General features: G+C 58.3%; 104 protein-coding genes and 1 riboswitch (2 of these 105 running past the window's edge). Of the genes, 37 read left to right on the plus strand and 67 right to left on the minus strand.

Features of this window, described 5'->3' with window-relative positions; genetic code table 11:
* The 6 genes from uca to ACP7B0_RS07180 form a co-directional block, all read right to left on the minus strand.
* Positions 1–2820: the 5' portion of an urea carboxylase gene (gene uca, locus ACP7B0_RS07155; protein WP_426140394.1), read on the minus strand. Its footprint begins 798 nt before the window's first position; the window shows 2820 of its 3618 coding nt (coding positions 1–2820); it begins with the start codon at positions 2818–2820; its stop codon lies off the left edge, out of view.
* Between the two features lie 240 nt (positions 2821–3060).
* Positions 3061–3681: an urea amidolyase associated protein UAAP2 gene (locus ACP7B0_RS07160; protein ID WP_426140395.1), complete on the minus strand. Its 621-nt coding sequence runs from the start codon at positions 3679–3681 to the stop codon at positions 3061–3063.
* A 12-nt stretch (positions 3682–3693) separates the two neighbouring features.
* Positions 3694–4431, minus strand: a complete 738-nt coding sequence (locus tag ACP7B0_RS07165; RefSeq protein ID WP_426140397.1) for an urea amidolyase associated protein UAAP1 — start codon at positions 4429–4431, stop codon at positions 3694–3696.
* Positions 4432–4440: 9 nt separating this feature from the next.
* Complete coding sequence (locus ACP7B0_RS07170; protein WP_426140398.1) at positions 4441–5205, minus strand: ABC transporter ATP-binding protein; 765 nt, start codon at positions 5203–5205, stop codon at positions 4441–4443.
* Positions 5202–6017: an ABC transporter permease gene (locus tag ACP7B0_RS07175; protein ID WP_426140399.1), complete on the minus strand. Its 816-nt coding sequence runs from the start codon at positions 6015–6017 to the stop codon at positions 5202–5204. Before ACP7B0_RS07175 ends, ACP7B0_RS07170 begins: the two co-directional genes overlap by 4 nt.
* A gap of 27 nt (positions 6018–6044) precedes the next feature.
* A complete protein-coding gene (locus ACP7B0_RS07180) occupies positions 6045–7115 on the minus strand; it encodes a putative urea ABC transporter substrate-binding protein (protein WP_426140402.1) in 1071 nt (356 codons plus the stop codon).
* Between the two features lie 59 nt (positions 7116–7174).
* Positions 7175–7280, minus strand: a riboswitch (guanidine-I (ykkC/yxkD leader).
* 383 nt (positions 7281–7663) lie between these two features.
* On the opposite strand from ACP7B0_RS07180, the gene ACP7B0_RS07185 reads away from it, so the two are divergent.
* Positions 7664–8047, plus strand: coding sequence for a hypothetical protein (locus ACP7B0_RS07185; protein ID WP_426140852.1), 384 nt, complete (start codon positions 7664–7666; stop codon positions 8045–8047).
* Positions 8048–8110: 63 nt separating this feature from the next.
* Here the strand turns inward: ACP7B0_RS07185 and ACP7B0_RS07190 are convergent, their stop codons facing one another.
* A complete protein-coding gene (locus tag ACP7B0_RS07190; RefSeq protein WP_426140403.1) occupies positions 8111–9223 on the minus strand; it encodes an enoyl-CoA hydratase/isomerase family protein in 1113 nt (370 codons plus the stop codon).
* Positions 9224–9385: 162 nt separating this feature from the next.
* Between ACP7B0_RS07190 and ung the strand changes: the two genes are divergently transcribed.
* The gene (gene ung, locus ACP7B0_RS07195) at positions 9386–10078 is read left to right on the plus strand and encodes a uracil-DNA glycosylase (RefSeq protein WP_426140405.1); all 693 of its coding nucleotides are present in this window, start codon (positions 9386–9388) and stop codon (positions 10076–10078) included.
* A 145-nt stretch (positions 10079–10223) separates the two neighbouring features.
* Here the strand turns inward: ung and ACP7B0_RS07200 are convergent, their stop codons facing one another.
* The 4 genes from ACP7B0_RS07200 to ACP7B0_RS07215 are packed head-to-tail and all read right to left on the minus strand — an operon-like array spanning position 10224 to position 14277.
* Positions 10224–11261, minus strand: a complete 1038-nt coding sequence (locus ACP7B0_RS07200) for an AbrB family transcriptional regulator (RefSeq protein WP_426140407.1) — start codon at positions 11259–11261, stop codon at positions 10224–10226.
* Complete coding sequence (locus ACP7B0_RS07205) at positions 11254–12768, minus strand: tripartite tricarboxylate transporter permease (protein ID WP_426140409.1); 1515 nt, start codon at positions 12766–12768, stop codon at positions 11254–11256. Before ACP7B0_RS07205 ends, ACP7B0_RS07200 begins: the two co-directional genes overlap by 8 nt.
* Positions 12769–12771: 3 nt before the next feature.
* Positions 12772–13230, minus strand: coding sequence for a tripartite tricarboxylate transporter TctB family protein (locus ACP7B0_RS07210; protein ID WP_426140411.1), 459 nt, complete (start codon positions 13228–13230; stop codon positions 12772–12774).
* Between the two features lie 60 nt (positions 13231–13290).
* On the minus strand, positions 13291–14277 hold the full coding sequence (locus tag ACP7B0_RS07215) for a Bug family tripartite tricarboxylate transporter substrate binding protein (RefSeq protein ID WP_426140853.1): 987 nt from the start codon (positions 14275–14277) through the stop codon (positions 13291–13293).
* A gap of 437 nt (positions 14278–14714) precedes the next feature.
* Here ACP7B0_RS07215 and ACP7B0_RS07220 point away from each other — a divergent pair, with 437 nt between their 5' ends.
* Both ACP7B0_RS07220 and ACP7B0_RS07225 read left to right on the plus strand, forming a co-directional pair.
* The gene (locus ACP7B0_RS07220; protein WP_426140413.1) at positions 14715–15392 is read left to right on the plus strand and encodes a response regulator; all 678 of its coding nucleotides are present in this window, start codon (positions 14715–14717) and stop codon (positions 15390–15392) included.
* Positions 15379–16767: a sensor histidine kinase gene (locus tag ACP7B0_RS07225; protein ID WP_426140415.1), complete on the plus strand. Its 1389-nt coding sequence runs from the start codon at positions 15379–15381 to the stop codon at positions 16765–16767. Before ACP7B0_RS07220 ends, ACP7B0_RS07225 begins: the two co-directional genes overlap by 14 nt.
* Before the next feature lie 12 nt (positions 16768–16779).
* On the opposite strand, the gene ACP7B0_RS07230 is transcribed toward ACP7B0_RS07225, so the two are convergent.
* Positions 16780–17601 carry an HDOD domain-containing protein gene (locus tag ACP7B0_RS07230; protein ID WP_426140417.1) on the minus strand — a complete coding sequence of 274 codons (822 nt, stop codon included), beginning with the start codon at positions 17599–17601 and terminating at the stop codon, positions 16780–16782.
* Between the two features lie 105 nt (positions 17602–17706).
* The gene (locus tag ACP7B0_RS07235; RefSeq protein WP_426140419.1) at positions 17707–18648 is read right to left on the minus strand and encodes a YgfZ/GcvT domain-containing protein; all 942 of its coding nucleotides are present in this window, start codon (positions 18646–18648) and stop codon (positions 17707–17709) included.
* Between the two features lie 143 nt (positions 18649–18791).
* Between ACP7B0_RS07235 and ACP7B0_RS07240 the strand changes: the two genes are divergently transcribed.
* Entirely contained in the window at positions 18792–19046 is a 255-nt protein-coding gene (locus tag ACP7B0_RS07240; protein WP_426140420.1) for a succinate dehydrogenase assembly factor 2, read from the plus strand.
* Positions 19030–19497 (plus strand): protein YgfX, encoded by a 468-nt coding sequence (locus ACP7B0_RS07245; protein ID WP_426140421.1) that lies wholly within the window; start codon positions 19030–19032, stop codon positions 19495–19497. The genes ACP7B0_RS07240 and ACP7B0_RS07245 overlap by 17 nt, the downstream gene beginning before the upstream one ends.
* On the opposite strand, the gene nadB is transcribed toward ACP7B0_RS07245, so the two are convergent.
* Positions 19466–21082 (minus strand): L-aspartate oxidase, encoded by a 1617-nt coding sequence (nadB, locus tag ACP7B0_RS07250; protein WP_426140423.1) that lies wholly within the window; start codon positions 21080–21082, stop codon positions 19466–19468. The genes ACP7B0_RS07245 and nadB overlap by 32 nt on opposite strands.
* Positions 21083–21581: 499 nt before the next feature.
* Here nadB and rpoE point away from each other — a divergent pair, with 499 nt between their 5' ends.
* The 11 genes from rpoE (at position 21582) to pdxJ (ending at position 31961) form a co-directional block, all read left to right on the plus strand.
* Positions 21582–22163 carry an RNA polymerase sigma factor RpoE gene (gene rpoE / locus ACP7B0_RS07255; protein WP_020288878.1) on the plus strand — a complete coding sequence of 194 codons (582 nt, stop codon included), beginning with the start codon at positions 21582–21584 and terminating at the stop codon, positions 22161–22163.
* Between the two features lie 31 nt (positions 22164–22194).
* Entirely contained in the window at positions 22195–22788 is a 594-nt protein-coding gene (locus ACP7B0_RS07260; RefSeq protein WP_426140424.1) for a sigma-E factor negative regulatory protein, read from the plus strand.
* A gap of 8 nt (positions 22789–22796) precedes the next feature.
* Positions 22797–23759, plus strand: coding sequence for a MucB/RseB C-terminal domain-containing protein (locus tag ACP7B0_RS07265; RefSeq protein WP_426140426.1), 963 nt, complete (start codon positions 22797–22799; stop codon positions 23757–23759).
* 347 nt (positions 23760–24106) lie between these two features.
* Positions 24107–25495 (plus strand): DegQ family serine endoprotease, encoded by a 1389-nt coding sequence (locus ACP7B0_RS07270; RefSeq protein WP_426140854.1) that lies wholly within the window; start codon positions 24107–24109, stop codon positions 25493–25495.
* Between the two features lie 171 nt (positions 25496–25666).
* Positions 25667–27463, plus strand: a complete 1797-nt coding sequence (lepA, locus tag ACP7B0_RS07275; RefSeq protein ID WP_426140428.1) for a translation elongation factor 4 — start codon at positions 25667–25669, stop codon at positions 27461–27463.
* 9 nt (positions 27464–27472) lie between these two features.
* Complete coding sequence (gene lepB / locus ACP7B0_RS07280) at positions 27473–28327, plus strand: signal peptidase I (protein WP_426140429.1); 855 nt, start codon at positions 27473–27475, stop codon at positions 28325–28327.
* Positions 28328–28440: 113 nt separating this feature from the next.
* Positions 28441–28818 (plus strand): DUF4845 domain-containing protein, encoded by a 378-nt coding sequence (locus tag ACP7B0_RS07285; RefSeq protein ID WP_426140430.1) that lies wholly within the window; start codon positions 28441–28443, stop codon positions 28816–28818.
* Positions 28815–29504 carry a ribonuclease III gene (gene rnc, locus ACP7B0_RS07290; protein WP_426140432.1) on the plus strand — a complete coding sequence of 230 codons (690 nt, stop codon included), beginning with the start codon at positions 28815–28817 and terminating at the stop codon, positions 29502–29504. The genes ACP7B0_RS07285 and rnc overlap by 4 nt, the downstream gene beginning before the upstream one ends.
* Complete coding sequence (gene era, locus ACP7B0_RS07295; protein ID WP_426140433.1) at positions 29497–30399, plus strand: GTPase Era; 903 nt, start codon at positions 29497–29499, stop codon at positions 30397–30399. The genes rnc and era overlap by 8 nt, the downstream gene beginning before the upstream one ends.
* An 81-nt stretch (positions 30400–30480) precedes the next feature.
* Complete coding sequence (gene recO, locus ACP7B0_RS07300; protein WP_426140434.1) at positions 30481–31164, plus strand: DNA repair protein RecO; 684 nt, start codon at positions 30481–30483, stop codon at positions 31162–31164.
* Positions 31165–31214: 50 nt separating this feature from the next.
* Positions 31215–31961 carry a pyridoxine 5'-phosphate synthase gene (gene pdxJ, locus ACP7B0_RS07305; protein WP_426140436.1) on the plus strand — a complete coding sequence of 249 codons (747 nt, stop codon included), beginning with the start codon at positions 31215–31217 and terminating at the stop codon, positions 31959–31961.
* A gap of 108 nt (positions 31962–32069) precedes the next feature.
* Here the strand turns inward: pdxJ and cmoB are convergent, their stop codons facing one another.
* The 6 genes from cmoB to ACP7B0_RS07335 all read right to left on the minus strand — a co-directional run bounded on the left by cmoB (position 32070) and on the right by ACP7B0_RS07335 (position 40992).
* Positions 32070–33029: a tRNA 5-methoxyuridine(34)/uridine 5-oxyacetic acid(34) synthase CmoB gene (cmoB, locus tag ACP7B0_RS07310; RefSeq protein ID WP_426140437.1), complete on the minus strand. Its 960-nt coding sequence runs from the start codon at positions 33027–33029 to the stop codon at positions 32070–32072.
* Positions 33026–33769: a carboxy-S-adenosyl-L-methionine synthase CmoA gene (cmoA, locus tag ACP7B0_RS07315; RefSeq protein ID WP_426140439.1), complete on the minus strand. Its 744-nt coding sequence runs from the start codon at positions 33767–33769 to the stop codon at positions 33026–33028. The genes cmoB and cmoA overlap by 4 nt, the downstream gene beginning before the upstream one ends.
* Positions 33770–33858: 89 nt before the next feature.
* A complete protein-coding gene (locus ACP7B0_RS07320; RefSeq protein WP_426140440.1) occupies positions 33859–34254 on the minus strand; it encodes a protease inhibitor I42 family protein in 396 nt (131 codons plus the stop codon).
* A gap of 274 nt (positions 34255–34528) precedes the next feature.
* A complete protein-coding gene (gene lon, locus ACP7B0_RS07325; RefSeq protein WP_426140855.1) occupies positions 34529–36919 on the minus strand; it encodes an endopeptidase La in 2391 nt (796 codons plus the stop codon).
* Positions 36920–37126: 207 nt separating this feature from the next.
* Positions 37127–39562 (minus strand): glucose/quinate/shikimate family membrane-bound PQQ-dependent dehydrogenase, encoded by a 2436-nt coding sequence (locus ACP7B0_RS07330; protein WP_426140443.1) that lies wholly within the window; start codon positions 39560–39562, stop codon positions 37127–37129.
* A gap of 131 nt (positions 39563–39693) precedes the next feature.
* On the minus strand, positions 39694–40992 hold the full coding sequence (locus ACP7B0_RS07335) for a carbohydrate porin (protein WP_426140856.1): 1299 nt from the start codon (positions 40990–40992) through the stop codon (positions 39694–39696).
* 453 nt (positions 40993–41445) lie between these two features.
* Between ACP7B0_RS07335 and ACP7B0_RS07340 the strand changes: the two genes are divergently transcribed.
* Entirely contained in the window at positions 41446–41673 is a 228-nt protein-coding gene (locus tag ACP7B0_RS07340; RefSeq protein WP_020288901.1) for a VF530 family DNA-binding protein, read from the plus strand.
* 39 nt (positions 41674–41712) lie between these two features.
* A complete protein-coding gene (locus ACP7B0_RS07345; RefSeq protein WP_426140444.1) occupies positions 41713–42369 on the plus strand; it encodes a Pr6Pr family membrane protein in 657 nt (218 codons plus the stop codon).
* A gap of 49 nt (positions 42370–42418) precedes the next feature.
* Here the strand turns inward: ACP7B0_RS07345 and ACP7B0_RS07350 are convergent, their stop codons facing one another.
* From ACP7B0_RS07350 to ACP7B0_RS07365, 4 genes are all read right to left on the minus strand, one after another.
* Positions 42419–43189 carry a siderophore-interacting protein gene (locus ACP7B0_RS07350; RefSeq protein WP_426140446.1) on the minus strand — a complete coding sequence of 257 codons (771 nt, stop codon included), beginning with the start codon at positions 43187–43189 and terminating at the stop codon, positions 42419–42421.
* A complete protein-coding gene (locus tag ACP7B0_RS07355; RefSeq protein WP_426140448.1) occupies positions 43186–43773 on the minus strand; it encodes a PadR family transcriptional regulator in 588 nt (195 codons plus the stop codon). Before ACP7B0_RS07355 ends, ACP7B0_RS07350 begins: the two co-directional genes overlap by 4 nt.
* Positions 43774–43859: 86 nt before the next feature.
* The gene (locus tag ACP7B0_RS07360; protein WP_426140857.1) at positions 43860–46970 is read right to left on the minus strand and encodes a transglycosylase domain-containing protein; all 3111 of its coding nucleotides are present in this window, start codon (positions 46968–46970) and stop codon (positions 43860–43862) included.
* Between the two features lie 666 nt (positions 46971–47636).
* A complete protein-coding gene (locus tag ACP7B0_RS07365; RefSeq protein WP_426140449.1) occupies positions 47637–48332 on the minus strand; it encodes a hypothetical protein in 696 nt (231 codons plus the stop codon).
* 456 nt (positions 48333–48788) lie between these two features.
* Between ACP7B0_RS07365 and ACP7B0_RS07370 the strand changes: the two genes are divergently transcribed.
* Positions 48789–49676 carry a hypothetical protein gene (locus ACP7B0_RS07370; RefSeq protein WP_426140451.1) on the plus strand — a complete coding sequence of 296 codons (888 nt, stop codon included), beginning with the start codon at positions 48789–48791 and terminating at the stop codon, positions 49674–49676.
* Positions 49677–49728: 52 nt separating this feature from the next.
* Here the strand turns inward: ACP7B0_RS07370 and ACP7B0_RS07375 are convergent, their stop codons facing one another.
* The 4 genes from ACP7B0_RS07375 to ACP7B0_RS07390 all read right to left on the minus strand — a co-directional run bounded on the left by ACP7B0_RS07375 (position 49729) and on the right by ACP7B0_RS07390 (position 52909).
* Complete coding sequence (locus ACP7B0_RS07375; RefSeq protein WP_426140452.1) at positions 49729–50052, minus strand: hypothetical protein; 324 nt, start codon at positions 50050–50052, stop codon at positions 49729–49731.
* A 168-nt stretch (positions 50053–50220) separates the two neighbouring features.
* Positions 50221–50427, minus strand: a complete 207-nt coding sequence (locus ACP7B0_RS07380) for a hypothetical protein (protein WP_426140453.1) — start codon at positions 50425–50427, stop codon at positions 50221–50223.
* A gap of 270 nt (positions 50428–50697) precedes the next feature.
* Complete coding sequence (locus ACP7B0_RS07385; RefSeq protein ID WP_426140454.1) at positions 50698–52311, minus strand: FMN-binding glutamate synthase family protein; 1614 nt, start codon at positions 52309–52311, stop codon at positions 50698–50700.
* 232 nt (positions 52312–52543) lie between these two features.
* The gene (locus ACP7B0_RS07390) at positions 52544–52909 is read right to left on the minus strand and encodes a hypothetical protein (RefSeq protein ID WP_426140455.1); all 366 of its coding nucleotides are present in this window, start codon (positions 52907–52909) and stop codon (positions 52544–52546) included.
* Positions 52910–53195: 286 nt separating this feature from the next.
* Between ACP7B0_RS07390 and ddlA the strand changes: the two genes are divergently transcribed.
* The gene (gene ddlA, locus ACP7B0_RS07395; RefSeq protein ID WP_426140456.1) at positions 53196–54287 is read left to right on the plus strand and encodes a D-alanine--D-alanine ligase; all 1092 of its coding nucleotides are present in this window, start codon (positions 53196–53198) and stop codon (positions 54285–54287) included.
* Positions 54284–54691 carry an NUDIX hydrolase gene (locus ACP7B0_RS07400; RefSeq protein WP_426140457.1) on the plus strand — a complete coding sequence of 136 codons (408 nt, stop codon included), beginning with the start codon at positions 54284–54286 and terminating at the stop codon, positions 54689–54691. The genes ddlA and ACP7B0_RS07400 overlap by 4 nt, the downstream gene beginning before the upstream one ends.
* Before the next feature lie 107 nt (positions 54692–54798).
* Here ACP7B0_RS07400 and metR read toward each other — a convergent pair whose 3' ends face one another.
* A complete protein-coding gene (metR, locus tag ACP7B0_RS07405) occupies positions 54799–55716 on the minus strand; it encodes a transcriptional regulator MetR (RefSeq protein ID WP_426140459.1) in 918 nt (305 codons plus the stop codon).
* A 107-nt stretch (positions 55717–55823) separates the two neighbouring features.
* Here metR and metE point away from each other — a divergent pair, with 107 nt between their 5' ends.
* Together metE and ACP7B0_RS07415 are read left to right on the plus strand one after the other, a co-directional pair.
* The gene (gene metE / locus ACP7B0_RS07410; protein ID WP_426140460.1) at positions 55824–58136 is read left to right on the plus strand and encodes a 5-methyltetrahydropteroyltriglutamate--homocysteine S-methyltransferase; all 2313 of its coding nucleotides are present in this window, start codon (positions 55824–55826) and stop codon (positions 58134–58136) included.
* 294 nt (positions 58137–58430) lie between these two features.
* On the plus strand, positions 58431–59423 hold the full coding sequence (locus ACP7B0_RS07415; RefSeq protein WP_426140462.1) for an alpha/beta fold hydrolase: 993 nt from the start codon (positions 58431–58433) through the stop codon (positions 59421–59423).
* 415 nt (positions 59424–59838) lie between these two features.
* On the opposite strand, the gene ACP7B0_RS07420 is transcribed toward ACP7B0_RS07415, so the two are convergent.
* The 10 genes from ACP7B0_RS07420 to ACP7B0_RS07465 all read right to left on the minus strand — a co-directional run bounded on the left by ACP7B0_RS07420 (position 59839) and on the right by ACP7B0_RS07465 (position 72070).
* Complete coding sequence (locus ACP7B0_RS07420; RefSeq protein ID WP_426140463.1) at positions 59839–61164, minus strand: sigma-54-dependent transcriptional regulator; 1326 nt, start codon at positions 61162–61164, stop codon at positions 59839–59841.
* 48 nt (positions 61165–61212) lie between these two features.
* A complete protein-coding gene (locus ACP7B0_RS07425) occupies positions 61213–63096 on the minus strand; it encodes a sensor histidine kinase (RefSeq protein ID WP_426140464.1) in 1884 nt (627 codons plus the stop codon).
* A gap of 65 nt (positions 63097–63161) precedes the next feature.
* Positions 63162–63896 carry an amino acid ABC transporter ATP-binding protein gene (locus ACP7B0_RS07430; protein WP_426140466.1) on the minus strand — a complete coding sequence of 245 codons (735 nt, stop codon included), beginning with the start codon at positions 63894–63896 and terminating at the stop codon, positions 63162–63164.
* Positions 63893–64561 carry an amino acid ABC transporter permease gene (locus ACP7B0_RS07435; RefSeq protein WP_426140858.1) on the minus strand — a complete coding sequence of 223 codons (669 nt, stop codon included), beginning with the start codon at positions 64559–64561 and terminating at the stop codon, positions 63893–63895. The genes ACP7B0_RS07430 and ACP7B0_RS07435 overlap by 4 nt, the downstream gene beginning before the upstream one ends.
* Positions 64558–65304 (minus strand): amino acid ABC transporter permease, encoded by a 747-nt coding sequence (locus ACP7B0_RS07440; protein ID WP_426140467.1) that lies wholly within the window; start codon positions 65302–65304, stop codon positions 64558–64560. The genes ACP7B0_RS07435 and ACP7B0_RS07440 overlap by 4 nt, the downstream gene beginning before the upstream one ends.
* A gap of 86 nt (positions 65305–65390) precedes the next feature.
* The gene (locus ACP7B0_RS07445) at positions 65391–66305 is read right to left on the minus strand and encodes a glutamate/aspartate ABC transporter substrate-binding protein (RefSeq protein ID WP_426140469.1); all 915 of its coding nucleotides are present in this window, start codon (positions 66303–66305) and stop codon (positions 65391–65393) included.
* A gap of 632 nt (positions 66306–66937) precedes the next feature.
* On the minus strand, positions 66938–68476 hold the full coding sequence (gene glpD, locus ACP7B0_RS07450; RefSeq protein ID WP_426140470.1) for a glycerol-3-phosphate dehydrogenase: 1539 nt from the start codon (positions 68474–68476) through the stop codon (positions 66938–66940).
* Positions 68477–68792: 316 nt separating this feature from the next.
* The gene (locus tag ACP7B0_RS07455) at positions 68793–69548 is read right to left on the minus strand and encodes a DeoR/GlpR family transcriptional regulator (RefSeq protein WP_426117573.1); all 756 of its coding nucleotides are present in this window, start codon (positions 69546–69548) and stop codon (positions 68793–68795) included.
* Between the two features lie 113 nt (positions 69549–69661).
* Positions 69662–71167, minus strand: a complete 1506-nt coding sequence (gene glpK, locus ACP7B0_RS07460) for a glycerol kinase GlpK (protein ID WP_426140473.1) — start codon at positions 71165–71167, stop codon at positions 69662–69664.
* Positions 71168–71221: 54 nt separating this feature from the next.
* On the minus strand, positions 71222–72070 hold the full coding sequence (locus ACP7B0_RS07465; RefSeq protein WP_426140474.1) for an MIP/aquaporin family protein: 849 nt from the start codon (positions 72068–72070) through the stop codon (positions 71222–71224).
* 350 nt (positions 72071–72420) lie between these two features.
* Here ACP7B0_RS07465 and ybaK point away from each other — a divergent pair, with 350 nt between their 5' ends.
* The gene (ybaK, locus tag ACP7B0_RS07470) at positions 72421–72891 is read left to right on the plus strand and encodes a Cys-tRNA(Pro) deacylase (protein WP_426140476.1); all 471 of its coding nucleotides are present in this window, start codon (positions 72421–72423) and stop codon (positions 72889–72891) included.
* Between the two features lie 108 nt (positions 72892–72999).
* On the opposite strand, the gene ACP7B0_RS07475 is transcribed toward ybaK, so the two are convergent.
* Positions 73000–74073 (minus strand): ABC transporter ATP-binding protein, encoded by a 1074-nt coding sequence (locus tag ACP7B0_RS07475; protein WP_426140477.1) that lies wholly within the window; start codon positions 74071–74073, stop codon positions 73000–73002.
* Positions 74070–74990 carry an ornithine carbamoyltransferase gene (gene argF / locus ACP7B0_RS07480; RefSeq protein ID WP_426140478.1) on the minus strand — a complete coding sequence of 307 codons (921 nt, stop codon included), beginning with the start codon at positions 74988–74990 and terminating at the stop codon, positions 74070–74072. The genes ACP7B0_RS07475 and argF overlap by 4 nt, the downstream gene beginning before the upstream one ends.
* A 458-nt stretch (positions 74991–75448) precedes the next feature.
* Here argF and ACP7B0_RS07485 point away from each other — a divergent pair, with 458 nt between their 5' ends.
* From ACP7B0_RS07485 to grxD, 3 genes are all read left to right on the plus strand, one after another.
* Positions 75449–75739: a hypothetical protein gene (locus ACP7B0_RS07485; protein WP_426140479.1), complete on the plus strand. Its 291-nt coding sequence runs from the start codon at positions 75449–75451 to the stop codon at positions 75737–75739.
* 162 nt (positions 75740–75901) lie between these two features.
* Complete coding sequence (locus ACP7B0_RS07490; protein ID WP_426140481.1) at positions 75902–78010, plus strand: molybdopterin oxidoreductase family protein; 2109 nt, start codon at positions 75902–75904, stop codon at positions 78008–78010.
* Between the two features lie 114 nt (positions 78011–78124).
* Positions 78125–78466 (plus strand): Grx4 family monothiol glutaredoxin, encoded by a 342-nt coding sequence (grxD, locus tag ACP7B0_RS07495; RefSeq protein WP_426140482.1) that lies wholly within the window; start codon positions 78125–78127, stop codon positions 78464–78466.
* A gap of 125 nt (positions 78467–78591) precedes the next feature.
* On the opposite strand, the gene bfr is transcribed toward grxD, so the two are convergent.
* The 4 genes from bfr to pyrC form a co-directional block, all read right to left on the minus strand.
* Positions 78592–79062: a bacterioferritin gene (bfr, locus tag ACP7B0_RS07500; protein WP_020288938.1), complete on the minus strand. Its 471-nt coding sequence runs from the start codon at positions 79060–79062 to the stop codon at positions 78592–78594.
* A 200-nt stretch (positions 79063–79262) separates the two neighbouring features.
* Positions 79263–79481 (minus strand): bacterioferritin-associated ferredoxin, encoded by a 219-nt coding sequence (locus ACP7B0_RS07505; protein ID WP_426140483.1) that lies wholly within the window; start codon positions 79479–79481, stop codon positions 79263–79265.
* A gap of 295 nt (positions 79482–79776) precedes the next feature.
* A complete protein-coding gene (rnt, locus tag ACP7B0_RS07510) occupies positions 79777–80451 on the minus strand; it encodes a ribonuclease T (protein WP_426140484.1) in 675 nt (224 codons plus the stop codon).
* Positions 80448–81494: a dihydroorotase gene (gene pyrC / locus ACP7B0_RS07515; RefSeq protein WP_426140485.1), complete on the minus strand. Its 1047-nt coding sequence runs from the start codon at positions 81492–81494 to the stop codon at positions 80448–80450. Before pyrC ends, rnt begins: the two co-directional genes overlap by 4 nt.
* Before the next feature lie 149 nt (positions 81495–81643).
* Here pyrC and ACP7B0_RS07520 point away from each other — a divergent pair, with 149 nt between their 5' ends.
* On the plus strand, positions 81644–82549 hold the full coding sequence (locus ACP7B0_RS07520) for a flagellar protein MotY (protein WP_426140487.1): 906 nt from the start codon (positions 81644–81646) through the stop codon (positions 82547–82549).
* Positions 82550–82678: 129 nt separating this feature from the next.
* Positions 82679–83896 carry an argininosuccinate synthase gene (locus ACP7B0_RS07525; protein WP_426140488.1) on the plus strand — a complete coding sequence of 406 codons (1218 nt, stop codon included), beginning with the start codon at positions 82679–82681 and terminating at the stop codon, positions 83894–83896.
* A gap of 73 nt (positions 83897–83969) precedes the next feature.
* Here ACP7B0_RS07525 and ACP7B0_RS07530 read toward each other — a convergent pair whose 3' ends face one another.
* Together ACP7B0_RS07530 and ACP7B0_RS07535 are read right to left on the minus strand one after the other, a co-directional pair.
* Positions 83970–84254, minus strand: coding sequence for a hypothetical protein (locus ACP7B0_RS07530; protein WP_426140489.1), 285 nt, complete (start codon positions 84252–84254; stop codon positions 83970–83972).
* 740 nt (positions 84255–84994) lie between these two features.
* Positions 84995–85555, minus strand: coding sequence for a hypothetical protein (locus tag ACP7B0_RS07535; RefSeq protein ID WP_426140860.1), 561 nt, complete (start codon positions 85553–85555; stop codon positions 84995–84997).
* Positions 85556–86881: 1326 nt separating this feature from the next.
* Between ACP7B0_RS07535 and ACP7B0_RS07540 the strand changes: the two genes are divergently transcribed.
* Positions 86882–87508 carry a response regulator transcription factor gene (locus ACP7B0_RS07540; RefSeq protein WP_020288947.1) on the plus strand — a complete coding sequence of 209 codons (627 nt, stop codon included), beginning with the start codon at positions 86882–86884 and terminating at the stop codon, positions 87506–87508.
* A 142-nt stretch (positions 87509–87650) separates the two neighbouring features.
* Here ACP7B0_RS07540 and ACP7B0_RS07545 read toward each other — a convergent pair whose 3' ends face one another.
* From ACP7B0_RS07545 to metG, 8 genes are all read right to left on the minus strand, one after another.
* Complete coding sequence (locus ACP7B0_RS07545; protein WP_426140491.1) at positions 87651–87833, minus strand: PA3496 family putative envelope integrity protein; 183 nt, start codon at positions 87831–87833, stop codon at positions 87651–87653.
* Positions 87834–87938: 105 nt separating this feature from the next.
* Entirely contained in the window at positions 87939–88577 is a 639-nt protein-coding gene (gene nth, locus ACP7B0_RS07550; RefSeq protein ID WP_426140492.1) for an endonuclease III, read from the minus strand.
* A gap of 33 nt (positions 88578–88610) precedes the next feature.
* Positions 88611–89219 carry an Rnf-Nqr domain containing protein gene (locus ACP7B0_RS07555; RefSeq protein ID WP_426140494.1) on the minus strand — a complete coding sequence of 203 codons (609 nt, stop codon included), beginning with the start codon at positions 89217–89219 and terminating at the stop codon, positions 88611–88613.
* On the minus strand, positions 89216–89836 hold the full coding sequence (locus ACP7B0_RS07560; RefSeq protein ID WP_426140496.1) for an RnfABCDGE type electron transport complex subunit G: 621 nt from the start codon (positions 89834–89836) through the stop codon (positions 89216–89218). The genes ACP7B0_RS07555 and ACP7B0_RS07560 overlap by 4 nt, the downstream gene beginning before the upstream one ends.
* Positions 89833–90852 (minus strand): RnfABCDGE type electron transport complex subunit D, encoded by a 1020-nt coding sequence (locus ACP7B0_RS07565; protein WP_426140499.1) that lies wholly within the window; start codon positions 90850–90852, stop codon positions 89833–89835. Before ACP7B0_RS07565 ends, ACP7B0_RS07560 begins: the two co-directional genes overlap by 4 nt.
* On the minus strand, positions 90839–91870 hold the full coding sequence (gene rsxB, locus ACP7B0_RS07570; protein ID WP_426140501.1) for an electron transport complex subunit RsxB: 1032 nt from the start codon (positions 91868–91870) through the stop codon (positions 90839–90841). The genes ACP7B0_RS07565 and rsxB overlap by 14 nt, the downstream gene beginning before the upstream one ends.
* The gene (locus tag ACP7B0_RS07575; RefSeq protein WP_426140504.1) at positions 91867–92454 is read right to left on the minus strand and encodes an Rnf-Nqr domain containing protein; all 588 of its coding nucleotides are present in this window, start codon (positions 92452–92454) and stop codon (positions 91867–91869) included. The genes rsxB and ACP7B0_RS07575 overlap by 4 nt, the downstream gene beginning before the upstream one ends.
* Before the next feature lie 134 nt (positions 92455–92588).
* A complete protein-coding gene (metG, locus tag ACP7B0_RS07580) occupies positions 92589–94634 on the minus strand; it encodes a methionine--tRNA ligase (protein WP_426140505.1) in 2046 nt (681 codons plus the stop codon).
* Positions 94635–94809: 175 nt separating this feature from the next.
* Here metG and apbC point away from each other — a divergent pair, with 175 nt between their 5' ends.
* Positions 94810–95904, plus strand: coding sequence for an iron-sulfur cluster carrier protein ApbC (apbC, locus tag ACP7B0_RS07585; RefSeq protein WP_426140506.1), 1095 nt, complete (start codon positions 94810–94812; stop codon positions 95902–95904).
* Positions 95905–96053: 149 nt separating this feature from the next.
* Here the strand turns inward: apbC and ACP7B0_RS07590 are convergent, their stop codons facing one another.
* Positions 96054–96263: a cold-shock protein gene (locus ACP7B0_RS07590; RefSeq protein ID WP_002554837.1), complete on the minus strand. Its 210-nt coding sequence runs from the start codon at positions 96261–96263 to the stop codon at positions 96054–96056.
* A 310-nt stretch (positions 96264–96573) separates the two neighbouring features.
* Here ACP7B0_RS07590 and dcd point away from each other — a divergent pair, with 310 nt between their 5' ends.
* Together dcd and ACP7B0_RS07600 are read left to right on the plus strand one after the other, a co-directional pair.
* A complete protein-coding gene (gene dcd, locus ACP7B0_RS07595) occupies positions 96574–97140 on the plus strand; it encodes a dCTP deaminase (protein ID WP_426140508.1) in 567 nt (188 codons plus the stop codon).
* 136 nt (positions 97141–97276) lie between these two features.
* Complete coding sequence (locus ACP7B0_RS07600) at positions 97277–97492, plus strand: hypothetical protein (protein ID WP_426140509.1); 216 nt, start codon at positions 97277–97279, stop codon at positions 97490–97492.
* Positions 97493–97590: 98 nt separating this feature from the next.
* On the opposite strand, the gene pdeM is transcribed toward ACP7B0_RS07600, so the two are convergent.
* The 11 genes from pdeM to ACP7B0_RS07655 all read right to left on the minus strand — a co-directional run bounded on the left by pdeM (position 97591) and on the right by ACP7B0_RS07655 (position 110232).
* Positions 97591–98253 (minus strand): ligase-associated DNA damage response endonuclease PdeM, encoded by a 663-nt coding sequence (pdeM, locus tag ACP7B0_RS07605; RefSeq protein ID WP_426140510.1) that lies wholly within the window; start codon positions 98251–98253, stop codon positions 97591–97593.
* Positions 98250–100742 carry a ligase-associated DNA damage response DEXH box helicase gene (locus ACP7B0_RS07610; protein ID WP_426140512.1) on the minus strand — a complete coding sequence of 831 codons (2493 nt, stop codon included), beginning with the start codon at positions 100740–100742 and terminating at the stop codon, positions 98250–98252. Before ACP7B0_RS07610 ends, pdeM begins: the two co-directional genes overlap by 4 nt.
* A 275-nt stretch (positions 100743–101017) precedes the next feature.
* A complete protein-coding gene (locus ACP7B0_RS07615) occupies positions 101018–101782 on the minus strand; it encodes an ABC transporter ATP-binding protein (protein WP_426140514.1) in 765 nt (254 codons plus the stop codon).
* A gap of 13 nt (positions 101783–101795) precedes the next feature.
* Positions 101796–102914 carry a succinylglutamate desuccinylase/aspartoacylase family protein gene (locus ACP7B0_RS07620; RefSeq protein ID WP_426140516.1) on the minus strand — a complete coding sequence of 373 codons (1119 nt, stop codon included), beginning with the start codon at positions 102912–102914 and terminating at the stop codon, positions 101796–101798.
* Positions 102915–102923: 9 nt separating this feature from the next.
* On the minus strand, positions 102924–103634 hold the full coding sequence (locus tag ACP7B0_RS07625) for an ABC transporter permease (RefSeq protein ID WP_426140518.1): 711 nt from the start codon (positions 103632–103634) through the stop codon (positions 102924–102926).
* Positions 103631–104359 carry an ABC transporter permease gene (locus ACP7B0_RS07630; protein WP_426140519.1) on the minus strand — a complete coding sequence of 243 codons (729 nt, stop codon included), beginning with the start codon at positions 104357–104359 and terminating at the stop codon, positions 103631–103633. The genes ACP7B0_RS07625 and ACP7B0_RS07630 overlap by 4 nt, the downstream gene beginning before the upstream one ends.
* Positions 104360–104444: 85 nt before the next feature.
* Complete coding sequence (locus ACP7B0_RS07635) at positions 104445–105227, minus strand: transporter substrate-binding domain-containing protein (RefSeq protein WP_426140520.1); 783 nt, start codon at positions 105225–105227, stop codon at positions 104445–104447.
* A 339-nt stretch (positions 105228–105566) separates the two neighbouring features.
* Positions 105567–107282, minus strand: coding sequence for an ATP-dependent DNA ligase (locus ACP7B0_RS07640; RefSeq protein ID WP_426140521.1), 1716 nt, complete (start codon positions 107280–107282; stop codon positions 105567–105569).
* The gene (locus ACP7B0_RS07645; RefSeq protein WP_426140522.1) at positions 107279–108340 is read right to left on the minus strand and encodes a ligase-associated DNA damage response exonuclease; all 1062 of its coding nucleotides are present in this window, start codon (positions 108338–108340) and stop codon (positions 107279–107281) included. Before ACP7B0_RS07645 ends, ACP7B0_RS07640 begins: the two co-directional genes overlap by 4 nt.
* A gap of 77 nt (positions 108341–108417) precedes the next feature.
* Positions 108418–109548, minus strand: coding sequence for a GlxA family transcriptional regulator (locus ACP7B0_RS07650; protein ID WP_426140524.1), 1131 nt, complete (start codon positions 109546–109548; stop codon positions 108418–108420).
* Between the two features lie 396 nt (positions 109549–109944).
* Positions 109945–110232: a hypothetical protein gene (locus ACP7B0_RS07655; protein WP_426140525.1), complete on the minus strand. Its 288-nt coding sequence runs from the start codon at positions 110230–110232 to the stop codon at positions 109945–109947.
* Between ACP7B0_RS07655 and ACP7B0_RS07660 the strand changes: the two genes are divergently transcribed.
* The 3 genes in view from ACP7B0_RS07660 to ACP7B0_RS07670 are tightly spaced (at most 20 nt apart) and all read left to right on the plus strand, a layout consistent with a single transcriptional unit that may run on beyond the window.
* On the plus strand, positions 110231–110632 hold the full coding sequence (locus ACP7B0_RS07660) for a Csu type fimbrial protein (RefSeq protein ID WP_426140527.1): 402 nt from the start codon (positions 110231–110233) through the stop codon (positions 110630–110632). The two genes, ACP7B0_RS07655 and ACP7B0_RS07660, sit on opposite strands and share 2 nt — an antisense overlap.
* A 15-nt stretch (positions 110633–110647) precedes the next feature.
* Complete coding sequence (locus ACP7B0_RS07665) at positions 110648–111367, plus strand: fimbrial biogenesis chaperone (protein WP_426140528.1); 720 nt, start codon at positions 110648–110650, stop codon at positions 111365–111367.
* 20 nt (positions 111368–111387) lie between these two features.
* Positions 111388–113420, plus strand: the 5' portion of a protein-coding gene (locus ACP7B0_RS07670; RefSeq protein ID WP_426140530.1) for a fimbria/pilus outer membrane usher protein. The gene runs 304 nt beyond the window's last position; 2033 of the gene's 2337 nt are visible here — the first part of the coding sequence; the start codon lies at positions 111388–111390; its stop codon lies beyond the right edge, outside the window.

Genomic DNA, 113420 nt, shown 5'->3' on the forward strand with positions numbered 1-113420 from the left:
ATCCAGGTTGGGCAGATCGTTGATGCGACGGATGAACTCAAGGTTGCTCGGGCACCATGGCGCGTCCTTGCGCACGGTGGTCATGTATTTCTCGATGGCCAACTGGCAAGCCGGGTCGTCCCAGGACAACGGCAGGTGGACGATGCGCGACGGCACTTGCAGATCCTTGGCGGCGCACACGGCGTCCCATTCCCCGGCCACGATGCTCAACAATTGCTGAAGCGGCAACTGCTCGGGTTGGTAATGCACCTGGAGCGAGCGGATGCCTGGCGTCAGGTTGATCACGCCATGCAGGTTCTTGGCTTCCAGCGCCTGCATCAACGCATGGCCCCGGAAACGCAGCACCAGATCCAGCTCCGGCGCGCCGATTTCCAGTAACAGATGTGTGTCGCCGGAAAGCCTGGCAACCAGGCGAGTGTCGTCCTGGCCGATGTCGAGCACGATGGGCGAGGGCAGAACTCCCGCTGGCGCGAGGCTTGCCCGCGAAGGCGTCAGATCCGGCACCGTGTCGTCTGCTTCGCGGGCAAGCCTCGCTCCAACAGATTCGCGGGCGGTCTCAAGGCTCACCGCCTCAAACATCACCTTATCCCCGGCCTTGAGCTGTCCCAACTGCCAGAGGTCGGCCTCGATGATGGTCACCGGGCAGACGAAGCCGCCCAGACTCGGCCCGTCGGGGCCCAGGATGACGGGCATGTCGCCAGTGAAATCCACGGCGCCGATGGCGTAGGGATTGTCATGAATGTTCGAGGGATGCAAACCCGCTTCACCGCCATCGGCCCGCACCCATTCCGGCTTCGGACCAATCAGGCGCACGCCGGTACGGCTGGAATTGAAATGCACTTCCCAGGCCGTGTCGAAAAACCTGTGCATGTAGTCTTCGGTGAAATATTCCGGTGCGCCATGAGGGCCGTAGATGACCCGGATCCGGCGAACTTCCGGCAACTCGACCCACTGATCCCGAGGGATCTGCTGCCCGGCGGCGGGATCAACCAAGGGCGAAATATGCAGCACGTCGCCCGTGCGCAGCGCCCGTCCGCCGTGCCCGCCAAACTGGCCCAGGGTGAACGTACTTTTGCTGCCCAGATAATCCGGTACATCCAGCCCGCCCCGCACGCACAGGTAACTGCGTGCGCCTGCCCCAGCAATCGTCCCCAGCGCCAGTTGTGAACCCGCCGGCACGAACACCGACGTGTTCATCGGTTGCGCCTCGCCATCCAGCGTCAGAGGAATAACCGCGCCCGTCACCGCCACGACCGCGTCGGTGTTAAAGCGCAAGAGCGGGCCGCTCATGGTGATTTCCAGCGCCGCGCAACCTTCGGCGTTGCCCAGCAGGCGATTGCCCTGACGTAAGGCACGACTGTCCATCGGCCCGGACGGCGGCACGCCCACTGCCCAATAACCCAAACGCCCCGGATAATCCTGAACGCTGGTTTGCGTGCCGCCGCTGAGCACTTCAAAGGTGTCGGCGTGATAGACCAGCCCTTCCAGGCAACGGGTCCAGGGCTGGCCGCTGGCAAAGGGGGCATCAGCGATGATCTGGCGCAGGTAATCGCGATTGGTTTCCACGCCGTACAGCCGCGTGTCGCTCAAGGCTTTGGCCAGCCCCTCACGGGCGCGTTCGCGGCTCGGTGCCCAGCTGATCACCTTGGCAATCATCGGATCGAAGAAGGGTGCAATCTCGCAACCGGCTTCGACCCAGGTATCGATGCGCAGGCTTTTACCGTCCACCGCGGGGAAGTTCACTGCCGTCAGCAAGCCGGGGCTTGGCTGAAAATCACGGCCCGGATCTTCAGCATACAAACGCGCCTGAATAGCATGGCCGCTGGGTGTGAGGGCGGCGTGCAGCTCGCTCAATGGAGGCAGATCGCCCGCTGCCAGTTGCACCATCCAACTGACCAGATCCACGCCCCACACCTGTTCGGTCACGCCGTGTTCGACTTGCAGGCGAGTGTTCACTTCCAGAAAGTAGAAGCGCTGATCGTCGCTGTCGAACACGAACTCCACGGTGCCAGCACTGCGATAGTTCACCGCCTTGGCCAGCTTGATCGCGGCCATGCACAGTTCCTCGCCCATGCCTTCAGGCAGGTTGGGGGCGGGGGTTTCTTCCAGGACTTTCTGATTGCGGCGCTGCACGGAACAATCGCGCACCCCCAGTGCGAGCACTTCGCCATGGCCGTCACCGAACACCTGAACTTCAAGGTGCCGGGCGCGCTGGATGTATTTTTCGATGAACACGCCTGCGTCACTGAAGTTGTTCTGCCCCAGACGTTTCACGGCCTCGAAGGACTCCCTCAACTCGTCGGCGCTGCGGCACACGCGCATGCCGATCCCGCCGCCACCGGCCGTGCTTTTGAGCATCACCGGGTAGCCGATGACGTCTGCGGCCTTGAGTGCGGTGTCGAGGCTGTCCAGCAGTTCGGTGCCTTCCAGCATGGGCACGCCGTGCTGTTTCGCCAAGGCACGAGCGGTGTGCTTGAGGCCAAAGACGCGCAGTTGTTCAGGCGTCGGCCCGACAAAGGCAATGCCGGCGTCTTCGCAGGCTTGCGCGAAGGCTGCGTTTTCAGAGAGGAATCCGTAGCCCGGATGGATGGCCTTGGCGCCGCTAGCCTTGGCGATGGCGAGGATTTTATCCACCGCCAGATAGGTCCCGGCTGCGCCGCCTTCACCGAGGCTGTGGGCTTCATCGGCTTGCAGCAGATGCAGGCTGGCGGCGTCAGCTTCCGAATAGACGGCGACACCTTTGACATGCAGGGCGCGCAAGGTGCGCAGGATGCGGCAGGCAATGGCGCCACGGTTGGCGATCAGCAGTGTGTCGAACATGGCGTGAACCCCGGAGGTCGATGGTTTCGACCTCAAACTGGGAAGCGGGCCGTCCCGCTATTGATGTGTCTGCACGAGGGTCGTCCGTCGTGGCGTGTTTGGGTTGATGACTGGCGCTCATCAAACAAACACAACTTCCTGAGTTGAAATGCGTTTTCTATAGAAGCGTTCGCAGGTCACGACGGCCGCGAAGCGATGTGTCAGACACACCGTCGCGCTGCCTGGCGCGGCATCGGACGATCAGTTCCAGACGTGCAACTCTGCTGGCGTCGGGTTGTAGCCATTGCACGGATTGTTCAACTGCGGGCAATTGGAAATCAGCACGATCACGTCCATTTCGGCCCGCAGCTCCACGTATTTGCCAGGCGCGGAAATGCCGTCCTCGAAGGTCAGGCCGCCGTCAGCCGTCACGGGGACGTTCATGAAGAAATTGATGTTCGGCCCGATGTCGCGCTTACCCAGTCGCCCGTCGTGGACGCAAGCGCGCAGGTAGTTGTCGCGGCAGCTGTGCATGTAGCGTTTTTCCAGGGCGTAACGCACGGTGTTGCTCTCCTGGGCACACGCGCCGCCCAAGGTGTCGTGGCGACCGCAGGTGTCATCGACGATGGTCAGCATCGGTTTGCCAAGGTTGGAATACAGCACGCTGCCGGTGGTGAGGTAAACGCTGCCCTGACGGCGCAATGTGCGCTGCACGTCATAGCGCTCCCGAGGATTGGCCAGGCTGAAGAACAGCGTATCGACGGCCTGATTGCCTTCCAGATCCAGAATGCGCAGGGTTTGCCCGGCCTTGAGTTCGGTCAGGGAAGGCTCGCCTGCGGGGATCAACGTAGTGGATGCGACGGTGGTGGAAGTCAGTGTCATGAAAAGTGCTCCTCAGGCGAACAGGCGATCGGTATTGATGAAGCCGCGCTCGTTTTCCGGGCGGGAGGTGCGGCAATGCTCGGCGACGCTGGCGTCGGCTTTCATCCAGCTCAGCTTCAACGGCTGCGGGGCGTATCGCGGATTCGGGTCCATGGGGTGTTGCAGGGCGGTGAGCACCACCAGCGTGTCCATGGGCGCGTACAGTTCGATGTAGTCACCCGCCCTGGAATTGCCGGGCACGAAGTGCAGCAGGCCCGCTTCGTCGACGTCCACCCGGCTGAACAGGTTCAAGGTCATCAGCAAATCCGAAAGCCCCAGCCCCCATTTGCCCAGCTCCACCAACAGGTTGTCGGTGCCATTTCGGAAGAAACCATTGCGCAGTTCCTGATAGCGGCCCTGGCCATATTTTTCCTCGACTTCTTCGGCGCACAGCACACCGCCGAGACTGTCGCTCCAGCCGCAGGTGTCAGCGGTAATCGCCGCCAGCACGCGGCCCATGTCCGAGTAAAGGCAATGACCACGGGTGAGCTTGGCGGTGTGCTGGCATTTGAGGCTGTCCGGCAGGTTCAGGCGCTCGGTTTTCTCGTGGGCATTGAGCATCGTCAGGCTGACATTGGCGTTGCCATGCAAATCGGTCAGGCGCAGCAGTTCACCGCGCTTGAGTACGAATGAACGATGGCCGCCGCCGGGCAGCAGTTCTTCGGCGAAGACGGGGAAGAGGTTGATTGAATCAGTGTTTGATGCCGTCATGGGAGTCCTCTAAGCCTGTTGCAGCGAATCAAGCGCGGCGCGTGCTGCGCGGCGGTCGCTGTTCAAGGGAATGTCGTAAGTGATACGCGCGCCGTAAGCGCCGGGCGCGTGGGGGTCAATGCGCACTTTGTCGAAGACCAGCAGGCGCGTGCCCAGGTTGAAACCTTCAGACAGGTCGTGGGTGACCATGAACACCGTCAATTGCGTTTCGCGCCACAGTTCCAGGAGCAGGGCGTGCATGTCTTTGCGGATGCCCGGATCCAGCGCGCCGAAGGGTTCGTCCAGCAGCAGCACGCGGGGTTTCATGATCAGTGCCTGAGCGATGGCCAGGCGTTGTTGCATGCCACCGGAAAGCTGGGCCGGGTATTTTTCCAGCGAGTGGCTCAGGCCGACTTTCTCCAGTAATACCGCTGCCTGTTCCCGCGCCTCGCGTTTGGCGTTACCGAACAGGCGACCGAGCAACGGCGAACGGGGCAGCTCCAGACCCAGGGCCACGTTGTCCAGCACCGACAGATGGGCAAACACCGAATAGCGCTGAAACACGACACCGCGACTGGCGTCCGGCTCGCTGGCCAGCGCCTTGCCATCCAGCAGGATTTTGCCCTTGCTCGGCACTTCCTGACCCAGCAACAAACGCAGGAAGGTGGATTTGCCGCAGCCGGACGCGCCTACCAGTGTGCAGAACTCACCTTCGGCCACGCTCAGGTTGAGGCCCTCGAGCACCACCTGGTCGTCGTATTGCTGCCAGACGTTCTGTACGGAAATAAAGCTCATCCTCGCGCCCCCTCATACCAGGGGAAGGCTTTGCGGGTCAGAACCTTGAGCCCCCAATCCATCAGCCAGGCGAGCAGGGTGATCCAGACCACGTAGGGCAAAATCACATCCATCGCCAGATAACGCCGCACCAGAAAGATCCGGTAGCCCAGCCCGTCCGTGGAAGCGATGGCTTCAGCGGCAATCAGAAACAGCCAGGCCGAACCCAGCACCAGGCGTAAGGCGATCAACAAGCGCGGCAGCAGTTGCGGCAGGATCACCCGCAGGATCAAGGTCCAGGTCGAAGCGCCCAGGGTTTGGGCCTTGATCAGCAGTTCCACCGGAATCTCCCGCGCCCGCTGCTCCAGATCCCGGGCCAGGATCGGCGTGATGCCGATCACGATGAGCATGACTTTCGACAGCTCACCCAAGCCAAAGACGATGAACAGAATCGGCAGAATCGCCAGCGGCGGCACCATGGACAACACCGTCAACAAGGGCGACAACGGCGCACCGAACAGCGGCAGGATGCCCGATGCAATGCCTAGGCACAGGCCCAGCAACGCGCTGATCCCCAGGCCGATGGCCAGGCGTTGCAGGCTTGACCCCGTGTCTTGCCAGAGCAGATAACCACCGCTGCGCTTGTCTTCGGTGAAGGCCATACGATTGACCGCGTCAGCCATTTGCACAGCGCTGGGCAACAGCTTGTCGTTGGGGTTTTCCGTCAGCCGTGTTGCCGAGCCCATGAAATAGGCGAACAGCAACAGGGCGAACGGCAGGATCACGAGAATCAGGCGACTGGCGCGATCCGGGCGACGATTTATCAAGCGCATGGCAATGACCTTTGGGCGAACCGTGGATTACAACGTGCCGTCAGCGGCCATTTGTACGTAGCTCGGGTCGAAATGCAGCTTGAGGTTGGTCTTGTCGCCCGAGATCACGCCATTGGCGAAAGACATGCCCACTGCGCTGGAGTCCTTGGCGCCTTCGCCCAGCAGACCGTGCTCGAAGGAAAAGTCGGCGACCTTGCGCAGGGTGTCCGGCAGTTGCTTGCTGGTGGCGAATGCCAGTGCTTCCTTAGGCGTGGCGAACAGCTTGGTGGTGTCCAGTTGCGACTGAAAGCCCGCCAGGTCCGTGCCGGAAGCCTTGGCCATGTGTTCCAGCGCGGCTTTGCTCTGGGCAGACTTGGCGTTCATCAGTGCCACCACTTCAAACCAGGCACCCGTCAAGGCTTTGCCCAGCGCGGGGTTGTCTTTGAGGGTCTGGGTGTTGACCACCATCATGTCCATGATTTCGCCGGGGATCTTGCTGGAGTCGAACACCTCAGTGACGCCGGGCTTGGCCTTGATATCCGCCAGCATTGGGTTCCAGGTGGTCACTGCCTTGACATCATCGGTGTTGAAGGCGGCGGAGATGTCGGCGTCGGAGGTGTTGACCACTTTGAGGTCTTTTTCTTCCAGGTCCGCCGTTTCCAGGGCGCGGGCCAGCAAGTAGTGGGAAACCGAAAGCTCCACGAGGTTGACGTTCATGCCCTTGAGGTCGGCGACTTTCTTGCCTTCGCCCTTGATGACGATGCCGTCGTTGCCGTTGGAGAAGTCGCTGACGATCAGCGCGGTGCTTTCCACGCCGCCCGCCGCCGGGATGGTCAGGGCATCCATGTTGGTCATTGTGCAGCCATCGAACTGGCCAGCGGTGTACTGGTTGATGGATTCGACGTAATCGTTGAGCTGGGTCACGTCGATCTTGATGCCGTACTTCTTGGCCCATTTGTCGACAATGCCTTGGGTGCCTGCATATTCCCAGGGCATCCAGCCGGCATAGATGGTCCAGCAGACGTTGAATTCTTTTTTGACGGCGGCTTGCGCCGAAGAGAGGCTTAATGCAGCGACGAGACCTGCAGCGAGCAGGCCGAACAGACGGGACTTTTGCATATAACAACCTCCAGTAGCGAAAAGGGGCGTTCAGGAGTACGCGACACCACTGGTGTCTTGTCTCCCGGGCTTTTATCCCGCCGTGTAACCTCTACTGGAGGTCGCCAACTCTCGGACCAGCCACTCGCCATCAGTTGGCGAGCCGGAACCCTAGTCGGCTATTGCAAATTGTGGTGCCGCGAACCTGTTTTGACTCCTGCACAGGTTTCATTAAGCGAGAGTTGTGCCAACTCGGCGAATGGCTCATTCCAGAGCGGCCGGGGAGGGGGCTGGGCAATCCGGTACGGCGAAATCGCCTGATTATGAAGAGCTTACGCACCTCTTTGGGGCGCGGGCGCACAAATATAGTTCTGCCCCCGGGGCACTCGAAGTGGGTTTTCATGTCTTATTTTATGTCCGCCAGCTATTGGTGAACGCCGACCAGCGTCGCTGGTTTGTGCCCTATCGCGGTCCGGGAGGCCGCCATGTATCGACGACCCTTGCTGCTTGTTTTACTGGCTCTGACTCTTGCTGGTTGCTATGGAGGTCCCGGTTACTACGAATCCGCTGTGTATACCCAGCCCACAACTGTCGTTGGAGGTGGATATGCCTATGACAATGGCTATCGCTCGACGTATTACCAGGAGCGGCGAATCTATATAGCGCCCCAGCCACGCTATTACTCCCCCGCACCTCGTTATTACGCACCGCCCCCTGTACCGCGCTATTACCAGCCGGGGCGGCCGCCGGGTTACGGCTGGGGTGACAATCGTTATCGCCCCAATCCCGGCTATCGCAACGATCCACGCCGCGACTTTCGCGGCAATCCCGGACGCCCTGGCCCTTCATGGAGTGACCAGGGCGGCAACCGAGGCCGTGACGGACGCGGTCCCGGTCGAGGCGATGGTCGTGGTGGTCGGGGAGGGGATGGTCGTGGCGGCGGGCATCGCTGATCGGTAAATGCCCAATCGAAAACGGCACTCTTTGGAGTGCCATTTTTTTTTGCGGGTCCGGGCTCAATACCCCGACAGGTCCGCCAACGGATGCCGACCTTCCCAGGCCTTGGCGAAGTGAGCATCAATCACGGCCAGCGGAATGCTGGCCACATCCTGCCAGTGCCAATGGGGTTTGTTGTCCTTGTCGATCAGCCGCGCACGAACGCCTTCGCTGAACTCGGGATGGCGGCAGCAGTTGAGGCTCATGGTGTATTCCATCTGGAACACTTCAGCCAGGGACAGGTGCCGGGCGCGCTGGATCTGTTCCCACACCAGGTGCGCGGTCAGTGGGCAACCTTCGGTGAGGGTCCTGGCGGCGCGAGTCAGCAGGTCGTCGTCCTTGTGCTGCAGATGGCTGATGGCGCTCCAGGCGCAGGCCAGATTGCCGACATCCAGGAGTTCGTCGATCTGCTGTCGACGAGGCAACCATTGCGCCGCTGGCAACTGCCCCACGGCTTCCTGCTGCAGGGCTTTGAGCAAACTGTTGAGCTGAACCGGGATTTGTTCCTGCCAATTGAGTTGCTGCAGGCCGTCGATCAACTCGTCCTGCTGTTCATCCAGCAGGAAGCGGTCGGCGAGGTCCAGGTCCAGCGCATCGCGGCCGTTGATGTGTGAGCCCGTCAGGCCTAGGAACAGCCCAAGCTTGCCGGGCAGCCGGGAAAGGAACCAACTGGCGCCGACATCCGGGTACAAGCCGATACTGATCTCCGGCATCGCCAACCGGCTGCTCGGCGTCACGATACGAATGCTGGCCCCTTGCAACAGGCCCATGCCGCCGCCCAGTACATAGCCGTGTCCCCAGCAGATCAAGGGTTTTGGGTAAGTGTGCAGGCTGTAGTCGAGACGGTATTCGGCAGAAAAGAAACTCGCGGCCAGTGGCGGCACCTCGCCGGGATGCGCACGGCAGGTTTCCACCAGCGTCCTGACATCGCCGCCGGCGCAAAACGCTTTCGGCCCGTTGCCACGCAGCAGCACGCAAACAACGCTTTCGTCGCTCGCCCAGGTGTTCAGTTTGTCTTGCAGAGCCAGAATCATCGGCAGGGACAGGGCATTCAATGACTGTTCCGCGTCCAGTGTGGCAACACCAATACGGGCGCCATCCTGGGCGGGGAGTTCTTCAAAGAGCAGATTCATCGTGACCTCTCGAGAGCAATACGTTGATCCAACAGGGTTTTGATTGCCTCATGTCGGGTTAAGTTGCGATCAAGTGTAGGAAACGGCAGCGTGGCGCGCGCTGTATTTGACATTGGTGGCGACGTTTCCTAGTGTCCGTCCACTGTTTTGCAAGGTATGACCATGACATCCGACGACCGCATCAAGCTTGAACCCAGCTGGAAGCACGCGCTGCGTGACGAGTTCGATAAACCCTACATGAGCCAGCTGCGCGAATTCCTGCGTCAGGAACATGCTGCGGGCAAGGAAATCTATCCACCGGGGCCGTTGATCTTCAACGCGCTGAACTCCACGCCATTGGATCAGGTCAAGGTCGTCATCCTCGGCCAGGACCCTTACCACGGCCCTGGCCAGGCCCACGGCTTGTGCTTCTCGGTGCAACCCGGTGTGCCTGCGCCGCCGTCGCTGGTGAACATCTATAAAGAGCTCAAGCGTGACCTGAACATCGATATTCCTGCCCACGGTCATCTGCAGTCCTGGGCTGATCAGGGTGTGCTGATGCTGAACACAACCTTGACCGTCGAGCGCGCCAATGCCGCCTTTCACGCGGGCAAGGGCTGGCAGCATTTCACCGACAAAGTGATCGAGACGGTCAGTGCCAGCCAGCCGCATCTGGTGTTCATGCTGTGGGGCGCTCATGCGCAGAGCAAGCAGAAGCTGGTCGATGCCACCAAGCATCTGGTGCTGACGTCGGTGCATCCTTCGCCGTTGTCGGCTTACAAGGGGTTTCTGGGGTGCGGGCATTTCAGCCGCGCCAACAAGTACCTTGAGCAGAATGGGATGACGCCGATTGATTGGCGATTGCCGAGTGCTTAAGTCTGGTTTGATGCCTGGAGGTTGCGGCTAAGGTCGGGTGGCCGCAACAGCATTGGCGGTGCTGTTTATACAGGTTCCGTCCTGACGGCTGGGTCCGTTTTTCCCGTGGGACCGGCTTTAGCCGGGAAGGCGATACGCCAGGCGCCTAAAACTGCCCACCCCGCCGATCCCAATACCGAAACACCGGCTCCGCCAGAAACAACACAAACAACAACCGCATGACCTGCATCGCCGTCACCAACGGCACAGACAACTGCAACACTTCCGCCGTCAGGCTCATTTCCGCGATCCCGCCGGGCATCATGCCCAGCGTCAGCGAACGCAGGTCCAGATGCGTCGCCGTGCTGAGGCTCCAGGCGGCGAGGGCGGCGATGATCATGGTCAGGGCGGTGCCCAACAACGTCCTGCCTATAAAGGAAGGCGCACGGCGGAAAAACTCTCGATTGAAATGACAGCCCAGACCACTGCCGATCAGCCATTGACCTACCTGACTGCCGCCGTCGGGCAAGCCGATGTGCAGATCGAAACTCACGCTGACCACCGCGCTGACCAGCAAAGGGCCAAACAACCAGGGGTTGGGTTGTCTCAAGCGTTGCCAAAGCCAGGCCACGGCTGCGCCCAGAGGAAACAGCACCGCCAGCCACCCTGCGTTGACGGACCCCCCATGGAAAACCGGTGCTCCGTCGCCCAACAGGTATTTGAAAATAGCCGGAACGCAGAGCACCACGGTCAGCACCCGCAAGCTTTGTCCGGCGGCGACACTGCTGAGGGTGGCGCCGTTGCGGGCACCCAGATTGACCATTTCGCCGGAGCCGCCGGGCATGCTGGAAAAAAACGCCGTCGCGCGATCTTCCCCGCTGCGGCGCATCAACCAGACCCCGATAACACAGGACACGCTGGTAATCAGCGCGCCAAAAAAGATCAGACCGAAATTCGACAAGACCTGCTCGATCACCACGGGGGTGAAGTGCAGGCCAATGCCGATTCCGACCACCCATTGGCCGCATTTGCGGCCGCCGGGAATTTCTGCCAACTGCCAGGGCGTCAGGCAACGCACCAGGATGATCGCCAGCAGCGAGCCCACCATCCAGGGCAGTGGCCAGCCGACCAGACTGGCGAGGTAGCCGCCCGCCAGACCGACCAGCGGCGTTCCCCACCAGGCCCTGAAGGACTGGTCAGACACGAGTGGCCGCAACGCGTTGCGCCGAGCGTTTGCGCCAGATGCGGACCAGCGGGAACACCAGCATGATGGCGGTCAATACCCAGATACCCAGGGTGATAGGGCTGGACCAGAGAATTTCCATCGCACCGTTGGAAATCGACAGCGCCCGACGCAGGTTCTGTTCCATCAGGCCGCCGAGGATGAAGCCCAGCAGGATGGGCGACAGCGGGAAGTCCAGCTTGCGCAGGATGTAACCGACGATACCGATACCAACCATCAGGAACAGGTCGAAGGTCGTGGCATGGACCGCATAGACACCGATCCCGGTGATGATCGCGATGACCGGTACCAGCGCCCAGTTCGGCACGTTGAGGATGCGGGTAAAGATGCGAATCATCGGGATGTTGAGGATCACCAGCATGATGTTGGCGACAAACAACGACGCAATCAGCCCCCAGACAATATCGGGTTGTTGCTGAAACAGCATGGGGCCCGGGGTGATGTTGTACAGCGACAACGCGCCGATCATTACAGCCGTGGTGCCCGAACCTGGAATGCCAAGGGTCAGCATGGGTACCAGAGCGCCGCAAGCGGATGCGCCGATGGCTGTTTCCGGTGCGGCGAGGCCACGCATGTCGCCCTGGCCGAACTTGCCGGTCTGGCCCGCAAGGCGCTTCTCGGTCATGTAGGCGACGGCGCTGGCCAAGGTCGCGCCAGCACCCGGCAGCACGCCCATGATAAAGCCCAGCAGACCGCACCGGACGTTCACGGCGAACACCGCAGTGGCTTCTTTCAGGTTGAACATCATGCGCCCGGTGGCTTTTACTGCCTCCTGGCCGCGGTGGGTTTTCTCCAGCAGCAGCAGAATTTCGCTGATGGAAAACAGGCCCAGCACCAGCACGACGAACTGGATGCCATCCGTCAGGTGAATGTTATCGCCTGTGAAGCGATAGACGCCGCTGTTGGCGTCAATGCCCACTGCCGACAGGAACAGACCGATCAGTGCCGCAATGAAGGTTTTTAAAGGCCGGTCGCCCGCCATGCCGCCCAGGCAGACAATGGCAAACACCATCATCACGAAATATTCCGCAGGACCAAAGGCAATCGCCCATTTGGCCAGCAGCGGGGCGAACATCACCATGCCGCAGGTGGCAATCAACGCTCCGATGAACGAACTCCATGCCGACAACGAAAGCGCGACACCTGCAAGGCCCTGGCGAGCCATAGGGTAGCCGTCGAGCGTGGTCATGACCGTGGAGGCCTCGCCCGGAATGTTCAGCAGGATCGAACTGATCCGGCCGCCATATTCACAACCCAGGTACACCGCCGCCAGCAGGATCAACGCTGACTCCGGTGGCAGGCCCAGGGCGAAGGCGATTGGAATCAACAGCGCGACGCCATTGATGGGACCGAGTCCCGGCAGCAAACCAACGACGGTACCGATCAAGGTGCCGGACAGCGCGGTCACCAGGTTGTAGGGGGTCAGCGCAACGCCGAAGCCTTGGCCGAGATAGCTGAAAGTATCCATTGATCAGTTCTCCAGAACGTCAAGCAAGCCCAGGGGCAACGGAACGTCCATGGCTTTATCGAATAGAAGGTAGAGGCCGATGCTCATCAACGTCACCACAATCACGCTCGGCAGCCAGCGACCGCCATACAGGCGCGCCATGGGAATACCGATGAGAATGCTGCTCAGAATGAAGCCCAGCGGTTCGAACGTCCCGGCGAAAATCAGCAGCAACACCACGCAGAGGGTGATCTTGATGATTGTGTCGCGGTCCAGTTGTGGGTCTTCTTCGGTATGAACGATGGGCGTCGGACGTACCACCATGTACGCCAGCGCCAATCCCATCAGGGCCAGGATCAACAGGGGAAAAGCCCGTGGGCCGACCGGTTCGTAGGAGAACGGTGCCTGATACGGCCAGGCCATCAGTGCCAGGCCAATACAGACCAGCAACACAACGGCCGCAAAAATTCGTTGGATCAACATGGTGCAAGCTCCCGGATTGCGCCGCCGCGCAGGCGGCACAACCTCTAGTCAGTCAGGCGATCACTGAATCAGGCCAAATTCCTTGGCCAGGGTCTTGTAGTCGGCGACTTGCTTCTTCACGTAGGTGTCCAGCTCCTGCCCGGTCATGGCAAACGGGAACAGTTCACGCTGGTCACGCAACTTGGCGAAATCTTCGGAAGCCAGCAGCTTGTCGAAAGCGTCTTTCCACCAGTTGTACTCTTCGTCCGTCACCTTTGGCCCGAGGTAGAAACCACGCACCACCGGCCAGACAATGTCGTAGCCTTGCTCTTTGGCGGTGGGGATGTTTTTCATTTCCGGCTCGTCCAGACGCTTATCCGAGAACACCGCCAGCAGGCGCATGTCGCCGCTGAGGATGTGCGGCATGGAGTCGGAAATATCGGTACTGCCCACCTGAATGTGGCCGCCAAGCAATGCCGTGGCGATTTCACCGCCGCCTTCGAGCGCCACGTAACGCAGGTCGCGCGGGTTGATCCCGGCGGCTTTGGCAATCAGTGCGGTTTGCATCCAGTCCTGGCTGCCGACGGTGCCGCCGGAACCGATCACGACTTTGCTGGGATCGGCCTTGAGCGCCTTGACCAGATCGTCGAGGTTTTTGTAGGGCGAGTCAGCTTTCACCGCGATAGCCCCGTAGCTGGTGCCGACTGCCGCCAGCCAGCGCACGGCGTTTTCATCGAAACGACCAAACTTGCCCTGGGCCAGGTTCAACAGCGATCCGCTGGACCACGCCACGAGCGTGCCGGCATCGGCGGGGCGCTGGGCGACAACGGCGTTGTAGGCCACTGCGCCGACGCCGCCAGGCATGTAAGTCACACGCATGGGTTTGGTGAGGATTTTTTCGTTGATCAGGGCGCTTTGCACCAGCTTGCACGTCAGGTCGAAACCGCCGCCCGGTGATGCGGGTGCAATGCATTCGGGGCGTTTGGGTTCAGCGGCGAACAGTTGGGTCGCGAGCATCATGCAGCCAGTGGCTACAGCGAAACGACGCATAGACAAATTCATGGTCAGTCTCCAGAAGAGTTGTTGTTTTTGGATGTGCAGCGGTGACGTGGCAAAGCAACCCGCAGCTTGGGCAAGACGCTTTATCGGTGACGATCAGGCGAATATCGGGTCTGGCGAACGACCGGGGAGGATCGCTCAGGCGTGAACCTGTCAGCGAGATCTGAATAAAGAGAAGAGAGATGATACGAATGCCGAACAGCTGAAAAATCAGGCGTGTTCATGGGTGACTCCATTTTTTGTTTTTATTAGAAAGCGCATCGGGGCGCTTTTCACCAGGTCCGGTTTACGGGCCTTTTCGCAATGCTAAACAGCGAAGCTTTCACAAACCTTTCAGCTACCTTTCATGTGCAAACTAAAATGTATTTGTCAGTGTTTCGTGCTTCACAGCAGGCGGCGCGCCTGTAAACTCCGCGCTCTTACCGTCACGCAATCAGGAGAAGTCGATGCGTGTTCTGCTCGTCGAAGACCATCCGCAATTGGCCGAAAGCGTTGCGCAGGCGCTCAAAAGCGCGGGTTTGACCGTCGATGTATTGCATGACGGTGTCGCCGCAGACCTGGCGCTGAGCAGCGAGGAGTATGCCGTGGCTATCCTTGATGTCGGTTTGCCGCGGCTTAACGGGTTTGAGGTATTGGCGCGTCTGCGCGCGCGGGGCAAGAATCTGCCGGTGCTGATGCTCACCGCGCGCAGTGATGTGAAGGACCGTGTTCACGGACTCAATCTCGGCGCCGATGATTATCTGGCCAAACCGTTTGAACTCTCGGAGCTTGAGGCCCGGGTCAAGGCCCTGCTGCGCCGCACGGTGTTGGGTGGCGAGCGGCAGCAGCGTTGTGGCGTATTGACCTACGACCTGGATACCCGGCGCTTTACCCTGGGTGAAGAGTTACTGACCCTGACCTCAAGAGAGCAGGCCGTTCTTGAAGCCTTGATTGCACGGCCCGGCCGCGTCATGAGCAAAGAGCAGCTGGCTTCCCAGGTATTCGGTCTGGATGAGGAGGCCAGCGCAGACGCCATCGAGATCTACGTGCATCGCTTGCGCAAGAAACTTGATGGCCAGCCAGTTGCTATCGTGACCTTCCGGGGGCTGGGCTACTTGCTGGAAAGTCGCGATGAGCCGGCATAACAGTCTTCGCGGGCGACTGCTGTGGAACCTGGGCCTGCTGCTGACGGTTCTGATGCTGGCCAGCGGCCTGAGTGCCTACTGGAACGGCCGTGAAGCCGCTGACACCGCTTACGACCGCACGCTGTTGGCGTCTGCACGGACCATCGCGGCGGGCGTCTCCCAGCGTGACGGCACCTTGAGCGCCGATGTGCCGTATATCGCGCTGGATACCTTCGCCTACGACAGCGCGGGGCGAATCTACTACCAGGTCAATGACATCAACAAGCAGTTGATCTCGGGCTATGAAAACCTGCCGCCACCACCTCCCGGGACATTGCGTACCGACGATTACCCGGCGCTGGCCAGCTTTTACAACGGTCGCTATCAGGGCCAGAGTGTGCGCGTCGTCAGCCTGCTCAAACCGGTCAGTGAGCCGAACATGAACGGTATGGCGGAAATACGTGTCGCCGAAACCGAAGAGGCCAGGATCAGCATGGCGCAAGGTCTGATGGCCGATACCTTGCTGCGCCTTGGCATGCTCGGTGCGGGCGCATTGCTGCTGGTCTGGTTCACCGTGAGTGCGGCGTTGCGGCCATTGGAGCGGTTACGCACCGAAGTCGAAGAGCGGCAGCCAGACGATTTGCGTTCGTTGCCTCTGGTCGAAGTTCAGCATGAGCTGCGCCCGCTGGTCAGCGCGCTTAACCACTTTACCGAGCGCCTGCGCCAGCAATTCGAGCGTCAGGCGCAGTTCATTGCCGATGCGGCGCATGAACTGCGCACGCCGCTGGCCGCGCTAAAGGCTCGCGTCGAGCTGGGGTTGCGCTCCCAGGAACCTGCCGATTGGCGTTCGACCCTCGAAAGCGCCGCACAGGGCACGGATCGGCTGACCCATCTGGCCAACCAACTGTTGTCGCTGGCGCGGATTGAAAACGGTGCCCGAGCCATTGCCGAGGGCGGTGCCGAGTTGCTGGATCTGAGCCAGCTGGCCCGGGAACTGGGCATGGCCATGGCACCCTTGGCGCATGCTCACGGCGTTGCCTTGGCGTTGGAAGCCGAAGATCCGGTCTGGTTGCGGGGCGAGCCGACGCTGCTCAACGAATTGCTCAGCAATCTCATCGACAATGCCCTGGCGCATACGCCGTCGGGCGGCAATGTGATTCTGCGGGTCAGTGCGCCCGGCATTCTTGAGGTTGAGGATGATGGCCCTGGCATTCCCGAGGCCGAGCGCGACCGGGTTTTCGAGCGCTTTTATCGCAGTCGTCAACAGGGCAGCGGTTCAGGGTTGGGATTGGCCATCGTTGGCGAGATTTGTCGCGCGCATCTGGCGCAGATCAGTTTGCATGACAGCGCCGGGCAGGGTTTGAAAGTGCGAGTCAGCTTTGTCGAGGCTCAATGAGTCCGCGTCCACTCAATACAGCATGAGCTTGGCTTCTTCCATTTCTGCATTCAGGTTGCCACCGCTCGAATCCAGTCCCAGTTGATGAAACGCGGGCAGGCTGTCGAGTTCGATCTGGCCATACGGATGCGTGGTTCCTTGATACAAATGCACGGTCGCCACCTGCACCAGGTCAATGTAATCGGCGCGCTGCGACACCCGCGTGAAATCCTGAAACCTGGCAGGCACCGATGCCAGCGGCTCGGGGAAGTCCCAGGAGCGTAGTAACCGTTCGCCAATCACCGGATGAATGCGTTCGATCACATGATTGAGGCTGACTGCGTCGGACAGCAACTCGTTGTGCTCCTCGGCATACGTCAGGATCGGCAAGACGCCAATCAGATGAATCAACCCGGCCAGCGTCGCCTGATCGGGCCTCAGATGCCCCCGCCGACTGCTCAATGCGTAACTGATTCCGGCCACTTGCAGGCTTTGCTGCCAGATTTCACGCATTTTGCGTTCGATCACTGGCGACTTGGCGTGGAACATCTGTTCGACCACCAAACCGATGGCCAGATTGCAGCTGTAGATGACCCCCAGCCGGGTAATGGCCGTATTGACGTCACTGACTTCAAAATTGGGGCGCAACAGCGGGCTGTTGACCACTTTGATCAATCGTGCGGAAAGCGCCGTGTCGCTGCCGATGACTTTACTCAGGGCGGCGATACTGATCTCCGTGTCCTCTGCAGCGAGGCGAATTTTTAGTGCCACTTCCGGGAGAGTCGGCAGAAACAGGGCATCTCTATCGATAGCCCTGATCAAATGCCTCTGCACCTCGTCAGCCATTTCACTCATGTCGCATCTCGTTGGCGTAGGGGAGTTCTGTGCCTCGGTTCCTGTGAAAGAATCCCAGGCGTGGCAGATAAGCAGACATTGGTCGAGCCCAGGTGTTCGTTGATATCAACGCTGGGTTTCGAGTTTGCTGTCGAGGGTGTAGGGCAGATCGGCCATTTTCAGCATCGGCCCTTCAGGTGAGCCCAGGCGGATATGATCATCTTCCGCCGCATCAGCCTGCAAGACTGCCAGCAATTCCACGCCATCTTGCGCTTGGGCAGCCATCACCACGTTGCCCACTGCGCTGGCGTGAACCGGGGAAAACAGCGGGGTACCAGGCTCAGGGACGCTCTGTTCCGGGAGTGACAGCCGATACAGGCGACGTTTGAGCTTACCCAGGTACTGCATCCGCGCAACGATTTCCTGACCGGTGTAGCAGCCCTTCTTGAAGCTCACGCCGCCAACGGCCTGCAGGTTGAGCATCTGCGGAATGAACTCCTCGCGAGTCGCCCCGACCACTTGTCCGATACCTGCCCGAATCTGCCCGAGCAGCCAGTCATTGAGCGTGCCCTGCGGCAATTGTGCGGCCAGACGCGAGGGAATATCAGCGGTCTGTTCGGCCCGAACCCAGAGTTCTGCTCTGCCCGGGGATACGCGGATGGCGATCAAGTCGTTGGCGCGGGCCACCGCATCGGTGTCCTGCGGCAAATCCAGACCAAGGCTCATCAGGGCGCCATCACCGTTTTGCAGGCCATAGCGAACCCACGAAGCGCTTTCGTCGGTCAGTCTGGATTTGGAGAACACTGCGTATTTCTTCAGATCGGCCAGCTGTGGCTCGATCAGCTCGCTGGCCATTGCCAGCAGGCAGCCGTCCCCTTCGAGCAGGATGCGAAAGCTTGACTGCATGCGACCCTTTTGCGTACAGCGCGCCCCGAGGGTGGCCGTTGCATCGCTCAGGTAATTCAGGTTGCAGGTCAGTTGTCCTTGAAGGAATTTGCTGGCGTCTACGCCGCGCACGGCCAGAACCCCTTCATGGGAGAGCGTGCAGAAGAAAGCTGATTCGGACATGGGTTTCCGCAGGGATAAAAAGTCTGGGGCACATGATAGTGCCGAGTGTTCATTATGGGTACATGAAAACTGCTGCGACCATTGTACGGTTCGCTCTGTTGGCCGGCGGTTGTATACTCCCCGCCTATTTCGAGGAGCGCTCCATGGTCGAAGACGTCGAACTCAACCGCCTTTACTGGCACAGCCGCCGCGGCATGCTTGAACTGGATGTGCTGCTGGTACCGTTTGTCCGGGAGGTCTACCCGACGCTCAACGATGTAGACCGCGATCTCTATCGCCGCCTGCTCACGTGTGAAGATCAGGATATGTTCGGCTGGTTCATGCAGCGCGCGGAGTCCGAAGATGCCGAGTTGCAGCGCATGGTTCGAATGATTCTGGATCGTGTCCAGCCTCACTGATCGTTTCGAATGCCGTTGGCAGCCGTCCCGATGGCTGCTTGCGGCTTACTTGGGTGCCCAGGTGCTGGCGCTGCTCTCGCTTTTCCTGCTGGATATCCCGCTCCTGATTTGCCTGAGTGGCGTTTTCCTGTGCGTTGCCCACGGTTGGTGGGTCATCCCGAACCTTATCCTGCTCAATCGCCCGTCGGCGTTTACGGCCCTGCGGCGCACGGCCGATGGCTGGCAGCTGTGGAATCGACAGAACGGCTGGCAGGGCGTGCAACTCTGCCGCGACAGCATGGCGCTGCCGCTGTTTGTGATACTGCGCTTTCGGCTGGTGGGCAGGGGCGGGGAGCGTTCGCGATGGGCACGCGGGCTGTGCATCCCGCGAGACGCCATGGCGCCGGATGATCACCGACGCCTGCGTGTACGATTGAAATTCAGCCGACGTAGGTGGGCGGCACCAGAATAGTGTCCAGGGCCTGGGGCAGCATGCCCGGGTAGTCCAGGGTGTAATGCAGGCCCCGGCTTTCCTTGCGGGCCATGGCCGAATTGATCATCAGCTCGGCTACCTGCGCCAGGTTACGCAGTTCGATCAGGTCCCGGCTGACCTTGTAATTGCTGTAGAACTCGTCGATTTCGTCCAGCAACAGGCGCACCCGGTGCTGAGCACGTTGCAGGCGTTTGTTGGTGCGCACGATCCCCACGTAGTCCCACATGAAGCGGCGCAGCTCATCCCAGTTGTGGGCGATGATCACGTCCTCGTCCGAATCGGTGACCTGGCTGGCGTCCCAGGTGGGCAGGTCGTGCCTGGCCTTGCTTTCGGGGAGGTGCTGCACGATGTCGGCAGCGGCGGAGCGGGCATAGACGAAGCACTCCAGCAACGAATTGCTGGCCATGCGGTTTGCACCGTGCAGGCCGGTAAAGCTGGTTTCGCCGATGGCATACAGGCCCGGCACATCGGTACGCCCGTGTTGGTCGACCATCACGCCTCCGCAGGTGTAATGCGCTGCCGGAACCACCGGGATCGGCTGACGGGTGATGTCGATGGAGAACTCCAGACAGCGTTCATAAACCGTCGGAAAGTGGCTTTTGATGAACTCCGGTGGCTTGTGGCTGATGTCCAGATAAACGCAGTCGATACCCAGCCGCTTCATTTCATGGTCGATGGCGCGGGCAACGATGTCTCGTGGGGCCAGTTCGCCGCGAGGATCGAAGCGCTGCATGAAGCGCTCGCCGTTGGGCAGCTTGAGCCAGGCGCCTTCGCCGCGGAGTGCCTCGGTCACCAGAAAACTCTTGGCCAGCGGATGATAAAGGCAGGTAGGGTGGAACTGGTTGAACTCCAGATTCGCGACTCGGCAGCCCGAGCGCCAGGCCATGGCGATACCGTCGCCACAGGCGCCGTCGGGGTTGCTGGTGTACAGATAAACCTTGGCTGCGCCGCCGGTGGCCAGAATCGTGAAGCGTGCGCCGTAGGTGTCGACTTCGCCGCTGTTGCGATTGAGCACGTAGGCGCCCAGGCAGCGTTTGCCGTCCAGGCCCAGGCGTCGTTCGGTAATCAGATCGACCGCGACACGTTGCTCCAGCAACTCGATATTGGATCGCTCCCGTGCTCGGGCCAGTAACGTCTTGAATATCGCGGCGCCGGTGGCATCGGCGGCGTGAATGATGCGGCGATGACTGTGACCACCTTCACGGGTGAGATGAAACTCGAAACCGCCATCCTCGGTGGTTGTCTGGTCGTCACGAGTGAACGGCACGCCCTGATCGATCAGCCACTGAATCGATTCGCGGCTATGCTCAACCGTGAATCGCACGGCGTCTTCATTGCAGAGGCCACCACCGGCATCCAGGGTGTCTTCGACATGGGATTGGACGGTGTCGGTGTCATCCAGAACGGCCGCAACCCCGCCCTGGGCCCAGAATGTAGAACCGTTGGCCAGCTCACCTTTGCTTAAAACCGCAACGCTCAGATGAGCGGGCAATGTCAGTGCAAGGCTCAAGCCCGCCGCGCCGCTGCCGATCACCAGTACATCGTGCTGAAAATGTTGGCTCATGTCTGAATTCCGCGTAAAGCGGCCACTAGTATAAGTAAGGGTGGATCGGCACAATAGCCGCGCTTTTATGGCATTGTGGAACCACAGCGGGCTGGGATTGTGCGCCAGTCCAAAGCGTCATGCATACCCATTTCCTGTCGGATAAGGCACGGATGTATATCGCGTCAGTCAGGTTTTCTACGGGTGACGATAAATGTGGTATTTACGCCCGAATATTGAGACTGGGAACTTTTGATATCACCCACGCTCAATAGCAGGTTGCCTTTAAAAGGACAGCGTCGGCTTAATGCGGGGCTCTTTGCAGCCACTGCCAGCGAATTCGACGACAAGATTATTCGCGCAGCCGACCTAGTTCGAGCTGCGTTTTTCGTGCAGGCCTACGAGTGTCAGCCGGAAACTTGCTTGGAGGGGGAGAACTTTTGCGAGAAGCCCGAGTCTATGTATGCAAGCCGATACAGTGGCCGCTGCAATGCTCCTTTAAGCTCAATGAGGAGTGTTCATGTTAACCCAGGAAGAGGATCAGCAGCTGGTCGAGCGCGTACAGCGCGGCGATAAGCGAGCTTTTGATCTGTTGGTGTTGAAATATCAGCACAAGATTCTCGGGTTGATCGTGCGATTTGTGCACGACACCCATGAAGCCCAGGACGTTGCGCAAGAAGCCTTTATCAAGGCTTATCGTGCGCTTGGAAACTTTCGCGGTGACAGCGCCTTTTACACATGGCTGTACCGCATCGCCATTAACACGGCGAAAAACTATTTGGTGTCCAGAGGTCGGAGGCCACCGGATAGCGATGTCAGGTCTGAGGATGCGGAATTCTACGATGGCGATCATGGCCTCAAGGATATCGAGTCGCCAGAGCGTGCATTGCTGAGGGATGAAATCGAAGGAACTGTCCATCGAACCATCCAGTTGCTGCCAGAAGATTTGCGTACCGCTCTAACTTTACGTGAGTTCGATGGTCTGAGTTACGAAGACATTGCCAGCGTCATGCAATGTCCGGTGGGTACCGTGCGGTCTCGGATTTTCCGCGCTCGGGAAGCCATCGATAAAGCCCTGCAGCCGTTGTTGCAGGAATCCTGAGACAGCGGCGATAGCCAAGAGAGGAACCGCCATGAGTCGTGAAGCCCTGCAGGAATCGCTGTCCGCGGTGATGGATAACGAAGCGGACGAATTGGAATTACGTCGGGTATTAAATGCCATTGACGATGCGGACACACGTGCCACATGGTCTCGTTATCAGATTGCCCGTGCAGCGATGCATAAAGAGTTACTGATCCCTCATCTGGACATTACGGCCGCCGTATCTGCCGCAATCGCCGATGAAGTCAGCCCGCTCAAGGTTGCCCGCGGTCCTTGGCGTACTCTCGGTCGCTTGGCTGTAGCTGCATCCGTAACCGTCGCGGTATTGGCCGGTGTGCGTTTGTACAATCAGGATGAGATTGCCGGCGTCGAATTGGCGCAGCAGGCTCAGCAGCCTGCCAACCTGTCTACGCCGCAAGTCAAAGGGCCGGCAGTGCTGGCGGGTTATACAGAAAGTGCTGAGCAGGCACCTGGCCCGATGGCTAACGGTGTGTTGCAGAATCAGGCCGGCTGGCATGATCAGCGCTTGCCAGGTTACCTGCGTCAACATGCTCAGCAAGCTGCGTTGAAGGGGACTGAAAGCGCCCTGCCTTACGCTCGCGCTGCCAGCCTGGAAAACCGTTAAGGAGGACCATGCGCGCCATCCCTCTACTGTCGTTGCTTTTAGGTGGGTGGTTTGTCCTCCCCGCTCATGCCGATGATGCGCAAGACACGCTCAAGCGTCTTGCGCAGGCGCAGCAACAACAAAGCTTCCAAGGTACTTTCGTCTACGAGCGCAATGGTAGTTTTTCTACCCATCGCATCTGGCACCGTGTTGACGGTGGCAAGGTCAGGGAGCACTTGCTCCAGCTCGATGGCTCCCCCCAGGAAGTCCTTCGCGTTAACGGCCTGACGCAATGCGTCAGCGGTACGCTCGAGGCCGGGGTCAGCAACCTGCCTGATCCTCCTGCCAGAACTTTCGACGTGAAAAAGCTTTCGGCTTTTTACGACATCAAGGATGCCGGCAAGTCGCGGGTGGCGGGTCGCGCTGCGACAATCATTGCCCTGACGCCGAAAGACCAGCACCGCTACGGCATCGAACTTCACGTGGATAACGAAACCGGATTGCCACTCAAATCGTTGTTGCTGAGCGATAAAGGGCAATTGCTGGAGCGCTTCCAGTTTACCGACCTCAATGCAACGGACCTCCCCAGCGATCAGATGCTTCAGCCGAGCGCCGATTGCAAGCCGGTGGGCGTGATGAAAGCCAGGTCCGAGACTCGCGCTGATTCCGCGCCGTGGCACTTTGAATGGGTCCCGCCCGGTTTCGAATTGACCGGGAGCACGTCCCGTATTGATCCGACGTCAAAAGTCCTGGTTACCAGTCTGATGTATGACGACGGTCTATCCCGTTTCTCGGTATTCATCGAGCCGGTGAGCGGCGCTACGGTGACCGATATTCGCACTCAACTGGGGCCTACTGTTGCCGTGTCGCGGCGCCTGGCCACCCCCAAGGGTGATGCCATGGTGACGGTTGTGGGTGAAATTCCGATTGGTACTGCCGAGCGCATCGCACTTTCCATGCGTGGCGATGATGTTCAGGCGAGCAGAAAGTAGTCTGTGTAATGAGGATTGGGGCCCAAGGTGTAAAACGTTTCATTTTGGGCTCCCTGTCCCGTAAACACGCGTTGTCGCGATCGTTATGCGGCTTGTTGAAATGTTTGGTGAGCTATGCAAAGTTGCAAAAAGTTTCGTTTTTTTCTATAGGTCACAGCTTCGCAGCTCTGGCCTTTGTTGTTTCAGGGCCGGAAATATTGGCTGATGGCAATGCGCTGTCGTGAGTGCTGAGGCGCAAGTCCATTGGGTCGTTTGATCTGTATTGCTTAACCACGCTCGTCGTTAACGGGAGCCGTATGTTGATACCAAGCTTTAAATCCTATCTTTCACTGATCGCCGCCGTGTTGATGCTGGGGCAGGTTGCTACTGCCCAGGCGGAAGCATTGCCGGACTTCACGACGCTGGTCGAGCAGGCATCACCGGCGGTGGTGAATATCAGTACTCGTCAGAAATTGCCGGACCGTGCTGTTGCCGGGCAGATGCCTGATCTTGAAGGCCTGCCGCCCATGCTCCGCGAGTTTCTTGAGCGCAGCGTGCCGAATCAGGGCCCGCGCGCGCCCGGCACGCCAAGAGGTGACCGTCAGCGCGAAGCGCAGTCCCTGGGTTCAGGGTTTATCATTTCCCCTGACGGTTACGTCCTGACGAACAATCATGTGATCGATGGCGCCGACGAAATTCTGGTTCGTCTGTCGGACCGTAGTGAGCTCAAAGCCAAGCTGGTCGGCACTGACCCACGTACAGACGTTGCGGTGCTGAAGATCGACGGCAAGGATTTGCCTACCGTGAAGCTGGGCGACTCCGAAAAGCTCAAGGTGGGTGAATGGGTGCTGGCCATCGGTTCGCCGTTCGGTTTCGATCACTCTGCGACCAAAGGTATTGTCAGCGCCAAAGGCCGTAGCCTGCCCAATGACACCTACGTACCGTTCATCCAGACCGACGTCGCGATCAATCCGGGTAACTCGGGTGGCCCGCTGTTCAACATGGCCGGCGAAGTCGTAGGGATCAACTCGCAGATATTCACGCGCTCAGGCGGCTTCATGGGGCTGTCTTTCGCCATCCCGATTAACGTCGCGATGGACGTGGCCAACCAGCTCAAGGCCAGCGGCAAGGTCAATCGTGGCTGGCTGGGTGTGGTGATTCAAGAGGTCAACAAAGACCTGGCTGAATCGTTCGGCCTGGACAAGCCCGCCGGTGCCCTGGTTGCTCAGGTGCTTGAAGGTGGTCCAGCCGCCAAGGGCGGTCTGCAGGTAGGTGACGTTATTCTGAACGCCAATGGCCACCCGATCGTGATGTCGGCTGATCTGCCGCAAATCGTCGGCAATCTCAAGGACGGTAGCAAGGTCCAGCTTGACGTGATCCGTGACGGCAAACGCAAGACCCTTGACGTGACGGTCGGTGCGTTGCCGGACGAAGGTCAGGAAATGGGTTCTGCTGACGGCACGGGCATCGAGCGCAGCAGTAACCGTTTGGGTGTTTCGGTCGCTGATCTGACCGCCGAACAGCAAAAGACGCTTGATCTGAAGGGCGGTGTCATCATCAAGGAAGTGCAGGAGGGTCCCGCGGCCCTTATCGGTCTGCAGCCAGGCGATGTGATCACGCACTTGAACAACCAGGCGATTACCTCAGCCAAGAACTTCACTGAGGTGGCAAAAGACCTGCCGAAGAACCGCTCGGTGTCCCTGCGTGTCCTGCGTCAGGGTCGAGCCAGCTTCATTACCTTCAAACTGGCTGAATAGCCGCATGCATTAACGGGAGAGGGCGGTTGATACCGCCCTTTTTTCTGCGTGTTGCGTCGGGTAATGCCGATCCTCTCGCCTGTGAACGTGACGCCCCGGCGATACTTCAGGTACAATTCCCGGCTATTTTTCGGCGGGTAAACTGCCTGCAACCTTTTTGAGTGTTGATCCGTGAGTGATTTGAGTCATATCCGCAATTTCTCCATCATCGCCCACATTGACCATGGCAAGTCGACGCTGGCCGACCGCTTCATTCAAATGTGCGGTGGCTTGTCCGAGCGCGAAATGGAAGCTCAGGTACTTGACTCCATGGATCTTGAGCGCGAGCGCGGGATCACCATCAAGGCCCACAGCGTGACACTGCACTACAAGGCCAACGACGGCAAAACCTACCAGTTAAACTTCATTGACACCCCGGGCCACGTGGACTTCACCTATGAAGTCAGCCGTTCCCTGGCGGCATGTGAAGGTGCGCTGCTGGTCGTCGATGCGGGGCAGGGCGTTGAAGCCCAGTCCGTAGCCAACTGCTATACCGCCATCGAGCAAGGCCTTGAGGTCATGCCGGTGCTGAACAAAATGGACTTGCCGCAGGCCGATCCGGACCGCGTCAAGGAAGAAATCGAAAAGATCATCGGTATCGACGCCACTGACGCCGTGGCCTGCAGCGCCAAGAGCGGCATGGGCGTCGACGAAGTGCTGGAACGTCTGGTTCAGACCATTCCTGCACCCACCGGCAATATCGAAGACCCGCTGCAAGCGTTGATCATTGACTCCTGGTTCGACAACTACCTGGGCGTTGTCTCCCTGGTGCGTGTGCGCCACGGTCGAGTGCGCAAGGGCGACAAGATCCTCGTCAAATCCACCGGCAAGATGCACCTGGTCGACAGCGTGGGCGTTTTCACCCCCAAGCACACTGCCACGGTCGACCTGAAAGCCGGTGAAGTGGGCTTCATCATTGCAGGCATCAAGGACATTCACGGCGCGCCGGTCGGTGACACCCTGACCTTGAGCACGACACCGGATGTTGCAGTGCTGCCGGGCTTCAAGCGTATTCAGCCGCAGGTGTATGCCGGTCTGTTTCCGGTCAGTTCTGACGACTTCGAGGACTTCCGCGAAGCCTTGCAGAAGCTGACCCTCAACGACTCATCGCTGCAGTATTCGCCGGAAAGCTCTGACGCGCTTGGCTTCGGCTTCCGTTGCGGCTTCCTCGGCATGTTGCACATGGAGATTATCCAGGAACGTCTCGAACGCGAGTACGACCTGGACCTGATCACTACAGCGCCGACGGTGATTTTTGAGCTCCTGCTCAAGACCGGTGAAACGATTTACGTCGACAACCCGTCAAAGCTGCCCGATCTGTCCAGCATCGAAGATATGCGTGAGCCGATCGTGCGGGCCAATATTCTTGTGCCTCAAGAGCACCTGGGCAACGTCATTACGCTGTGCATCGAGAAGCGTGGCGTGCAGCATGACATGCTGTTCCTGGGTACTCAGGTCCAGGTGAGCTACGACCTGCCGATGAACGAAGTGGTTCTGGACTTCTTTGATCGTCTCAAGTCGGTAAGCCGTGGTTATGCGTCGCTGGACTATCATTTTGATCGTTATCAGTCCGCTAATCTGGTCAAGCTCGATGTGCTGATCAACGGTGAGAAAGTCGATGCTCTGGCATTGATCGTTCACCGGGACAACGCGAACTATAAAGGTCGCGCGTTGACCGAGAAGATGAAAGAGCTGATCCCTCGACAGATGTTCGATGTGGCAATCCAGGCCGCTATTGGCGGGCAGGTTGTGGCGCGTACCACTGTCAAGGCGCTAAGAAAGAACGTACTGGCCAAATGTTATGGCGGCGACGTCAGCCGTAAGCGTAAATTGCTGGAGAAGCAAAAGGCCGGTAAGAAACGCATGAAGCAGGTCGGCAACGTGGAAATTCCACAGGAAGCTTTCCTTGCAGTGCTCAGGTTGGAATAGTCAGGTCCTATGTCACTAAATTTCCCGCTGTTGTTGGTCATCGCTGTATTCGTGTGCGGCTTGCTGGCATTGCTTGATCTGGTCATTCTGGCGCCTCGTCGCCGGACGGCCATTTCGACGTATCAAGGCAGTGTTACCCAGCCGGACATTGAAGTTGTCGAGCGTCTGAACAAAGAGCCGTTGCTGGTTGAGTACGGCAAATCGTTCTTTCCGGTGCTGTTCATCGTTCTCGTCCTGCGTTCGTTTCTGGTTGAGCCTTTCCAGATTCCGTCGGGGTCGATGATACCGACGCTGCGGGTCGGTGATTTCATCCTGGTCAACAAGTTCTCTTATGGCATTCGCCTGCCTGTACTGGACGAGAAAGTCATCCCGATCGGCGATCCCGAGCGTGGCGATGTGATGGTCTTTCGCTACCCAAGCGACCCGAGTGTCAATTACATCAAGCGCGTTGTCGGCCTGCCGGGCGATAAAATTCGCTATACCAGCGACAAGAAACTGTTCGTCAACGGTGAACTGGTTGCCAAACAGCTGATCGGCACCGAGCCGGGCACCCTGGGCAGCGCTGAGCTGTACAACGAGCGGTTGGGGACTGTCGAGCATGAAATCCGTCAGGAGATGACGCGCTACCGTGCGCCGCCTGATCATGAATGGACGGTGCCCGCTGGCCATTACTTCATGATGGGTGACAACCGGGACAACTCCAACGACAGCCGTTACTGGGATGACCCCACTATTCCCAAGGATGAGTTGGGCATGGTTCCGGACAAGAACATTGTCGGCAAGGCGTTCGCGATATGGATGAGCTGGCCTGAGCCAAAACTGAGTCACTTCCCCAGCTTTTCGCGGGTGGGGTTGATCAAGTAATCAATGCGGCGCTGTGTGATACAGCGCCGTATGTCATTTGGGCTGGCTTGAATGTGGGTCGTGCTGGATCGAACCCTCTCGCCGGTTTCCACAGGCTATCCTTGAGGTTTTAAATGAGAGTCGCCGGTTCGCAGAAAGGGTTGTCGTTTGTCGGATGGCTGTTGGCGCTTGCGCTCGCGGCGTTTGTGCTCAGCGTTGCATTCAAGCTGGTGCCGCATTATCTCGATCACATGTCGATGAAGAAGATCATTAATGCGGTCGACACCAACCCTGCTCTGGACATCACTACCGTTGGCGATTTCTACAGTTATGTCGGTAAAAGCATGCAGGTCAACAGCATTCGGGATTTGGATTTGAACAAGGTGTTAAGTGTGACGGTGGAAGACAATAAGTTTCTCGCCCATTTGCAATACGAGAAACGCGAATCACTGATCCAGAATATCGATCTGGTGGTGAAGTTCGACGACACATTCAAAGTGGGTAAACCGTGAGCGTTTCCTTGAGTCGCCTGGAGCGTCAGCTCGGCTATACCTTCAAGGATCAAGAGCTGATGGTCCTTGCTCTCACTCACCGTAGCTTCGCCGGGCGCAATAACGAGCGTCTGGAGTTCCTCGGTGACGCCATTCTCAACTTCGTTGCCGGTGAAGCCTTGTTTGATCGCTTCCCTCAGGCACGAGAAGGTCAGCTTTCACGCTTGCGAGCGCGGTTGGTAAAAGGCGAAACCCTGGCTGTACTGGCCCGTGGTTTCGATCTCGGTGAATACCTGCGCCTGGGCTCCGGCGAGCTCAAGAGCGGCGGTTTTCGCCGTGAATCGATTCTCGCTGACGCGCTCGAAGCCCTGATCGGGGCGATTTACCTTGATTCGGGTATGGATGCGGCGCGGGAGCGAGTTCTGGACTGGCTCACCACCGAGTTCGACAGCCTGACGCTGGTGGACACCAACAAAGATCCGAAGACCCGGCTGCAGGAGTTTCTCCAGTCGCGTGCCTGTGACCTGCCGCGTTACGAAGTGGTGGATATCCAGGGTGAACCGCATTGCCGAACCTTTTTCGTCGAATGCGAGATCACCTTACTGAATGAAAAAAGCCGGGGCCAGGGTGTCAGTCGTCGCATTGCCGAACAGGTAGCAGCGGCTGCAGCACTTATTGCCCTAGGCGTGGAGAACGGCCATGAATGATTCAATTGCAACACGCTGCGGCTATGTGGCCATCGTTGGTCGCCCGAACGTGGGCAAATCCACGCTGCTTAACCATATCCTGGGGCAGAAGCTGGCGATTACTTCGCGCAAGCCGCAGACCACCCGTCACAACATGCTGGGCATCAAGACCGAAGGCGCCGTGCAGGCGATCTACGTCGACACGCCTGGCATGCACAAGAACGGCGAGAAAGCGCTCAATCGCTACATGAACAAAACCGCTTCGGCGGCGTTGAAAGACGTTGACGTCGTGATCTTCGTTGTTGACCGTACGCGCTGGACCGAAGAAGACCAGATGGTGCTTGAGCGTGTTCAGTACGTGCAGGGCCCGGTGATCCTGGCGATCAACAAGACCGACCGTCTGGAAGACAAGACCGAGCTGATGCCCCATTTGGAGTGGTTGCAAGGTCAACTGCCGAACGCTTCGATCATGCCGATTTCCGCGCAGCACGGGCATAACCTCGAAGCGCTGGAAACCCTGATCGCCAAGCATCTGCCGGAAAACGATCACTTCTTCCCGGAAGACCAGATCACTGACCGCAGCAGCCGCTTCCTGGCCGCCGAACTGGTTCGCGAGAAGATCATGCGTCAGTTGGGTGCCGAGCTGCCGTACCAGATCACCGTTGAAATCGAAGAGTTCAAGCAGCAGGGCAAAACCCTGCATATCCACGCCTTGATCCTCGTCGAACGTGACGGCCAGAAGAAGATCATCATTGGCGACAAGGGTGACCGCATCAAGCGTATCGGTACTGACGCACGTCGTGACATGGAGCTGTTGTTCGACTCCAAGGTCATGCTAAATCTGTGGGTCAAGGTTAAAGGCGGCTGGTCCGATGACGAGCGCGCCCTGCGTTCGCTCGGCTATGGCGACCTTTAAACGCGTTACCTGTTGACGGGCCGCCACTGGCCGCCCGTCACACCCTTCGTCGTCTTTGCTTCTTTCGAGCCTGCGTTAACCATGAGCACGCCCATCGGCCAACTTGCTTACGTGCTGCACAGTCGGGCGTACCGTGAGAACAGCGCGTTGGTGGATTTCCTCACGCCACAAGGGCGGCTGCGGGCAGTGTTACGCAGCGCGCGTGGCAAGGCTGGCACTCTGGCGCGGCCCTTCGTGCCCTTGGAAATCGAATTTCGTGGTCGCGGCGAGCTCAAGAACGTCGGGCGCATGGAAAGCTCGGGCGTTGCCAGCTGGTTGGTGGGTGAAGCGCTGTTCAGCGGTCTTTACCTCAACGAGCTGATCATCCGGCTGTTGCCTGCCGAAGATCCACATCCTGCTGTTTTCGATCATTATGCGGCGACCTTGCTGGCCTTGGCCGAAGGCCGTCCCTTGGAGCCGTTGCTGCGTTCTTTCGAATGGCGTCTGCTTGACGATCTGGGCTACGGTTTTGCGCTGGACCTGGATGTCAGTGGCGAACCTCTGGCGTCGGATGGCATGTACCGCCTGCAAGTGGATGCCGGACTGGAGCGGGTCTACCTTCTGCAGCCGGGTTTATTTCAGGGGGCCGAACTGCTGGCCATGGCCGAAGCCGACTGGACGGCGCCTGGTGCGTTGTCTGCCGCGAAGCGGTTGATGCGTCAGGCATTGGCCGTTCACCTGGGCGGCCGCCCATTAGTCAGCCGCGAACTGTTTCGCAAGCCGTAAACAGGCTTTATGCTCATCGACCTGTTCCACCCATCTTTCAGGAGACACACGTGACTCACAGCACTCGCATCCTTCTTGGCGTCAATATCGATCACGTCGCCACGTTGCGTCAGGCCCGGGGCACGCGTTATCCGGACCCGGTCAAGGCGGCGCTGGATGCCGAAGAAGCGGGTGCCGATGGCATCACCGTGCATCTGCGCGAAGACCGTCGTCACATTCAGGAGCGCGATGTGCTGCTGCTCAAGGACGTGCTGCAGACCCGGATGAATTTCGAAATGGGCGTGACCGATGAAATGCTGGCCTTCGCCGAGCGCATTCGTCCGGCCCACGTTTGCCTGGTTCCGGAAACACGCCAGGAGTTGACCACCGAGGGCGGACTGGATGTCGCAGGCCAGGAAGCGCGGATTCAGGCGGCCGTTGAGCGCTTGAGCAAGATCGGTTGCGAAGTGTCGCTGTTTATCGATGCCGATGAACGTCAGATCGCGGCATCAAAGCGGGTCGGGGCACCTGCCATCGAGTTGCACACTGGCCGGTACGCCGACGCACAGACGCCAACGGAGGTCGCCGACGAGCTGCAACGCATCGCTGATGGCGTCGCGTTTGGCCTGGCTGAAGGTTTGATCGTCAACGCCGGGCACGGTCTGCATTACCACAACGTTGAAGCAGTCGCCGCGATCAAGGGCGTGAACGAGCTGAACATCGGCCACGCACTGGTCGCCCATGCGCTGTTTGTGGGCTTCAAGACGGCGGTGGCAGAGATGAAGGCGTTGATTCTGGCGGCGGCTTATAAGGGCTGATACCCCCGGAGCTTGTTGGAGCGAGGCTTGCCCGCGATGAGCCGGAGTGGTGTACCAGATACACCGCGTGATCGTTCTTCGCGGGCAAGCCTCGCTCCAACAGCCCGTCTAAGGCTTACGCCCCACAATCACCGCTCGCATGGGGGCAGGGAGGCCTTCCACGGTCTTGCTGTGATCTTCGGGATCAAGAAAATCGCTCAGTGACTGAAAGCGCATCCATTCCGTGCCGCGTTGCTCCTGGGTGGTGGTGACGCTGACGTCAACGCAACGCACATCGACGAAGCCGGCGCGCCGCAACCACAATTCCAGCGCTGGCACCGATGGTAGAAACCACACATTGCGCATCTGCGAATAGCGGTCTTCCGGGACCAGCACCTGATGCACATCCCCTTGCACCACCATGGTTTCCAGCACCAGTTCGCCGCCTTTGACCAGGCAGTCTTTCAACGCCAGCAAGTGATCGATGGGTGATTTGCGGTGGTACAGCACGCCCATGGAAAACACCGTGTCGAAACCTTCAAGTCGCGCAGGCAGGTCTTCCAGAGTGAACGGCAGGTGCCAGGCCGGAAGGTCTGGCAAGTAACGCTGCATGGCCTGGAACTGGCAGAAAAACAGCCAGTTGGGGTCGACACCAATGACGCTGTCGGCGCCTGCGCCCAGCATGCGCCACTGGTAATAACCGTTGCCGCAGCCCACATCCAGCACGCGCTTGCCTTTGAGGTCCAGATGCGGCGATACCCGTGACCATTTCCAGTCCGAGCGCCATTCGGTGTCCACATGCACGCCGAACACGTCGAACGGTCCTTTGCGCCACGGCGAAAGCCCCAACAGTGCCTTGCGCACCTGGGTACGGGTTTCACCGTCGCACTCGGCATCCAGGGTAAAGCTGTCGGTCAGATCGACTCGGGTTGGCGTCAGGTCGGGCAGGGCGTTGAGTGCGCCTTGCCAGCGTTCCAGATCGCCATGACCCTTGGCCATTTTGCTGTCGAGTTGTGCCTGCAGGCCGTTGGCCCATTCAGCCAGGGGGGTGCCCGCCAGACGGCGGACCAGAGGAGCGAGATCAATCATGGCAGGGCGATCAACGAGGCAAAGTTAAGGCATTGAAACCAGAGCACCACTTTCGAGAATCCCGCATCCAGCAGGCGTTGGCGATGTTCGTCGAGGCTGTCGGGCTTCATCACGTTTTCGATGGCACTACGCTTCTGGGCAATTTCCAGTTCGCTGTAGCCATTGGCGCGCTTGAAGGCGACGTGCAGATCGGTGAGCAGGTCATGTTCCTGTAAGTCGTTGAAGCGCAGCTTCTCCGACAGAATCAGAGCACCGCCCGGCACCAGCGCCTGATGAATGCGGCTTAACAGCGCCAGACGTTGCTCGGGGGCGATGAACTGCAGGGTGAAATTGAGCGCCACCACCGACGCCGGCTGGAACTCAAGCGCCAGAATGTCACCCTCGATGACCTGCACTGGCAGCAACTCCTGAAACATCGAGTCCTGCCCATTGAGGTATTCACGGCAGCGTTCGACCATGGCCGCCGAGTTATCCACCGCGATGACGCTGCAGCCCTCGGTTCTCACGTGACGACGCAGGGCCTGGGTGACGGCACCCAGGGAGCTGCCCAGGTCGTACAGTACGCTGTCGGGTTGCGCGAACTGCGCCGCGAGCACGCCGAGGTTCTCGACAATTGTCGGATAGCCAGGCACCGAGCGCTTGATCATGTCCGGGAAGACCCGCACCACGTCCTCATTGAAGGCGAAGTCTGGCACCTGGGCAAGGGGCTGGGCAAACAGGCGGTCGGGTTCTTTGCTCACGGCGGTTCCGGCGAAGGGGTGAAAAGTGCGGCATTTTAGCCAATTCCAGACCTGCGCCGAAACCTCATCTGACCGAAGATGAGGAAAAGTCAGTCATTGACGCTGATAACACAGTCGAATGTCCGCTCCGGGGCGACTTCCGGCGCCCAAGGCTGTTGATAAACCATCATCAAGTGGCCGGTACCCGTAGCCGCCGCCTTGTAGCGCCACACGGACTGTCCTGCGCTGCCGACCATATTATTGTCTTCGGGGTTGGTGTACACCTCGGGCCCCATGCTGCGCAGGATGCCTTGGGCGGGGTTCTGGATATGCCAGCGGTAACCCGTGGTGGGCGTGCTGGGTAAGGTCAGCATCAACATTTGCCCGGTTTTCAGGGTCAGCGGGCATTCGCTCTGTTCTTCAAGGGTCACGATATTTGTGGGCTGCTGCGCACAGGCAGCCAGCAGGGAGAGGGTCAGCGGGACAAGTAGACGGGTCGGGGTCATAGAGGCTCCAGTCTCGTTGGACGAGACCGGAGCATAGCCGATGAGTCATTGATGAGGCGAGTTTGGGGGCGGGGTCCAACTTTCGGGGTGCAGTTCATTTTCGTGGGACCGGCTTTAGCCGGGAAGGCTGCACCCTTGGCGCAACAGAGGCAGCGAACATACCGGCCTGTTCCCGGCTAAAGCCGGTCCCACGGAGTTGAGAGATCCGCAGGGCCCTATCCCTCGCTGAAGACGCCTTCGTGGGCAAGCCTCGCCAACGGGGTGTTGGTATCTGTCAGAACAATATCTTCGCCACATCCGCAAAACGCTTGGCGAAGTGAACGGTGATGCCTTCCTTCAGGTAATCCGGCAGTTCTTCGAAGTTGCCACGGTTGGGTTCCGGCAGGATCAGTTCGTTGATTTTCTGCCGGCGTGCCGCGATGACTTTTTCCCTTACGCCGCCAATCGGCAGAACATGCCCGGTCAGCGTCAGCTCGCCGGTCATGGCAACGCCTTTCTTCGGTGCCTGATTGCGCGCCAGTGACAACAAGGCGCTGGCCATTGTCACGCCAGCGCTTGGACCGTCCTTGGGCGTCGCGCCTTCGGGCACGTGCAAGTGGACGAAGGCTTCATCGAAGAAACGCGGGTCGCCGCCAAACTGCTCAAGGTTCGAGCTGACATAGCTGTAGGCAATTTCAGCGGATTCCTTCATCACGTCGCCTAACTGGCCGGTGAGCTTGAAACCACGGTTAAGGGTATGAATGCGCGTCGCCTCGATCGGCAGGGTTGCGCCGCCCATGCTGGTCCAGGCCAGACCGGTGATCACGCCAGTGCCGGACAAGACTTGTTCGTTACGAAACACCGGCATGCCCAGTGAAGCTTCGAGGTCTTTGGGACCGATCTTGATGACAGACTTGGGTTCGTCCAGCAGTTTGACCACGGCTTTACGCACCACTTTACTCAGCTGTTTCTCCAGCTGACGCACGCCAGCTTCCCGGGCATAGCCTTCGATCACGGCCCGTAATGCAGTGTCGCTGATCGCCAGGCTGCCTTTGGACACGCCTGCCTTGGCCAGTTGCTTGGGCCACAAGTGGCGCTTGGCAATGGCGAGTTTTTCTTCGGTGATGTAACCCGAGAGGCGAATCACTTCCATTCGGTCCAGCAACGGGCCGGGGATCGAGTCCAGGGTGTTGGCGGTGCAGATGAACAGTACCTTGGACAGATCCAGACGCAGGTCCAGGTAGTGGTCGAGGAATTCGACGTTCTGTTCCGGGTCCAGGGTTTCCAGCAGCGCGGACGCAGGGTCGCCCTGATAGCTCTGGCCCATCTTGTCGATTTCATCAAGCATGATGACCGGGTTCATGACCTCCATGTCCTTGAGCGCTTGGACCAGCTTGCCGGGTTGCGCGCCGATGTAGGTGCGGCGATGGCCTTTGATCTCGGCTTCATCGCGCATGCCGCCAACGCTGAAACGGTAGAAGGGACGTCCCAGGGATTCTGCAATGGACCGGCCTACGCTGGTCTTGCCCACGCCCGGCGGGCCCACCAACAGCACGATGGAACCACTGATTTCGCCTTTATAGGCGCCGACTGCGAGAAATTCGAGGATCCGTGACTTAATGTCATCCAGACCGGCGTGATGCTGGTCGAGCACTTTGCGGGCGTGCTTGAGGTCCAGTTTGTCCTTGCCGAAGACGCCCCAAGGCACCGAGCTGGCCCAGTCCAGGTAGTTGCGGGTAACCGCGTATTCCGGGGAGCCGGTTTCCAGCACTTTGAGCTTGTTGATCTCTTCGTCAATGCGCTTGCGTGCCTGGGCGGGCAGTGTTTTGCCTTCCAGCCGGGCTTCAAACTGTTCGATGTCGGCACTGCGGTCGTCTTTGCTCAGGCCCAGCTCTTGCTGGATAACCTTGAGCTGCTCCTTGAGAAAGAACTCACGCTGATGTTCACCGATCTTGCGGTTCACCTCGGCAGAGATTTCTTTTTGCAGTCGAGCGACTTCGACTTCCTTGCGCAGCATCGGCAGGACTTTTTCCATGCGCTTGAGCATGGGCACGCAATCGAGAACCTGCTGCAACTCGACACCGTTGGCGGATGTCAGTGCGGCGGCGAAGTCGGTCAACGGCGACGGATCATTGGGGCTGAAGCGATTGAGGTAGTTCTTCAGTTCTTCGCTGTACAGCGGGTTGAGCGGCAACAGTTCCTTGATCGCATTGATCAGGGCCATGCCGTAAGCCTTGACCTCGTCGGTCGGCTCGCTGGGCTGATGGGGGTATTCGACTTCCACCAGATACGGCGGGCGATGGTGCTTGAGCCAGGTCTTGATGCGCACACGGCTCAGGCCCTGGGCCACGAACTGCAGCTTGCCGTTCTCACGACTGGCGTGGTGAACCTTGACCAGCGTGCCGTATTCGGGCAACGCATCGGTATTGAAGTGGCGAGGGTCTTCCGGCGGCGTGTCCATGAAAAACAGCGCCAGGGAGTGGTGTTCGGACTTGCTTACCAGCTCCAGCGTCTCGGCCCAAGGGTCTTCATTGACGATGACCGGCAACACCTGGGCAGGGAAGAAGGGGCGGTTGTGAATCGGGATGACATAGACCTTGTCCGGCAGGTTCTGCCCTGGCAAGGCGAGCGATGTGCTGTGGGAGCTCGGGGTAACGTCGTGCTCGGCCTCTACATCGTCAGGCATATCGTGTGAGTCTGCTTGCTGGTCGCTCATGGGGCACCTGCACAATTGAACATGGCTCTTAGATGGGGCGATCAACCTCAGGTTTCAATGGCTGCGGTCAATAGCATTTGTGACAGGGCAGGAAACGAGGTGTTGATGCCCGAAAACCAGCCACAAAAAAGGCGGCCATCTTTCGATAGCCGCCTTGTTCACTGCGTCAACACATCATCAATCCGGCAGTTTGAACGCCATGACGTAGTCGCCTTGCTTGGTGCCCAGCGAGCCATGACCGCCAGCCATGACCAGCACGTATTGCTTGCCGTCCTTGCCGGTGTAAGTCATCGGCGTGGTCTGCGCACCGGCTGGCAGGCGACCTTCCCACAACTGTTTGCCATTACGAACGTCGTAGGCTCGCAGGTATTGGTCAAGGGTGCCGCTCAGGAACGCGACGCCGCCAGCCGTGGTGAACGTGCCACCCAGGCTTGGAACGCCCATGGACAATGGAATCGGCACCGGCGAGCTATCACGCACCGTGCCGTTCTTGTGCATCCAGATGGTTTTTTGATTGGTCAGGTCCACGGCGGCGACATAACCCCAGGCCGGAGCCTGGCAAGGCAGACCCATGGGCGAGAGCAGGGCTTCAAGAATCACACCGTAAGGCGCGCCTTTGTTCGGCTGCACGCCTTCTGTTTCGCTTTTGCGACCCGGACCGCCTTCAACTTCAGCGGCTGGAACCAGCTTGGAGCGGAAAGCCATGTAGCTCGGGTTCACGAAAGCGATCTGACGCACGGGATCGACCGAAATGCCACCCCAGTCGAAGACACCGAAGTTGCCTGGATAAACGATCGAACCTTGCAGCGATGGCGGGGTGAACGGGCCGTCGTAACGCAGCGATTTGAAGTCAATCCGGCACAGCATTTGATCAAACGGCGTGACGCCCCACATGTCGCGCTCTTTCAGCGGCGGCGGCATGAAATTCAGGTCGGATTTAGGTTGGGTTGGCGAAGTATGATCGCCGGCAACCGCGCCCTGAGGAACCGGGACTTCGTTGATTGGAACAATTGGCTGGCCATTGCTGCGGTCCAGCACATAGATGCTGCCTTGCTTGGTGGATACCAGCACCGCAGGCTTGATGCCATCGGCGGTTTTCATATCCATGAGCGTTGGCTGACCACCCACGTCCATGTCCCAAAGGTCATGGTGAGTGAGTTGCATGTGCCAGCGGACTTTGCCGGACGCGATATCCAGCGCCACGATACCTGCGCTGTATTTCTCGGATTCCGGTGTGCGGTTGCCGCCCCACTGGTCCGGAGTCTGGTTGCCCATGGGCAGGTAAAGCATGCCCAGTTTTTCATCCACGGCGAACATCGACCACATGTTGGGCGAGTTGCGAGTGTAGGTATGGCCAGGGGCAATCGGCGTGGTGTCATCCGGATTGCCGCTGTCCCAGTTCCACACCAGACGGCCGGTGTGGACGTCAAACGCCCGGATCACGCCGGAAGGCTCGTCCATGGAAACGTTGTCGGTCACGTGACCGCCGATCACGACCAGATCCTTGGTCACGGCGGGCGGCGAAGTGGAGTAGTAGCCGCCTGGCGCAAAGGTGCCGATGTTGGCGCTCAGATCGATGGAACCGTTGTTACCGAAGTCTTCGCATGGCTTGCCGGTGTCGGCATTCAGCGCGATCAGGCGAGTGTCGGCAGTTGGCAGGAGGATGCGGCGCGGGCAGACGTTAGTGCCAGCGGCTGCAACGGCGGGCGTTGCCGGGCTTTGCGCCGGGGTAGCAGCTGAGGTCGCTGGCGCGGCTGCATAGGCGGCGTCATCGTGATACGAGACACCACGGCAGGTCATGTGCGCCCAACCTTTGAAGTTGGCGGCATTCTGGGTGCTGATCTTGGGATCGTAGCGCCAGATTTCCTTGCCGGTCTCCGGTTCCAGAGCAATCACCTGGCTGTGCGGCGTACACACGTAGAGCATGCCGTTGACTTTGAGCGGCGTATTCTCGGCGGTGGTCTCACCCGGATCGTTAGGCCCTGGGATATCGCCTGTGCGATAGGTCCAGGCGGGAACCAGCTTGTTGACGTTGTCCGGGGTGATCTGCGCCAGCGGCGAATAGCGGTCGCCGAAAGCGGTGCGCCCGTAGGACTGCCAGTCGCCATCAGGCATGGCTGGGGCGGCGCTGGTGGTGCCGGCGGTTTCACGATCCAGCTGGCCCTTGATTTCACCCGGGTTGGTGAATTGGCTGGCCAGCGCGGTAACACCGGCCAGAACCACGGCCACGCTCAACGCGCCAGTGGCCAGGCCACCGGGTTGACCGCGCAGCACCGGGCGGCGGAACCAAGGCAGCAGGAGCACGATGCCGAGGGCAAACCAAAGCGCCAGACGCGGCACCAATTGCCACCAATCCAGACCCACTTCCCACAAAGCCCAGACGGTGCTGGCGAACAGGATCACCGCGTAAAGGCCCAAGGCTGCACGACGTCCAGTGATGAGCAGCAGGCCCGTCACTGCGAAACCGATACCGGCCAGCAGGTAATACAACGAACCGCCCAGTTGCAGGAGTTTTACGCCCCCTGCCAACATGACCAGGCCCATCAACAAAATCACCAGACCGAGCAGCGTCGGTAACAGGCGATATCTGCTCAAGGCACCATCAGTGCTCATAGTATGAATCTCCGTGAATAATAAGTAGTTGACGCTAGTTGTTCATGACACCGACTCACGAGGAGTCTTGCAGCGATACTTTTGACGCTAGTTGTTGAAACGTATTACCGACAGCCAAAACTAACCGTTGGTCAGAACGACGACTGGATCTTCAATCCGGCGACCAGCGCATCGTCGACGTTATTCACGCCGCCCGGGTGCCGGATGTACTGCAGATTGGGGCGAACGGTCAGCCAGTTGGCCAAGTGAACGCCGTAGTACAGCTCGGCGTTGTACTCAGTGTCCTGCAATGGCATGAACGCCGGGTCGCTGTAGTCGTAGACCGCCGCTGCCCGATTTTGTGCGTCTGCATTTTTGCGGTAGGCCGGATTGACATGGATACGGGCGATGGCCAGACCGATATCGTCTTGCGGTCGGGCGTCGAATGGCCCCTTGTAAAAGCCGCCTACCGACACATAGTTGTCGACCTTGTTGGTTTTCTTGTCGTGCACCGTGCCGTTGACGAACAGGCTCAGCCCGCGACTTGGATTGCCATCGGCGCTTGTCACTTGTTGGCGCAGGTTCAACCACATGCCGTGTTTGCTCGATGCGCCGCGATACGCACTGCCGGTAGCAGCGGCGGACTGGCCATTACTGTTCTTGTACACATCCTGGCTGTCGGCGGTGCTGTAGTAATAACCCGCACGGTATTCACCCGGCAGCCCGTCAACTGTCGGCGACCACACCAACTCCACCGGTATCAACGCGCCTTGAGTGCCGCTGCCGCTGAGTTTGAAGGCATTGTCGTTTTCCAGGTTCGACGGGTTCTGTTCGAAAACACCTATCTGCGCGAACAGTTCTGGATTGATCTGATATTTCACGCGCATGGCCCACTGGCTGATCGGCCAGTTGTACCAGATGCCGCCGTCCCAATCGCCGACCTGAGAACCACAGAGCGCCAGGTTCTGGAAGTCGCAGGGGAAGGTGTTGAAATCTTCACCCTCATTGAAGCGGCCAAGCTTGACGCTCAAGGCTTGATCGAAGAATTTTTGCTGGTACCACATCTGCGTCAGACGGGTCACGCTGCCCCGGCCCCAGACTTCCTGAGACGAAGAGATCGTGCCGACGCGCGGGTCGCCGATGCGATCGTTGCTGATGTTGTCGCCGTTACGATTGTTCAGCGTCAGTTGAAACTCGGCATCGTGCCAACCGAGGATTTTTTGCAGATCAAGGTGGGCGCCCAGTGTCCATTGATCGCTATAACGCACGGTTTTGTCGTGGTTATAGCCACCGTGCAGGTTGGAGCCTGTTTCGGACGTGTAGTCCAGCTTGAAGTCATACCCTTGTTGCGAAAGTTCGCTGCGCTTGCCGTTCCAGTCGCCCAGCATCCACGGCGAATCGGCGTCAAATGCTGGCGTCGCTTGAGCGCAGGCCACAAAACCCAACGCCATCAAGGCGCAACATCCATTGAAAGTGCGCAGGTGCGGCCTGACAGGCACGGTCAGAGCAACAGATCGTCTCGGGTCATCGGACATGAGGGGCATTCTTTGGTTATTAGTGAGGGCGTGAGCGGCATCTCGCGCCAGAGAAACAGAAGACGTGATGATTGAAGAAATCGGATTAATCGATTCAGCCGCTGAGTAGTGTAATGATAGGGAGCTAACGAGTCGACAAACAGCGGGAAATTTGACATGGATCATTGCAAGCGCTGTAACAGTGGGTGTTGAGCCCGAAGGTTTGTTCCACAGGCAGGACGGTTTTAGGAGGAGTCCTACACTTTAAATGGCTGTTGTCTGGCTCCCAGGTTGTAGCCTTCGCACGCTAAGCTCTTCCCGCTTTCAGAAGGCTCGGCTAAGGTGCGCAACGCTTGAAAACGCCTCAGGTCATTTATCTCGAAGGTTTCCATGACAACACAGCACTCCAACCCTCTGCACGGCGTGACGCTGGAACAGATCCTCAACGCTCTGGTTGAGCATTACGAATGGTCTGGCCTTGCTGAACGCATTGACATTCGCTGCTTCAAGAGCGACCCGAGCATCAAGTCCAGCCTGACCTTTCTTCGCAAGACACCGTGGGCCCGCGAAAAGGTCGAAGCGCTGTACGTGAAGTTGCACCGCAGCAAGGGCTGGTAACTCGCCCGGGTTGGACCCCGGGCCTCAAGGATTAAAACGATGTACGCCGAACACACGCAACACGCGCAAGGACAGCGCTGCTTCACGATCATCGCCGCCTGCCTGGGCTGGTCGGGACTGGTTATTCAGCTGTACCTGATTTTCGTGGCCCGATGGGCCGATGACGCCAGTCTGCTTGGCGGATTGGTGCGGTTTTTCAGTTTCTTCACGGTGTTGACCAACACATTGGTGGCGGTTGCCTTGACCTGTGCGCTAGGCCTCAGGTCCTCGGCAGTGCACCGTTTTTTTCGACATCCCGTGGTGTGCGGCGGCATCGCTACCAGCATTGTTCTGGTGGGCCTGGCTTACAACGTCCTGCTGCGACATTTGTGGCAGCCGCAGGGCTGGCAATGGGTCGCAGACGAACTGCTCCACGACGTCATGCCGGTTTTGTTTCTGGTTTATTGGTGGCTTTACGTGCCCAAGGGCGTTTTGCAATTGAGGCATGTGCTGCTGTGGATGCTTTATCCGGTCGTCTACTTTGCCTACGTGCTGCTGCGCGGTAATTCCCTCGGCGATTACATGTATCCGTTTATCAATGCGGGCACCATCGGTTTTACCAAGGCATTTATCAATGCGAGTGGCGTGTTGACGGGGTTCGTGGTGATTGGGTTGTTGTTGGTGGGGCTGGATCGGCTCAAGGGGCGCCGGGCATAGACCCGTCTTGCGATTTGTTGGAGCGCCGCCCGCTCGCTCCAACGGGAACTCAACCCTCATCCTGCTCATCAAGACGCCAGTAACCCGAGCACTTGAGGTGCGCTTCATCCAGCCCGAATTCCCCGAGCAGCACCCGTCGAATCCGGCGTGACAGCGCAGCTTCGGTGGCGACCCAGGCGTACAGCTTTCCTTCGGGCATTTCCAGGCGACGGGTGACGTCCACCAGGTCTTGCTCCCCGCGCACGATCCAGATCACATCCACCTGGGCCTGACTCTGAAACACCTGTTGTTCCCCGCTATCGGCAACCTCGACCACCACCAGTGCGCAGCGATGGGCGGGCAGGCTTTCGAGGCGTCGACCAATGGCGGGTAGGGCGGTTTCATCGCCGATCAACAGGTAGCTGTCGAACATGTCCGGCACGATCATCGATCCACGTGGACCGCCCATGTGCAGGAACTGCCCGGGCTCGGCCTGGGCTGCCCAGGTTGCGGCGGGGCCTTCGCCATGCAGAACGAAATCGATATCCAGTTCACCGCTTTCTGGGTCATAGCGACGTGGCGTGTAGTCGCGCATGGCCGGGCGCGGGCCGTCATCCGGCGCCCCAGGCTTCATGGAGGCTATCGCCTGTTCTTCTTCCGGGGTGTTGGGAAACATCAGTTTCACGTGATCATCGGTGCCCAGGCTGATAAAACCCGCCAGCTCCGGTCCGTGCAGCGTGATCCGGCGCATCTTCGGGGTCACGTCGGTCACGCGCAGCACCTGCAACTTGCGGCGTTTGAGTTCATGGTTGACACGGTGAATGGACAGTTGCGAGTTCATACGGACTTCTCCGACACGGAATGGGGGCCGTCGACGATGGCTTTGGCGGTGTTGTTGAGCAGGTCGCGAACCCGCAGGATTTCCTCGGGGCTCCAGCGGCCGTCGTGCATGTGCATGGCGTGACGCAGGTTGTTGACCGCTTCGTGGATTTCCGGCGGCCGTTCGTGGCCGCGCAACGAACGCTTGCTGACGTCGATGCGCATCCGCACGCCGTCCAGCGCAACGGCTTGCTCGATCAGCGAAGCGCGCCCGGCTTCTGTGATGGCGTAGTGTTTTTTACCCCCTTGTGCGCTGCCCTCGATCAACTCGCTTTCTTCAAGGAAGGTCAGGGTGGGGTAAATCACACCGGGGCTCGGGCTGTAGGCGCCGTCGAACATGCTCTCGATCTGGCGGATCAGGTCGTAGCCGTGGCAAGGCTGCTCGGCTATCAACGCCAGCAACAGTAACTTCAAATCCCCCGGTGCAAACACACGGGGGCCACGACCGCCGCGCTCGCCACGGGGGCGTTTTTCAAAACCGTCCCGTCCTTCGCCCTGTTCGCGGTGGGAAGGTCGGTGCTCATTGTGGTGATGGTCATCACGCATTTTTTCTCTCCTGCTTTAATTAAGATATACCTTAAGATATATCTTAAAAACAAAGCAAAAGATCACGACGAACGGTTGTCATTACCCTACAAGGCTTGTGTGTTGCTTACGGTGCAACGCGTATGCGCTCCCGGCTCGAGATAAGGATTGAGGATCGGCGCCATACCTTTAAGCACCTGCACCGGCAGCGCCGAGGTAAAGCGAAAGCCTTCGGCGGCCTTGCCGGGTACGAAGGCCGTGAGGGTGCCGAAATGGTTGTCGCCCAGATAAAACACGAAAGTCGCCGTCCGGTTTATGGCCCGGGAGCTGAGTACGCGACCACCCGCGCCGATGCTTTCAATGCGGTTGTCACCGGTACCGGTTTTGCCACCCATGGCCAACGGGCTGCCATCCAGCAGTTTGAAACTGCCTTGCACGCGTTTGGCCGTGCCGCCGTCTACCACTTGAGACAAAGCCTCGCGCATCGCGGCGGCCACTTCGGAAGGCATCACGCGCTTGCCCAGTTCGGGATTGTTGGCCAGCCGAGTCTCATAGGGTGTATCGGTCGCAAAATGCAGGCTGTCGATGCGCAAGACCGGCAAGCGAACGCCATCGTTCTGGATGATGCCAATCAACTCGGCCAGCGCTGCGGGGCGGTCGCCCGAACTGCCAATGGCTGTTGCCAACGAGGGCACCAAGTGATCAAACGGGTACCCCACGCGCTGCCAACGCTGATGAATATCCAGAAACGCTTCAACCTCCAGCATGGTTCGAATGCGACTGTCGCGAGCGCTTTTATGCTGGCTTTTGAATAGCCAACCGTAAACCTCCTGACGCTCGAACTGGCTGGCGGCGACGGCATCCTTGAATTGAGCCTGAGGGTGTTGCAACAGGTAACCCACCAACCATAAGTCCAGCGGGTGAACCCGGGCGATGTAGCCCTGATCCGGCAGGTCGTAAGCCCCCGGGCCATAGCGTTGATACAGCTCGATCAGGCGCTTGTCGCTGAGTTTCGGGCCGACTTTTTCTTCGGCCATATGAGCCCGGACGAAGGCGTTGAACGCCGTTTGATCGGCATCAGGCAGTAAATAGCGATGGACCGCTGCCAGACGCACCGCCGACGGATGCACACCGTCCAGAAATGTATCGAGACGCTCTTGAGTGTTCTTGTCCTTGTAGCGTTTCCAGAACCGCAGCAGGAACACCGTTCCTTCCCGGTCAGCGAAGCGGGCGAGGTATTCCTGACGGCGTGGATTGTCATCATCCTTGAGCAGTTCGGCGCTGTTGCCGGGTGCCTGGTAAGTGCTGTAACGCACCAGATCGCGCATCAGACGAATGAACGGCAAGTTGATTGACTCGCGTAGCGCCTCGCGCAGGGTGGGATTGCGCGTGTTGTCTTCCTTGCGAAAGTTGTTGAAGTGATGCAAGCCGCCGCCGGTGAAAAAGCGTTCTCCAGGGTTTGCCGAGTAACGCCGGTCCAGGGCCGCAGACAGCATCGTCGGCAAGCTGCGATCCTTGCTCTGTGCCAGGTAGTCCACCGCCCAGCGTGTCAGGCGATCCTGCTGCTCCACGGGCGTCTTGATCAGTTGCGCCGACGTCTGCCCCGCATAGCGTTCATGCAGCTCGGCGATCATTTCCAGGTAGGTGGTCAGCACCCGCATCTTCGCCGTGGAGCCCAGCTCCAGCTTGCTGCCTTCGTTGATATCAAACGGCTGGTCGGTGCTGTCGGTTTGCACCCTGACGCGGGTGCCGTCAGACCCGCGCTCAAGCAGGGTGAAGCTGTAACGCACCTGCGCGGTACTGGCAGGCGTCAGCAACCGTTCGCCCAACAGCCCGACATTCGCCGCAAAAACCGGGTCTGCCAGATCCCGCAGGTACTGGCTGACGCTGACCTGTAACTCGCTTTGCAAGGTGCTGGTGGCGGACAGGTCCAGGCGGTCCAGGTCGTAGAGGGAGCGATTGAGCATTGCGGACAGGCGACTGCGTGCAACGCTAATGCCTTTGTTGGTCTCGATGGGCTGAATCGTTGGCTGTTGAACCCAGTTTCGATAGGTGACGGTGCTATTCAAGGCAGCATCCGCGAGCGCTTGATCAATCACCCGATTCTGCGCCAGCAGACGTAGATGGCTGTCCGTCAGGTCCGCCAGTTCCGTGCGACCCTTGGCCAGAAAGTGTGAAGGTCGCCGCTGCGCAATAATCAGCGACAGTACTTCGCGCAGGGCCAGGCCGCGTTCGGCCAGGCTCTGCGGGTCGCTCGCCGTGGAGGCCAGCCGTTGATTGGTGCGCTCGAAGTCTGCCCCATACCAAACGCGCAGTCCTTCGGCCAACCCATGCACTTCGCCATGGCCTGGCACGGCTGCCAATGGCACGCTGTTCAGATAGTCACGCACCACTCGCTGTCTGGCCGGCAGGGTTTGCTCACCGGGCTGATAAGCGCGCACGCTGGCGGAGACCATCTGGCGCAGCTTTTCCGAGCCCGATTGAGTCAGGCCGTCTGGCGAATGGCGGTATTTCTCCAACTGAGTCGCCAGCGTACTCCCGCCCGCCGACTGCCCCGGTAACCCTATCATTTTTGCCAACTGAGACACTGCCGCCTTGGCAAAACGCGGCCAGTCCACCGCCGGGTTGGCCATTGGCTGTTGCGGGTCCAGCAAGTCGCGGTTCTCGATGAATAACAGGCTGTGCACCACCAATGGCGGAATCGAAGAGAACGCCGGGTAGAACTGCTGCGGGTAGCGGAACTGATAAAGGTCGGTGCCCCGGCAATCGGTAATCGACAAGCCTGCCTGAGTCTTTTCCTTGTAAGGCACGAAAAAACCGCGCTGGCTGTAAGCGAGAAGCTCGGGGGAAAAACGGGTCTGCTCAGTAATCACATAATCGCGCTTGAGCAGTCGTGGCAGAAATTCATCCAGAGACGAATAACCCAGGCGCCTGTCAAACGGCCCGTCCCCCGGATACAACACCGCATCGCTGGGGCCGGGCTGCAGCGAATAGCTCAGGCTTGCAGCAAACCGACTGAACTCCCGGGCTTGCAGCCTCGAACTGCGAGATTCAATCGCAATGGCAATACCTGCGCCTAACACGCACATCAACAGCAACACCCAGAACACACGCCATGCATAACGCTTGTGGCAAGGGCTTTGCGGCATGGGGGGAGGATCCTGACTGTCTGTGTTCAGTGCAGTCTGCTTCGCATCGGAATGCCGTAATACGCCCATATTCATTGGCCCGGTTAAACCTGTTAATCGCACCTGACTCAAGCTTAGACGCTGAACGGGAGTGACGAGAAAATTTTGTGGGAACGGTCTGTTTATAAACGCCGGCGGTTGACGATGGTTTAGTTGGGTGATTAGGTCCGGTTTTGTCAGTCGCGAATACGCCTGACGTAAACAGTTTTAGAGGCTGTCAAATTATGATGGGGTTTTCTAACGAACAAGAATGAAAGTTTTGTTCTCTGCGCGCGTGTAGATACCTCCTCGCTCAAAGCTGTAAACAGACGTAAGTGCAACGCGTTCCTTCTCGCTAGAGAAGTGATTTTGGCCTGCCAGGCTCATGTCTGGCAGGCACCCGCAGGCGAGGTTTTGATGCCAATAGCGTTCGAGATTTTTTCTGTGTTTTATTTCACCGTTTTGATAAGGCATTCAGCGTGCTCTTTTCCATATCAAGGTTCCGTGCTTATGATTTTTCCGTAATCATTCGCTTGGTAAAGGTGCGTCAGGGGCAGATTGTAATGATGTTCAACGTGTTCGCATTCGTGGTCAATCATTGCCATGAGTGATAGGGTATTTTTATGGTGCGTGCAGAAATTGTTTTTGCACAGGGTATTATTTTTCATAACAGTGGCCGCAGGCCGCCAGGCTTCCCGGGTAGGCCGCTTTGCGTGATCACGCATAAGTGTCGATCAGTGTTTGTGGTTTCTTTTCTAACGATTGAGCTAGCGTTTCCATAAATTTACGTTGCAGGTCCATCCAGGAGACCTTGAGGTTGTCGCCGTAATAAACGGTTGATTGAAAGTTATGCCTGTTCAAGTTGTACTTTCCTTTAAAGGGCTCGAAGTGATCTACGAGTGCCATCAGCGTTTTGGAGTGAGCATGTGCTGTAGCACGTAACCCTTCGAAGCTATTTATTTCCTCTGTCAGCCAATGCATATCGGATTCGCTGAATCCAAGTGGGCGCGCAAGTATCTTGATTTTTGCGTTCTCATCCAGCGTGAACGAAAATCCCGTCGAAGCGATATCCGGACGAAGGTCTTTGACATGGTCAATAAATTGCTCGAATTTTCGTGTGAGCGCTTTAAGTTGCCCAATCGAGTCTAGATATGTCTTGATTGTATATAAGCATTTATTGTTGCTTTCACTTAGCGAAGGGTCATACTCCTCGTAGCTCATCCACGGCTTTTCTTCATACTCATAGTGTTCGATTTTATCAGCCTCCTCTAGGGTTTCCGGGGCTGCGCCTGCGGCGACCGTCTTTACATCGCCGGATTTGCCGGACGCTATGGCAGACCTCTCAATATCAATTTTTTTGCTTTGTACCACCGAGCAAATACTGCTGAAGCTCACTGCGGAATTAATGTTCACGATACCTTCCTCTCGAATTTCTTACCCTTTGTTTAACGGCCAGTTCCGATAAAACTTGGCCTGATAAAGTTGTGGGAAATTTCCGAGAAGGACCTTCAGTGTGATGCGGTTATCAATCATTAGCCATATGGGCAGGTTTTTTGGTTTACCCAGTCGTTTGTTGAGATCGAACCAAGCGGCACTGAGCACCCTCAGCGCGATGGCCGATGAGGGCGGTGCAAGTCGGGATGGGTGAAAGGCAATAGCTGGCGCGTTGGGTTAATCCCGTCGTGTTCGGTGTTTGATGAAGGTGTTATCAGAAAGCACGGTGCGAAATGTATGACAAAAAAGTTAAAGCGTAGGAAGCTTCTGATTTTTAAACAGGCGTGTTGACTCAGATTATACGCAGTGGTTACGTCGGATTTGTCGGTGGCCAAGCGACCTGACATAAACGAAGTAAAACTATTGGGGTTTCACATGCGTAAGAATAATAAATGGTTATTGAGTATTGTCGTGTCCGCTGTTTTTTCAGCGGGTACTCATGCTGCAGAGGCACAAACTGTTGTTGAGGGAAGCGTTGCACAAGTTACTTCTGCACCGACGGGAGAGGAACCCGTGTTCAGTGTGCTATCAGATAAAATTCATAACATCAACGCCCGGTTAAACAGCTCGGCCTCCGAGCACTATTACGGCTTCACCTCCCTGCGAGGGCAGGATGTATTGCTGGATTTGCAGGGTCAGCAACACATCAAGGTCGAGCGGCACGTAGCGGGAGCCTGGATGTTAATTGCGAAATCGGGCCGAAATACCCTCAAAGGCTTGAAGCCGGGCGAAGAAATCATCCTCAGAATTACGCACAATCAGACGAGGCCCTTTGACGGCGGAAAGTATAGTCTGGTGTTTGGCTCCTATCCCGTCTTGAAAGAATTTAAGTTTCACGATGAAGAGGCTATTTTACGCATCCCGTATGGCTATGCCGAACCGGAGTGGTTGCCTACGCAAGCCTATAAGCATGCCAGGATTGAGGTGCAGTTTACTGATACTTCTGGTGCGCCGTTGGAAGGGGCAAAGGCTGGATTCGGTCTGGATTTCGATGGCGGGTATAGAAAAAATATTAGGTTTTACTTTTTTTCGGATAGTGAGGGTAAAGCTTCGCAGCTGGTTGAGTTCGGACGGTGTGAGGGTGGCGCTCAAGCGAGGGATTTCGTTGAGTATAGTCGGGGCTATAATAATACGTGGAGAAGTTACTACCGTACTGGCAGTTATGTAGTGATGAATTATCTGGTTGGCGTGGTCGCTAATCCTGAAGGCTATAATTTGGCACATATCTGTCGTCAGAAATTAGTGGGCAGCAAGCCTTCTTGAATAGAGCAACATCCACGGCCCACCAGGTTTCTGGTGGGCACGCGTTTCGTGCTTATGCATGCATGTCGATCGATGGGGCGGGCCGTCTCTCTAAATGCTCATTGAGCATTGTATCGAATTTTTTACCCAAGCAGTCCCGCGAGATATTTAGGATGTCCCCGTAGTCAATCGTTGATTGAAAATTGTGCCTGTTTAGATGGTGTTTTTTAACAAGGCTGTCAGTATGGTCAGCCCGCGTCATCAGTGTTTTTAAGTGGGCGCGAACTGTTTTGCTTAATCCGTCGAATTTATTGATTTTCTCCGTTAACCAGGATTTGTCAGAGTTGCTCAATTTTTGCTGTGGGTCAAGTATCTTGATTTTTCCAGCTTCATCCATTGTAAATCCATAGGTTGTCGATGCGATAGCAGAATATTGATCGGTAATGGAGTCCGTGAATGCCTTGAATTTAATTTTTATAGTGTGAAGTTGCGCAATGTTTATTACCTCCTGCATGAATATAAAAAATTTTCTCCTGTCATAATCACACGACAAATTTTCCATATATCACGTGTCTGACTTCCACGGTTTTTCTTCGTACTTATAAAGTTCTATTTTCGCAGCCGTCTCCATGGTTTCTAGGGCCGCGTCAGTGTCGGAGGCCTTTACGTCCCCGGTTTTTCCAGCCGCGAGGGCTGACTTCTCAGCGTTATTTCTTGTATTTTGTAACTCTGAATGAACGCGGCTGATGCTCACGGCGGAATTAATGTTCACGTTAACTTCCTCTCGATTTTCTTACCTTATGCGTAACGGCCAACCCCGAAAAAACTTGGCCTGATAAAGCTGTGGGAAACTTCCGAGAGGGGAGATAAGCGAGACGCTGTTCTCAAACTGCAACGGTTCAAGTGAGGCGGGGTGTACCGCTTATGCGCCATTAGCCGTAATGAGGGGCGCGAAGGGTGTCATGGGGGTTTAGACAAGGCAGGGTAGTTTCAGCGTATCTCGATGGGCATCTTGAATGCCCATCGAGACGATAGCGGGGTATCAGGCTGCGGTATTGGGATCGAAACTGTCGGCGCGTGCCATCTCCCACATGTTTGAATAGAAGCTGCCGTCCACGTTGCCTGTAAGCAGTTGGCCGGGCTTGAGGAACACATGAGATTGCGAGAACAGTTTCACTTCCGTTGCGGACATACGGCGTACCAGGTGCCGCGCTCCCAGTTGTGAGGGATGATCCAGCCCGGCTGCGGCGATCATTTCGGCCAGGGCCTTGAGGGTGTTGCGGTGGAAGTTGAAGACTCGCTGGGCCTTGTCCGGCACGACCAGCGCGCGCTGGCGCAGGGTGTCCTGGGTGGCGACGCCGGTGGGGCATTTGTTGGTGTGGCAGCTTTGCGACTGGATGCAGCCGATGGCAAACATGAAGCCCCGGGCCGAGTTGGCCCAGTCTGCGCCGATAGCCAGCACGCTGGCGATGTCGAACGCGCTGACGATCTTGCCGCTGGCGCCCAGCTTGATCTTGTCGCGCAGGTTCAGGCCCACCAGCGTGTTATGCACGAACAACAAGCCTTCACGCATCGGCACGCCCATGTGGTCGGTGAACTCCACGGGGGCCGCGCCGGTGCCGCCTTCGGTGCCGTCCACCACGATAAAGTCGGGAAGGATGCCGGTTTCCAGCATGGCCTTGGCGATCCCCATGAACTCCCACGGATGGCCCAGGCATAACTTGAAACCCACCGGTTTACCGCCGGACAATTCCCGCAGCTGACCGATGAACGCCATCAGTTCACAGGGTGTTGAAAACGCACTGTGGCGAGACGGCGAGACGCAATCTTCGTCCATCTCGATGCCTCGGGTTTCGGCGATTTCCCGGGTCACTTTGTCCTTGGGCAGGATGCCGCCATGGCCCGGCTTGGCGCCCTGGCTCATCTTGATTTCAATCATGCGAACCTGCGGGTCCTGAGCCTGTCTGGCAAAACGTTCAGGATCAAAACGCCCGTCCGCGGTGCGGCAACCGAAGTAGCCGCTGCCCAGCTCCCAGGTCAGGTCGCCGCCGTTTTCCCGGTGGTACGGGCTGATGCTGCCTTCACCGGTGTCATGGGCGAAATTGCCCAGCTTGGCACCCTGGTTCAACGCGCGGATGGCATTGGCGCTGAGGGAGCCAAAACTCATTGCGGAGATGTTGAACAACGACGCCGAATAGGGCTGTGTGCACTGCGGGCCGCCGATTGTCACGCGAAAGGAGTTGGGGTCACCCAGCGGCGCGGGTCGCATGGAGTGGCTGATGAATTCGAACCCCGTCTGGTAAACATCAATCAAGGTGCCGAAAGGCCTGTCTGCCGACTCATTTTTCGCTCGGGAATACACCAGTGAACGTTGCGCACGGGAGAAGGGCAGGGCGTCGCTGTCGGATTCCAGCAGGTATTGGCGGATCTCGGGACGGATGGCTTCCACGGCGTAGCGGATGTTGCCGAGAATCGGGTAGTTGCGGCGCACCGAATGCGGTGATTGCATCAGGTCGATAATGCCGACCAGCGACAACACGCCGGTCACCAGCGTAAATGGCCACAGCCATTCGTGATGCCAAAACGGGAGGCTGAACAGGGTGAACAGCACGCAACCAACGAAGAAAGCGTAACGACTGAGGAGGGACAGGCTCATACGTATTCCTGGGCTAATACCGGTGATTTTTTGGCTTGCGCTCGATCTTTGTCGCTGCGCCTGCAACCGACCCAGAAGATACAGGCCTTTGAGGTGTTCCTGAAACAGCCGATCGGGCTGGTGTTCAGGCTTTAGAAAGCTATCTGGAGAGCTGTCGTGCGGCCAGGCCGGCGCATGCGCAATAACCGGCATGACGTGGAGTCGATGAGGTGTTGGTTTGAGCGTGCGCCGCTCAGCTCTCCATGACCCAAGGCTTAATCCGACGCATCAGCTGCGCCATTTCATACACGTCTTCGCGCCCTTCAAGACTGGTCCAGCGCAGGAGTTCGATCAGCTGCTGTTCCCGAGGGTTGAGCGCGACGAAGCCGAGTTCATCCGCCTTGCGCATGAAAGTGTCGCGGGGCGCGGCGGGCTGGCTGGCAGCGATCACTTCCTGCAAGGCACCTTGCAGCATCGACACATAGCCCACCAACATCGAAGGGTTGCACAGCACATCGGTTTTATTAACGTAGCTGTCGAGCAGGCGCAGCGAATCCCGGGCTTCGATCAGGCGGTTGTAAGCGTAGGGGGGGAGTTGAAAGTGATCGGGTTGAGACATGGCTTGTTTCCATCCGGCCAGTTCGCCAGGAGACCAATCCCGGGCCACTGATTTGGCAGCAGCGGATCGAACCTTAGCGACAAGCGCCTGGCTAATCAAGTTTGTGAATGATGCAAGTCGCGACAATCGACAATGGTTCACAGGCTGCGAACAGGTCAGGTTCCGTACGTGCATCCCGTGAGTTTTTCCATGTTTTCGCTCCCCGCGACAATTGGCATGCCTGGCCGCTGGACTAACGCGTCAATTTGCTTTTGACTCTGCGGCCTGAAAATCAGGAGTTGTCGCTTTGAAAACATCCGTCGCCATTCTCTTCGGTGGACAATCCAGCGAACACGAAGTCTCGCTGCAGTCAGCCAGGAACGTGATCAACGCGATTGATCGCGGCAGTTATGACCTGACCTTGATCGGCATCGACAAGCAGGGCCGCTGGCTGCGCTTCGATGAACGTGATTACCTGCTTGATGCCGATAACCCTGCGCGCATCAGGCTCAGCCCGTCGGGCAAAGTGTTGTCGTTGCTGCCGGGTAGCCTGGACGGGCAATTCGTCGAGGTGGAATCCGGCGTTCAGTTGCCAAGAATCGACGTTGTGTTCCCAGTGATTCACGGCGCTTTCGGCGAAGACGGTTCGCTGCAGGGGTTGTTGCGTTTGTTGGCGATTCCGTTTGTCGGGCCGGGCGTGCTCGGTTCCGCAGCCTGCATGGATAAGGACGTCACCAAACGGCTGTTGCGTGATGCGGGCATCGCCGTGGCACCCTCGCGTGTGCTGACGCGCGGGCAATCGATTGACTTCAAGGAAGTGACCGCAGCGCTGGGGCTGCCTGTGTTCGTCAAACCTGCCAGCCAGGGTTCCTCCGTCGGTGTCAGTAAAGTCACCGATGAAGCCGGGTTCGTGGCGGCGCTGGCATTGGCGTTCGAGTTCGATCACAAAGTGCTGATCGAGCAGGGCATCGTCGGTCGCGAAGTGGAGTGCGCGGTGCTCGGCAATCGTGAGCCCCAAGCCAGTGTGTGCGGCGAAGTCATCGCCAACGACGAGTTCTATGCATACGACACCAAATACCTGAACGGCGATCAGGCGCGCATCGCCATTCCTGCCGAGCTTGCCCCGGCACTCAGCGAGCGGGTGCGTGAAGTGGCGTTGCACGCTTATCGGGTGCTGGAGTGCGCGGGGCTGGCCCGGGTTGATTTCTTCGTCACCGAGGCGCAAGCCATCATCATCAACGAGGTCAACACCATTCCGGGTTTCACCTCCATCAGCATGTACCCCAAACTCTGGCAGGCCAGCGGCTTGACGTATGCAGGCCTGATTGATCGGCTGATCACCCTGGCGCTGGAGCGCGCAGACGAGGCACGCCAGCTCAAGACGGAAATCTTTTCATGAATGTGATCCAGATTGCCGCCGCGCTGTTGATCGGTGCGGACGGTCGGACGCTGCTGGTACGCAAGCGCGGCACAACGGCGTTTATGCAGCCAGGCGGCAAGATCGAGCCGGGCGAGCCTGCGGTCGAAGCGCTGGCACGGGAGCTTGAAGAAGAGCTGGGTCTGGTGATTGATCCGGCCCAGGCGGGTTATCTGGGCACCTTTTCGGCGACGGCCGCCAACGAGCCAGGCTTCGAAGTGCGCTGCGAGTTGTTCGAAGTGCGTATCGATGTCGACGTGGTGCCGGCCGCAGAAATCGAAGAGGTGGTGTGGATTAGTGCCGACAGCCGTCCCGACCTGCCGTTGGCGCCATTGACCCGGGATTCGATCCTGCCGATTTACCGGGGGATGCTGGCTGCGGTTTGACGCTCGGCCTTGATATCTCTTGGCGAGGCTTGCCCGCGAATAGCGACTGCGTATTGGATTTGGCCCACCGAGGCGCCTGATTCGCGGGTAAGCCTCCAACAGCTCGTCTACCGCACCGCGCTGACCCCATCCAGCGTCGAGAACGAGGTGTCTTTGGCCGTCAGCAGGAAATCGCGCATGTAAGGTGCGTCGAGCATGTCGGTGCGTACGGCGGCATACAAGGTGGCGAACAGGCCTTTCTCACCCAGGCGCTTGGCCTTCACATAACCCCGCGAGCTGTATTCATGCAGCGCCCAATGCGGCATGCCGCACACGCCTCGGCCGCTGGCGACCAGTTGCATCATCATCACGGTGAGTTCCGAGGTGCGGACCTGGGCTGGCTCGACGTCGGCGGGCTCCAGAAAGCGCGTGAAGATATCCAGGCGATCCCGTTCAACCGGATAGGTGATCAGCGTTTCCTTGAGCAGGTCCTCAGGCACGATGTAAGGCTTGTTGGCCAACGCATGCTGGTTGGCGACGGCTAACATCGCTTCGTAGGTAAACAGCGGTACATACGTAATACCCGCCAGCTCCAGCGGGTCGGACGTCACTACCAGATCCAGATCACCCCGGGCCAGTGCAGGCAGGGGGGCGAAGGCGAAGCCCGAGGCCAGGTCCAACTCCACTTCCGGCCAGGCGTCGCGGAACTGATCAATGGTCGGCATCAACCACTGAAAGCAACTGTGGCACTCGATCGCCATGTGCAGTCGCCCGGCGGTGCCTCCCGCCAATCGGGCGATGTCCCGCTCTGCGCTGCGCAACTGTGGCAGCACCGAGTCGGCCAGTTGCAGCAGCCGCAATCCGGCGCTGGTGAAACGCACCGGTTTGGTCTTGCGCACGAACAGCTGCATCGCCATGCGCTCTTCCAGTTCCTTGAACTGGTGGGAGAGGGCCGACTGCGTCAAGTGCAGACGCTCGGCAGCTTCCACGAGGCTGTCCGCTTCGCGCAGGGCATGCAGGGTTTTCAGGTGGCGTATCTCAAGCACCGCGGGCGCTCCATGAATTAATTTTGTGATCAACAAGAAAACAATGAGTTTGTCTCATGTTGCCCCGGCTGTCGACAATGGCGCCATCTTTTAAGGGGGGGTACATCATGGCTCTGGCTCACACGCTTGGTTTTCCGCGCATCGGCGCTGATCGCGAATTGAAAAAAGTTCTGGAAGCGTATTGGAAAGGCGAAGTGGACGAAGATGGCCTGCGCAACGCCGGCCGCGAGCTGCGCGCCGCACACTGGCAATTGCAAAAGGATGCGGGCATTGACCTGCTTCCGGTGGGCGACTTCGCCTGGTACGACCAGGTATTGACCCACTCGCTGACCTTCGGCGTGATTCCCCAGCGCTTCGCGGATACCACTGACGCCCGGGGTTTGCCGACGCTGAACACGCTGTTCGCCATGGCCCGGGGTGCCACTTCAAGCTGTTGCGACGGCGCTCATGGCAAAGGGCAATACGCTCAGGAACTCACCAAGTGGTTCGATACCAACTACCACTACCTGGTGCCTGAATTCACTCATGACCAGCGTTTTCAGTTGAGCTGGGAGCAACTGTTCGAAGAAGTGGACGAGGCCCGTGGGCTGGGCCACAAGGTCAAGCCGGTGATCATCGGCCCGCTGACTTGCTTGTGGCTGGGCAAGGCCAAGGGCGACAGCTTCGACAAGCTCGATCTGCTGGAGCGCCTGCTGCCGCTGTACGGCGAAATACTGGGGCGTCTGGCGGCCCAGGGTGTCGAGTGGGTGCAGATCGACGAACCCATTTTGGCGCTGGATCTGCCTCAGGACTGGAAAAACGCATTCGAACGCGCTTACCACAGCCTGCAATATTCCCCGTTGAAAAAGCTGGTGGCGACCTACTTCGGCGGCCTGGAAGACAACCTCGGGCTCGCGGTTTCCCTGCCGGTGGATGGGTTGCACATCGATCTGGTGCGCGCGCCGGATCAGCTGGCCGCGGTGCTCGATCGCCTGCCGACGTATAAAGTGTTGTCCCTGGGTGTGGTCAATGGCCGTAACGTCTGGCGCTGTGATCTTGAACACGCGCTGGGGCAATTGCGCGAGGCGCAGCTGCGCTTTGGCGACAATCTGTGGGTGGCCAGCTCCTGTTCGCTGCTGCACAGCCCGGTCGATCTGCAACGGGAAAACACACTCGATGCCGAGCTCAAGGGCTGGCTGGCGTTCGCGGTCCAGAAATGTGCGGAGATATCGCTGCTCAGCGCGGCCTTGAACACCCCGCAATCGCCCGTCGTGCAAGCTGCCCTGACTGAAAGCCGCGCCCTACAGACCCGCCGCTCTCAATCGCCGCGCATTCACAAACCCCAGGTGCAGGCGCGCCTGGCGGCGATTACCCCGGCCGACAGTCAGCGTCACTCAGCCTTCGCCCAGCGCATTGAACTGCAGCGGGCGCGCTTGAATCTGCCGGCTTTTCCGACGACGACCATAGGCTCGTTCCCACAGACTGCGTCGATTCGTCTGGCGCGTCAGTCCTGGAAACAAGGACGTTTGTCTGCCAACGATTACACCGACGCCATGCGCCACGAGATTCGTCATGCGGTGCAGATTCAGGAGCGCCTCGGCCTGGACGTGCTGGTACATGGCGAGGCCGAGCGCAACGACATGGTTGAATATTTCGCCGAACAACTGGACGGCTATGCCTTCACCCGCTTTGGCTGGGTGCAGAGTTACGGCTCACGCTGCGTCAAACCGGCGGTGATCTTCGGCGACATCAGCCGCCCGCACGCCATGACCGTGGACTGGATCCGTTACGCCCAAAGCCTGACCGATAAAGTCATGAAGGGCATGCTTACCGGCCCGGTGACCATGTTGATGTGGTCATTCCCCCGGGAAGACGTTTCCCGCGAGGTGCAGGCCCGGCAACTGGCCTTGGCGATTCGCGACGAAGTGGTGGATCTGGAAACGGCCGGCATCAAGATTGTGCAGATCGACGAAGCGGCGTTCCGTGAAGGCTTGCCGCTGCGCCGGGCCCATTGGCAGGCGTACCTGAGCTGGGCCGCCGAAGCGTTCCGGTTGTGTGCTTCGGGCGTACGAGATGAAACGCAGATTCACACCCATATGTGTTACAGCGAGTTCAACGATGTGATTGAGTCCATCGCGGCCATGGACGCCGACGTGATCACCCTCGAAACCTCACGCTCGGACATGGAGCTGCTGCAGGCCTTCAAGGCGTTCGATTACCCGAACGACATTGGCCCCGGTGTCTATGACATTCATTCGCCACGGGTGCCGGGGACTGAAGAGATGGTCCGCCTGATGACCAAGGCCGTGCAACGCATCCCCGCCGAGCGCCTGTGGGTGAATCCCGATTGCGGCCTGAAAACCCGTGCCTGGCCAGAGACCGAAGCGGCATTGGTGAACATGGTGGCGGCGGCGAGACAGCTGCGCAGTCACTTGGCTTGATAGCTGTTGTTGGAGGCAGTTCATTGTCGAGGGACCGGCTTCAGCCGGGAAGGCTGCACCCTTGGCGCAACAGATGCAGCGAACATCCGGCCTCTTCCCCGCTAAAGCCGGTCCCACGGAAAGATTTGCAGGACCCGGCCACCCGATGAAGATGCCCTCTCGGCAAGCCTCGCATCAACATATCCATGACCACTCAGCCCTCTTCATCAAACTGTCACGTAACTGTGGCAGCGCGCTTTGCAAAACATCTTCAAACTCGCCGTCTACTGGGGTTCTGTTTTTTGGTGTTTTTCCATGCGTGTGTTTCTCTTTCTGGCCGCACTTTTGTGCGGCTTGCCGTCTTTTGCGGCCTCTCGATGCGATGTCAACGTTGCGACCCAAGTGGTCGAGCTCAAGCAAGTGCGTCTGGCCTATCAGAGTATTGGTCGTGAGTCCGATCCTGCATTACTGCTGGTGATGGGCTTGGGCGGGCAATTGATTCACTGGCCCGATGAGGTCGTGGCTGCTCTGTGTGAGCAGGGTTATCGAGTCATCCGCTATGACAATCGTGATGTCGGGCTTTCGACCTGGGTACAGCCGCCCGCCAACGCCAACCTGACTTACGAAGTGCTGCGCTACAAACTGGGCCTGCAGGTGTCGGCGCCTTATTCACTGACCGACATGGCCGACGATGCGTTGGGCTTGATGGACGCGCTGCATGTGCAGCAATTCCATGTGCTGGGCGCCAGCATGGGCGGCATGATCGCCCAGCACTTGGCCGATCTCGCTCCGAAGCGTGTTGAAAGCCTGACGCTGATCATGACCAGTTCCGGCGCTCAGGGCTTGCCGATGCCCAATCCGGCGTTACTGCAATTGCTGGCTAAACGCAGCGCGCCCAACCGTGAAGCGGCCCTGGAGCAACAGGCCGATCTGCTCGCCGCGTTGGGCAGCCCGGAAGTGAAGGATGATCGCGCGTTGTTGCTGAAACAGGCCGCAGCGTCCTACGACCGTGCGTTCAATCCGGAAGGCGTGAAGCGGCAGATCCTCGCCATTCTGGCCGAGCCTAGCCGTGTCGAACTGCTGGATCGACTGCGTTTGCCGGTGCTGGTGGTGCATGGCACGGCCGATCCCTTGTTGCCGGTGATGCACGGCGTGCATGTGGCCGCGCATATTCGCGGCAGTCAGCTGCGGCTGATTCCCGGTCTGGCTCATCGTTTTCAGGAAGCCTTCAAAGCGCCATTGCTGGGGGCGGTTTTGCCCTATCTGCGTGCGCAGCATGAAGACGGTCGGCATATTGCTCAGCTTTGAAGATTGCACTCGCCAGTCCCTGTGGCGCTCCAGTATTAACGAGCCTTTCCTGTAGGAGATCCCTCGTTATCCAGACGCCGCGCTGTCGAGGTGTAAATAGCTGACATGTGGGGCCGGATTTATCCGGGAAGACGGCATTGCTTGCGATGAAAAAGCAACAGATGTACCGGCCTCTTCCCGGCTAAAGCCGGTCCCAAAGGTTGTTGTGCCGGTGAGCAAATCGTCCAGACGACGCGATGGCGACTTCTGCGAAGCGCAACCGGACAAAGGAGCCGACGGTTTGGTTACTTTGCCACGACAAAGTGACGCGCTGTAAAAGCGCAAAGGTGACTATGCGTCACCGCCGCTAATGGATATACACACTAAACCCGCTACCGAAAACCAGGATCAGCGGGCCACGTTCATCCTGGATTAATTATCCCAACCCATATTTCTTCACCTTGTCGAACAGCGTGGTCTTGGCCATACCCAGCTCCTGACTCGCCTGGCTCAGGTTGCCGCCGCTGCGCTGTAGCGCCTCGCTGAGCAGGTTTTTCTCGAACGCTTCCACGGCTTCGGCAAAACCCAGGCTTTGGCTTTCAACCTGCGCGCTTGAGGTCTTGAAGGCCGGGAGGCCCAGGGCGAAACGTTCCGCGACGTTGCGCAGTTCGCGAACGTTGCCGGGCCAGTCGTGGCTCATCAGGCTGGACAGGGTTTGTGGGTCCAGTGGTGGTGGCTCACGGTCGAAGCGCAGGGAGGACAACTGCAGGAAATGCTCGAACAACTGCAGAATGTCTTCGCGACGCTCGCGCAGCGGCGGCAGTTCCAGAGTGACCACGTTCAGGCGGTAATACAGGTCGCTGCGAAACTGGCCGGCTTTGCCCATCTCATCCAGGTCCGATTTGGTCGCGGCAATGACCCGACAATCCACGGCCACGCTCTGATTAGAGCCCAGACGCTCCAGGGTCCGCTCCTGCAATACCCGTAACAGTTTGATTTGCAGGTTGATGGGCATGCTTTCCACTTCGTCCAGAAACAGCGTGCCGTTGTGGGCATGTTCGATCTTGCCGATGCGGCGTTTGCCTGCTCCGGTAAACGCATTGGATTCATGACCGAAAATTTCGGTTTCGAACAGGCTTTCCGGCAGTCCACCGCAGTTCAAGGCCACGAATTGCTGGGCATGGCGACGGCTGAAGTCGTGCAGGCAGCGGGCAACCAGTTCCTTGCCGGTGCCGGTTTCACCCTCAATGAGCACGTTGGCGGACGTATCGGCCACGTTGGCGATCAAGGCACGCAGGTTTTGCATGGCCGGGGAGCGGCCGATGATCTTGCCTTCCAGTGAGTCCCGCTCGGCCAATTGCCTGCGCAACGACCAGACTTCCCGGGCCAGCCTGCGTTGCTCCAGAGCGCGGCGGGTGACATCCACCAGACGCTCGGGGGAGAAGGGTTTCTCCATGAAGTCATAGGCCCCGTCACGCATGGCATTGACGGCCATGGAGATGTCACCGTGACCGGTAATCAACACCACGGGCAGGCTGCGGTCGCGGGCTTTGAGGGCCGTCAGCAGTTGCAGACCGTCCATGCCGGGCAGGCGAATGTCGCTGATAACAATGCCGGCAAAGTGATCGTCGATGCGGGCCAATGCCGCTTCGGCACTGCCGACGCCCTCGCTGGGGATGTCCTCCAGCGCCAGCGCCTGCTGACAACCGAGCAGCACATGGGGGTCGTCTTCGACGATGAGTACGGTCAGGTCAGTGTTCATTGGGGGTTCTCACGGTTCGTTGGCGCGAGCGGGCGGCGCTCCAACACGTCATACGGGTACCAGAGGTAGGCACAACACAAATGCTGTCCCACCGGTGGCCGGATGTTCAGCGCTCAGGGTGCCGCCCGCTGCCGCCGCCAGGCTCGCCGACAAGGTCAAGCCCAGTCCCAGCCCTTGTTCGCCAGGTTTGGTCGTGAAGAAAGGTTCGAACAAGTGCTTGCGTGCTTCACCGTCGATGCCATGGCCATTGTCTCGCACCAGCAGGCGATAGCGGCCATCCACCACAGAGCCCTCAAGCCACAGTTCCGGCAGCGGTTGAGCCTGCATGGCGTCCAGCGCGTTACCGATCAGGTTGACCAGAATTTGTTCCAGGCGCGTCTGGTCGATCATCAACTGCGCATCGGCAAAGTCCTGGTGCAAGTTCAGGGAAAAGTGTTCCAGTCGTCCCGCCAGCAGTTGTAACGCGGCGTCGACGGCCTTGCTCAGCAATGCCTGGCCCTTGTCATCGCCGCGTCGGGCGAACGCGCGCAGGCTGGCGGTAATGCGGCCCATGCGGTCGACCAGATCATTGATGGTGCGCAAATTGGTACTGGCCGTTTCCAGCGCGCCGCGTTCGAGGAAACGCACGGTATTGCCTGACAGGGTGCGCAAGGCTGCCAGTGGTTGATTCAGTTCGTGGGCAATGCTGGTGGACATCTGGCCGATAGCCGCCAGTTTGCCGGCCTGAACCAGTTCATCCTGAGCCTGACGCAGCGTGTCTTCGGCCTGGCGGCGCTCGCGGATCTGGCCTTTTAGCCGTTCGTTACTGGCGCGCAGGTGCTCGGTACGCTCGGCAATCTTGCGCTCCAGTTCGTCGTTGGCTTGTTGCAAGGCTTCTCGCGCCGCCAGACGGGTCGACAATACTTTGCGACGCTCATTCCAGGCAATCAGCAGGAAGGCCACCAACGCACACGCCACCGCCACCAGCATGCCCTGGCTACCGGCTTCCCGGCGCAGGTCTTCCAGCGGGGTGAGCAAGGTCAGGTGCCACGGCGTGTCGCTCAGTTGGCGGGTCTGGGCCAGATAGCTCACCTGGCTGTGTTCATGATCAACGCTGACGTTGGCGGGGAAGGTGAGCTTTTCCACGCCTTCGGCCAGGGATTCACGTTCCAGCGGCACCAGTTCGTTCAGCGGCCACCAGTAATACTGCAGGCTGCGGGCCAGCCGTTCCTTGATTTCCGGGGTCAGCGGGCGCACCGACTTCAAGCGCCGCGCCGGATCGCTGGACAGAATGATGATGCCGTTCTCGTCACTGACGAACGCTTCCAGGCGAGCCCGCTGCCAACGGGCTTCAAGGGCTTCGAGCTGGACCTTGATGACCGCCACGCCAACGATCTTGCCTTGTTCTTCCAGGCCGTGGGCCAGGTAATAACCGGGCTCGCCCGTGGTGCTGCCAATGCCATAAAAACGGCCGGGCAAACCCCGGACGGCATCCTGAAAGTAGGCACGGAAGGACAGGTCTTCGCCCAGATAACTGTCCGCATCGCGCCAGTTGCTGGTGGCCAGCACGCGGCCTGTGGTGTCCAGCACATAGATGGCACGGCTACGGCTGCGACGGTTCAGGCCTTCCAGGTAGTCGTTGACCTTTTGCCGCAGCTCGGGCGTTGGCTCGTTGAGCAGTGCCGAGACGCTGGATTCAAGTTCCAGCACGCTGGGCAAGTAGGTGTATCGGTTGATTTCACTTTCAACGGTGCGTGCGTGCAGCTCAAGCTGGCGTTCGCCACTTTCGCTGAGGGCCTTGATACCGTTGTGTTCGCTGAACAGGTAAGCGATGTAACCCAGGCCGATCATCAGTGCGATGATCAGCGGCGGTAGAAACAGGTGGCGTATCAGGCGGGGTTTCACGGCGAGTGATGGCGGTGCGGCGCGATAAAGATTGGAGTCGCATTTCATCACAGTCATCCTGAGCCGAACAGCGGTCTGATTCGGTAGCGAGCCAGACCGCTGTCGGGTGTCACTTAATGCTGAAGAATCTTGGCGAGGAACTGCTGCGCACGCTCGGAGCGGGCGCTGACGTCACCGAAGAACTCTTCTTTTTCGCAGTCTTCAACGATCTGCCCCTGGTCCATGAAAATCACACGGTTGGCCACTTTGCGGGCGAAGCCCATTTCGTGGGTCACGCACATCATGGTCATGCCTTCGTGGGCCAGTTGCACCATGACGTCGAGCACTTCGTTGACCATTTCCGGGTCCAGCGCCGACGTGGGTTCGTCGAACAGCATGACAATCGGGTCCATGGCCAGCGCCCGGGCAATCGCCACGCGCTGTTGCTGGCCGCCGGAAAGCTGGCCCGGATGCTTGTTGGCGTGGGCCGACAAGCCGACGCGCTCCAACAGCTTCAAGCCTTTCTCGGTGGCTTCGGCCTTGCTGCGGCCCAGCACTTTGATCTGCGCGATGGTCAGGTTTTCAACGATGGTCAGGTGCGGGAACAGCTCGAAGTGCTGAAACACCATGCCCACCCGGGAGCGCAGCTTGGGCAGATTGGTCTTGGGGTCTGCAATGGAGGTGCCATCAACCGTGATATCGCCTTTCTGGAAGGGTTCCAGTGCGTTGACGCATTTGATCAGGGTCGACTTGCCTGAGCCGGACGGGCCGCAGACCACCACCACTTCGCCTTTCTTGACCTCGGTGCTGCAATTGGTCAGTACCTGGAAGTCCCCATACCACTTGTTGACGTTATTGATGGAAATCATACGGCGAACCTTTTTTGCAGACGCTTCACCAGCAGCGAGGCGGCAAAGCTGATCGTGAAATACACCAGACCGGCGATGATCAGGAACTCATTGGCGCGGCCAATGATGTCGCCACTGGCGCGGGAGGCATTGAGGAAATCCACCAGGCCGACGGTGTAGACCAGGGAGGTGTCCTGAAACAGGATGATGCTTTGCTGAAGCAGCAGCGGGGTCATCTTGCGAAACGCCTGAGGCAGGATGATCAGACGCATCATTTGCCCGTAGGTCATGCCCAGCGCCTGGGCGGCGCCCATCTGGCCTTTGGAGATCGACTGCACGCCAGCCCGGACGATTTCGCAGAAATACGCCGCTTCGAACATCATGAAGGCCACGACGCAGGAGGTGAACGCGCCGATAGGCGTGTCTTCACCGGTGATCCAGCGCAGCACGAACGGCACCGCCAGATAGAACCAGGTGATGACCAGCAGCAGCGGGATCGAACGGAAGTAGTTGACGTAGGCGCCAGCCACGTTGGACAGCAGCTTGCTCGATGACAAACGCATCAGGGCCAGCAACGTGCCAAGGATGATGCCGCCGACAACCCCCATGACCATCAACTGCAAGGTCAAGATCATGCCGTTCCACAGGCCGGGTATGGCCTGGATGATTCCAGAGAAGTCCATTATTTACCCCCCACGGAAATCAGGCCTGGCACCGAGACTTTCTTCTCGATCACGCGCATCAGCAACATCAGGCTCATGTTCAGGGTGAAGTAGATCAAGGTCGCCAGCGTAAAGGCTTCGAACAGGTTCGCGGAAAACTCGGCGGTCTGTTTGGTCTGGGCCAGCAACTCCATCAGGCCGATCAGCGAGGCCACTGACGAGTTCTTGAACACGTTCAGGAATTCGGAGGTAAGCGGCGGAATGATGATCCGGTAAGCCTGCGGCAGCAGCACGTTCCAGTAGATCTGCGGCAACTTGAAGCCCATGGCGCGCGCTGCGGATTCCTGGCCCCGGGGGAGCGCCTGAATGCCGGTACGAACCTGCTCGCAAACCCGTGCAGCGGTGAACAGACCCAGGCAGACCACCACGCTCAGGAACGCCGACGTCGTCGGGTTAAGGTCCTGCTTGTACCACTCTTGAATGTGCTCAGGCAGCAGATCCGGTACCAGGAAGTACCAGATGAACAGCTGAACCAGCAGCGGCACATTACGAAAGATTTCCACGTATACCGTGGCGATGCCCGATACCCAGCGGTTCGGTACGGTGCGCATGACGCCGAGCACGGAGCCCAGCAGCAAGGCGATAATCCAGGCAGCAACGGCAATCGCGATAGTCCAGCCCAGACCGGAGATATACCAGTCCAGATAGATTTCGCTGCCAATGCCGGTGGACTTGAAGAATACACCCCAGTCCCAGTTGTAATTCATCAGGGTCTTCCCTCTGATCGATGCAATTGCGTATGACAACATCCCGAGAAGGCGCAGGCCCCTCGGGAAACAGGTGGGTCAGGCCATCAAGCCTTTTTGTCGTCAGCCGCTTTGTCGGTCGGTTCAGCGATCAGCTTTTTCAGCTCGTCGCTCATCGGGAAGTTCAGGTTCAAGCCTTTTGGCGGGATGGGCTGCATGAACCACTTTTCGTAGATTTTGTTGATTTCGCCCGACTTGTAGGTCGCTACAATGGCGTCGTCGACGGCTTTCTTGAATGGCTCGTCGCCTTTACGCACCATGCAACCGTAAATTTCGTACGACTGAGGCGTGCCAGTGACCGCCCAGTCATCTGGCTTCTTGGCCTTGGCCATTTCGCCTGCAAGCAGGGCGTCGTCCATCATGAATGCCACGGCCCGGCCCGATTCCAGCATCTGGAAGGACTCGCCGTGGTCCTTGGCGGAAATCACGTTCATGCCCATCTGCTTGTCGGCATTCATCGACTTGAGGATGCGCTCGGACGTGGTGCCCGCCGTGGTCACGACGTTCTTGCCTTTCAGGTCGTCGAAGTCTTTGTAGGTCGAATCCTTTTTCGACAGCAGACGTGTGCCGATTTCGAAGATGCCTACCGAGAAGTCGACCTGCTGCTGACGCTCGACGTTGTTGGTAGTCGAACCGCACTCGACGTCAACGGTGCCGTTCTGGACCAGCGGGATACGGGTCTGGGAAGTGACCAGATTGTATTTGACCTTGAGGTCCGGCATGTCCAGGTCTTTCTTGATGGCTTCTACGATTTTCAACTGGATATCGTGGGAGTAGCCAACCGGTTTACCGGAAGCATCAGCGATATAGGAAAACGGGATCGAGGCATCACGGTGCCCGAGGGTGATGGTGCCGGACTCTTTGATTTTTTTCAGCGTACCGGTGAGTTCGGCGGCAAAAACTGGAGTGGTCATCAGAGCAGCAGCGATTGCTGCGCCCAACAGGTGGGGGACGATGCGCATCGGTTATTCCTCGACTTTGTTTTTTTTATGGGGCCGAAACAGGTGAGGGCCCGCTTGTTCGGCGAATGCTTCAACGGCGGCCGACAGGGGCACACGTTACTGTCAAAGCGATCGACTACAAGTGTAGAGCAGGAGCCGTGCCAAGCATGGTGCTGCTATCTAAGTCTTTGATTTTAATGGTTTTAAATTTTTATCGGAAAGGGTCGCGGGTATGCGGGTGTCCGGGAAGCCGAACTATCGGAGCAGGATTGTTCGGAAAACCGAATGGGACGCTTCTGAGCACATAGCGAGCTGCCACGCGTTGCTCATGAGCTCCAATTGGCCCTGTAGGAGCGAGCTTGCTCGCGATTCGATACAGCAGACACACAGGATTGACTGACCCGCCGCCATCGCGAGCAAGGTGGATCGCCACCCCGGTAGCTCCTACAGGAAATGCGGTGCGTCGGTCGATATGATGGGCCTCATAAAGCTATCGCTGCCTCGCGTTGCTCATGAGCTCAACAAGTGGATCTGTAGGAGCGAGCTTGCCCGCGATTCGATACAGCAGACACACCGAAAACGCATTCCAACCCAGGTTTTGTGATTGGAATGCAGACGCTTACGAGCAGCGCGAGGCAGCGGTCATCGTTTGATCAAGCCGCTTCGATAGCGCTTTTTCTGCGGGCCACAACGTCCAGGTATTCCTGAACGCCTGCACATTCTTCCGCGGTCATGAACAGCCCCAGTTTGCTGCGACGCCACAGAATATCTTCAGCGGTGGTCGCCCATTCGGTGCTGCACAGGTAATCCACTTCGCGGGTATACAAGCCCGCGCCAAGAGGGTCACCCATGTCCGCCAGATCTCGTACGCCTTCCAGCAGGCGCCAGCTGCGGCTGCCATAGGTGCGGGCCCAGCGTTGTGCGATTTGCACGGGCAGCCATGGGCAGCGCTGTGTCAGTTCAGCACACAAGGCGGCCGGGGTGGTCATGTCTTCGCCGCCGGGCAGGCTTGCCTTGGCGGTCCAGCTCGGCTTCATGTGCTTGAAGAACGGCGCAAGTTGCGCCATCGCCGATTCGGCCAGTTTGCGATAAGTGGTCAGTTTGCCGCCAAACACTGACAGGATGGGCGCTTCTTCGCCACCGCCGGACAGGGACAGGGTGTAGTCGCGGGTGATGGCCGACGGATTGTCCGATTCGTCGTTGCACAGCGGACGTACGCCGGACCAGGTGCTGAGCACGTCGTCGCGGGTCAGTTGCTTCTTGAAGTGGTCATTGGCCACTTTGAGCATGTAGTCCATTTCACCGTCAGTGATTTCGACTTTGTTCGGATCACCCTGATATTCCCGGTCCGTGGTGCCGATGATGGTGAAGCGCTCCATGTACGGGATTGCAAACACGATGCGCTGATCTTCGTTTTGCAGGATGAACGCATTTTCGCCTTCGTACAGCTTGGGCACGATCAAGTGGCTGCCCTGAATCAGACGAATGCCGTACGGCGAGGTCAGCTTCAAATCGTCGCGGATGAACTTGGCAACCCATGGGCCTGCCGCATTGACCAATGCCTTGGCGCGAATGGAAAACAGCGTGCCGTCGGAGCGTTCCATATGCAGATGCCACAGGCCATTGCTGCGACGGGCATTCAGGCAACGGGTCTGGGTATGAATGTGAGCGCCGTGTTCCCTTGCCGCCATGGCGTTGAGGACCACGAGGCGGGCGTCGTCGACCCAGCAATCGGAATATTCAAAGCCGCGGGTGATGCTCGCTTTCAACGGGCTTTCGCTACCGAAGCGCAGGCTGCGCGAACCCGGCAGCTTCTCGCGCTTGCCCAGGTGGTCGTACAGGAACAGACCGGCACGAATCATCCACGCCGGACGCAGGTGCGGGCGATGGGGCAACACAAAGCGCATCGGCTTGACGATATGCGGTGCCTTGGCCAGCAGTACTTCACGTTCGGCCAGGGCTTCGCGCACCAGACGGAATTCGTAATGTTCGAGATAGCGCAGCCCGCCATGGATCAGCTTGCTGCTTGCAGATGACGTATGGCTGGCGAGGTCGTCCTTTTCGCACAGGAAAACGGAAAGACCACGACCGGAAGCATCTGCGGCAATCCCGACGCCATTGATGCCGCCACCAATGACGGCGATGTCGTAGACCTCGGAAAGGGGCGGTACAGGCAAGACGGAATGGGGCATCGGATGGCCTCCTGATATTTGCTCGAACAACGAATTCGAACATTTATGTTCATTTCCGAAAATCATAGCTCAATAGTGAAGGTCTAGCCAGTCAAGACCCATTGAAAATACTGATGAGTAGGATGCAAAGGAACAAAAGTGAACATGAAGCCCGTCTGTTGGCGCGAGCGGGCGGCGTTCGGACTAGGCCGGTACAGTCGCCGGCTTTTTCGAACCTGACACATTGTCATCGCGGGCAAGCGTCGCTCCAACGGTATCCGGCGGCACCCTCTTCGGCAGCATCGGGCGGCGCTCCAACGAATACGGTGTATTGGATCTAGACCACTTCCAGCCGAATCTTGTTCTGCGCCAGCAATTGCATCAGCGCAGGCACGGGGGCCTGATCCGTCACCAGACAGTCGATCAAACTGATAGGTCCGAGACGAACCATGGCGTTGCGGCCGAATTTGCTTGAGTCCGCAGCCAGCAGCACCTGCCGGGCGTTGGCGATGATCGCCTGAGAAACCCGAACCTCCTGGTAATCGAAATCCAGCAGGCTGCCGTCTTCGTCGATACCGCTGATGCCGACGAGTGCGAAATCCACCTTGAACTGATTGATGAAGTCGACGCTGGCCTGACCCACTACACCCCCGTCACGGCGCACATTGCCCCCGGCAAGCAGCACCTCGAAGTCATCCTTGGCGCTGAGGATCGACGCCACATGCAGGTTGTTGGTGATGATTTTCAGGTTGTTGTGATTGAGCAGGGCGCGAGCGATGGATTCGGTCGTGGTGCCGATATTGATGAACAGCGAGGCGTGATCGGGGATTTGCGCGGCGATGGCCTCGGCAATCCGTTGTTTCTCATCGCGCATCTGATCCGCACGCATGGCGTAGGCGGTGTTTTCGATGCTCGAATCGTAGGCTGCGCCGCCGTGGTAGCGACGCAACAGGTTCATTTCCGCAAGCTGATTGATATCGCGGCGTATGGTTTGCGGGGTCACGACGAAAAGCGTGGCCATTTCCTCGATGCTGACGTAACCGCGATCGCGGACCAGTTCGAGGATCTGCTGCTGACGGGGAGGCAGATTCATTATTCTTGAGTGTCCTTTCAGGCTGCCAAATGCCGCTCATGATGCCGCAGGCACAGGCTGTCTGTCAGCCGCAAACTCAAGTCAGTCACTGCCACCCGTTCTGAGGCCCTCGCTTATTCTTCGTTTTCGTGCGGTTCCCAGTCGCGGGTGCGTGCCACGGCCTTCTGCCATCCTGCGTAAAGTTTCTCGCGCTTCTCGGGCTCGCATTCAGGGTGGAACTCGCGCTCGATCACGGCCTTGTTGCGCAATTCATCCAGACTGCTCCAGAAACCAATGGCCAGACCCGCCAGATACGCTGCGCCCAATGCCGTGGTTTCGCGCATTTTCGGGCGCTCGACGTGGGTGCCCAGGATGTCCGCCTGGAACTGCATCAGGAAGTTGTTGGCCACGGCACCGCCGTCGACCCGCAGGGATTTGAGGCGTTCGCCGGAATCCTGTTGCATGGCGTCCAGGACATCGCGGGTCTGATAGGCAATGGATTCCAGCGCGGCACGGATGATGTGATCGACTTTCACGCCACGGGTCAGGCCGAACAGGGCACCACGGGCATAGGGGTCCCAGTACGGCGCGCCCAGGCCGGTAAAGGCCGGGACCAGGTAAACACCGTTGCTGTCCTTGACCTTGGTGGCGAAGTACTCGGTATCCACCGCATCGGTGATGATTTTCAGTTCATCACGCAACCACTGGACCGTGGAACCGCCGTTGAAGACTGCGCCTTCCAGTGCATAAGCCACTTCACCGCGTGGGCCACAACCAATGGTGGTCAACATGCCGTGAGCGGATTTGACCGCTTTCTTGCCAGTGTTCATCAGCAGGAAACAGCCGGTGCCGTAGGTGTTTTTTGCCTGGCCGGGCTCAACGCACATCTGGCCAAACAGTGCGGCTTGCTGGTCGCCCGCGATACCCGCGATGGGGATACCGCTTTTGCTGTGGCCGTAGACTTCCGATGAAGACTTCACTTCCGGCAGCATTTCTCGCGGAATATCCAGCACGTCCAGCATGCGCTGGTCCCATTCCAGCTTGTGAATGTTGAACAGCATGGTGCGCGAGGCGTTGGTGTAATCGGTGACGTGGACCTTGCCGCCGGTGAATTTCCAGATCAGCCAGCTATCGATGGTGCCGAACATCAGTTCGCCTTTGCGCGCACGTTCGCGACTGCCTTCGACGTTGTCCAGAATCCATTTGAGTTTGGTGCCGGAGAAGTACGGGTCGGTGACCAGACCAGTGGTGTCTTTGATGTACTCTTCCAGGCCATCACGCTTGAGCTGCTGGCAGATTTCCGTACTGCGACGGCACTGCCAGACGATAGCGTTGTAGATTGGCCGACCGGTTTCCTTTTCCCACACCACCGTGGTTTCACGCTGGTTGGTAATGCCGATGGCGGCAATCTGATTGTGATGGAGGTCTGCCTGCGCCAGTGCCTTGGTCATGCAGGCCGTCTGGGTCGCGAAAATCTCCATCGGGTCATGCTCGACCCATCCCGCTTGCGGGTAATGCTGAACGAACTCGCTTTGTGCGGTGCTGACGACATTGGCGTCGCGGTCGAAAATGATAGCCCGGGAGCTGGTTGTGCCCTGGTCAAGCGCAATGATGTAGTTCTTGTTCTGTGAGTCAGTCATGTCGATTGCCTTGCGTTAATGGGTGAGGTGCAAGAGAGCGGGTAAGGATCAAAATCAAGCCTGTACTTTGACGGCAGCCACTTCAGGGGCTTTTTCAACAGCGGGTGCAGCGCTGGGCAGATGGCGTGCAATGAGCGCACGGTAGCCGGCAGCGCCGAGGCAGGCACCCAGAATGGGTGCAAAAATCGGAATCAGGAAATAGGGAATATCGCGTCCGCCGGTGAAAGACATCTCACCCCAGCCCGCAATGAACGTCATCAGTTTAGGACCGAAATCCCGAGCCGGGTTCATGGCGAATCCCGTTAACGGGGCGGTAGCCGCGCCGATCACGGCAACCAGCAAACCGATCAGCAGGGGTGCCATGGCACCGCGTGGCAGACCGTTGTTGTCGTCGGTGAGGGACATGATCACGGCCATCAGAATGGCAGTGATTACAACCTCCACCAGAGCGGCCTGGCCGACGGAAATCGCCGGGTTGGGATACGTCGAGAATACCGACGCCAGTTCCAGGCTTTCGACCGTGCCGCGCACCATGTGGTGGGTTTGTTCGAATTCGAAGAAAAGACTGATGTACAGCAGATAAACCAGACCGGCGCCGCAGAAGGCTCCTGCGGTTTGGGCGACGATGTAAAACGGGAGTTTGCGTTTTTCAAAACCGGCAAAGAGGCTCAGCGCGATGCTGACCGCCGGGTTGAGGTGAGCGCCCGAAACCCCGGCGCTGAGATAGATGGCCATGCTGACAGCCAGCCCCCAGATAATGCAGATTTCCCATAAGCCAAACGTGGCGCCCGCGACTTTGAGCGCCGCAACACAACCCGTGCCAAAAAAAATCATCAGGGCCGTGCCCAGAAATTCGGCCACGCATTGGCCTTTCAGCGTCGGTTGTTGTAGAGCAGTTGTCATGAAGGAACCTCGTTTTTTTGTTTTTTTGCAGCACCGTGTTCAAAGGACCGGCGCTATCTTTTTGACGTTTCGGCGAAACCCCATCGCCGACCGTGATTCGACCATCCCCAGAATTATAGTTCCAGTGATATTCGTAAACGAAAAAATATAGACAAGAATGAATGCTGTCAAAGGTCATAAGTGAACGGTAAGCCATATTGCGACTAAAGGATAAAAGTTGGTCGCATCGGGATCTGTAGGCAATGTCCTGAATTTACCGGGAAAGGCCCGGTGGTTGTGATTAAGACGGACTCGCAGAGATGGCTTAAAGTAGCGCTTCGAATCGACTAGCCCGTTATCTGGAGCGCTGCATGACCCCTGCACTGGACCTGCTGAAAAAAGTTCGCGCCGAACATCGTATTCACAGTTACGAACATGACCCGAAAGCGGCGTCGTACGGTCTGGAGGCAGCAGAAAAGCTTGGGCTCAATCCACAGCAGGTGTTCAAGACGCTGCTGGCGAGCACGGAAAAAGGTGAGCTGCTGGTGGCAGTCGTCCCCGTGGTTGGCACGCTGGATCTCAAGGCGCTGGCCCATGCAGCAGGGGCCAAGAAGGTCGAAATGGCCGATCCCGCTGCTGCGCAGCGATCTACGGGTTACCTGTTGGGCGGCATCAGCCCGTTGGGCCAGAAGAAGCGGTTGCGCACGTTCATCGATCAAAGTGCGGAGGCATTCGCAACGATCTACGTCAGCGCCGGGCGGCGAGGGCTGGAGGTTGAGCTGGCACCGGCTGCGCTGGCAGAGCACACCAAGGCGGTATTTGCTCCGGTGGGACGTGGCTGATCAGCCAGCGTGGGAGACGTTGGGGCGAGGCCATTCCCGCCTTATCTGCGCCAGAAGTGAAGGGCGCAGATAAGGCAAGCCTCGCGCCAATGAGGGTTGGCAGGGGTGCTAAACCGTTGCATGCGTTGGCATGCTGCCCGCTGCCGGGAACACCACCAGATGCTCGGCCGCCACGCGAATGCCCACTTCTTCACCTGCGACGTAGTCGGCATGGCTTGGGAAGATTGCTTCCAGCTGGCTGCCGGTAGAAAGCTGCAAACGGTAAAGCGTGGAGGCACCCTGGAACGTCTTGCTGGTGACCCGAGCCCTCAATGTGCTGTCCCGGTCATAAACGATATCGTCGGGACGCAGCAAGACATCGACGGCGCTGCCTTGGGTGCCAGGGTAGGCGCGGTTGCCTTGCAGCACGCCCAGTTCGGTCTGCACTGATTGCGGGTCGACCATCAACCCGCGAATGAAATAGCCCTGGCCGATGAAACTGGCGACAAAAGGCGTCAGCGGTTCGTGATACAGGTTGTAGGGCGTGTCCCATTGCTCCAGACGACCCTCCTTGAACACGCCCACATGATCACTGACGGCGAAAGCTTCCTCCTGATCGTGAGTGACCAGAATCGCGCTGGTACCGCGCGCCTTGAGAATGTCGCGAACTTCGTGGCTGAGGCGACGCCGTAACTCCCCGTCCAGATTGGAAAACGGCTCATCGAGCAATAGCAGTTGCGGCTCTGGCGCCAGTGCGCGTGCCAGGGCGACACGCTGCTGCTGTCCGCCGGACAGCTCATGAGGATGACGCTTGCCCAGCGCGCCCAGATTGACCAGCTCCAGCAACTCGTCGATGACCTGCTTCAGGCGTGGATGCTTACGAATACCAAACGCAATATTTTCGGCGACGCTCAGATGCGGGAACAGCGCGTAATCCTGGAAAACCATACCGATACGGCGTTTTTCCGGAGCGAGGGTAAAACCCGGACGGGAGATGACTTCGCCAGCGATGGAAATCTCCCCCGCGTGCACCGGTTCGAAACCGGCGATGGCCCGCAATGTCGTGGTTTTACCGCAACCCGAAGAGCCCAGCAGGCAGCCAATATCACCCGCGTTGAGGTGCAGGTTGAGGTCCTGCACCACGCGCTGGTCCTGATAGCCGCATGCCAGATTGCGTAGATTCAGCAGAAGCGGCTGGCTCATTGCGGCTGGCAGGACGGTGCGACGAGGAACTCCAGCAAGGCTTTCTGCGCATGCAGGCGGTTCTCGGCCTGATCCCAGGCAACCGAACGTGGGTCATCGAGCAGGTCGAGGCTGATCTCTTCGCCACGGTGGGCGGGCAGGCAATGCATGAACAGCACTTCTTCGGCGGCCAGATCCAGCAGTTCACGCGTGACCTGATACGGCCGAAACCGGGCGATACGCTTGGCGGTTTCTTCTTCCTGGCCCATGGATGTCCAGACGTCGGTGCTGACCAGATGCGCGCCGGCAACGGCTTCGCGTGGGTCGCGCACGATGCTGACACGATCCCCGGCCAGCGCCAGGAATTCAGGGTTGGGTTCATAACCGGCAGGGCAGGCCACCCGAAGCTGGAAGTCGAACTGAATGGCGGCTTCTATATAGCTGTTGCACATGTTGTTGCCGTCGCCGATCCAGGCGACTGTCTTGCCTTTGATTGAGCCGCGATGCTCAAGGAAGGTCTGCATGTCTGCCAGCAATTGGCAGGGATGCAGATCGTCAGACAGGCCGTTGATGACCGGGACGCGAGAGTTGGCAGCGAACTCGATCAGATTGCTATGGGCAAACGTACGAATCATCACGGCGTCCAGCATGCTCGAAAGCACCCGTGCAGCGTCACCAATGGGCTCGCCACGGCCCAACTGAGTGTCCCGAGGCGACAAAAAGATCGCCTGACCACCCAGTTGGATCATGCCGGCTTCGAACGAAACACGGGTACGTGTCGAGGATTTTTCAAAAATCATCCCCAGCACCCGGCTTTTCAAGGGTTCGAACAGCACGCTGCGATTACGCAGCTCTTTGAGCTCCACGCCGCGTCGAATCAGGCGCACGAGCTCTTCTGGCTGGTAGTCCATCATCGAGAGAAAGTGCCTGGCGTTCATCATTAACTACCTTTTTGCAACAGACCGCAGATGCTCAAAGCCGGGTTTTATCGGGAAAACGGGCGAGACCTGCGGCGAAGGCCGCACGGGGCGACGAAATAGGAAAGGCGCGATGGTATAAAAAAATGTCGCGTCTTACCAATAGCGGCATTGATTTATCGTTTCGGCAATGTTTCGAAACATGCCAGGGATGACTCTAAAGCCATCGCGAGATTGATACGGCTGACGCGATCCTGCTCACCCCGACACGGAGTTGATTCCGGTCGAAGTGTCAAAGAAACATTTGTACACCGATGGCGCGAACCTTTGCAATTGGCGCCGACTCTACAGTGTCAATCGCCGTTACGCGCAGGAGTGCGACGTGCTTCACGCGGCTGATACGTCGCACGTTTCATGATGTTTCATAAAAAACCGTGCTGAGTTATAAATGGCTGGCGCGCAACCAAGAGGCTCGGCGAATGGATTCTAAAGAACAACAACTCACGGAACTGCTCGGCCTCACGGCCCGCACCCTCACGCATCTCACGGCCTCCATGACGTCCATGTCGTTCGAGCTGCTGAGAAGCGAAGACGAAGTGACCCGCTCGGCGGGTCGTCGCATGATTGACCGTATGGCGACCATCAGTGCAGGTCTGGATGAGCACTGGCGGCTGATCGGTGAACTGACCGGGGTTCACGTCGCTCAGGAACAGATCGAGACCGTTCACGAGATCCAGCTGCAACGTAAAGTCACGCCTATTGGCGGCTGAGCGGGCGGCGTTCCAACAGGTCTCAATCACAACGCATCCCATCGGCGCGCCTGATGCCCGGTAATTCACGGGACGAACGACTCTGGCGCAGTCGACAGCCACGCTTCATAGTTTTGTTTGCCCGATCATCTGGATCGTAACGACAAGAATATGAGGCTGGCGATGACCAAGACCCTCCACCACCGTGCCTGTCATCTGTGTGAAGCCATTTGCGGCCTCACCATTGAAACCACCTCGTCAACGGAGTCCGGAACCCGGATCACCTCGATCAAGGGTGACCCTCTGGACACCTTCAGTCGCGGGCATATTTGCCCCAAAGCGGTGGCGTTGCAGGATATTCAGAACGACCCGGATCGTCTGCGCCAGCCCATGCAACGCATTGGCACGCAGTGGCAGCCAATCGGCTGGGATGAGGCGTTCGACCTGGTTGCCGACCGTCTTCTGCGCATCCAGCAGCGCCATGGGCAAAACGCGGTGGCGGTCTACCAGGGCAATCCCAGCGTGCACAACTACGGGTTGATGACCCACAGTAACTATTTTCTTGGCCTGCTCAAGACGCGCAACCGCTATTCCGCGACGTCCGTGGACCAGTTGCCGCATCACCTCACCAGTTTCCTGATGTACGGCCACGGCTTGCTGCTGCCGATCCCGGATATTGATCACACCGATTTCATGCTGATTCTGGGTGGCAACCCACTGGCATCCAACGGCAGCATCATGACGGTGCCGGATGTAGAAAAGCGTCTGAAGGCGATTCAGGCTCGGGGTGGCAAAGTGGTTGTGGTTGACCCTCGGCGCACCGAGACGGCCGCGATTGCCGATCAACACCTGTTCGTTCGGCCCGGGGGCGATGCGGCGTTGCTGTTCGGAATACTCAATACGCTGTTCGAGGAAGGTCTGACACGCACCAGCCATTTGCCAGTGGACGGCCTGGACGAGGTACGCCAGGCCATTGCTGCGATGACCGCAGAAGCGATGAGCTCACGCTGTGGCGTGCCCGCGTTGCAGATCCGGCAACTGGCGCGGGATTTCGCCGGGGCCGACAAGGCCGTGTGCTATGGGCGAATGGGCATTTCCACTCAGGCGTTTGGCACCGTGTGTCATTGGCTGGTGCAGTTGATCAATCTGGTCACCGGCAATCTTGACCGGGTGGGTGGCGCGTTGTGCACCGAACCTGCGGTGGACCTTGTCAGCTCCACGTCCGGCGGACATTTCAATCAGTGGCAAAGCCGGGTCTCCGGCCTTCCCGAATACGCGGGCGAGCTGCCAGTGTCGGCGCTGGCCGAAGAAATACTCAGCGAAGGGGAAGGGCAGGTCAGGGCGTTGATTACCGTGGCGGGCAATCCGGTGCTTTCCACCCCCAATGGTCGCCAGTTGGATCAGGCGCTTGACGGGCTTGAGTTCATGCTCAGCATCGATTTGTACATCAACGAAACGACACGTCACGCCGACTTGATCCTGCCTTCGACATCGGCGCTGGAAAACGATCATTACGACACGACCTTCAACATGTTCGCGGTGCGCAACGTCACCCGTTTCAATCGAGCCATTCTGGAAAAACCGCCGGGTGCATTGCATGACTGGGAAATATTCGTAGGGCTTGCCAAAGCGTTCGCCGCCCAGGCTGGTCGGGAGTTGAAACCGACTATGGCTCCCGCGCAGATGATTGATGGCGGTTTGCGCAGCGGGCTGTACGGTGACGCCTCGCCATACGGGTTGTCGGTGAATAGCCTGCTGGATCACCCTCACGGCGTGGATCTCGGCGCGTTGAAGCCGAATCTGGCACCGCGACTCAAGACAGCCACCGGGCGCATCCAGGCCGCACCGGATGTGATCATGGCGGATCTGGCGCGTTTCGCCGCCGTCAGTGCACTGCCCGCTGGAGAGTTGCTGTTGATCGGTCGACGTCATGTGCGCAGCAATAACTCATGGATGCACAACTATCACCGGTTGGTGAAAGGAAAACCGCGGCATCAATTGCTCATGCACCCGAATGATCTGATCAGCCGAGGCCTCAGCGACGGGCAACAGGTGCGGGTGAGTTCCAGGGTTGGTGTCATCGAAGTGCAAGTGCTGGCCAGCCTCGACATGATGCCGGGTGTGGTCAGCCTGCCTCATGGCTGGGGGCATACGCGGCCGGGCGTGCACATGGGCATTGCGCAAAGTCAGCCCGGCGTCAGCGCCAACGACCTGACCGATGAGCGGCAACTTGACTGCCTGTCCGGCAACGCCGTGCTCAACGGTGTTTCGGTGCAGGTGGCGGCTGCCTAATGGCAGGCTTCAGGTTCCGGTGGTGCAGGGAAGGCTGAGCGTCTCGCTCGGGATTCCGTTACAATGCGCCACCGTGTCGACTCCTGAGTCGGAAAAGCTAAGCCGAGGTGCTCCATGGATATCATCGAAACGATTAAAGAGCAGATTGCCAACAACACGATCCTGCTTTACATGAAAGGCTCTCCGAATGCCCCGCAGTGCGGTTTTTCGGCGAAGGCTTCCCAGGCATTGATGGCATGCGGCGAAAAATTCGCTTATGTCGACATCCTGCAAAATCCTGAAATCCGCGCCAACCTGCCCAAGTACGCCAACTGGCCAACCTTCCCGCAGTTGTGGGTAGCCGGCGAACTGGTCGGCGGCAGCGACATCATCACCGAGATGATGGCCGATGGTTCGTTGCAGCAGCAGGTCAAGGACGCCGCCACCAAAGCGGCGGCGAACAAGACCGAAGCGTGATCGCCTGGCGCCTGTAGGACCGATCTGGGCGGAACGCCGCCCCGGTCGCCTGCATTCAGCGGCCAAAGAAAAGCCCCGCTCTCGTGAGAGAAGCGGGGCTTTTTCATTTGGCCGACTCAGAGGATTCAGTCGCCCATCTGCGACTGCAGGTAGTTTTCAATGCCTACCTTGTCGATCAGGCCCAGTTGAGTCTCGAGCCAGTCAATGTGCTCTTCCTCGGATTCAAGGATATCTTCCAGCAGTTCACGGCTGCCGAAGTCGCCAACCACTTCAAAGTGCGCAATGGCAGCCTTGAGATCGGCCAGGCCTTTTTGCTCGATCTTCAAATCGCACTCAAGCATTTCCTTGGTGTGTTCGCCGATCAGTATCTTGCCCAGCTCCTGGAGGTTAGGCAGGCCTTCCAGGAACAGGATGCGCTTGATGAGTTTGTCAGCGTGCTTCATCTCATCGATGGATTCGTGATATTCGTGCGCACCGAGCTTTTTCAGACCCCAATCTTCGTACATGCGGGCATGCAGGAAGTACTGATTGATCGCGACCAGCTCGTTTCCGAGGATCCTGTTGAGATGCTGGATGACTGTAATGTCGCCTTTCATGTTTGAGGTCCCGCCAATGGCTTGTGTATATAAAGGGCGAGTTTGAGCTGCGCTTAATACTCTGTCAAACCTAAGCTGTTGAATAATAAGTGAAAATAAATAGGAATAAGAATGTTTGTGTTCCGCATCTTGGTGCTAAGCGCTTGAATTACAGGCATAAAAAAACCGGACACAAGGTCCGGTTCGTTAAATATGTTTGATCAGGCGGCGGAAAATTCTGCTGGATAAGCCAGCGATGCCTGGCTGCTTTGCAGTTCAGTCAAGGTATTACGCACCACTTCCTTGGCAAGGCAGGCGCATTTCCCACACTGACTGGCAACACCCAGGGTCTGGCGGACGTCTCTATAACTGCAGCAACCTTCGAAAATCGCATCTCGGATTTGACCGTCAGTAACACCTTGGCAGAGGCAGACATACATAAGTGAGAACCGTCGCTGTTCATTGCTCGATGCGGGGGATACTAATGTTAATGAGAATGCTTGTCAAAACTCTTTGGGGTGGATTCTTTTTACGGCCGATGGGCGGTAAAGGGGGCTGTCTGATTTTGATTTGAATGAAAGCGACTTTTCTGCGGGACCGGCTTCAGCCTGGAAAACGCTGTCACAGTCACTGCATTCTCGCCGCCGGAAGTTCCGCTTTCCCGGCTAAAAAACCGCTTCAAAAAAAACCGGCCACAATCGGACCGGTCTTGATTTGATTCGCCCAGGGGGCGACTCAATCGTTGAAGTCTTCCCAGCCGCCCATCTGCTTCCAGCGGTTGACGATGCCGCAGAACAGGTCTGCCGTCTTTTCGGTGTCGTAGCGGGCCGAGTGCGCCTCGCGACCATCAAAGTCGATTCCCGCCGCCTGACAGGCTTTGGCTAGCACGGTCTGGCCGTAAGCAAGCCCGGCCAGCGTTGCGGTATCAAAGCTGGAAAACGGGTGGAAGGGATTGCGCTTCATGTCCAGCCGCGTGACAGCGGCGTTGAGGAAGCCCAGGTCGAAACTGGCGTTGTGCCCCACCAATACCGCACGTTTGCAGCCATTGGCCTTGAGCGCCTTGCGGACCCCACGGAAAATGTCGGTCAGTGCGGTTTCTTCGCTGACGGCCATGCGCAATGGGTGGTCGAGCTTGATGCCGGTGAACTCCAGCGCTGCCGCTTCGATGTTCGCGCCCTCGAAAGGCTCGACCCGAAAGAAATAGGTGTGCTCCGGGAACACGAAACCGTGTTCGTCCATGCCAATGGTGACCGCTGCGATTTCCAGCAGGGCATCGGTGGCACAGTTGAAACCACCGGTTTCAACATCGATGACGACAGGCAGATAGCCACGGAAACGGGCCGCCATCGGGTGACGCGAACCGCCTCCACCGTGACCTTCCTGTTCGTCGTCGAAATGATCTTCACTCACGTGTGTGTCTCCAGCAGGCGCCAGCGCAGTTTTTCACCGGCGCGCAGCGGAATTACGGACAGCTCGCCAAACGGCAGGCTGGTGGGCGCGGTCCATTCGTCACGGACCAGCGTGATGGTGTCTTGGTGAACGGGCAGGCCATAAAATGCCGGACCGTGGAGGCTCGCGAAGCCCTCCAGTTTGTCCAGGGCATTGCGCTGCTCGAAAGCCTCGGCATACAGCTCGATCGCCGCGTAAGCGGTATAGCAACCGGCGCATCCGCAGGCGGCTTCCTTGGCGTGCTGGGCATGGGGTGCCGAGTCAGTGCCCAGAAAGAACTTCACGCTGCCGCTGGTGGCGGCGTCGAGCAACGCGCTCTGATGCGTGTTGCGCTTGAGAATCGGCAGGCAGTAGAAGTGCGGGCGGATGCCGCCAACCAGCATGTGATTGCGGTTGTAGAGCAAATGGTGCGCCGTAATCGTTGCACCCACGTTCGCGGAGGCCTGATTGACGAACTGTACGGCTTCGCTCGTGGTGATGTGTTCAAACACCACTTTAAGCGTCGGGAAGCGTTCGACGACCCGGGTCAGTTGCTCGTCGATGAACATCTTCTCGCGATCAAAGACATCGATCTCGCCCCGGGTCACTTCGCCGTGGACCAACAGCGGCATGCCGACTTCGGCCATGGCCTCGAGTGCCGGGAAAATCTTGTCGATGCTGGTAACACCGGAATCTGAATTGGTGGTCGCTCCGGCCGGATACAGCTTGGCGGCATGGACGAAACCACACGCCTTGGCTGCGCGGATATCGTCCGGCTGGGTCAGGTCGGTCAGGTAAAGCACCATCAGGGGTTCGAAACGGCTGCCAGCGGGACGCGCTGCGAGGATGCGCTGGCGATAGGCGTCAGCTTCCTGTGCGTTGCGTACGGGTGGCACCAGGTTAGGCATGATGATTGCGCGGCCAAAAGTGCGCGCAACGTCAGCAACGGTGTGAGGCAAAACAGCTCCATCGCGGAGGTGTATGTGCCAGTCGTCGGGACGCAGAAGGGTCAGGCGGTCGGACATTGGGAATTCCAGGCGGGTCAAACTCGCTGGGAATGCTACCGGAAAAGACTCTCTCAGGCACTCGCTATCAAGTTTTGTAGGAAGTAACCGATAGCCCGTTGCAGGAAGAAATTCTTTTGGTAACGCCGTATTTTTTTGTGGAGCCTCCCGTGCGCCAGCGATATCTAGCCTTGCTCAGTCTTTTCGCCAGCCTGCCGGCGATGGCGATTACTTTCCAGACGCGTCTGGAAAGTGTGGAGTGGAAGGTTGAAGGCGATCAGTTCGAGTGTCGCCTGAGCCAGCCCATCACCGACTTCGGTGCGGGCGAGTTCGTGCGTCGGGCGGGTGAGCAGGCAATCTTCCGCATCAAGGCATCCGGAACAATCATGGGTGCGGGTTCGGCGACATTGTTGGCTGCCGCCGCGCCGTGGCAGCCAGGGCGTGGCGATATCAATCTCGGCTCGGTTAGCGTCAGCACCGGCGGATTTCCCTTCAGCAGTTCTCAAGTGCAGGCCGGACGCCTGATCAACGGTTTGCTGGACGGGCGCAGCCCGCTCATTCGGCATTACGCCCGGGACGGCGGCACCATGGAAGTGCGCTTGCTGCCGGCCAAGTTCAACAAGGCGTTCAGTGACTATCAACTGTGTGTCACCAAACTGCTGCCGATGAACTTCGAGCAAGTGAAGCAAACCCAGGTCGGCTTTCCCGGTGGCGGCATAGAGCTGGACGCCAAGGCCAAATCGACACTGCAGACGATTGTGGCCTATCTGAAGGCTGATCCGTCGGTCAATCAGATCGAGCTTGATGGTCATTCCGATAACAGCGGCAATCGCCTGACCAATCGCGACCTTTCCCGGCGTCGTGCACTGGCGGTGATGGACTTCCTCAAGGCTCAGGGCATTCCCGAGGAGCAGATTACGCTGCGCTTCCATGGCGAGCGCTATCCGTTGGCGCCTAACACCAACAACGCCAACCGCGCCCGCAACCGCCGGGTGAACATCCATCTGGATCGCGTGGCTCCTGAAGAGAAGCCTGCCCCCGTCGCCTCCGCGGGCGATGCAGCGAGAACGTCCTGAGCCGCTGACAGTCGTCGCGCGCTCGACATAAACTGTCGCTTCATCGTCTGAAGCTGTCGCGCTACTGTAAATCATTGCCCATGAGCGGTAGAATCCCCGGTTTTCCGTACAACCCGGTGGAGTGAAGGCATGGCGGACGTTAACAAGGTAGTTCTCGCGTATTCCGGTGGCCTGGATACTTCGGTAATCCTCAAGTGGCTGCAAGATACGTACAACTGCGAAGTGGTGACTTTTACCGCTGACCTGGGTCAGGGCGAAGAAGTCGAGCCCGCACGTGCCAAGGCTAAAGCCATGGGCGTGAAAGAAATCTACATCGACGATCTGCGCGAAGAATTCGTGCGCGATTTCGTATACCCGATGTTCCGCGCCAATACCGTTTATGAAGGCGAGTATCTGCTGGGCACTTCCATCGCCCGCCCGCTGATTGCCAAGCGTTTGATCGAGATCGCCAACGAAACCGGTGCCGATGCCATTTCCCACGGCGCTACCGGTAAAGGCAACGATCAGGTGCGTTTCGAACTGGGCGCCTATGCGCTCAAGCCCGGTGTGAAAGTGATTGCCCCTTGGCGTGAGTGGGACCTGCTGTCCCGTGAAAAGCTGATGGACTACGCTGAAAAGCACGGCATTCCTATCGAGCGTCACGGCAAGAAAAAGTCGCCGTATTCCATGGATGCCAACCTGCTGCACATTTCTTATGAAGGCGGCGTTCTGGAAGACACCTGGACCGAGCACGAAGAAGACATGTGGCGTTGGACCAAGTCCCCTGAGGACGCACCGAACGTTGCGACCTATCTGGAACTGACCTACCGCAATGGCGACATCGTGGCGCTGGACGGCGTTGAAATGACACCGGCCACTGTTCTGGCAACCTTGAACCGCATTGGCGGGGAAAACGGCATCGGTCGTCTGGACATCGTGGAAAACCGCTACGTCGGCATGAAGTCCCGCGGCTGCTACGAAACCCCGGGCGGCACCATCATGCTGCGCGCTCACCGCGCCATCGAGTCGATTACTCTGGATCGTGAAGTCGCTCACTTGAAAGACGAGTTGATGCCCAAGTACGCCAGCCTGATCTACACCGGCTACTGGTGGAGCCCTGAGCGTCTGATGCTGCAACAGATGATCGATGCGTCCCAGGCTCACGTGAACGGTGTGGTGCGTCTGAAGCTGTATAAAGGCAACGTGATCGTAACGGGCCGTAAATCTGACGAATCGTTGTTCGATGCCAACATCGCCACATTCGAAGATGATGCCGGCGCCTATGATCAGGCCGATGCAGCAGGTTTCATCAAGCTCAATGCGCTGCGCATGCGGATCGCTGCCAACAAGGGCAGAAAGCTGTTCTGATCTGACGCGGAAAAATGCAGCACCCTCGCAGGTGCTGCATTTCAAATTCATGGCTGAGTGTTGATTCATCTGCTCAGGCTTGTTTACCCGTTTTGCGGCGCGAACTATTGGTTTTCTTGCGTGCGGTTCCTCCATAGGCAGAACGTTGCTCCTGAGCCTGCAAGCCGCCCATGAGCCCGGGTCCGATAAGCGCCAGCAGGTCTTCGGTTTTCTTGCTGTAACGCTTTAGCAAGGTCATCAGCTTTTTCTCGAATTCCAGCTCCTTGATGAGATCGGCGTTATTTTTGAGTGCTTCAAGGCGTTGAAGGTTTTCAGTGAGTGCCTGTTGAGTATCCCGATAATCTTTAAGTTTTGACATGATGTATTCCGTTGTTCGTTTCAGAGTTGATTAAGTCACGGTGATGCAATGTTCATGTTGATGCCCGTTGAGTTGTTTTTTTAAACGGTAGCTTCTTTTTTCGGAGGCGTTTCTTGAAGCGGGTTGCCGTTAAAGTCAAAGCTTATTTAACCTGCGGATGCAAGTGCTTGATTATCAGGTGATTGAGTGTCTTCTTTCCTTCGTTGTGGAACAAGCTGTCAGAACTAATGCCATGTTCCTACAGCTTTCATCGGTCTAGCGCATGAGTCGGTGCGATTTTTAATGGCTTTAAATGATGTTCTCCTACAGGTTGAATCTCGCTTTCGATAATGATGTTGATCGCTTACTTGTTTGGGTGCTGATTCCGTCAGCTGGCGCTTTTGCCCTGCCAGAGGGAACTGCCGACACCAAAGGGTAGGCTGTTTATAAGTTTACATATCTGCATGGAAAGTTTTTTTCGCCTCGACCAGGCCGGGCAATTATTGCTGAGGCTTCAGGCAGTGCTGCGAATGGGAAAATAACACTGGCTCAATCAACAGTCGTATTTACATAGTTATCTTTTCATCCTTATTGAATGATGACTCGCCCACGGCGGGCGGTGATGTCATCCAGTGGCCTCCCCAAAGCCGGTGCTGACGTTTTTGCAGCCGCAGCTATGCAGGCGCGCCGGTACCGACGGGGTGTCAGGCCGCCCATTCCAATGAGGTATGTACCGGCTGTTGGCTGGATGCAACAGAGCGTCAGGGCGTGTCACTGTCTTTCTTTTGTTTGAATTCAAAACGATAGACCTTGCCGATGTTCCACACCTGCCGCACGGTTAAGCCGAGTCGCTGGGCGATCTCTACAGCGGTGTAACCGAGGCTTGAGTAATGCATGGCGTGGCCTGCTACCACGTCGTCCACCTCCAGCGGATCCAACAGTTCCTCTCGTATGGTTTTTTGCAGGGGGCGACTAAAGGCTATTTCTATGCCCTGTTCACAGGCGAGTTGCTTGATCTCTTTTTTGTTCATTCTCAAGGAGTATTGAAGCGCAGAGATACCCGCTCCCTTGGCGACCAGTTCCTTGAGCAATGCAACTTTGCTGTTTCGGTCTTTCTCCTGTTCGTCACCCGGGGCTTTATCGTTGAGTGGGATTGATCGCAGCGGTGAGTGCTCTCCATTATCAATGATCTCAATCACACCGCCCTCAGCGACAAATCGCTCAACAGCAGCGGCCAGATCCTCCATGCTTCCCTCATTGGAAGAGGGGTGGGTAGTCTTGTTATTCATGGTATATCCTTTTTTGAACATGGTTATACACATGGCCAATTCAAAACGAGCCTTTGGCCGGACCCGGTTCTGCCAGGTGTCAGCAATGCTCGACTGACCCGGTGGGTGCTGCCTGAGTCCGTTCAGTTGTTTTTGAATGGAATCCATATAATAAAAATCTTATAGGCTGTGGTCAAAGTGACACTGTCTATTTAATGGGGACTCATGTAATTCCGTAGGGTGTTTGTTGGAGTTAATGAGTTGGTTGTTAAAAAAGTAACGACTGGTAATAGATTTTGCAAGTAAAAACAGATGCTTTACATGATTTGAGTTGTATTGGCGAAAAGTGTCTTACATGTATCTTTTTGTCGTCTGTGTGTTTTGTAGTACTTTTCCTCTTTAAATAGGAGAGTATGGTGTCAGATAGCAATGTGGTATTAGCTGCAGGTCCGGTAGCCGGGCCTGAGTCTTCCTGCGGGGGGCAGGCGGTACGATAGGTAGTTGTGCTGCGGGGTAATAAATAGTTATGTATTTATCTCCCTGAGCGTTGATAGCAGCGAAATGTTTTGTCGATGAGGTGGTGTAAGCTTGATCGATTATGTTTCTGATGATTAGGCTATTTCCGAAATGCTTGTAGGGGGGTTCCTGAAATATATATATTTACAAAAACGGCGTTCCGGAATGTGTATTTTTTCAACAGGAACAGTGGACGATTCTGAGGTAATTATGTGTGTGGCGTATTTTTGATCGTCGCTATCTGGCGTCTTCATCAATACCGCATATCCTGAATAGATAAGACATGGCAGGTTTCCCGCCCGGACCGTCGTATCGGACAACGGCAAGCAATGGTCAAGCCTTGGGCTCATGGCTGTCGCGCGCCTGTTTAAGCCAGGGGGCGGACAGCGGGCGCCTGTTTATACATCAGGTCGATGCGGCCATCGTCCTGACAGTACTGATGTGAGGAACGGCTCAAAGTAGTGGCTAGAAGCTATCTGGCTCAGGCTGCTTCAGTTCTTCAGGGTCAGTTGGGGGGAACTGAAAAGTGAGCGGGGAATTTTCATCGTCTTACGCTGCATCCGGCTCATTAATCATAAGAGGTATCAGGGCAAATGCTTGATTCAACAGTAATGATTTTTCTTGATTTTCAACGCTCTATTCCGGTTCTTGTCGAGGGGATCGATTCGTCGATTGTCGGGAGGAATGTATTTTGAAAAACTTTCGAATTGTCTCGAAGGGGCTAAAATTTGTAGGACTATTCTGTGGTAAGTGTGTGAATGGTCTTTGGCTGTTAGTCCCAAGGGGTGAGCGCCATGCAAAGCACTAAACGACTAGGCTATTGTGCTGACTCTGAAAATTCGAATAGCGAAAAGTGGACTGCCCATGAATAAAGTGCTGATCGTGGATGATCATCCTGTCATTCGCCTTGCCGTACGTATGCTGATGGAGCGCCATGGCTACGAGGTCATCGCGGAGACGGATAACGGCGTGGATGCCCTGCAACTGGCACGAGAGCATCTGCCCGACATCGTGATTCTGGACATTGGTATTCCAAAGCTTGACGGCCTGGAAGTCATCGCCCGTTTGTCGGCGATGACGCTGCCTTTCAAGGTGCTGATACTGACCTCCCAGGCCCCGGGTCATTTCTCCATGCGCTGCATGCAGGCAGGTGCCGCTGGCTACGTGTGCAAGCAGCAGGATCTTACCGAGCTTCTGAGTGCCATCAAGGCCGTGTTGTCGGGGTACAGCTACTTTCCGAACCAGGCGCTGCACACCGTGCGCTCAAGTATGGGGAATGCCAGCGAGGCTGATATGGTTGATCGTCTTTCGGGGCGGGAAATGATGGTCTTGCAACAACTCGCCAGAGGAAAGACGAATAAGGAAATTGCCGATGGTATGTTTCTAAGTAATAAAACAGTCAGCACTTACAAAACACGCCTGCTGATGAAGCTCAACGCCCACTCGTTGGTAGACTTGATCGAACTGGCCCAGCGCAACGGGCTGGTCTGAATTTACTGTCGGCGCCGACAATCTGGATCGGCCCGGATGAGGTCAGAATGGATTGAGTCATTCGCAACGACCCTAAAGCCTCTCTCGCTTGAGAGGCTTTGAGGCTTATGAATATCGCTGCATGATCCGGTGCCCTGGCGTCTCAAAAATCGAAATCGTAATCTGCCAGATGTTTCTGCAGGCGGCGCTCTTCCAGCAGATTATCAATGGTGCGACGTTTACTCAGGTTTGTCTTGGCTGGCTCGACAGGAACGGGCTCGGCTTCGTCTGATTCGACGGAGACAAAATCATCGTCGACGTCTATTTGCTCTTTGTCAGTACTCATGAAGTTGACTCCAGGCTTGGGCTTTCATGGCGCACCTTATAGCGATAATCCCGGAGTTCGTAAAAAAGATTTTTTCAATCGGTCAGCCAGCAAAACCTTTGTCACTCAATCGTCCGAGGTTTTGTGTTTGTAGTCGCACAGGTCTTCGATCCGACAACTGCCGCAGCGAGGCTTGCGCGCCTGGCACACGTACCGGCCATGCAGAATCAACCAGTGGTGCGCGTCCAGCAGGTAATTTTTGGGTACGAACTTCATCAATTGCCGTTCAACCTCGACCACATTTTTGCCTGGGGCGATACCGGTTCGATTACTGACCCGAAAAATATGCGTATCAACGGCCATCGCGATCTGTCGAAACGCAGTGTTGAGCACCACATTGGCGGTTTTGCGGCCAACTCCAGGCAGAGCTTCCAGAGCTTCGCGGGTTTCCGGTACCTGACCGTCATGGTGTTCGATGAGCCTGCGGCAGGTTTCGATGACGTTTTTGGCTTTGCTGTTGTAAAGGCCGATGGTCTTTATATAGTCGGACAAGCCTTCTACGCCCAGGTCATAGATCGCCTGGGGTGTGTTGGCAACCGGGTAGAGGCGGGCAGTCGCCTTGTTGACACTGACGTCTGTCGCTTGAGCCGACAGGATGACCGAAATCAACAGTTCGAAGGACGTCGTGTAAGCCAGTTCGGTTTTCGGGTCCGGGTTGTCTTCGTGAAGTCGGCGGAAAATTTCCAGGCGCTTGGCGGCATTCATGTACGAAGAGATTCCTTGGAGGCCTGCGCCTCGTTAAATGCGGGTGTTTTGCGTGCGTTGGCGCAGGGCTTTGGCGCCAGCCATCAGGAGGCCCAAAAGGATAAAGCCTCCCGGAGCAATTAACGTCAGGTGAGGCAGTGAGGCAGACGGCATCAGGTCGATCTGCCATTTTGTCGCGTTGGCCCCGAACAACCAATGGGCATCGCCGAGCAACGTGCCATGACCCAATAGCTCTCTCACCAGTCCCAGTAACAGGAACGCCGCGCTGTAATAGCCGACTGGCTGTATCAAGCCTTTCGTATTGTCATGCTGGTCATTTCCTACGTCCTGTATCAGCAGGCACTGGACACCGATGATCGGCAGGTAAATCCCCAGCGTTCGATACAGCTCAAGGCTCTGCGCCTGAAGCAACAGGCTGGCGATGCTGACCAGCGTGGCAGCGACGATAGCGCCAGCCAACCCCCTCAGCCTTTGGGGAAAGAGGGATGAGAGGCCTTTCATAAGCATGAAATGCAACCCTCCGACTGCCCCGAGAACCATCAGGAAACCGATGGCCTTGATCAGCGAGTCCGTGACCCCGATCAAGGGAGCCAGGCTCAGTGGTGCAAGCGTCAAGACAGCAGGGCGAGGGATAGGCTTCAAGGTTGTTCACCTGTCGCATGGGGCAGCAGTCGGTTCTTCTCGGCATCGAAATAGCGCAGCGTCTCGCGGATCGTTTCCATCGCTGCCCGGGAGGTAATGGTCGCTCTGGCGATCTGATCGAATGCGCCGCCATCCTGCTTCAGCCTCCAGCTCGCTTCATCCGGGTCGGTCAATGATTTTCCGAGCAAACCGTTAAGCCATTGGGGAACGGACACTATTCGGCCGCCCAACCCAGGCGTTTCAGTGTGCTTCAAGACCTTGATGCCCATCAGCCTGCCTTCCACCGAGACGCCGATCAGCAGTTCCAAAGGGCCGGCATACCCCTGTCCCACGCTACGAAATATGATCGCGCGGGGTTGGCCTCCTTGTGTTGCCAGAAACCCATCGTGCACCACCGAACTTGCGGTGCGATCGGGCAAAGTCAGAGGGTGTTGCAGCGGCTGGTTGTCGTAGCTTTCCATCGGGATAACACCCCGAAACATCTGATTGCGCAGCGCATCCCGGTTCGCCTGAATGGCTGGAGCTGCGGCGTTCTCCAGCAGCACCGTCAAGCCAATACCCAGACCGATGGCGATGAGGAGCACCACGCCGGCAAGTGGCCTGGAGAGGTTTTTCAAGGGTGCTCCCCGGCCGTCGAACGGGCGGCGGTAAGGCGTTCCAGCGCTGGCACGGCCATGTTCATCAGTAAGACGGCGAAAGCGACACCGTCCGGGTAGGCGCCCCAAGTGCGGATGATATAGGTGATGAGGCCGACGCCGACGCCGAAAAGCAGGCGTGCGCGAGGATTTTCGGGCCCGGACACCGGCTCGGTGGCAATAAAAAACGCCCCCAGCATGGTGGCGCCCGTGAACCAGTGAAAGAGCGGGGAACCGTTGGAGTCAGAACCCGAACCGTTCCAGCACAGCAGGCTGATGACGAACAGGCTGGCGAGCATGCCGACCGGCGCGTGCCAACTGATCAGGCGACGTTGCAGCAGCAGCGCCCCTCCCGCGAGGAACGCAAGGTTGACCCACTCCACGCCGTGCCCGCCCAGACCGCCAAATGCCGGATTGCGAACGAATAGTTCATCTACTGTCAGGCTTTTGTTGACTCGAAGCACATCCAGCGCGGTGGCCTGAGTCCACGCGTCAGGGGCCGGTACCGAGCTGAAGTCGAGGCCGAAAATGTGCTGAAGTCCACCCATCAGGCTCAGCCCATGTGTCGCGGGCCAGTGATTCATCTGTTGCGGGAACGATACGAGGACGAAGGCATAGCCCAGCATCGCCGGGTTGAAGGGGTTATTGCCAATGCCGCCATAGAGATGCTTGCCAAACACCATTGCAAAGCCGCTGGCCAGCACCGTCAACCACCAGGGGCAATAGGGCGGTAACGCCAAGGCCAGAAGCGTTGCGCTGACCAAAGCACTGTAATCATTAAGCGCCGCAAGCACAGGTCGCTTGCGCAGTGTAAGCACGGCGGCCTCAACGCACAGTGCTGTACCGCACGCCAGCAATCCGGTGATCAAAACACCCCAACCGAAAACCCCTGTCAGGGTCAATGCGCCCGGCAGCATGGCAAGCAACACCCAGCGCATGGTTGTTTGCAGGCGTTCGTTCGCCTGGCCCCGGTGAAGGGCGCTATCAGGCGTTGGCACGGGCAACCACCAGTGCTGAAGCTTGCGTGGCAATGGCCAGCGTCTGTTCGGCTGCGGTCAGTTGCGTGCGCAGAGCTGCCAGCTGTTCGGTGGAGGCCTGGACCGCTTGTGCTTTATTAAACGCAGCCCGGGCCATGGCCAGTTGAATCTTTGCTCGTTTGAGGTCGCCGTCTTCCGGCTTGACGATAGGGGCACGAGCCAGCGTGGCCGGCTGTTGTTGCAGCGTCTCCAGAGCCCGCTCGGCGGCTTCGAATTCTTTTTGCAACTCCATCAACTGCGCTGCCTGCTCGGCAATCGGCGGATGACCGAACGCCTTGAGGGATTTGTTCAGTTGGGCCCGGCTCATGGCCACGGCAATGCGCGCTTTTTTCAGCGCATCCTCGGGGGATGCCGGTTTTTCACTCTTCGCAGGCGAGTGCCGCGCAGGCTCAAGCGCGTCTGTCGGCCCGGCAGGTTTTTGCGCCCGAGCCAGTCGCTCCATGTGACGCTGCTGCGCCTCGTGGTGCAGGCGAGCGTTGCGAGCCTCGAAGCGCTGTCGTGCGTGATGACGTTTTTGGGCCCTTGCCTGCAACTGCCCTTCGGTGACGGCAAGGCCCCCCACAATCGGAATAACACCTGTGGTCGGCAACGGGATCATATCGATGCAGTCCACGGGGCAGGGAGCCACACATAGGTCGCAGCCTGTGCATTCATCAATGATGACGGTGTGCATCATCTTTGCCGCGCCAAGAATTGCATCCACCGGGCATGCCTGAATGCATTTGGTGCAGCCGATGCATTCGGCTTCGCGAATGAACGCCACTTGCGGCGGGGCTGAGCCGCGTTCGGTGTCCAGTGGCAGCGCTGGTACCTCAAGCAGCCGGGCCAGCGCCGCGATGGTTTCTTCACCGCCCGGCGGGCATTTGTTGATGGCTTCGCCGTCGATGATCCCCTGTGCGTAGGGCTTGCAGCCGGGATGACCGCATTTGCCACACTGAGTCTGCGGGAGCAGGGCGTCGATACTGTGAATAAGATTCATGGCTTGACCAGTCCGCTGAAACCAAGGAAGGCCAGGCCCATCAGGCCCGCACTGATCAGCTGGATGGGCAGACCTTGGAATGCCGCGGGGATGTGTTGCAGTCGCAGGCGTCGGTTCAGGTCGTCGAACAGGCTTAACACCAGCCAGAATCCCAGTCCTGCACCCAGGCTCACTGCCACTGTATGAACCAGCCCCTTATCCGGCTCGGTGCCGAGGACTATCAGGCCCAGCACGCCAGCGTTGCCGATCAGCAGCCGTTGCATGCCCTCCAGTGGCAGGTCGGGAAATACGCCGCGAAGTACCCTTACTGCCGGGCCGACTGTTATCACGATGGCAGGCAGGAAGACGAACAGCGACAGGTAGCCGAAACCCAGCGGTAGCAAAAGGTGCCGGTAGATCAGGTAACACACCAGGTTGCTCACGAGCATCAGCCAGAGCGTAGCAACGCCGAGTGCGTGAATGCGGGGGCGTGTTGCAGGGGGAGGGCCGGAAACGGCCAGCACCGGATCGACCGCAATGGGCTGTTGCAGTACGAAGTTGTTGATCAGTGCAGCGCTGATGAGGATAAGGATGAAGTCGGTCATGTGCTTGCCGGATAAGCGAACAGGCTAAGGGGCGTTTCTAAAGGGTAGACATATCTGGCAAGAAACCGGTTCGTTTTGGCTGAAGCTGCAAAATCGGGTGGGACAAGCCTCGTCCCACCCGAGTCATACCCAACTTACTTGATGCGCTGACCCGGCTTTGCGCCACTGTCAGGGCTGAGCAGGTAAATTTCTTCGCCTCCAGGTCCGGCGGCCATCACCATGCCTTCCGATAGGCCAAAGCGCATTTTGCGTGGCTTCAGGTTGGCAATCATCATGGTCAGGCGGCCCTCCAGTTCGGAAGGGTTCGGGTACGCACTCTTGATGCCCGAGAACACATTGCGTTGCTCGTCACCGATGTCCAGCGTCAGACGCAGCAGCTTGTCGGCGCCTTCCACGTGCTCGGCCTTGAGAATCAAGGCAACGCGCAGGTCAATGGCTGCGAAGGCGTCGAAGTCGATTTCCTCGGCCAGGGGTTCTTTGATCAGCTCGCCATTGCCTGTGGGTGCGGCGGTTTCGGTTGCGCTGGCGGCAAGGTCTTCTTTGGAGGCTGCGGTCATGGCTTCAACCTTTACTGGATCAATGCGGGTCATCAGGGCCTGAAACGGATTGAGTTGATGATTGCTCAGCAGAGTCAGGTGGTCATCCCAGGTCAGCGGCGCGACATTGAGGAATTTTTCCGCATCGGCGGCGAGCAGTGGCAGCACCGGCTTGAGGAAGATCACCAGTTGGCGGAACAGGTTGACGCCCAGCGCGCAGACGGCCTGAACCTCATCCTGTTTACCTTCCTGCTTGGCCAGTGACCATGGCGCTTTCTCTGCGATGTAGGCGTTGGCCCGGTCGGCAAGCCCCATGATTTCACGCATGGCGCGGGCGAAGTCACGGGCTTCGTAGGCTTCTGCGATGCCTGGAGCGGCAGCCAGAAAGGCGTCGGTCAGCTCGGGGGCTGAGTTGCCAGCCACCAGAACGCCGGCATTACCCTTATGAATGAAGCCTGCGCAACGACTGGCAATGTTGACGACTTTGCCGATCAGGTCCGAGTTGACCTTCTGCACGAAATCTTCGAGGTTCAGGTCCAGGTCGTCGACGCCCTTGCCCAGCTTGGCGGCGTAGTAATAACGCAGGTATTCCGGCGACAAGTGGTCAAGGTAGGTGCGCGCCTTGATGAACGTGCCCCGGGACTTGGACATTTTCTGACCGTTTACCGTCAGATAGCCATGAACGTTGATGCCGGTCGGCTTGCGCAGACCCGCGCCTTCAAGCATGGCTGGCCAGAACAGGGCGTGGAAGTTGACGATGTCCTTGCCGATGAAGTGATAAAGCTCGGTCGTGGAATCCTTGGCCCAGTACGCATCGAAGTCCAGGTCCGGTCGGCGTGCGCACAGGTTCTTGAAACTCGCCATGTAACCGATGGGCGCATCCAGCCAGACGTAGAAATACTTGCCCGGTTCGTCCGGAATTTCGAAGCCGAAATACGGCGCATCCCGGGAGATGTCCCACTGTTGCAAGCCTGCGTCCAGCCACTCGGCGATTTTGTTGGCCACGGCATCCTGCAAGGTGCCACTGCGGGTCCAGCTTTTCAGCATGGCGTCGAAAGCGGGCAGGTCGAAGAAAAAATGTTTCGATTCCTTGAGAACCGGAATAGCGCCAGAGATCGCCGAGCGCGGGTTTTTCAGGTCGGTCGGCGCGTAGGTGGCGCCGCATTTTTCGCAGTTATCGCCGTATTGATCTTCAGTGCCACATTTAGGGCAGGTGCCCTTGATGAAGCGATCGGCCAGGAACATCTTTTTTTCCGGGTCGAAGTACTGCGTGATCGAGCGGGTCGCGATATGCCCGGCATCGCGCAGACGGTTGTAGATCATGCTCGACAGCTCGCGGTTTTCTTCCGAGTGCGTCGAGTGGAAATTATCGAAGTTCACCAGGAAGTCGCCAAAGTCCGCGCTGTGCTCGGCTTTCACGTTGTCGATCAGCTGCTGCGGGGTGATGCCTTCTTTTTCGGCGCGCAGCATGATTGCCGAGCCATGGGCGTCGTCCGCGCAGACATAGATGCACTGATTGCCGCGATGCTTCTGGAAGCGCACCCACATATCGGTCTGGATGTACTCAAGCATATGGCCAAGATGGATGGAACCATTGGCATAGGGCAGGGCGCTGGTGACGAGAATCTTGCGTGGCTCGGACATGGGGCTCGGCTACTTGAAGTGAAACGGAGGTCGGCCACTATAAAGGTCTGAGCGATTTTTTTCACCCCGTCCAGCCGTAGGAGTTATCTGCCGAACACAGCGAAACCATGCCGCTGCCTCGGAGAAGGGGTAGGATAGCCGCCTGTTTTAGTCTGCCATTATTCGGGAGTAGCCCATGAGCGCTGTTAATCGCGCAGCGGTGGAAGCCGTCCTTCGCCAATATACCGATCCCTATTTGAATCAAGATCCGGTCACGGCCGGCTGTGTACGCGCCATTGATATTCAGGGTGAGCACGTCAACGTCCAGCTGGAATTGGGTTACGCGGCTGGATTGTTCAAGAGTGGCTGGGCGCAGATGCTGCAAATCGCCATCGAGGGCCTGGACCGCGTGGCATCGGCCAGGGTCGAGATCAGCTGCGTCATCAGTGCTCATAAGGCTCAAGGGCAAATTCCCGGCCTGGCCAACGTGAAGAATATTGTGGCCGTGGCGTCGGGCAAGGGCGGGGTAGGCAAGTCCACAACGGCAGCCAACCTGGCCTTGGCGCTGTCCCGTGAAGGGGCGCGGGTCGGGATTCTCGATGCCGACATTTACGGCCCAAGCCAAGGGGTGATGTTCGGGATTGCCGAGGGTACGCGACCGAAGATCAAGGACCAGAAGTGGTTTGTGCCCATTGAGTCTCATGGCATCGAAGTCATGTCCATGGCGTTCCTGACCGATGACAATACGCCGATGGTGTGGCGCGGTCCGATGGTGTCCGGCGCTTTATTGCAGCTGGTGACCCAGACGGCTTGGAATGACCTGGATTATCTGGTGATCGATATGCCGCCAGGAACGGGCGATATCCAGTTGACTCTGGCACAGAAAGTCCCGGTCGCGGGCGCGGTGATTGTCACGACGCCTCAGGATCTGGCGCTGCTGGATGCCAAAAAAGGCGTGGAGATGTTCCGCAAGGTCAATATTCCCGTGCTGGGCGTCGTCGAGAACATGGCGGTGCATATCTGCTCGAATTGCGGTCATGCCGAGCATCTGTTTGGCGAAGGGGGCGGTGAGAAACTGGCCAGACAGTATGGCGTAGAGCTTTTGGCTTCGCTGCCGCTGTCGATGTTGATTCGCGAACAGGCCGATGGCGGCAAGCCGACGGTCATTGCCGAGCCGGAAAGCCAGATTGCGATGGTTTATCAGGAGCTGGCGCGGCATGTGGGGGCGCGGATTGTGTTGCAGGAAGCAGAAAGTCAGGCGATGCCGAGTATTTCGGTCAGTGACGACTGAATACAAGTACACCCTGTAGGAGTCAACGTGTTGGCGAGGCGGCAGGCAGGCTCGCCGTCTCGCCAACACGTTGGCTTCTGCAAGGCTTTTCTGCAGGCATAAAAAAACCCCGCTTTGGGCGGGGTTTTTTTTAAGCGATTCAGTACAAGTTAGATAACTTGAACTTCTTCAGCTTGCATGCCTTTCTGACCGCGGGTAGCGATGAAAGAGACCTGTTGGCCTTCTTTCAGGCTTTTGAAGCCGTCAGATTGGATAGCTTTGAAGTGAACGAACAGGTCGTCACCCGATTGTGGAGTGATGAAGCCGAAGCCTTTTTCATCGTTGAACCACTTAACGGTACCAGTTTGGCGATTAGACATGGTGTATCTCCTTGGACAAAGTTAACTGCGACTCAGGAAGTGCCCTGGCCGAGACTGAGTGCAAAGAGCAGGAAAAATTCTTGGAGATGGTTGGATCGAAATTCAACATCGTGTAGAGATTCTCAGTGACACAAGCAACACAGTGACGCCACCTTAACGCTTTTTTTTGAGTGTGCCAACACTCTGTGCAGGAATATTTCTCCAAGTGTCCAAAAGCATGAGCCATGTCATGCCCGCAGCCTTTGAACGCAGCGCTCCGGCCCGGTAAGATGCCGGACATCTTTTTTACCTCGCTATTCAGGACACCGCCATGAGCATCAAATCGGACAAGTGGATTCGCCGCATGGCGCAGGAACAGGGGATGATCGAGCCTTTCGTCGAGCGTCAGATGCGGGGCGAAGGCGCCGACCGGCTGATCTCCTACGGCGTTTCCAGCTACGGCTACGACGTGCGTTGCGCAGACGAATTCAAGGTCTTTACCAATATCAATTCCGCGACCGTCGACCCCAAGAATTTCGATGAAAAAAGTTTCGTCGACGTCAAAAGCGATGTCTGCATCATCCCTCCCAACTCCTTTGCCCTGGCGCGCACCGTCGAATATTTCCGTATTCCACGCAATGTGCTGACCATCTGTCTGGGCAAAAGCACCTACGCGCGCTGCGGCATCATTGTGAACGTCACGCCGCTGGAGCCTGAGTGGGAAGGTCACGTGACCCTGGAGTTCTCCAACACGACGACGTTGCCGGCCAAGATCTACGCCAATGAAGGCGTCGCGCAGATGTTGTTCCTGGAATCCGACGAAGAGTGTGAGGTTTCCTACAAGGATCGCGGTGGTAAATATCAGGGCCAGCGCGGCGTCACCTTGCCTCGGGCCTGATGCCGGACCCTGTCATCGGGCAGATTGTTACCGTTGATCCTGCCTGAATTGAATTAGTCGTCATTTCGGCACTCTATTGAGCTGAACTGCTTCCCTTCGCGTCATGTGAAGGGGGTCAACGCTCAGGAGTGCCCTTATGAAGAGAGAAATGAAACCCAGTGCCCGCGGGGTTGACCCGGGAGGCAATCACGTCGGTATGCTCGCCTGGTCGTTACTCGCGCATCCGCAATTCAATATGGTTGGCGGCATTCCCGGTCAGCCAGGTCCAGACGGACCGGGCGAAATCCCCGAGCCGACCGAGCCAGGCAGCCCGACTGTCCCGGATGAGCCACCACCCGCTCCCGTGGTCTGAGTCCCCCTGTCTGTTCTGTTGGCGCATTCACTGGCCAGCAGAGCCGTGTCCGGGAGGTCAGGAAAGGGGTTGAACGTGTAGAGAAAAATCGTTTCAGCTCAGAGCTCATTCACTTCCCATACAGCGCCATCACCCACGACGTATACCCTGCCGTCCGGGCTTCGCTCGATCGCAAATCCCCCGGTAAATCCTCCGAAGGCTGGCAGCAAGCTGACTTTCTTTCCGATCCAGAAGCAGGCCAGGCGCAGGTTTTGGCGTCCCCGACCTTGCAAGCGGTAGACCGGATGAACATGCCCGGCCAGCACATGGTGCGTGTTGTGGGCGTCAGGTTCATGCTGCAGCGCGTAGGGGCCGAGCAGCAGCGGTTCGGTGACGACTTCGATTCCCAGACTCACAGGCGGATCGCCAGCACGCCGGTCGTGATTGCCGCGAATCAGCGTCATGCGCAGGGTCGGATGTGTGCTTCGCCACTGGTGCAGGGCGCTCAGCGTGGTGGCAGCATGTGATTCCGGCGCGTGCAGGAAATCGCCTAGAAAGATAATCCATTCGCAAGGGTAAGCAGCCAGCAGCCGGTCAAGGCGCTCCAGATTGCTCTGGGTCGTGCCGTGAGGCACCGGTTGGCCCAGTTTTCGGTAAGCCGCTGCTTTGCCGAAATGCACATCGGCGATCAATAGCGCTCGATGTTCGGGGTAGTAGATGGCTTTATCCGCCAGTAACCAAAGCTCGGCGCCCGCCAGGGTGATGGGCTGGTACGGCTTCACGAATGAACCTCCGGACCCGCAGCCTTCTCAAGGTCACGCACCATGCGGGCGATGCGGTCAGCGAGTTTTTCCGTACTCAGGCTTTCACGCATGCGTTCCACCAGCAGCGGAAAGGCCAGGGGCGTGGCGCGTTTGATGAGGTGCACATCGAGTTCGCGCTGGCTGATGCGTTGCAGGGTTTGTTCAAGTCGTTGCACGTCCAGTTCCTGACGCAAGACCTCTTCCTCGGCCTGGGTGAGCAGCAGGTTATCAGCGTCATAGTGTTTGAACACTTCAAAGAACAATCCGCTGGAGGCCTGAAGCTGACGGTTGCTCTTCGGTGCGCCCGGATAGCCGGAAAACACCAGTCCGGCGATCCGGGCGATTTCCCGGAAGCGCCGTAAGGCCAGTTCCCCGGCGTTCAGGCTGGCGATGATGTCGGCCATCAGATGGTCCTGAGTAAACAGATCCCTGCGCAGGTGTTCGGCCCAGTCTATGGGCGTGGCGCTGAGCAGTTCGAAGCCGTAATCATTGACTGCGATGGAGAAGGTCAGCGGTGTATTCCGGCTCAGTCGCCAGGCCAGCAGACTGGCCAGCCCCAAGTGCACATGGCGCCCGGCGAACGGATAGAGGAATAAATGCCAGCCCTCTCTGGACTTGAGCACTTCGGCCAGCAAGGTGTGATGCCGGGGCAATCCTGACCATTGGCGCTGAACCTCCAGCAGCGGTTTGACCGCCTGCATTTCCGGGCTGACAAATTCACCGCGGGCGGCGGCGTCGAATTGGGTCACCACGGCGTCGGCCAGTTCGTTTGAAAGCGGCATCCGTCCGCCATTCCAGCGTGGGACAGCGGCTTTTTTACCGGTGGCGCGTTTAACGTAAGCGGTCATGTTTTCGACCCGCACCAGTTCCAGCAAACGACCACCGAACAAAAAGCCATCGCCGGGTTTGAGCCGTGCGATGAAGCCTTCCTCGACGCTGCCCAGGGAACCGCCTGCGCCGCCTTTTTTCCAGTACTTCACGTTGATACTGGCCTCGCTGACGATGGTGCCGACACTCATGCGATGGCGACGCGCCAGTCTTGCGTCCGGAACGCGCCAAATACCGTTTTCGTCAGGTTCGACGCGACGATAGTCCGGATACGCCGTCAGCGAGTGACCGCCATGGCGCACAAAGGCCAACGCCCACTGCCATTCCTCATCGGTCAGTTCACGATAGGCCCATGCGGTGCGGACTTCAGCGAGCAGCTCGTCGGGGGTAAATCCGCCTCCAAGGGCCATGCTGACCAGATGCTGCACCAATACATCGAGAGGTTTGTGCGGGGATTCCCGAGGCTCGATCATCCGTGCTTCTACGGCATCATGGGCGGCTGCGGCCTCAACCAGTTCCAGGCTATGGGTGGGCACCAGTGTGACCCGTGACGGGCGCCCCGGTGCATGCCCGGAGCGACCCGCACGTTGCATCAGACGGGCGACGCCCTTGGCCGAGCCGATTTGCAGAACCCGCTCAACAGGCAGGAAGTCCACGCCCAGATCCAGGCTGGACGTGCAGACCACGGCTTTTAGCTGGCCGTCTTTCAGGGCACGTTCGACCCAGTCCCGCACTTCCCGGGACAACGAGCCGTGATGCAGGGCAATCAGCCCGGCCCAGTCCGGGCGCGCTTCCAGCAATGCCTGATACCAGACCTCCGACTGCGTACGGGTGTTGGTGAACAACAGGCAACTGGCGCTGCTGTCCACTTCGGCCAGCACTTGCGGCAGCATGCGCAACCCCATGTGTCCGGCCCATGGGAAGCGTTCGATGGCCGGGGGCAGCAGCGTATCGACCCGCAGTTCTTTGGCGATTTTGCCCTGCACGCTCACGCCGTTATCCCCTAGCAACGCCAGTTGAGCATGCGCCTGATTGCCCAAAGTGGCGGAAACGCCCCACACGATCAGTTGTGGGTTCCACTGGCGCAAGCGGGCCAGCGCCAGTTGCAACTGGATGCCACGCTTGTTGCCGATCAGCTCATGCCACTCGTCCACCACCACCATCTTCAGCGTCGAGAAGGTGCTCAGGGCGTCGGCGCGGGTCAGCAGCAGGGTCAGGCTTTCAGGCGTGGTGATCAACGCCGAAGGCAATCGCCGACCTTGCCGAGCGCGTTCGCTGCTGCTGGTGTCGCCCGTGCGCAGGCCCACGCTCCAGTGGATGTCGAGATCCTGCAAAGGGGCTTCGAGTGCGCGTGCGGTGTCGGCCGCAAGGGCGCGCATGGGGGTTATCCACAGCACGCTCAAGGGAGCGGCGGGCGGTTTGCGTTTGCGGGGTTTGGCGTCGGGGAGCGCCTTGTTGAGCCGGGCAAAGCGATTCAGCGCTGCGAACCACACGGCGTAGGTTTTGCCGGAGCCGGTGCTGGCGTGCAAAAGCCCGGACTCGCCTTTTTTGACGGCACTCCAGACTTCTTTCTGAAAAGGGAAGGGCTTCCAACCCCGCGCCGAAAACCATCGCTGAGCGAAATCGGTGGGTCTGCTCATGCGCTCCGTGTGCTCTGAATGGGGTTAACTCAGAGACAGCAGCGGGTGGGGAATAGTTTTGTCGGGCAAAGTACCAGGAGGGGGCGAACGATCATTGAACGGCACCCAAACATCGGACGGTCTTGTCAGGCCGCTCGCGGCCGGGCTCTGTAGGCGTTCGCACAATGTTGCTGACAACGTGGGACCGGCTTTAGCCGGGAAGGGGGATTTCAGGCGATGCCGATGCAGCGAACGCCCTGGCCTCTTCCCGGCTGAAGCCGGTCCCACGGCGTGAACTATTTCAAATTGCCACTCAAGAACTGCTGCAAGCGCTCGCTTTTCGGGTTGCCCAGCACTTCGTCCGGGTGGCCCGACTCTTCGATCTGGCCTTGATGCAGGAACACAACCTGACTGGCGACCTTGCGGGCGAAGCTCATTTCGTGAGTGACCATGATCATGGTGCGGCCTTCCTCGGCCAGCCCCTGGATCACCTTGAGCACTTCACCGACCAGTTCCGGGTCCAGTGCGGAAGTGGGCTCGTCGAAAAGCATGATTTCCGGCTCCATGGCCAATGCCCGGGCGATGGCCACGCGCTGCTGCTGACCACCGGACAGAAACGCCGGGTATTGCTCTGCAACGCGGGCAGGCAGCCCGACTTTGTCCAGATACTTGTGAGCCCTTGCTTCCGCTTCGGCTTTGGATACGCCCAATACCCGACGCGGCGCCATGGTGATGTTTTCCAGGACGGTCATGTGCGCCCACAGGTTGAAATGCTGGAACACCATGGCCAGGCGGGTGCGAATCCGTTGCAGCTCATCCGGGTCGGCCACGCGCATGCCGCCAGCGTCGGCCACCATCCGCACGGCCTTGCCGTCCAGGGTCATGGCCCCGTCGTTGGGTTGTTCAAGAAAGTTGATGCAGCGCAGGAACGTACTCTTGCCCGAGCCACTGGCCCCGATCAGGCAAATCACGTCGCCGCTGCTGGCCTTGAGCGACACGCCTTTGAGCACCTTGTGTTCACCGTAGCTTTTATGCAGGCCATCAATGGTCAGTTTGTACATGACAGGCAAGTCCTTAAGGAGAGAGTAGGTAACCGCTGCGGTAGGCATGGGTGCCTGCAACGTGAGCGATCACCATTCCGGCCGTCGCCATTCGCCGTAACGAACGGGCGTAGAGCAAGCCGGAATTCAGAGTATGGATGGGGGTGACGAGGTCGCTGATGGGGTCAATGATTTCGGCTATCAACTGTCCGGCGTCTACGTATTCGCCCGGCTGGGCGCAAAACACCAGCAAGCCGCCCACCGGTGTTGCCACAGGCTCGACCGCCGCCAGAGGCGTCGCGGGATAGAGCAGCTCCGGCGGCGGGCCGGCTTCGGCGGCGATGGCGCCGAAATGACTCAGGTAGCTGATCAGCGCCTGACAGTCGCGGCTGGCCAGTGCGTGATTGACGTCGCCCTGACCGCGCAATTCCAGGGTCACAGAGAAGCTGCCCATGGGGATCTCGAAGCGATCGCCGAAGCGTTGCTGGAGTTGCCACCAGACCAGCGTGAAACATTCGTCGAAGGATTGGCCGCCAGAATCGGTTGCCAGCAGGCTGGCCTGGGCGCCGAGATAACGGGACAGCGCCTCGACTTTGGGCCAGGCTTCAGGGGTGGTGTACAGGTGTTCAACGGACTCGAAGTCGCAATGCAGGTCCAGAACCATGTCGGCATCGCACGCCAGACGTTGCAGGGTCAGGCGTTGGGATTGCAATTGCGTGCTGGCGACTTGCTTGTCCAGTGCGCTGCGCAGGCTGCCACGGATCAACTGCAGATTGTGCTGCGGGTCGTCATTGAGCTGTGACGCAACATCATCACCCACTGCCTGCCCGAGATCGACAAACCCGCGATTGAAGTTCTGGCCGCTTTCCAGCTCGTAGCGACCCAGGGGAACGTCCATCAGGATCTGTTCCAGCCCCATCGGGTTGGCCACCGGCACAATGACGATTTCCCCCAGCAACAAGCCGGCGTTTTCCAGTTCGGCCAAGCGCTGTTTGAGGTGCCAGGCGACGAGCATGCCCGGCAATTCATCAGCATGCAGCGAGGCCTGGATGTAGATCTTGCAGGCGCCGTTCTGCGGCCCGTAATGAAAGCTGTGGACCTGGCGCGCGGTGCCGGGCATCGGCGCGAGCAGGTCGTGGGTTTTATGACGCATAGGCGAGTCCTAGTGGGTCGGCCCGAGGAAGGCCAGCCAGCGACGTTCTGCCAGGCGGAACAGGCCCACCAGGATGAACGTGACGCACAGGTAGATCAGCGCAGCGATGCCGAAAGACTGGAACGTCATGAAGGTGGCCGAGTTGGCGTCTCGAGCGACTTTGAGCACGTCCGGCACCGTGGCGGTGAACGCGACGGTGGTCGAGTGCAGCATCAGGATGACTTCATTGCTGTAATAAGGCAGTGAACGACGCAATGCGGAAGGCATGATGACGTAGGTGTAGAGTTTCCAGCCGGTCAGGCCATAGGCTTTGGCGGCTTCGACTTCCCCATGGGCCATGCTGCGAATCGCCCCGGCGAAGATTTCCGTGGTGTAGGCGCAGGTATTGAGGGCGAAGGCCAGGATCGTGCAGTTCATCGCGTCGCGAAAGAACGAGTCCAGCAAGGGCTGCGCACGGACGGCTTCCAGGCTGTAGATACCGGTGTAGCAAATCAGCAGTTGTATATAGAGCGGCGTACCGCGAAACAGATAGGTGTAGAACTGAACCGGCCATCGCACCCAGCGTTTGCTCGATACCCGCGCGATCGACAGGGGGATCGACACGCAAAAGCCGATGGCAATGGAGGCGCTGAGCAACCACATGGTCATGGCCAGGCCGGTAATGTGTACGCCGTCGCTATAAAGGAAGGGCCGCCAGTATTCCTGAAGCAGTTCGATCATCGCTGAGCCTCCCGGCTGCCAGCCGCGTAACGGCGCTCGGCCCAGCGCAACGCAAAGTTGGAGGCGCTGGTGATCAACAGATAAATGATGGCCGCGAGCACCAGGAAATAAAACAATTGATACGTGCTCTTGCCAGCGTCCTGGGCGGCTTTGACCAGATCTGCCAGGCCAATGATCGACACCAGCGCGGTTGCCTTGAGCAGCACTTGCCAGTTATTGCCGATACCCGGCAGGGCATAGCGCATCATTTGCGGGAAGACCACGTAGCGAAAACGCTGGCCGCGCTTGAGTCCGTAGGCGGTGGCGGCTTCGACCTGGCCACGTGGCACGGAAAGAATCGCCCCACGGAACGTCTCGGTGAAGTAGGCACCGTATATAAAGCCGAGGGTGATCACACCTGCGCTGAAGGGATCGATTTCGATGTAGTCCCATTGCATGGCATCTGTCAGCTGGCTCAACCAGGTTTGCAGGCTGTAGAAAATCAGCAGCATCAGCACCAGATCGGGAACGCCACGAATGAGGGTGGTGTACATCTGTGCCGGCACGCGAAAAACAGGGTTGCTCGACAGCTTGGCACTCGCGCCGATCAGACCGAGCAAGATGCTCACTGCCAGCGACAGTACCGATAATTTGATGGTCATCCAGGTGCCTTCGAGCAACAGCGGGCCGAAGCCCTTCAAGCTGAATGCCGAGAGTCCCAGGTTTTGTAAAAGGGCATCTAACATGGATAAAGCCTTTAACGGTCAATAAAACAAAACGCCCATCGAAAACGGCGCAAGGTTGTCGCCAGAATCGATGGGCGTCGGGGTGTTATTTACCGCTGTACAGATTCAGATCACCGAAGTGTTTCTTCTGGATTTCGATGTACTTGCCGTCGTCATGTAACGCTTTGATACCTTTGTCCAGCAACGCTTTGAGCTCTTTGTTACCTTTGGCAATACCGATGGCGGTCTTGGCAGGCAGCAGTGGGCTGTCCACAGGCTCGCTGACTTCGTAGTCGGCACCTTGTGGCGACTTCAGGAAGCCCAGTTCGGCTTGCAGCATGTCCTGAATGGAGGCATCAAGACGACCGGATACCAGGTCGGCGTAAACCTGATCCTGATTCTGATAGGCCTGGGTTTTCACGCCAGCCTTGTCCAGAACGGCCTTGGCGTAGGCTTCCTGAATGGTGCCTTGCTCGTAGCCAACGGTTTTGCCTTTGAGGCTCGCTGGATCGGCAGTCAGGCCTGCGCCTTTCTTGAAGACCAGAGAGGTCGGGCCGGAGAACAGTTCGTTGGAGAAGTCGATAACCTTCTCCCGAGCCGGAGTCACGGTCATCGAGGAAATGACGCCGTCGAATTTGCGTGCTTTCAGGCCCGGAATCATGCCGTCGAAATCGCTTTCAACCCAGACGCATTTCACTTTCAGCTCTTGGCAGATCGCGTTACCCAGGTCGATGTCGAAACCGACCAGGCTGCCGTCAGCGGCTTTGGATTCAAAAGGTGCATAAGAAGGATCGACGCCAAAGCGCAGTTCCTTGTATTCCTTGGCCATTGCATTGCCTGCGGCTAGACAAATAGCCAATGCAGAGAGGGTCAGCCATGCTTTTTTCATCGTTCAGTCCTTAAAACCAAATTGAGCGTTGGGAACACGCGAGGCTTGCTACCGGCGGGTGCCAGACTTCAGAAGATAGCAATTTCCGAACCAAAGATACGAACGTGCGTTTTAAATGTACGCAGTTGTCGCAATGCTGTCTTCTACGTCGGACACCCTTTGCTTTGTGAGCCGAGCTGGCCCGCAATGGCACCCTGCCAGCCACCGGCGGCGGTCACCCAGGCACACGGAATGCGGGGACGCTCACTCGTACGGCGTGGGCAAGGTTACGAACTGAAGCAGTCGTGCGCACATATAAAGGGCGTCGTTCAATCAGCGCCCTAAAAAAGAGCGCGCATCCTAACCCAACAAATCCTGCAACGTCGACAAGCTGTCTGCTTCGGCCACCGGTTTGTCTTGCCGCCAGCGCAGCATCCTGGGGAAACGCACGGCGATTCCGCTTTTGTGACGTTTGGAGAGCGCGATCCCCTCAAACCCCAGTTCGAACACCAGACTTGGGGTCACACTGCGCACCGGGCCGAACTTCTCCACGGTGGTTTTGCGGATGATCGCATCGACTTTACGCATCTCCTCATCGCTCAGGCCCGAATAGGCTTTGGCGAAGGGCACCAGTGTGCGTTCGCTGGCGTCCGCCGGGCCGTCCCAGACCGCGAAGGTGTAGTCGGTGTACAGGCTGGCGCGCCGGCCATGTCCGCGCTGGGCATAAATAAGCACCGCATCGACGCTGAACGGATCGACTTTCCACTTCCACCAGACGCCCATGTCTTTGGTGCGGCCCACGCCGTACAAGGCGTCTCGGGCCTTGAGCATCATGCCTTCCACGCCAAGGCTGCGGGAGGCTTCCCGTTGTTTTTCCAGATCCTGCCAGTCCTCGCCGGTCAGCACCGGGGAAGGCATTAACACCGGGCTATTGCAGGCGGCGATAACCTTTTCCAGCTGCGCGCGCCGTTCATGTTGCGGGCGACTGCGCCAGTCGTGTCCTTGCCATTCGAGCAGGTCGTAAGCCAGGACAACCACGGGCACTTCTTCGAGGATTTTCTTGCTCAGCGTTTTGCGGCCGATACGCTGCTGCAACAGCGCGAACGGCTGAACCGATGGCGGCGCGGGCCCGGTGTCCATCTGTTCCGGACCGCTCAAGGAAAACTCGCCGTCGGTATCGGGTTCACCTTGCGGCGCTTTCCAGACCACGATTTCGCCGTCGATCACCGTGCCGTCCGGCAAACCTTGGGTCAGGGAATGCAGTTCAGGGAAGCGATCAGTCACCAGTTCTTCGCCCCTCGACCACAACCAGAGACGACCTTCACGCTTCACCACTTGCGCGCGAATGCCGTCCCATTTCCATTCCACTTGCCAGTCATTCACCGGGCCGAGCAAGGTTTCAAGCTGATCTACCGGTTGTTGCAAGGCGTGGGCGAGAAAAAAGGGGTAGGGCTGGCCGCCGCGCTGAGCATGTTCGTCGTCGGACTCTTCGGCGATCAATTTCAGGTAGTCGGCAGCGGTGGGGCGATGGGACAGATCGGTGTAGCCCACCAGACGTTGCGCAACCCGCTTGCTGTCGATGTCCGCCAACGCAGCGAGGGCGCGGGTGACCAGCAGTTTCGACACCCCGACCCGAAAGCTGCCGGTGATCAGTTTGATGCACACCATCAGGCTGATGCGGTCCAGTTGTTCCCAGAGTGTCGGCAGGCGTTCGGTCAGTTCCTCGGGAGGCAGGCCGCGCAACGGCAGCAGTTTCTCCTCCAGCCAGATGGCCAGGCCCTGATCAGAGCTGTGTTCGGCTTCGGGCAGAAGCAACGACAGGGTTTCGGCCAGATCACCGACGGCCTGATAGCTTTCCTCGAACAACCATTGAGGCAGATGCGCCAGAGTCATGGCCTGTTCGCGCAACAATTTGGTGGGCACCAGCTGGCGCGGCCGTCCACCCGCCAGAAAGTAAACGGCCCAGGCCGCATCCTCCGGTGGAACCTGGGCGAAGTATTCGCGCATGGCGGCCAGTTTGGCGTTGCTGGAGGTCGTGGCGTCGAGTCGGGAGTAGAGTTCGGCGAACGCTTTCATGGCGTTACCTCGCCGGGTTCTGCGGCGTCGGGCAGGGCGGATTTGACCTCGGCGCCGGGGGCGTCGGCGTCTTCTTCGCCGCCATACTCGGTCACGAAACCCTGGGCATCCAGCCCGGCTTCACGCAAATAACGTACGAGGATCGCCACTGAGCCGTGGGTGACCATGACCCGTTCCGCCCCGGTGTTTTCAATGGCCCATAGCAAACCTGGCCAGTCGGCGTGATCGGACAGCACGAAGCCGCGATCCACACCGCGTCGTCTGCGGGTGCCACGTAGCATCATCCAGCCACTGGCAAACGCATCGCTGAATTCGCCGAAGCGTCGCATCCAGGTGCTGCCTCCGGCGGACGGTGGCGCGAGGATCAACGCCTGGCGCAGCGCCGGGTCGGTTTTCTTGAAGTCGCCTGCGTACTGGGTTTCCGGAATGCGAACCCCGGCCTCTCGGTACACCCGATTCAAGGGTTCGACGGCGCCGTGGACGAGGATGGGGCCGATCTGCGGATCAATACCGTGCAGGATGCGCTGGGCTTTACCGAACGAGTAGGCAAACAACACACTGGCTTTGCCGACCGCCGCGTTGGCACGCCACCAGTCGTTGATGCCTGCGAATATTTCCGATTGCGGCCGCCAGCGGTAGATGGGCAGGCCGAAGGTCGATTCAGTGATAAAGGTATGACAGCGCACCGGCTCGAAGGGCGCACAGGTGCCATCCGGTTCCACTTTGTAATCACCGGACGCGACCCAGACTTCCCCTTTGTATTCCAGACGAACCTGTGACGAACCCAGCACATGCCCGGCGGGATGCAGGCTCAGTTTCACGCCGTGGTGCAGCAGGGTTTCGCCATATTCCAGGGTCTGCAGATTGATGTCCTGTCCCAGTCGCGACCGCAAGATGCCTTCGCCGGGTGCCGCCGCCAGATAGTGCTCATTGCCGGTGCGGGCATGATCGCCATGGGCGTGGGTAATCACTGAACGCTCCACCGGGCGCCACGGGTCGATATAAAAATCCCCTGGCGGGCAATACAGGCCTTCAGGGCGAGCGATAACAAGATCCATGGGATGACCAGTGCGATGGGCTTGTTAGTTATGAGGCGGGGCGGGAACGTAAGTTCGCTCTTTGAGCGGGGCGAGGCTCACGCCGTGGAGCTTGCGCCCATCACTGAGTGTGTTCGGCGGGTTTGTAACTGGACCAGCCATTGAGGCGGCCGGCGCGCATCAAACAATCTGGCGTAGTCGTGATGACAGATGGGCGTCCAGCTTTGATTCATTTTGCGCCGGTACTCCAGAGGCGATGCCCCCAGGTATTTGCGGAACACCCGGGCCAGTTGTTGACCGTCGAGCAGGCCGGTGCGGCGGGCTATTTTGTCCACCGGCAGGTCGGACTCCAGAAGCGCCTGACGAGCCAGTTCCAGACGCAAAAGCAGCAGGAAGAGGGAGGGCGGGTAGCCCGTTTCCTGCTTGAAGTGCCGACGAAAGTTGCGTTCGCTCATGTTCAGCGCCGAGGCTGACAGATCCATGCTCAGTTCGTCTGCGATGCGCGTCAGCCACCACGTGCAAATTCTGCCTGCCACCGAGTGGGTTTTGCCCAGCGCATGCAGTAAAGAGGTGCAAGCAATGGCCTCGGTCGGTGCCAGGGCGCGGGGACGTGGGTCGGCTGCATGGCTGCTTTCATTTCTGAGCAACAGCATCATCATGTCGCTGGCATTGATGCGCTCACTGGTGGTGTAAAAATGCCCGTCCACCTGCAAGCCTTGTTGCGGCTCCACCCGCAGCTGAGGAAAGCGGCTCGCCAGCGCGGACTCCAGCGCCGAATGCGTGGTGACCCTGCGCTGATCAAGCAGGCCGGCGGCAGCCAGCCAGAAGACGCCGGCCCCTAGCGCCACCACACGACTGACGTGTGGCGTTGTCGTGCGCAGCCAGCCCAGTGCGTCGGGTGGTAATTGTGTGATGGAGCCGGGAAGTCCGTCGAGAATGATAAGTGTGTCGATGGCGCGATGATGGGAGGGCGTTGTAGATGAAGCATATTCACCGGGCGCTGGCGCTGTTTCAAAGGTATTAAGTGCTTGATGGGATAACGAATAAATTTGCGCAGTATGGATAACTTTATTTTTGTCGGTCTTCGCCGCGCGCGCATTCAATAAGCCGAGTGTTTCTACGAGTTGGATGGCATCAACAGCGTAGGCGCCCGGGTACATCAGTATCACAACTTGATGGAGCGCGACGGACGGCTCTGCACACCCGGCTTTTGGGTTCAGATCATTCACGGTGTGCATGAATCCAGTGCTGACATGAATGGCGGTTTCATGGGGAAAGATTCCATTTTAATTGAGCAGGCCCGCACCTCCGAAACCAGTTTGATTCGAGGGTCGCTGCACAGGTCCAGTCTGAGCGATGCGCGTTGATGTCATCGTCTGGGGGGGCGATGGGGCGCAAAAGCCTTGATCTAGAGGCGTGTCATTATCATGACGTCAAAACATAGTCGCACCGCTCTTTATAGTCAACCATTAAAGATCTCTTCATTCTGGCCGACATTCCGAATGCCTGATAACGCCACGGCCCATCGGTTAAATGCCAGACTTTATAAAGTATCGAGTATGTAGCTTGATTGTACCCACGACGAAACAAGAGAGGCGCTTATTCAGGATTACTGGGTGATGTTTTTAATACGAAGTGTCGTTTAACTGATCTGGATCATGATTGGCCAGATTTGCAGCACTGTTGTCCGGGAATGCAGCGGTTAATAAAGTGTGTTCCAGTATCGACTCGATACTATGACGCCCTATCAGGTTCAGGCCATTAACAACGGCCTGTGCGCTGTCCGGAACTTTATTAACGTGGAGAGCTGTCATGACTGGGAAAACATCATTCAAGGTCATTGTACTGTCATTGCTGTCTGTTGGCGTTTTAACGTCGGTGAATGTTAATGCCGCCACGGCCACTTCGAACATGAGCGTGACCGCCTCGGTCGTCGCGGCCTGTACGGTTTCGGCCAGTGCCCTGGCGTTTGCAGCCTATTCGGGAACCGCCGTTGATGGTTCGGCGGACTTGACGGTCAACTGCACCAACGATGCGCCGTACACCATCGGGTTGAGCGCGGGTAATGGCACAGGCGCAACCACGACCACCCGAGTGCTGACGGGCTCGCTGGCCAACACCACCATGAACTACGGTCTGTATCAGGACGCGGCCTACGCCACGGTATGGGGCGATACGGACGGCACCGATACGCTGGCCGGTACCGGGTCCGGCGCGGACCAGACCATTCCGGTGTACGGCCGCATTGTCGCGGGCCAGAACGGCTCGGTGGGTACTTACACGGACACCGTCGCTGTCACTGTGAACTACTGATTCGGTGCCCTCCAGATGCTCCGTGATTTTTCGGCACGGCGTGCGCTGATGGTGATGTGCCTGTGCGTGCTCGCACCGCAGGCACTGGCCCAGGCGTTGGCCATCGTGCCCATCAGTCAGCAACTGCCGCCGCAACAGCGATCTGCCAGCTTCACCCTGACCAATCACTCGGACACCGAAGCGCTGGTGCAGGTGCGTGGTTATGCCTGGTCGCAAACCGACAGTGATGACACGTACACGCCCACCCCGGAACTGGCGGTCAGCCCGCCCTTCGCGAAAATTGCGCCGGGCCAGACCCAGATCATCCGTATTTTGTTACGCAAGCCCGCGGGACCGTCCGAGCAAGCCTTTCGCGTGGTGTTCGATCAGATTCCCGACCGGTCGACCGGCAAAGTCGAAATGGCCCTTCGGCTGACGGTACCGGTTTTCTCCAACCCGCAGCCTGCCGGGCACTCGGATGTGCAGTGGCGTCTGGAACGGGTAGGCGACACGCCGATATTGGTGGCAATCAACCACGGGACGCAGCACGCGCAACTGGTGAATCTGTCCTTGAAAGGGGCGGATGGCCGGACGATCAAACTCAAGGGTACGGGGTTGCCGTACCTGTTGAGCGGCACAGAGCGTCGATGGCCGTTGGTGGGGGGGCACGACAGCCCCGGCAAGAGCCTGCGCGTGCATCTTCAGACGTCAGGCCCCGGCGAACACTGGGACCAATGGTTAGAAATCAACTATTGAACGGGGGGGTATACCTGCTCATGGCGCTGCTGTTATTGGGGAACGTGCTCCCGGCTTCGGCGTCCCGTGCTCAGGAGGCGGCTGTCGAGCCACCGACCTTACTCTTGAGCGTCGTCATCAATGGCCGTGTTCACGAGGGCATTCAGGAGTTCGTCCAGCGCGATTCGGAGTTGTTCGCGACCCGCACGCAATTGCTTGAACTGGGCCTGGCTATCCCGGAGCAAATGGCGGCGCCGCCTGACGGGCTGATGGGCCTGTCGAGTTTCGAAGGCTGGTCCTGGCACCTGGACGCCAATGCGCAGGCACTTGTCCTGAAGGTCCCTCTGCGCAGTCTCAAAGTTCAGCAATTGATCGCCCATCCGGCGCCTTCATTGGGTGGGATCGACCGCAGCGACTTCGGCGCGGTGCTCAATTACGACACCCAGTTTACCCACGATGGCGATCACTCCAGCTCCAGCGTGCTCAATGAACTGCGGGTTTTCGGCCCTTTTGGGGTGGTGGAGTCCAGCGTCCTGCAGACCCACAGTCAAAGCTTCAGTCGCACGGTGCGCCTGGACAGTACGTACAGCTTCTCTGATCCCTCGACGTTGCGAAGCTACAACGCGGGTGATTTCATCAATGCGGGCCTGAGCTGGACTCGCCCGGTACGGATGCTCGGCTTGCAGGCGAGCACCAACTTTGCTTTGCGTCCCGATCTGGTCACCTACCCTCGGCCGGGCATGACGGGCGAAGTGGCCGTGCCATCGTCGGTGGATATCTTCGTCAACGGCTTGCACCAGTCCACCACACAGGTCGAGCCTGGCCCGTTCGAACTCAACCAGTTGCCAGTGACCTCAGGCGGCGGCGACGTCTCGGTGGTCGTCAAGGACGCCAGTGGTCGCCAGACCACGCAGACGTTGCCGTTCTACGCCAGCACCTTGTTGCTCACCGAAGGCCTGGACTCTCTGGCGGTGCAGGCCGGCCTGGTGCGTCGTGAGTACGCCACCCGCTCCAACGATTACGGCAAGCCAGCCGCCTCGGTGAGCTATCGCCATGGACAAACGCCCACCTTGAGCCTGGAAACCCACCTTGAGACCACCTCCGGGCTGGCCATGGGCGGTGTCGGAGCCAACCTGCTGGTCGGCAAGCTGGGGGTGCTTTCGGCCTCAGTGGCCGGTAGTTCCTATGACGGCCAGACCGGACTGCAATATGGGCTGGGCATCGCTCGCAACACGCCGTCGCTGAGTTTAGGTTTCAGCCTGTTGAAAGCGGACAAGGGATTTGCCGACATCGCCTCGGCCAATGATGACTCGATGACCAGGACCACCTTGCGGGCCAATCTGGGGCTGCCTATTCCGGGGGTGGGAACACTGGGGCTGGTGTATGCGAAAAAAATGGTCAATCTCTACACCCTTGACGACTACGGCACGGACTATGTGAACACCGCGCAACGAATTTCGACCTCGACGCTGTCAGCCACGTTCTCCAGGCCGTTACCCATGAAGTCCTACGGATTTGTTACGGCGTATCACGATTTCAAAGGCAACAGCGGTAATGGCCTGTTTGTCGGCATCTCCATCCCCATCGGCCAGACAACATTCCTCAGCGCCAGCACCAGCCGTAGCGGCGACAGCACTTATCAAACCGTCGAGGCCCGAAAAAGTGCCGTGCAGCGTGGCGATGTGGGTTGGAACGTCGCCCATCAAACCGGTAGTCAGACCCGGGACGATGTCGGGGTGAACTACAAGTCTTCCTGGGGTGAGGTGGGCGCACAGGTCGAGCGCAACGATACGGACATGGCTTACCGCGCCACGGCGCGAGGCGCTCTGTCGACGCTTGACGGGCGGCTGTTCGCATCCAATACGGTCTACGACAGTTTCGCCTTGGTGGACACCGACGGCCTGCCGGGAATAACGGTCCTGCAGGAAAACCGCTCCCTGGGCAAGACCGACGCCGACGGCCTGTTATTGATCGAGGGCCTGCGGGCCTATGAGTCCAATCGACTCTCCATCGACGCCCGTGATGTGCCCATGGATGTGGCTTTGAGCAATGCAATCATTGAGGTACGGCCCTC

The sequence above is a fragment of the Pseudomonas sp. DWP3-1-2 genome, assembly GCF_049896285.1.
Classification (GTDB): domain Bacteria; phylum Pseudomonadota; class Gammaproteobacteria; order Pseudomonadales; family Pseudomonadaceae; genus Aquipseudomonas.

What these genes read in the sequence shown, in the direction of transcription:
- ACP7B0_RS07180 (WP_426140402.1), bottom strand. Translation starts at nt 7,115, where the DNA reads ATGCAAAAGTCCCGTCTGTTCGGCCTGCTCGCTGCAGGTCTCGTCGCT.
- ACP7B0_RS07610 (WP_426140512.1), bottom strand. Translation starts at nt 100,742, where the DNA reads ATGAGCAGACCCACCGATTTCGCTCAGCGATGGTTTTCGGCGCGGGGT.
- ACP7B0_RS07265 (WP_426140426.1), top strand. Translation starts at nt 22,797, where the DNA reads ATGCGCGCCATCCCTCTACTGTCGTTGCTTTTAGGTGGGTGGTTTGTC.
- ACP7B0_RS07165 (WP_426140397.1), bottom strand. Translation starts at nt 4,431, where the DNA reads ATGACGGCATCAAACACTGATTCAATCAACCTCTTCCCCGTCTTCGCC.
- grxD (WP_426140482.1), top strand. Translation starts at nt 78,125, where the DNA reads ATGGATATCATCGAAACGATTAAAGAGCAGATTGCCAACAACACGATC.
- metG (WP_426140505.1), bottom strand. Translation starts at nt 94,634, where the DNA reads ATGTCCGAGCCACGCAAGATTCTCGTCACCAGCGCCCTGCCCTATGCC.
- ACP7B0_RS07535 (WP_426140860.1), bottom strand. Translation starts at nt 85,555, where the DNA reads ATGTGTATAACCATGTTCAAAAAAGGATATACCATGAATAACAAGACT.
- ACP7B0_RS07400 (WP_426140457.1), top strand. Translation starts at nt 54,284, where the DNA reads ATGAATGTGATCCAGATTGCCGCCGCGCTGTTGATCGGTGCGGACGGT.
- ACP7B0_RS07190 (WP_426140403.1), bottom strand. Translation starts at nt 9,223, where the DNA reads ATGAATCTGCTCTTTGAAGAACTCCCCGCCCAGGATGGCGCCCGTATT.
- ACP7B0_RS07635 (WP_426140520.1), bottom strand. Translation starts at nt 105,227, where the DNA reads ATGAAAAAAGCATGGCTGACCCTCTCTGCATTGGCTATTTGTCTAGCC.
- metE (WP_426140460.1), top strand. Translation starts at nt 55,824, where the DNA reads ATGGCTCTGGCTCACACGCTTGGTTTTCCGCGCATCGGCGCTGATCGC.
- ACP7B0_RS07390 (WP_426140455.1), bottom strand. Translation starts at nt 52,909, where the DNA reads ATGTCTCAACCCGATCACTTTCAACTCCCCCCCTACGCTTACAACCGC.
- ACP7B0_RS07370 (WP_426140451.1), top strand. Translation starts at nt 48,789, where the DNA reads ATGCGTAAGAATAATAAATGGTTATTGAGTATTGTCGTGTCCGCTGTT.
- ACP7B0_RS07375 (WP_426140452.1), bottom strand. Translation starts at nt 50,052, where the DNA reads ATGGATGAAGCTGGAAAAATCAAGATACTTGACCCACAGCAAAAATTG.
- ACP7B0_RS07465 (WP_426140474.1), bottom strand. Translation starts at nt 72,070, where the DNA reads ATGACAACTGCTCTACAACAACCGACGCTGAAAGGCCAATGCGTGGCC.
- ACP7B0_RS07620 (WP_426140516.1), bottom strand. Translation starts at nt 102,914, where the DNA reads ATGCGTCATAAAACCCACGACCTGCTCGCGCCGATGCCCGGCACCGCG.
- ACP7B0_RS07525 (WP_426140488.1), top strand. Translation starts at nt 82,679, where the DNA reads ATGGCGGACGTTAACAAGGTAGTTCTCGCGTATTCCGGTGGCCTGGAT.
- ACP7B0_RS07505 (WP_426140483.1), bottom strand. Translation starts at nt 79,481, where the DNA reads ATGTATGTCTGCCTCTGCCAAGGTGTTACTGACGGTCAAATCCGAGAT.
- ACP7B0_RS07260 (WP_426140424.1), top strand. Translation starts at nt 22,195, where the DNA reads ATGAGTCGTGAAGCCCTGCAGGAATCGCTGTCCGCGGTGATGGATAAC.
- ACP7B0_RS07360 (WP_426140857.1), bottom strand. Translation starts at nt 46,970, where the DNA reads ATGGGCGTATTACGGCATTCCGATGCGAAGCAGACTGCACTGAACACA.
- ACP7B0_RS07345 (WP_426140444.1), top strand. Translation starts at nt 41,713, where the DNA reads ATGTACGCCGAACACACGCAACACGCGCAAGGACAGCGCTGCTTCACG.
- ACP7B0_RS07355 (WP_426140448.1), bottom strand. Translation starts at nt 43,773, where the DNA reads ATGCGTGATGACCATCACCACAATGAGCACCGACCTTCCCACCGCGAA.
- nadB (WP_426140423.1), bottom strand. Translation starts at nt 21,082, where the DNA reads ATGAGCCAACATTTTCAGCACGATGTACTGGTGATCGGCAGCGGCGCG.
- ACP7B0_RS07320 (WP_426140440.1), bottom strand. Translation starts at nt 34,254, where the DNA reads ATGACCCCGACCCGTCTACTTGTCCCGCTGACCCTCTCCCTGCTGGCT.
- ACP7B0_RS07385 (WP_426140454.1), bottom strand. Translation starts at nt 52,311, where the DNA reads ATGAGCCTGTCCCTCCTCAGTCGTTACGCTTTCTTCGTTGGTTGCGTG.
- ACP7B0_RS07285 (WP_426140430.1), top strand. Translation starts at nt 28,441, where the DNA reads ATGAGAGTCGCCGGTTCGCAGAAAGGGTTGTCGTTTGTCGGATGGCTG.
- ung (WP_426140405.1), top strand. Translation starts at nt 9,386, where the DNA reads ATGACATCCGACGACCGCATCAAGCTTGAACCCAGCTGGAAGCACGCG.
- lepB (WP_426140429.1), top strand. Translation starts at nt 27,473, where the DNA reads ATGTCACTAAATTTCCCGCTGTTGTTGGTCATCGCTGTATTCGTGTGC.
- ACP7B0_RS07625 (WP_426140518.1), bottom strand. Translation starts at nt 103,634, where the DNA reads ATGATCGAACTGCTTCAGGAATACTGGCGGCCCTTCCTTTATAGCGAC.
- ACP7B0_RS07170 (WP_426140398.1), bottom strand. Translation starts at nt 5,205, where the DNA reads ATGAGCTTTATTTCCGTACAGAACGTCTGGCAGCAATACGACGACCAG.
- ACP7B0_RS07235 (WP_426140419.1), bottom strand. Translation starts at nt 18,648, where the DNA reads ATGTCCGAATCAGCTTTCTTCTGCACGCTCTCCCATGAAGGGGTTCTG.
- ACP7B0_RS07350 (WP_426140446.1), bottom strand. Translation starts at nt 43,189, where the DNA reads ATGAACTCGCAACTGTCCATTCACCGTGTCAACCATGAACTCAAACGC.
- ACP7B0_RS07645 (WP_426140522.1), bottom strand. Translation starts at nt 108,340, where the DNA reads ATGGATCTTGTTATCGCTCGCCCTGAAGGCCTGTATTGCCCGCCAGGG.
- ACP7B0_RS07415 (WP_426140462.1), top strand. Translation starts at nt 58,431, where the DNA reads ATGCGTGTGTTTCTCTTTCTGGCCGCACTTTTGTGCGGCTTGCCGTCT.
- ACP7B0_RS07445 (WP_426140469.1), bottom strand. Translation starts at nt 66,305, where the DNA reads ATGCGCATCGTCCCCCACCTGTTGGGCGCAGCAATCGCTGCTGCTCTG.
- ACP7B0_RS07160 (WP_426140395.1), bottom strand. Translation starts at nt 3,681, where the DNA reads ATGACACTGACTTCCACCACCGTCGCATCCACTACGTTGATCCCCGCA.
- ACP7B0_RS07490 (WP_426140481.1), top strand. Translation starts at nt 75,902, where the DNA reads ATGACCAAGACCCTCCACCACCGTGCCTGTCATCTGTGTGAAGCCATT.
- era (WP_426140433.1), top strand. Translation starts at nt 29,497, where the DNA reads ATGAATGATTCAATTGCAACACGCTGCGGCTATGTGGCCATCGTTGGT.
- ACP7B0_RS07220 (WP_426140413.1), top strand. Translation starts at nt 14,715, where the DNA reads ATGCGTGTTCTGCTCGTCGAAGACCATCCGCAATTGGCCGAAAGCGTT.
- ACP7B0_RS07600 (WP_426140509.1), top strand. Translation starts at nt 97,277, where the DNA reads ATGAAGAGAGAAATGAAACCCAGTGCCCGCGGGGTTGACCCGGGAGGC.
- ACP7B0_RS07210 (WP_426140411.1), bottom strand. Translation starts at nt 13,230, where the DNA reads ATGTTGATCCAACGAATTTTTGCGGCCGTTGTGTTGCTGGTCTGTATT.
- ACP7B0_RS07225 (WP_426140415.1), top strand. Translation starts at nt 15,379, where the DNA reads ATGAGCCGGCATAACAGTCTTCGCGGGCGACTGCTGTGGAACCTGGGC.
- dcd (WP_426140508.1), top strand. Translation starts at nt 96,574, where the DNA reads ATGAGCATCAAATCGGACAAGTGGATTCGCCGCATGGCGCAGGAACAG.
- ACP7B0_RS07630 (WP_426140519.1), bottom strand. Translation starts at nt 104,359, where the DNA reads ATGTTAGATGCCCTTTTACAAAACCTGGGACTCTCGGCATTCAGCTTG.
- ACP7B0_RS07540 (WP_020288947.1), top strand. Translation starts at nt 86,882, where the DNA reads ATGAATAAAGTGCTGATCGTGGATGATCATCCTGTCATTCGCCTTGCC.
- ACP7B0_RS07205 (WP_426140409.1), bottom strand. Translation starts at nt 12,768, where the DNA reads ATGGATACTTTCAGCTATCTCGGCCAAGGCTTCGGCGTTGCGCTGACC.
- ACP7B0_RS07475 (WP_426140477.1), bottom strand. Translation starts at nt 74,073, where the DNA reads ATGAGCCAGCCGCTTCTGCTGAATCTACGCAATCTGGCATGCGGCTAT.
- ACP7B0_RS07455 (WP_426117573.1), bottom strand. Translation starts at nt 69,548, where the DNA reads ATGAATCTGCCTCCCCGTCAGCAGCAGATCCTCGAACTGGTCCGCGAT.
- recO (WP_426140434.1), top strand. Translation starts at nt 30,481, where the DNA reads ATGAGCACGCCCATCGGCCAACTTGCTTACGTGCTGCACAGTCGGGCG.
- ACP7B0_RS07440 (WP_426140467.1), bottom strand. Translation starts at nt 65,304, where the DNA reads ATGAATTACAACTGGGACTGGGGTGTATTCTTCAAGTCCACCGGCATT.
- ACP7B0_RS07175 (WP_426140399.1), bottom strand. Translation starts at nt 6,017, where the DNA reads ATGCGCTTGATAAATCGTCGCCCGGATCGCGCCAGTCGCCTGATTCTC.
- pyrC (WP_426140485.1), bottom strand. Translation starts at nt 81,494, where the DNA reads ATGTCCGACCGCCTGACCCTTCTGCGTCCCGACGACTGGCACATACAC.
- apbC (WP_426140506.1), top strand. Translation starts at nt 94,810, where the DNA reads ATGAGCGCTGTTAATCGCGCAGCGGTGGAAGCCGTCCTTCGCCAATAT.
- cmoB (WP_426140437.1), bottom strand. Translation starts at nt 33,029, where the DNA reads ATGATTGATCTCGCTCCTCTGGTCCGCCGTCTGGCGGGCACCCCCCTG.
- ACP7B0_RS07420 (WP_426140463.1), bottom strand. Translation starts at nt 61,164, where the DNA reads ATGAACACTGACCTGACCGTACTCATCGTCGAAGACGACCCCCATGTG.
- ACP7B0_RS07230 (WP_426140417.1), bottom strand. Translation starts at nt 17,601, where the DNA reads ATGAGTGAAATGGCTGACGAGGTGCAGAGGCATTTGATCAGGGCTATC.
- ACP7B0_RS07270 (WP_426140854.1), top strand. Translation starts at nt 24,107, where the DNA reads ATGCTGGGGCAGGTTGCTACTGCCCAGGCGGAAGCATTGCCGGACTTC.
- glpK (WP_426140473.1), bottom strand. Translation starts at nt 71,167, where the DNA reads ATGACTGACTCACAGAACAAGAACTACATCATTGCGCTTGACCAGGGC.
- ACP7B0_RS07590 (WP_002554837.1), bottom strand. Translation starts at nt 96,263, where the DNA reads ATGTCTAATCGCCAAACTGGTACCGTTAAGTGGTTCAACGATGAAAAA.
- rsxB (WP_426140501.1), bottom strand. Translation starts at nt 91,870, where the DNA reads ATGAATCTTATTCACAGTATCGACGCCCTGCTCCCGCAGACTCAGTGT.
- ACP7B0_RS07665 (WP_426140528.1), top strand. Translation starts at nt 110,648, where the DNA reads ATGCTCCGTGATTTTTCGGCACGGCGTGCGCTGATGGTGATGTGCCTG.
- ACP7B0_RS07430 (WP_426140466.1), bottom strand. Translation starts at nt 63,896, where the DNA reads ATGATTTCCATCAATAACGTCAACAAGTGGTATGGGGACTTCCAGGTA.
- bfr (WP_020288938.1), bottom strand. Translation starts at nt 79,062, where the DNA reads ATGAAAGGCGACATTACAGTCATCCAGCATCTCAACAGGATCCTCGGA.
- lon (WP_426140855.1), bottom strand. Translation starts at nt 36,919, where the DNA reads ATGCCTGACGATGTAGAGGCCGAGCACGACGTTACCCCGAGCTCCCAC.
- ACP7B0_RS07240 (WP_426140420.1), top strand. Translation starts at nt 18,792, where the DNA reads ATGGTCGAAGACGTCGAACTCAACCGCCTTTACTGGCACAGCCGCCGC.
- glpD (WP_426140470.1), bottom strand. Translation starts at nt 68,476, where the DNA reads ATGCCCCATTCCGTCTTGCCTGTACCGCCCCTTTCCGAGGTCTACGAC.
- ACP7B0_RS07485 (WP_426140479.1), top strand. Translation starts at nt 75,449, where the DNA reads ATGGATTCTAAAGAACAACAACTCACGGAACTGCTCGGCCTCACGGCC.
- argF (WP_426140478.1), bottom strand. Translation starts at nt 74,990, where the DNA reads ATGAACGCCAGGCACTTTCTCTCGATGATGGACTACCAGCCAGAAGAG.
- ACP7B0_RS07530 (WP_426140489.1), bottom strand. Translation starts at nt 84,254, where the DNA reads ATGTCAAAACTTAAAGATTATCGGGATACTCAACAGGCACTCACTGAA.
- nth (WP_426140492.1), bottom strand. Translation starts at nt 88,577, where the DNA reads ATGAATGCCGCCAAGCGCCTGGAAATTTTCCGCCGACTTCACGAAGAC.
- ACP7B0_RS07655 (WP_426140525.1), bottom strand. Translation starts at nt 110,232, where the DNA reads ATGTTCGAAGTGGCCGTGGCGGCATTAACATTCACCGACGTTAAAACG.
- ACP7B0_RS07640 (WP_426140521.1), bottom strand. Translation starts at nt 107,282, where the DNA reads ATGAAAGCGTTCGCCGAACTCTACTCCCGACTCGACGCCACGACCTCC.
- ACP7B0_RS07330 (WP_426140443.1), bottom strand. Translation starts at nt 39,562, where the DNA reads ATGAGCACTGATGGTGCCTTGAGCAGATATCGCCTGTTACCGACGCTG.
- ACP7B0_RS07545 (WP_426140491.1), bottom strand. Translation starts at nt 87,833, where the DNA reads ATGAGTACTGACAAAGAGCAAATAGACGTCGACGATGATTTTGTCTCC.
- ACP7B0_RS07340 (WP_020288901.1), top strand. Translation starts at nt 41,446, where the DNA reads ATGACAACACAGCACTCCAACCCTCTGCACGGCGTGACGCTGGAACAG.
- ybaK (WP_426140476.1), top strand. Translation starts at nt 72,421, where the DNA reads ATGACCCCTGCACTGGACCTGCTGAAAAAAGTTCGCGCCGAACATCGT.
- ACP7B0_RS07425 (WP_426140464.1), bottom strand. Translation starts at nt 63,096, where the DNA reads ATGAAATGCGACTCCAATCTTTATCGCGCCGCACCGCCATCACTCGCC.
- rpoE (WP_020288878.1), top strand. Translation starts at nt 21,582, where the DNA reads ATGTTAACCCAGGAAGAGGATCAGCAGCTGGTCGAGCGCGTACAGCGC.
- ACP7B0_RS07615 (WP_426140514.1), bottom strand. Translation starts at nt 101,782, where the DNA reads ATGTACAAACTGACCATTGATGGCCTGCATAAAAGCTACGGTGAACAC.
- ACP7B0_RS07335 (WP_426140856.1), bottom strand. Translation starts at nt 40,992, where the DNA reads ATGGCGTTGGGTTTTGTGGCCTGCGCTCAAGCGACGCCAGCATTTGAC.
- ACP7B0_RS07660 (WP_426140527.1), top strand. Translation starts at nt 110,231, where the DNA reads ATGAGCGTGACCGCCTCGGTCGTCGCGGCCTGTACGGTTTCGGCCAGT.
- ACP7B0_RS07575 (WP_426140504.1), bottom strand. Translation starts at nt 92,454, where the DNA reads ATGACCGACTTCATCCTTATCCTCATCAGCGCTGCACTGATCAACAAC.